The organism is Streptomyces sp. NPDC048383 (assembly GCF_040651775.1).
In the GTDB taxonomy this organism is placed as follows: domain Bacteria; phylum Actinomycetota; class Actinomycetes; order Streptomycetales; family Streptomycetaceae; genus Streptomyces.
Genome location: NZ_JBEZKS010000029.1, coordinates 1 through 97,490 on the forward strand (window position 1 = coordinate 1; position 97,490 = coordinate 97,490).

Here is a 97,490-nt window from a genome sequence, read left to right on the forward strand (position 1 = left end):
ATGTAATGGCGTTTCGTCGGGGAGGTTTCCGCCCTTTTGTTGGGGGCCGGGTACACCCGGCCCCCCCACCCACACCTTTGTTTCGCACACACACCCCGGTCCGGGGGAAACCACCGCCCCCCGCACGCCGGTGTCGCCGGACCCGAAACGGGCCCGGCGACCGGTGCTGCACCCCCGCGCCCCCGCGCGTCGGCGCCTCAGTGCTCGCGCGGGGCGGGAACCACGCGCTCGACCTCCGGATGCACCGTCAGGAGTTGACGCATGGCGTTCTCGGCTCCGATGGCGTCACCGGCGGCGATGGCCTCGACCATCCGCGCGTGGTGCGCCACGCAGGTCTCGCTCGGGCGGTCGCAGGCGGTGACGGGGCTGCCGGACACCTGGAGGGCGGCGGAGACGATGCCGGAGAGGTGTTCCAGCATGCGGTTGCCGGCGACCTGGACCAGCAGCGAGTGGAACTCGTGGTCGGCGCGACCGAAGGTGATCACGTCCCCCTGGCCGAGGGCGTGCCCCATGATCTCGACCATGTCGGCGAGTCGCTGCTGGACGTCGGGGCGACCGTGCCCGGCGGCGAGGCGGGCCGCGAGCGGCTCGATCGTCAGGCGGAGCTCGCCCAGCTCGCGGCGCTGGTCGTCACGCTGCGGTCCGAAGGCGCGCCATTCGATGATGTCCGGGTCGAGGAGGTTCCAGTCGGCGACGGGACGGACCCGGGTGCCCACGTTCGGGCGGGCGCTGACGAGGCCCTTGGCCTCCAGGACGCGCAGGGACTCCCGGACGACGGTGCGGGAGACCTCGAAGCGCTGGCCGATCTCCTCGGGAACCAGCGGGCGGTCGGCGCCGAGGTCTCCGGAAACGATCATCTGGCCCAGCTGCTGGACGAGTTGGCCGTGCAGTCCGCGGCCGCGGCTGCCGGCGGCTCGGCGGCCGACACGGCTCAACTCCATGTCGGCGCCGTCCCAGTGGGGCGGTCCGACCCGGTCGGAGCCGGAGGTCTCCGCATAGGGGTAGCGGTCGAGTTCGCCCGGGCCGGCGAGGCCGGTGTCGGCATGGCGGGCGGCGGTCATCATGGTGTGCGCAAGGGTACTCACGAATCCTTTGTCGGCCGTGCCTCCTTCACCCTTGAGGTCTTTGGTGAAAAGCACACGAAAGGGTGATCGGTGCCACCTACGCAATTGACGACTTATCGTAAAGATCCGGGCCTTTTGCTGGGAGTTGCGCTCCGCGTCACGTGATGGCGAAGGATCCGGTCTTCCGTGGTCTTCCGAACGTCCCGTCCCGCAAGGGAACGGTCACCAACGGACTCGCGCACGCAGTCCTGTGAACCCATAGGCGCACAACAGGACCATCAGCGACAACACCAGCGCGGTCCCCACGGGTTGGGTCATCATCCGCAGTGCGCCGAGGACGAACCGGTCGGCCTCCGGCGGCCACTGGCCCCAGGCCAGGCTCCGGAGCCTGGATCCGATTCCGCTCACCGGGTACGCGGACGGCCCCTCCAGCGTCTTGCGCACCAGCGGTACGACCATCACCGGTACGGCGAGCACAGCGGCCAGGCCCGCGGTGGCGGACCGGAACGCGCCGGAGGCGAGCACCCCGGCCCACGCGCAGCCGAGGAGGAGTCCCGCCCAACTCGCGGCCGGGGAGATCCACTCGGCGGGCGCGTGCAGGGGCGCGGTTCCGAAGACGAGGCGCAGGGCCGCCGCGTCGGCGAGGACGGCGAGGGCGCCTAGCAGCACCGCGAGGGCGCCGCAGACCCCGAGTTTGGCGGTGAGCAGTCCCATGCGACGCGGCACGGTGCCGCGGTCCGCGGCGAGCGCGGGGTAGCGGTACTCCTCGCCGAAGGCGAGGGCGCCGAGCAGTCCCGCGCCGAGCGCGGCCGGAGGCAGCGGGAGCAACTCGGGCCAGGCGACGAGGAGCCGGGCCTGCGGGGTGTGGCCCGCCCGGGCGAGCACGAGGGAGATGAGTACGGAGGCGACGACGACGAGGGCTGCCGTCAGGAGGGGCGTGGTCGTGCCGAACATCCGGCGGAGTTCGTAGCGCAGCGGACGCAGCGGCCCGCCCACCCGGCGCACTACGGGTCCGCCCCGGCCGGGGTCCGCGCAACGCGTACGCGGGCGCGGACGCGGTCCTGCGGGGTTCCTGGCTTCGGGGTGCTCGAAGCCGGCGTGCTCGACGCCGGCGTGCCCGACGCCGACGTGCCCGACGCCGACGTGCCCGAAGTCGAGGTGCTCGAAGTCCGGGTGTGCCGCTCCGGAACGCGGTGTGACGTCAAGGTCGGCAGCAGGGTCCGACGCCCCGAAACCCACTGCCCCGGGTCGGTCGGCTGCGGGACGCGTTGAGCCAGTGACGGGGGCTTCCGACATCACGCCCTGGTCGGACGGGCCTCCGAGGGCTTCCCCGACGCCGCTCCCCCCTCCGGAACCGGGGCTGCCGTCGTGCCGCGGGGCCGGGTGGGGCGACGACCGGGGCGCGGCCTGGCCGGCGGGACGCGCATCGGCCCGGCTCGCGCTCGTCACCGCCTCGAAGCCCGCCGTGGTGCGGATGCGAGCGCCGACTTCGATGCGGAACTCGGAGCCGATGTCCGAGCGGTCCTCCGGCCGGGCTTCCGAGCGGCCGTCGGAGCGGAGTGGGGCCCCGGCCCGGGTGCGGGCCTGCGGGACGGGCGACACCGACGCCGCGACGTCACCGATGGGCTCGACGCCGCCGAGGTCGCCGACATCGCCGGTCTGTCCCGTCTCGTCGGCGAGTTGGTGGACCAGGACGCCGTGACGGAAGGCCGCCTCGCCGATCTCCGCGCAGTTGCTGCCGTACACCGAGAGCCGACTGCCGCTCTCCTCGACGATCTCCACCGCACGCTGGGCCGCCCGCGCCTCACGGGTCAGTACGTCGGCCAGCCTCGCCGCGTACGGGGTGCGCACCGCGACGCGCGGCCGCAGCCGGGTACGGGCGAAGTCACGGGCGTCCTGGTCGGCGACGAGGCGACCTGACGCGATGGAAACGACCCGGTCGGCGTTGGCCGCCGCTTCCTTGGCGTCGTCAGTGGTGAACAGCACCGCGCCGCCGAGGGAGGCGTGGCCGCGCAGCAGTCCGTGCAGCCAGGCGCGTTCCTTGGCGGAGAGTCCGGCGCCGGGCTCGTCGAGAAGGAGGGTGCATGGATCGGCGAGCAGGGCGGCGGCCAGCCCGACCCGGCGTTCCATGCCCAGGGAGAGTGAGCCGAGCCGCTCGTCGCGCAGGCCGCCGATGCCGACGACCTCCATCATCGTGTCGGCGCGGGACGCCGGCACTCCGGCAGCGGCGCACAGCATGCGCAGCTGGTTGCGGACGGTCCGCGCCGGGTGGCCGGGTACGTCGCCGAGGAGCACGCCGACCTCACGGCCGGGGTGCGGGATCCGATGGAGCGGGCGTCCTCGGAAGTACGTGATGCCGCGGCCCGGTTCGAGTTCGAGCATGAGCCGCAGGGCGGTGGTCCTGCCCGAGCCCGGATCGCCGAGCAGGGCTGTCACCGACCCGGGGCGGACCTCGAAGGTGAGGCCGTCCACGAGGGGCGGGAGTTTCCGACGGGGTGCGCTGGTGAGTCCAATGGCCTGGAGCATCGCTTCTCTCGCGGGGGGTGAGACCGCTCTGCGGCAGTGTGAGTACCGCAAGCAAGATAACGCGATATGTCCGATTTTCTACGTAGCCGGTCCGTGGCGGAGCCGGTGTCGTGGCAGGTGGCTCAGACTTCGGGGCGCAGCATCGGAGGGTTGAGCAGGGTTGCCCCGCCGGCCCGGAACAGCTGGGCGGGGCGACCGCCCTGACGGGTCGTGGTTCCCCCGGCGGGCACCAGGAACCCAGGGGTCCCGGTGACCTTGCGGTGGAAGTTGCGCGGGTCGAGAGCCACGCCCCACACCGCCTCGTAGACCCGGCGCAGCTCGCCGACGGTGAACTCGGGCGGGCAGAAGGCTGTGGCCAGGGAGGAGTACTCGATCTTCGAGCGGGCTCGTTCCACGCCGTCGGCGAGGATCGTGGCGTGGTCGAAGGCGAGTCCGGCGGACGCCTGGTCGGGCGCGTGCAGGAGTTCGTCGACCGGTGCCCAGCGGGCGCTGTTGGCGTCGCCGCCGGCGCGGGGGGCGGGCAGGTCCGGGGCCAGCACCAGGTGGGCCACGCTGACCACCCGCATGCGGGGGTCCCGCTGCGGATCACCATAGGTGGCGAGCTGTTCGAGGTGTGCGCCGTTTCCCGCGCCGGGGGCCGCCGGATCGTGGGCGCACAGTCCGGTCTCCTCGGCGAGTTCCCGAGCCGCGGCACCCGCCAGGTCCTCGTCCCCCCGGACGAAGCCGCCGGGCAGGGCCCAGCGTCCCTGGAACGGCTGCTCGCCCCGTCGCACCACGAGCGCGCAGAGCGCGTGGCGCCGCACGGTGAGCACGACCAGGTCGACGGTGACGGCGAAGGGCGGATAGGCCGACGGGTCGTAGGGCGACATGCCGCGATCATAGTCGTCTGCCTGACGATAAACAGGGCTTTGGTGATCCCGGAGACCGTGATCTGGAACCCAGCGGCCATCTTCCTGATCGCACCGGCCCGGTGGCAGCGTCGCGCGACCCTCACCACGCCCCCGGACCACCGGCGATCCGGCCCGGCGGACCTCGGTGCGGGCCACCGCGGGGCGCGGGGGCGGCGAGGCCCGGAGCGTCGGCGACCATCGGCCTGATGAGCGCGCGCACCGGATGCCACCGGCCCGACGGAGCTGCGAGGTCGCGGCCTATCCACCCAGTTGGAGCGCATCCCCGGCCTCCTCCACCATGCCCACGCCGAGCCTGCTGATCCGTACGGTGAACGGTTCCCCGGCGACGCGCAGACCCGAGAGGCGCAGGGCGCCCAGTGGGGCGCCGGCCGGCGGAGCCACCGCGACCGTCGCCGCCGGGGCGTCGGGGCGGATCCCGGCGAGGGACGTCAGCGCGTGGATCCCTGCGGCGGCCGCCACCGCGGCGGGCCTGCAGGCGGCCGGATGGGGAAGCGGAGCGCTCCCGGCGGTGCGCTGCTCAGCGGCGTACATCTCCGGCAGGCGATAGCCGAAGGCTTCCGCGGCGTCCAGCAGGCCGCGGAGCAGACCGGTGGCTTCCTTCTCGTAACCCGCCTGGACGAGACCCGCTACGGCGACGGCACTCTCCTGGGCCCTGACGGCGCCCGACCGGTGGCCGAAGGGATTGTGGCCCGGTTCCCGGGTCGCCATGCTCCGCAGTCCCCAACCGGAATCCATGGCGGGAGCTCCGAGCAGGCGTGCCAGATGTTCGGTGCGTACCGGGTCCAGCAGGCCGGGGGCGAGCCGGCCGCCGCCCAACAGCCCGGTGTCCAGCAGGTGCGCTGCGGCACCGGTGAGCCGGGGCAGGGGCCGCCCGTCGGGGTGCAGGGCCGCGGCGGGGCGGCCCCCGTCCGGTCCGTCGATCCAGAAGCCGGCCCGGAACTTCGCTCTCAGTTCGGCGGCCCGATCCCGCCATTCCGCGGCTCCGGGCCGACCGCACGCGTCGAGCAGGTCGGCGCCGAGCAGCGCGGCCCGATGTGCGTGGGCCTGGGTTTCGAGGCGCCGGGGTCCGGGGTCGGGGTCAGCCAGGAAGCCGTCCTTCCCGAAGGCTCCGCGCAGCCAGTTCAGGCAGCGTTCGGCGGCGGGGAGCAGCCGGGCCACTTCCTCCTCGGGGAGTCCCCATCGTCGTGCCTCGGCCAGGAGGGTCGGGAAGCCGAGCGTGGCTTCCGTACCGGTGCAGCCCGGTGGTAGTTGCGGTCCGGCGGCGCGCAGCGGTCCCGGAATCTTGCCCGTATCGGAGCCGTTGCCGCCGGTCTGGCTCCGGGCGAGCGTCCGCAGGGTGGCGGCGGCCAGTCCGGTGCCGAGCGGCAACGCCATCCGCGCGGCCCACAGCGACTCCGCCGGGGCCAGGCCGAGCCGCCACGGGACTCCTGCCGCCGCGAAGGCGTTGCCGGGTGACTCGGGGTCCCTGAGGAGCAGCGCGCCCAGGTCGTCGAGGCTGGTCCGGAACCAGGCGTCGGCCCTCGGGTCATCGCCTTCGGCTCGGGCTGCGGAGAGCGGATTCGCGACCTGTCCCACCGGCGCTCTTCCGCTGCGGTCGTGCGTGGTCCGCAATCCGATGACACGGGACTGTCCCGGTGTCAGTTTCAGTTGCCAGCGCAGGAGTCCGGCGGAGGCGAGGGCATCGTCGGGGGCCGGGTCCGCGGTGGTGACGGCCATCGCCTCACCGGCGCTCCAGCGCAGTCCAGCGGCATGGACGGCCGCGGGCAGTTCTGGCCCGGGTCCACCCGCCGCCACCGTGGCCAGATCGGCCAGGTCGCTGCCCAGGAAGAGCTCCACGGTGAGTCGCATCGGCCGGGCCGCGAAGCTGCGCAGGGTGATCCGTTCGGTGCCGTCGGCATGTCGGACGCGCTCCACCCCGACGTCGGGGTCGGGTCCGGGCTCGAAGCCGGTGCGGACGGTGGCGGTGAAGGCGGCCCGGTCCGCGCCGAGGCTGCGCCCCTGGACGGCGACCGGGTCCCGACCGGCGACGCGGAGCACGCAGCGGGACAGCAGCCGTCGCCCGGCGCGGTAGATGCCCTCGATGCCCCGCCCGGTGAGCTGGCCGTGCTCCGGGGAGATGGCCAGGCAGGGTGCAGAGACGCAGATGACGGCTTCGTGTACGGGGGGTAGGTCGGCCCGGCGTGCGGCCGAGGTTCCGGTCCCCGGCGTGCCCGGCCGGCCGGGCCCTGCCCCCGGTTCCGCCGCCGCCCCGAGGTGTCCGTCGGTGCCGCCGGGCCCGTCCCCCGGCCCGGCGCCCGGTTCGCTCCCTCCCCCGGGCTGCCGACGGGACTCTGGTGGAGTCGCCGCACGTTCCCGGGGGCGGATGGGTGGCGCGGGGTCGCCGGGCGGCGGTCCCGCGACGGTGTCCGGCCCGGACCGGGGTGCGGTTTCGGGGGGCCGCCGGGTCGGGGGGTGGGCCTGCGGGAAGGTGGGGGGCCCGGTGGGGTCGGTCCGGGGTGCGGGGGGAGCCATGTATTGCCTTGTCTGCGCTCCGGCCGGTTCGGCTGGGCGGCAGCGCGGCCGGGCCCCCACCGCCCTCCAGGGGAACGTCCCGGCCCCCGCCCGGGTCACGGCCCCCGGTGGCGACTGGCCCCGTAGCGCGGGGCGACCTGGGCGGAGGGCCGAACCCACCGCTCGCCGGAACCGCCGGATGCCGCTGTTGTCGCACGGGCCGCGTCGGGCGCTCACTGCCCGCTCCCTTCAGTCCGACGGGACTCGGTACGGCGGGATCCGGGACGCCGGGACTCCGCGCGGCGTCCGGTTCGCCGACCGGGCGGTCGAGTGGTGGCGGCGGACCGCTTCCGACGCGGTTCGCGACGGCTGCGTTCCTCCCTCAGGCACTGCCTCAACCCCTCCGGGTCGATGCCCTCGTTGCAGGCGTGGTGGAGCAGTTGCGCGAAGCGGTACTCGGAGTCGGCCCGTAGTGCCAGCCCGAGCGCGATCCGTGCGGTCGGCTCGTCACCGCTGGACCAGGAAACCCAGCCCGCCAGGGTGAGCGGGGCCGCCGCGTGTTCTCCGTACGCTCCGACGCAGCGTCGTGCCAGGGCCCGCCACAGCCTGAGGGCGGGTGCGGCCTCGTCGTCCTCCATCCACTCGGCTGCGATGTCGCGGATCTCCCGGTCCTGGAGGCCGAGGATCACGGCCGCGGCCTCGTCGTGGCCCAGCAGGGCGTCATCGCGGTCATCGGCACGGGTTCCCGCTTCGGCGGGCGGGGCGAGCGCCAGGCGCCGCATCAGGGTTTTGGCCACGGACAGCGTTTCGGCGCCGACCTCCTCGCGGGTCGCGCCGTCGAGGATCTTCGGCACCAGAGCGACGGCTGCGCGATCCAGTGCGGCCTCCTGGTCCGCGACGGGCGCACCCCGCAGGGGCGCGAATCGGTCCTCGATCTCCTGCAGGGAGCCCCGCACCTGGAGCCCGGCGTAGGTCGCCGCCGCAGCCATCACCGAAGTGCCGGGCGGGTCCAGGGGCTTGCCCTCGGCAGGGCAGCAGGCGGCTTCGTGACAGGTGTACGACCAGTAGCGGCCACCGGAGAGGCACAGGGCTTCCAGTACGGGCACGTCCAGTTCCCCGCAGGCGATGCGCAGTCGCTGCGCGAGCGGCCGGAGCCGGGTCATGACCTCGCGGCCGCTCTCCCCCTCACGCGGGTCCTGGTACAGGAACACCACGATGCCGTCCGGCTTGGAGTCACGCCGTTCGCTGCCGCGGACCAGGCATTCGGCAACCTGACGGGCGGTCTCCTCCCATTCGCCGGGCGACAGGGGGATGCCGACGCGGAGCCGGCCGCCGAAGCGTCCTCCCGCGCCGTGCACGGCGACCATGACGAGGGAGTCCGTCGGGTGGAAGCCGAGCATGTAGGGCAATGCGTCGGCCAGTTCGGCCGGACTGCGCAAGGTGATCGGGGACGGAGTCGGGGATCCGGACGCGCTCGGAGAGGGACGGCCGGACTGGCTGGGTGATTCGTGGTTCTTCGTCATGCGTCGAAGGTCCCGTGTCCGGCGCGATCACGAAACCCCTGTGGATAACTCATCCAAGTTTCAACTTCCACAGGCTGAGGGCGGCTCGGGCACGATGTCGGCGGCATCGGGTTCCATGGACCCATGAACACACATCGCACGCCCTCGGCCGTCTCCGCACTCGTCGACATCCGCCCACGCCGCAACCGCGCCCGCGTTGAGGGTCGCCGCAACCCGATCGGCCACCACCGCGTGTACACCTCCGCGGGCGAGGGGCCGGCACCACCGCCGGCCCGACCCCGAGGCCGGGCACCGGCCCCAGCCTCAGAGCCGTGCGGGTGCCGGCCACTTGCCGAACATCGTCGCCACGAGGACGCCCACCGCGAGGCCGCGACCCCACCACACCACGGCGTTCACCCCGGCACCGTCCGCCACCGACCCTCCCAGCAATGCGCCCGGAGCGGCAGCTCTGTTGAACGTGATGCGGGCAACCGCCCGTCCCGCGCCTCAGCCCGATGTCGCGAGGACCAGCGGCAGGACCTGCTCGGCGCCCGCCTGCCGCAGCAGCCGGGCGGCGACGGCGAGGGTCCAACCGGATTCGGTGGAGTCGTCGATGAGCAGGACGGGCCCGGGAGTCGCCGCGAGGGAGGCCGCCAACTCGTCGGGAACGGCGAAGGCTCCGGACAGGGCCCGCAGGCGCTGGGCGGAGTTGCTGCGGCGCGCGGCGTGCGCGCCGTCCGGCCCTGTGTACGTCAGGCTTCCCAAGAACGGCAGACGGCCGACGGTCGCCACACCCTGGGCGAGGGAGCCGACCAACTGCGGACGCGTCATCGACGGTACGGCGACGACCCCCACGGGCCGTGCCGTGGCGTCCTGGACGTTCGGCGCCCAGCCGCCCGCGGAGCGAGCCCAGTCGGCGAGTACGGCCACCGCGGCGTGCAGGACGTCATCGGGGACCGGAACGTCGGGAGCGGTGTCGGCGAGCAGCGGACGCAGCCGGTTGCCCCAGCCGATGTCGGACAGCCGCCCCAGGGCCCGCCCGGTGGAGCACTGCTCCTTGGCCGGGATCCGGCCCTTGAGGTTGACGCCAAGCGCCGGCATGCCCGTCGGCCACATCCGGCGCGGCTCGACCTCCACACCCGGACGGTCCAGTTCCCTCGCCGCGCCCGTCAGGGTCTCCGCCGACACCGAGGAATCGGCCCAGGTGCCCGCGCAGTTGTCGCAGCGGCCGCACGGGACGGCGCCCTCGTCGTCCAGCTGCCGGCGCAGGAACTCCATCCGACACCCGGTCGCGCTCACGTAGTCCCGCATGGCCTGCTGCTCGGTGGCCCGCTGGCGGGCGACCCAGGCGTACCTCTCGGAGTCGTACGTCCACGGCTGACCGGTCGAGGCCCAGCCGCCCTTGACCCGCTTGACGGCCCCGTCCACGTCCAGGACCTTGAGCATGGTCTCCAGCCGGGTGCGGCGGAGATCGACGGCGGCCTCCAAGGCCGGTACGGACAGCGGCCGTCCCGCGTCGGCGAGAGCCGTCAAAGTCTGCCTGACCTGCGCCTCGGGCGGGAAGGCGGTGTCGGCGAAATAGCGCCAGATGGCCTCGTCCTCCTTGCCCGGCAGGAGCAGCACGTCCGCGTGCTCGACGCCGCGGCCCGCGCGGCCGACCTGCTGGTAATAGGCGATCGGCGAGGACGGCGAGCCGAGGTGGATCACGAAGCCCAGGTCGGGCTTGTCGAAGCCCATGCCCAGCGCCGAGGTCGCGACGAGCGCCTTGACGCGGTTCTCCTGGAGATCGGTTTCCGCTTGGAGCCGGTCGGCGTTCTCCGTGCGCCCCGTGTACGAGGCGACGTCGAAGCCGCGCTGTCGCAGGTAGGCGGTGGCCTCCTCGGCGGCGGCGACGGTAAGGGTGTAGATGATCCCGGAACCCTGCAGTTCGTCGAGGTGCTCGGCGAGCCAACCCAGCCGGTGCGCGGCGTCCGGCAGTTGGACGACGCCCAGCCGCAGGCTCTCCCGCTCCAGCGGGCCGCGCAGCACCAGCGCCTCGCCGGCCCCGGTGCCCAATTGCTCGGCCACGTCCGCGGTGACCCGGGCGTTGGCGGTCGCGGTGGTGGCCAGCACGGGTACGCCGGGGGCGAGCTCGGCGAGCATCGCGCGCAGCCGGCGGTAGTCGGGGCGGAAGTCGTGGCCCCAGTCGGAGATGCAGTGCGCCTCGTCGACGACGAGGAGACCGGTCGTGGCGGCGAGCTTGGGCAGCACCTGCTCGCGGAAGTCGACGGAGTTGAGTCGTTCCGGGCTGACGAGGAGGACGTCGGTCTCGCCGCGCTCGACCTCGTCGTAGATGGTGTTCCACTCCTCCGGGTTGGCGGAGTTGATCGTGCGGGCCTGGATGCCTGCCCGCGCGGCCGCTTCAACCTGGTTGCGCATCAGGGCCAGCAGCGGCGAGATGATCACCGTGGGACCGGCGCCGCGCCGCCGCAGCAGGGCGGTGGCGACGAAGTACACCGCCGACTTTCCCCAGCCGGTGCGCTGCACCACCAGGGCCCGCCGTCGCTCCTCCACCAGGGCCGCGACCGCCTGCCACTGGTCCTCCCGCAGTCGCGCCGACCCGCCCGGGGCGCCCACGAGCTCGGCGAGGATGGTATCGGCTTCAGTGCGGAGCTCCAGGGTGGTCATGCCCCCCATGCAACCCGATGGCGGGGACAATCGGCCAACTCACTAAGCGTGACGCGCCGCCCACGCCGGTCCGTCGGCCGGGCCGCCGGACCGGGCCCGCGCAGGGTGTTCGGGCTGGTGCACGAGCTCAGGGCGCAGCAAATGCGTCATTCCCGATGGGATGGGCAAGGATATGAACGGCATACCGGCGAATTCCGGTCCGCCGCCTCAAATGCTCATTGCCCCACCCTCGCGGGCCGCGCGAGAATCGGAGTGCTCCCGTTCGGCTCCTCGGCACTCTCCAGGGCCGAGCCGCGGCGCGCCCGCACCCCAGCCGTGCCCTTTCACGGGCGTGTACCCGAAGGGAGGACCGTGACCTTCGGATTCTCCTCGCCCACGTCCCTGGCAACGGTCACCGGCGGAGCCAGTCGGCACGGCAGACTGCTCGAACCAGAGGAATGGACGGCGGCGGGCATCCCCCTGCTGCGCAATCCGCGCGAGGTCGTGAGCGGCCTGCACTCCCGGCACGTCCCCGCGCCCTCCACCGCGGTGATCGCCGTCCTTGACCCGGAGGAGCGTCTCGTCGCGAGCGCCTCCTTCGTCCAGGGGTCGGTCTCGGCCGACGGCTGGGAGTACCGCAACGCGCTGCTGTCCCGATTGCGCCGGATCCTCCCGCACGACCTGCGGCGCCGGACCCCGATCCGGACGGCGGTGTTGCTCTACTGCCGTGACGGCGACGAGCGCTGGACCGAGGAGGACGGCGCCTGGATGTGGGGGCTGCGGGACGCCTGCACCCTGCACGGACTGCGCTGCGGGGCGTACATCACGCTGACCCGCGGCGGCTGGCAGGTGCTCGGGGAGGGGCGCGGCGGGCGGCACCCCGGCTCGGATTCCCGGCCGGAGCGCCTCGGCGGCGTGACGGGCGAGGTCACATCGCTGACGCCGTTGACGCTGCGGACCGGCGGCGGCGCGGCCGAGGCCCTGCGACGGACCGCGGCCCGCTGAAGCCCGGGCGGGGCCGACGCCCGGTCCGCCCCGCCCCCGGACCGTGCGCGGTACGAGGCGTCAGACGCCCGCACCCAGCACGGAGTTGATCTGCTGGGCGTCGCCGCACACGATCAGCAGCGTCCCGGCACGCGTGAGCGCGACCGGCAGCGCGGCGGTGATGGCTTCGACCGCTCCGCCGTTGGCCGCGAAGACCACGACGGGACGGCCGGCGGCGCGCTGTGCCTGCGCCGCGTCCGCGTAGAAGACGTCGTCCCCGGCCTCGTGCTGGGCCCAGTACGAGGCCTCGCCGAAGGACAGCTCATGGGCGGCCCACGGGTGCGGGTCGCCGGTGGTGAGCACCAGGATGTCGCCGGGCGCGCGCCCGGTGTCGAGCAGCAGGTCGACGGCCTCGTCGGCCGCGTCCAGCGCACCCTCGGCGGACGCCGGGATCAGCTGGACCTGCGGCACCGCCGCGGAGACGGACGGGGTGGTGGGGGCTGCGGAGACAGGTCCGGGGGCGGCCTGCGCCGCGCGCTGCGCGGGCGGGGCGGGCCGGGCGGGACCGGGGCGTCCGGGCCGGGGTACGGCGGCGGAACGCGGACCAGGTACGGGGCGGGGGGTCTGCGCGGTGCGGCCGGCGGCCGGCGTGACGCGGGGACCCTGGGCACTCTCGTGAATCTGAGGCTCCTCGATGGCGGGGGTGAGAGGCAGGAGTTGATGTTTATCAAACACCGGTACGAAACGTACCGGGGGGTGGCACGTCGGTGCGATCAGAAATCGAAGCCGAGTTGGCCTCCGTCTTCCAGTGCCGCCGCCTCTTCGCTGCGGCGCACCTTCTTGAGGTGGCGCCATTGCGGCAGTGCGTCGAGGTACGACCACGAGAGACGGTGGTGGGCGGTCGGGCCGCGCTCTTCGAGCACGGCCCGGTGCACGGGCGAGGGATAGCCGGCGTTCGCGGCGAAAGCGAAGTCCGCTATTCCGTCGCCCTGTTCACCGAGTTCGGCCATCATCCGGTCGCGCCGGACCTTGGCGATCACCGAAGCCGCGGCGACGGCGACGCAGGACTGGTCGCCCTTGATCACCGTGCGGACCCGCCAGGGTGCGCCGAGGTAGTCGTGCTTGCCGTCGAGGATCACCGCGTCGGGCCGCACCGGGAGGGCCTCCAGGGCGCGCACCGCAGCGAGTCGCAGCGCGGCGGTCATCCCGAGCTCGTCGATCTCCTCGGGGGAGGCGTGCCCGAGGGCGTGGGCGGTGACCCAGTCCTCCAGGACGTCGAGCAGGGCGTCGCGTCTTCGCGAAGTGAGGAGTTTGGAGTCGGTGAGTCCCTCGGGCGGGCGGCGCAGGCCGGTGATCGCCGCGCAGACGGTGACGGGACCGGCCCAGGCCCCTCGTCCGACCTCGTCGACCCCGGCGATGACCTTGGCCCCGGTGGTTGCGCGGAGGGAGCGCTCGACGGTGTGGGTGGGTGCTTCGTACGGCATGGCGCCAGCAAGGTTACGCCGCCCCGGGCCGCCTGCACACCCCGGCCCACGTCCAGCCGCTCCCGGTCCGCCCCGGGCATGCCTACGGGCCCTCCTGGGCGACTCCCCGGGCCGCCCGGGTGAGCGGCCGCTCAGGAGGCGCGTGGCAGGAGCTGCGACGACGTTACCGGCCGGTCCAGGACCCTCGACCTCACCCGCCGATTCGCGACCGCACACCATGCCGCGACACGTCGTCGTCACCGGAGTTAACCGGCGCAACCGGACCATCCGATTCCAGACAAGTACGCCCCCGCAGTTCCTCGCAGTAACAGGGCATGAATCAACCGCTGGGCGGATCCGCCCACGCCGTCCCGGAAGCCCCGACGACCCGACCCACGCCATGCGCTCGCAATCGCGAAGCCCTTGACGCAGCCAGACGTACGGGGGCCCGGGCGCGGGGCGGCGCCCCGGGCCCTCGTACGGCGTCGGCAAGTTTCGCGGGCTCCACCGAACCGACCCGCCGAACCGACCCGCGGCTCGGACCGACCGACCCGACTAACCCGCCCGGACCGGTTGCTCCGGAAGCCAGGCCGGCAGGGCTTCGGTACGGGCCAGCCAGGCAGGCGGCAGCACCTCGTCGCCGCGAGCGCCCAGCACCCCGCCGACGATGGCGCAGGTGGTGTCCACGTCCCCGCCGACCTGCGCGGTGGTCCAGAACGCCCTCTCGTAGTCGTCCAGAGCCCGGGCCGCCGACCACAGGGCGAACGGCACCGTGTCGTGGGCGCTGGTGCGCCGGCCGCAGCCCAGGACCGCCGCGACCGTCGTCGCGTCGCCGTAGTCCAGCATGTCCCGCGCCCGGCGCACCCCCGCACCCACGGCACTGCGCGGAACCAGCGCGATGACCCCGTCCAGCAGGTCGGCGGCCGTCGGCGGGCCCTGCGGGGAGGCCGCCAGCGCGGCTGCGGCGGCCACGGCCATCGCCCCGCACACCGCCTCGCGGTGCTGGTGGGTGGTGTAGGCGGAGATCTCCGCCTGGTGCGTGGCCTGCTCGGGGTCGTCCGCGTACCAGGCGCCGAGCGGGGCGATCCGCATCGCCGCGCCGTTGCCCCAGGAGCCCTGCCCGTTGAAGAGCTCGGCGGCCAGCGTGCGCCAGTCCGCGCCCTCCCTGACCAGCCGGAGCATGCGGTTCACGGCGGGGCCGTAACCGCGGTCGAAGTCGTGGTGGGTGGCGAAGGAACTCGCCAGCGCGTCCTGGTCGACCCGACCGTGCGTGGCGAGCACGGCGACCACTGAGCAGGCCATCTCGGTGTCGTCGGTCCACTGCCAGGCGCCGCTGCCGACGGGCAGCTCACGCCGTTTGAGCAGCGGGTAGTTCACGGGGACGAAGTACTGGGAGCCCAGGGCGTCCCCCAGGGCCAGCCCTCGGAGGCTGGACAGGGCGCGTGCATAGCGCCATTCGGGAGTGGTTTCAGCGGTCATCGCGCGTCACTCTAGCCGTCCAGGTCATAAGGCTCGGGTGTGGTCCAGCGCTCAAACGGGCGGTCCATCCGGTACCGGCCGTCCGGGCCGAGGAGCAGCACCCGGTATTCGCCGTTCCCCGGATTGGACAGGGCCTCGAACTCGGCCACCGACCAGTGGAACCAGCGCATGCAGAACAGCCGCATCGTCAGTCCGTGCGTCACCAGGAGCACGTTCTCGGGGTGGTCGGGGGCCTCGAAGCTGCGGTAGAGGCTCTCCAGGAAGGAACCGACGCGGTCGTACACGTCGGCGCCCGACTCCCCTTGGGCGAAACGGTAGAAGAAGTGCCCGTATGCGTCCCGGTAGGCCTTCTGAAGGCGTACGTCGTCCCGGTCCTGCCAGTTGCCCCAGTCCTGCTCGCGCAGTCGCGGCTCCTCGCGCATCCGGACCCGCGTCGGATCGAGGCGCAGTTCCCGGAAGGTCTGCAGGGTCCGGCGGTAGGGCGAGACGTAGGCGCTGATGTACTCGTCGCCGAAGAGGGCGCGCAGCGGGACGCCGGCCTCGGCGGCCTGTTCGCGGCCCTTGGGGGTCAGGCGCAGGGCGTGGTCGGGCTCACGCTCGTACACCGTGTCGTCGGCGTTCCCCTCCGATTCCCCGTGCCGGACAAGGACGATGCGCCGTGGTCGTACCATCCCACGACCCTATTCGCCGACCGGCGGCCGCGCGGACCGGGGCGCGCCGGGCCGGGCGGCGGGGCTTTCGTACGGTCACACGGTCCAGCCGGGTTCGAGGTCCACGACGTCGCCGGTGAGCGCTTCGACGTCGGCCTCGGTCTGGGCGCGCAGGGAGAGCCGTTCGACCCGTTCCTGCCGGTATTTGCCGTGCTCCGCCGCCGCCCGCCACATGGACAGCACGAGGAACTCGCGGCCGGGCGCCTCACCGAAGAGCCCGCGGACCATGCCGGGCGAGCCCGCCATGGCGGGGTTCCACACCTTCTCCTGCATCAGGGTGAAGTGCTCCTCGCGGCCCTCCCGCACCCGGGTGTGCGCGACGCGGACCACGTCGGCGTCGCTGAACCGGGGCAGGAAGCCGGTCTTCACGTCGAAGCGGTGGTCGAACAGGGTGACGCGCGCGTGGGTGTAGGTGCCGTTCTGGGAGGCCGCGAGCCGGTCGTGGGAGCGGGCCATGAAGGAGTCGTAGAAGGCGCGGCTCTCCCAGAACGTGAAGACGTGCGCGACGCCCTGCCGGCCCCGGCTCCAGCCGCCGCCCTGCCCGCGGAATCCCGGCTCCCCGGGCAGCCCCGCCCATTTGCGTTGCCCGCGCTCGAACCCGCGTCGGTCCGTCACCGTGCAGCGAATCCACTTGACCAGCACCGCGCCATCGTACGGGCCGGGCCCGGCCCGGGTCAGTCCCTTGAGCGGTGGATCCGGACCAGTTCCGCCGCGTCCCGATCGGACAGCCGGAGCCCGAACTCCCGGTCGAGGAGCCCGATCAGGTCCTCGGCCGCGACGGCCTCCCGCTCGGTGCGCCCGTCGGGGTGGAGGCGGGTGAGTTCGCTGCCCACCAGGGTCTGGCGGACGGCGTCACCGGGGAGCTGAACGAGGGTCCGGCCGACGAAGGAGGAGCGGGGGTGGGAGGAGCTGTAGTGGTTCAGCACGACGTAGTCGACGGGGTGGTAGCGCTGCGGGGAGAAGGCGTACAGGTCGCGCCAGGCCCCGGCGCGCAGGGCGCACAGGACGAGGATCCCGTCCTCCTCCGCGCGGACCCGGAACGTCCACTGCCCTTGGCGGACCTCGCGGCCGGGCCGTGCGAGCGGTACGGGCTCGCGCGGGCCCTGGTAGCCGAAGCCCGCGTCGCAGAGCCACGGTTGACCGTCGATGGTGACGACGAGGACGGCGTGCGTCACCGCGAGCAGCTCATCGCCCCGAGTACGGTTGCGGGCTCCGCGCCCGGACACCTCGAAGCCGATCCGCTCCAGGGCAGCGGCCAGCAACGAGTTCTGCTCGTAGCAGTAGCCGCCGCGACGGCCGTGCACGATTTTGTCCTCCAGGGCCTTGACGTCCAGTTCGACGGGGCGGCCGAACAGGACGTCCAGGCTCTCGAAGGCGATGGAGGCGGTGTGGGCCCGGTGCACTGCGTACAACGTCTCCAGGTCCGGACGGAGTTCCCGCGCCCCGGTACCGGTTCCGCGGCCCCGCCCGCCGCCGCTTCCGTCCACCGTCCCGGTTCCGTCCCCGTTGCCCAGGCCGATCCGCACCAGGTACGCGTCCAGGTCCAGCTCGTCACCGCTCCACATGGCTCCCCCACTCCCCCGCGTGACGTTCCGGGGGCGCACCCCGTGGCGCACACCCCGCACCATGATCGCCGCGGCCGGCCCGCACGACCAGCCCGCCCTCCGGAGGACCTGACCGCGTCGCGGAGCCGGCCGGCCCCCGCCGGGCGCTACGCCTCGGGCTCCGGTGGGACGCGGTCGGGGAACGCGCGCAGCCTCAGCCGCGGATCGCGGTGGTTCGCCAGCCACCGCATTCCGTAGTCCTCCGCGGCGATACCCGCACGTGCGACCCCGGCCCAGTCGTCCCGGTCGAGGACCGCGAGGTACCTCGACCGGAACTCCTCCCGCTGCTGCGTGGAGCACCCGACGTCCTCGGGCGACGCGACCGTCAGGTGCTGGGCGAGCAGCGCGCACATGTAGTAGCGCTCGAGGTCCGGTCCCAGCGAGCCCACCCGCCGGGAATGCGCGTCCAGTACCGCTGCCGCGTGCGGGTAGTGGCCGAGGGTCATCCCCATTCCGGAGCACACTGTCATCCGGTACAGCAGCCGACCGGTGTGGTCGACCATCCCGATGTCGTCGTCGAGCTCGTCGAGCACCTCGTGGGGCCGGGCGACCTCGATGAACCTGTCCACGAAGTACGCGTTGAGGAAGTCACCGTCGAAGGCCCTGCGCAGCAGCCACGGATGGATGGCCGGGTCGTCGAGCCCGCACAGGGCGTGCACGACGTGGACGCGCCCCCAGCCGGTGACCCGCTCGGCGAGCCAGAACAGGGCCCCGACCCCACCCGGCAGGCCTTCCAGAGCGCGCGCCGCCCACGGCCCGAAGCCCCGCGAGAGCAGCCCGATGGTCCGGATCAGCGGGATGTCGTCGTCCGTACCGGAGGCGGTCAGCAGGGCGAGCCCGATCATGACCACGGCCCGGTCGGTGCCGTGCCGCACCAGCCACCGGCCGGTCACACGGGCCTGCTCGCGGTCCGCCGCCCGTGCGGCCGCCGCGACGATGTGATCTTCGGGGAGGTGTGAGATTCCGAGGCCGTGAACGACCTCGGCCAGCTCGACGGGAGGGGCGGCGTCGCGTGCGAAGTGCGCGTCGACGAGGGCCGCCGCGTCCCGCTCGGCCTTGTCGCGGTCGGCGGGTTCGGTCAGGGGCCGGCTCCGGTACGTCGTCTCGTCGGGATACGGTTCGCCGTTTCGCGGCAGCGGCTCGTCCGGGAACCGCCGGTGCAGCCACAGCGCGTGCTCGAACAGGGTGGTGGGTGATCCGGGAGCTGTCGTCCCGGTCGTCCCGCTCATCGGCGGATTGACGACTCGATTCTGTTGATCATGTCGGGGAGCATGCCACGGCCCGGCGCCGCCGACAAGGCCCCACCCGCGGGCAGCCGTTGCACCGCTCCGGTCGCGGATACGACGAAGGGGACCGCCCGTAGGTCGGTCCCCTTCGTGATCTGCCGATCAGTTGTCCGCGCGGGCTACGTCACATGTCGCGTCCCGTACGGTCTGGCGCGGATCAGCTGCAACCGCTGGTCGAGCCGCAGCCCTCGCAGATGTAGCAGGAGCCGGCGCGCTGCATCTTCGTACCGCACGAGAAGCACAGCGGGGCGTCGGCGGAGACGCCGAGCTGCATCTCGACCAGTTCGGCGTTGCTGTGCGCCGTCTTCGGAGCCGGGACCGGAACGATCGCGACCGGCTTCGGGGCGGCCGGAACGGCGGCGACCGGAGCCGACTGGGCGAGGGTCTCGGTGTCCAGCTGCTCGCCGTCCATCGGCTCGTAGGAGCCGGTGTCCAGGTGACGCTGACGCTCCTCGGCGGAGTGGATGCCGAGGGCCGAGCGCGTCTCGAAGGGCAGGAAGTCGAGCGCCACGCGACGGAAGATGTAGTCGACGATCGACTGCGCCATCCGCACGTCCGGGTCGTCCGTCATACCGGCCGGCTCGAAGCGCATGTTCGTGAACTTCGCGACGTACGTCTCCAGCGGGACGCCGTACTGCAGGCCCACGGACACGGCGATGGAGAAGGCGTCCATCATGCCCGCGAGGGTCGAGCCCTGCTTGGACATCTTCAGGAAGACCTCGCCCAGACCGTCGTCCGGGTAGGAGTTCGCCGTCATGTAGCCCTCGGCGCCACCGACCGTGAAGGAGGTGGTGATCCCCGGGCGGCCCTTCGGCAGGCGCTTGCGGACCGGGCGGTACTCGATGACCTTCTCGACCGCCGCGCGGATGGTCTCCTCGGCCTTCTCGGTGACCTCGGTCTTCTCCGCTTCCTTCTTCTTCGCGGAGAGGGGCTGACCGACCTTGCAGTTGTCGCGGTAGATCGCGAGCGCCTTGACGCCCAGCTTCCACGCCTCGAAGTAGATCTCCTCGATCTCCTCGACGGTCGCCGTCTCCGGCATGTTGACCGTCTTCGAGATCGCGCCGGAGATCCAGGGCTGGATCGCGGCCATCATGCGCACGTGGCCCATCGCGGAGATGGAACGCTCGCCCATGGCGCAGTCGAACACCGAGTAGTGCTCGGGCTTCAGGCTCGGGGCGTCGACGACCACGCCGTGCTCGGCAATGTGCGTGACGATCGCCTCGATCTGCTCCTCCTGGTAACCCAGGCGGCGCAGGGCCTGCGGGACGGTGCCGTTGACGATCTGCATCGAGCCGCCGCCGACGAGCTTCTTGAACTTGACCAGGGCCAGGTCCGGCTCGACGCCGGTGGTGTCGCAGGACATCGCGAGACCGATGGTGCCGGTCGGCGCGAGGACGGAGGCCTGGGAGTTGCGGAAGCCGTTCTTCTCGCCGAGGCGCAGGACGTCCTGCCAGGCCTCGGTGGCCGCGGCCCAGATGATGTTGTCCAGGTCGTCGGTGCGCGGCGCGACGGCGTTGGCGTCGGCGTGCTGCTTCATGACGCGCTTGTGCGAGTCGGCGTTGCGGGCGTAGCCGTCGTACGGGCCGACGATGGCGGCCAGCTCGGCGGAACGCTTGTACGCGGTGCCGGTCATCAGCGAGGTGATCGACGCGGCGAGGGTACGGCCACCGTCCGAGTCGTACGCGTGGCCGGTCGCCATCAGCAGGGCGCCGAGGTTGGCGTAGCCGATGCCGAGCTGGCGGAAGGCGCGGGTGTTCTCGCCGATCTTCTGGGTCGGGAAGTCCGCGAAGCAGATGGAGATGTCCATCGCGGTGATGACCAGCTCGACGACCTTGGCGAAGCGCTCGGCGTCGAAGGACTGGTTGCCCTTGCCGTCGTCGTCGAGGAACTTCATCAGGTTCAGCGAGGCGAGGTTGCAGGACGTGTTGTCCAGGTGCATGTACTCGCTGCACGGGTTCGACGCGGTGATTCGGCCGGACTCGGGGCAGGTGTGCCAGTTGTTGATCACGCCGTCGTACTGGATGCCCGGGTCGGCGCAGGCCCACGCGGCCTCGGCGAGCTTGCGGAAGAGCGCCTTGGCGTCGACCTTCTCGATGACCTCGCCGGTCATGCGGGCCCGCAGGCCGAACTCGGTGCCGTTCTCGACGGCCGTCATGAACTCGTCGTTCACGCGGACCGAGTTGTTGGCGTTCTGGTACTGGACGGACGTGATGTCGTCGCCGCCCAGGTCCATGTCGAAGCCCGCGTCGCGCAGGGCGCGGATCTTCTCCTCCTCCTTCACCTTGGTGGCGATGAAGTCCTCGACGTCCGGGTGGTCCACGTCCAGGACGACCATCTTGGCCGCGCGGCGGGTGGCGCCGCCCGACTTGATCGTTCCTGCGGACGCGTCGGCGCCGCGCATGAAGGAGACGGGACCGGAGGCGTTGCCGCCGGAGGAGAGGAGCTCCTTGGAGGAGCGGATGCGGGAGAGGTTCAGGCCGGCGCCGGAGCCGCCCTTGAAGATCATTCCCTCTTCCTTGTACCAGTCGAGGATCGACTCCATGGAGTCGTCGACGGCGAGGATGAAGCAGGCGGAGACCTGCTGCGGCTGAGGGGTGCCGACGTTGAACCACACCGGGGAGTTGAAGCTGAAGATCTGGTGCAGGAGCGCGTAGGTCAGCTCGTGCTCGAAGATCTCGACGTCCGCCGGGGAGGCGAAGTAGTCGAAGTCCCCGCCTGCCTTCGTGTAGGTCTTCACGATCCGGTCGATCAGCTGCTTCAGACCGGTCTCGCGCTGCGCGGTGCCTACCGCACCACGGAAGTACTTGCTGGTGACGATGTTGACCGCGTTCACCGACCAGAAGTCGGGGAACTCGACGCCGCGCTGCTCGAAGTTCACCGAGCCGTCGCGCCAGTTGGTCATGACGACGTCACGGCGCTCCCAGCTCACCTCGTCGTACGGGTGCACGCCCGGGGTGGTGTGGATGCGCTCGATACGCAGGCCGCTCTTGGCAGCCTTGGTCCCCTTGGTGCGGGAACCTCGCGCCGAGCCGCTCGCCGTCTCTGTCATGCCGCTTCCTCCCATATGCGGGCAAAAACGCCCTAAAGTGCCATCGCTATTCCGCGGCACGGTGCTGTGTGTCTTGTATCTACGAATCTCGCCCTGCCGAACGACGGGCCGGGCCGCGCCGAGGTGCGGCCCGTCGGGTCAGTCGGCGGCGGAGGCGGGCACGGGGACGACCCGAGGGGTCCCTCCGGGCTCGCACTCGTGGGGAGGCCGGGGCTCGCGGAGCTCCGCGATGGCGGCCTCGAAGTCTTCAAGGGTGTCGAACGCTCGATAAACGGATGCGAACCGCAGGTACGCGACGAGGTCGAGCTCCTGCAAGGGGCCGAGTATGGCCAGACCCACGTCATGGGTGGTCAGCTCGGCGCTGCCGGTGGCGCGCACCGCCTCCTCGACCCGCTGGCCGAGCTTGGCGAGGGCGTCCTCGGTGACCGGCCGTCCCTGGCACGCCTTGCGGACACCAGAGATGACCTTGCTACGACTGAAAGGTTCGGTGACCCCACTGCGCTTGATCACCATCAGTGAGGCCGTCTCCACCGTCGTGAAGCGACGGGAGCAGTCGGGACACTGACGGCGCCTACGGATCGACGTTCCGTCATCGGTGGTGCGGCTGTCGACGACCCGGCTGTCGGGGTGCCTGCAGAAGGGGCAGTGCATGGTTCCTTCACCCTTCTTGTGGCACGACCGAATCACCCCATGGGCCCCTGAACGGCAAGGACGAGTCCCTGCCGGGGGCTCATGAAGCAGCTCCCAGCATATGCGATCCCGGAGACCGTGACCGACCCGGGGACCACAACTTGTGGGCGGCGGCGCTCATCCAACCACTAGATCTTGGGTTGGAATGGATTTCCACCACTCCGCGTGTCGCGGCGCCCGACGGGCGGTGACGGGGCCCGCCGGTGCCAAACTGGGCATCGACCCCCACGGCGGTGGCCGCAATGGAAAAGGTACCGTAAGGACGGAGCGCGGAGCCGAACCCGCGTTCGACACGACGGCCACCCGGCGCCTCGGGGCGGTCGCGCGACGCTCGCCGATGGTCACGGAACGTGACGATCGAACGGATTCAGCGGGTCGATATCGGCGACCCGGTCGGTCTATCGCCCGTTCAGCCCAGCCATACACCCAGCCCTCTACGCCAGGCGAACGATCCTCGATTTTTCACTCGAACGTGTGTTTGGCGCAACCTTTCGAAAGCAACTACCGTTGTCCAGCTAGGGAGAACATTTCGAGAGGGGCCGACGTGACCACCACCGCAGACAGTGCCACCATCACTGCCCAGAACCGCTCCCAGAGCCGACTTGAGCCGGTGCATGCCATGAACGACGCAAGTCCGAACCCCGAGGCGGAGCCCGTACGCCCCGCACGGTCGCTGCCAGGGCGACCTCCAGGCATCCGCGCCGACAGTTCCGGGCTCACGGATCGGCAGCGGAGGGTCATCGAGGTCATCCGCGACTCCGTACAGCGCCGCGGCTACCCGCCGTCGATGCGCGAGATCGGCCAGGCGGTCGGCCTCTCCAGCACCTCATCGGTGGCGCACCAGCTGATGGCCTTGGAGCGCAAGGGCTTCCTACGCCGCGACCCGCACCGTCCCCGCGCCTACGAGGTGCGCGGCTCCGACCAGCCCAGCTCGCAGCCGACGGACACCACCGGCAAGCCCGCCGCGTCCTACGTTCCCCTGGTCGGCCGGATCGCGGCCGGCGGCCCCATCCTCGCCGAGGAGTCCGTGGAGGACGTGTTCCCGCTGCCCCGCCAGCTGGTGGGTGACGGGGAGCTCTTCGTCCTCAAGGTCGTGGGCGACTCCATGATCGAGGCCGCGATCTGTGACGGCGACTGGGTGACCGTCCGCCGCCAGCCCGTCGCGGAAAACGGTGACATCGTCGCCGCGATGCTGGACGGCGAGGCCACCGTCAAGCGCTTCAAGCGGGAGGACGGTCACGTGTGGCTACTCCCCCACAACGCCGCCTACCAGCCCATTCCTGGTGACGAGGCCACCATCCTCGGCAAGGTCGTCGCCGTACTGCGCCGGGTCTGACTCCGCCGCCCCTCAGTCGGCTCCGGGACCCACTGCGCCGGTCCCGGAGCTGTCGCATGCCCGGATTCGACGCGATCCGGCGGAATCGGGGGCGCTCCGGAGCCGGTGCTCCGGAGCCGGCTCGTGCCGGGAAGCGCGTTCGCGTCCCTGTCGGTCGGTTCTACTTGCCGTCCGCCTGCGCCGTGGCGTCGATCGCGGCCAGGGAGCGGCGGGCCTGGTTGCGGTCCGTGGTGTACCAGAAGTCCGGCAGCGTGGCGCGCAGGAAGCTCCCGTAGCGGGCCGTGGCCAGCCGCGGATCCAGCACGGCGACGACACCGCGGTCGCCCGAGGCACGGACGAGTCGGCCCGCGCCCTGCGCCATGAGCAGGGCCGCGTGCGTGGCGGCGACGGCCATGAACCCGTTGCCCCCGTGCTCCTCGACCGACTTCTGCCGCGCGCTCATCAACGGGTCGTCGGGGCGCGGGAACGGGATCCGGTCCATGACCACGAGCTGGCAGCTCGCACCCGGCACGTCCACGCCCTGCCAGAGGGACAGCGTCCCGAACAGGCAGGTCTTCGGATCCGCCGCGAACGTCTTGATCAGCTCGCCGAGCGTCTCCTCGCCCTGGAGCAGGATCGGGTTGTCGAGGCGGCCGCGCAGCTCCTCGGCAGCGGCCTTGGCCCCCCTCATCGAGGAGAAGAGGCCGAGCGTGCGGCCGCCCGCCGCCTCGATCAGTTCGGCGAGCTCGTCCATCATGTCGCCGCGGGTGCCCTCCCGACCCGGCGTGGCCAGGTGCTTGGCGACGTAGAGGATGCCCTGCTTCGGATAGTCGAACGGGGACCCGACGTCCAGGCCCCTCCAGACCGGGACGTCCTCCCCTTCGACCCCTTCCGGAGACAGGCCGAGCGAGGCGGCGATCCCGTTGAAGTCGCCGCCCAGCTTGAGGGTGGCGGAGGTGAGGACCACCGAGCGGTCCTCGAAGAGCTTCTCGCGCAGCAGCCCGGACACGGAGAGCGGGGCGACGCGCAGGGTGGCGCCGAACCGGTCGTGGCGCTCGTACCAGACGACGTCGTACTCGGATCCGGCCACGATGCGCTCCGCCACGGAGTGGACGGACTCCACCGCTGCCAGAGCCTGCTTGCGGACGGCGTCCTCGTCCTGGACGGACTTGTCGCGGGTGGCGCCGATCGCGGAGATCACGTTGCGCGCCGCGTCCCTCAGGGACATCAGGGCGTAGCCGAGGTCCTCGGGGACCTCCTCCAGGCGGCCCGGGAGCGCCAGCTCCATGACCCGTTCGAAGGACTCGGACGCGGTCTGGAGGGAATCGGCCGTCTTCTCGTCGACGAGTTTGGCCGCCCGCTTCACGGCCCGGTTCACCTGGCCCGGCGTGAGCTCGCCGGTGGCGACGCCCGTCACGCGGGAGACGAGCTCGTGAGCCTCGTCGACGATCAGTACCTCGTGCTGCGGGAGCACCGGCGCCCCTTCGATGGCGTCGATGGCGAGCAGCGCGTGGTTGGTGACGACCACGTCCGCGAGCTTGGCCCGCTCACGGGCGGCCTCCGCGAAGCATTCGGCCCCGTACGCGCACTTCGTCGCGCCCAGGCATTCCCGCGAGGAGACCGAGATCTGGCTCCAGGCCTTGTCGGAGACGCCGGGGGTGAGGTCGTCGCGGTCGCCGGTCTCGGTCTCGTCCGCCCAGTCGCGCAGCCGGATCAGGTCCTGGCCGAGCTTGCTGGTGGGGGCGGCCGCCTCGAACTGGTCGAAGAGTCCCTCCTCCTCGTCCTGCGGGGCGCCCTCGTGGAGGCGGTGCAGGCAGAGGTAGTTGGACCGGCCCTTGAGCATGGCGAACTGCGGGCGGCGGCGCAGCTGCGGGTGCAGCGCCTCCACCGTGCGCGGGAGGTCGCGCTCGACGAGCTGGCGCTGGAGGGCCAGCGTCGCCGTCGCCACGACCACGCGTTCGCCGTGCGCGAGGGCCGGCACCAGGTAGCCGAGGGACTTGCCGGTGCCGGTACCGGCCTGGATCAGCCGGTGGGAGTTGTCGTCGATCGCTTCGGCGACGGCTTCCGCCATGGCCACCTGGCCGGGGCGCTCCGTGCCGCCGACGGCGGAGACGGCGGCGTGCAGCAGGTCGGGGAGGGAGGGCTTCGTCATAGCACTGCCAACCCTACGGGGCGCCACCGACAGTGGTGGCATCGATCAGCGGTCACGGTCGGTGCAGGGGGTTGGGCACCGCGCCGTGCCTGACCGCGTGCGGGCGCTGTGGGCGGTCGCGGTAGCCGTCCTCGTGCAGCCGGTTCCGGTTCAGGCAGAGCCGCTCGATCCGCTCGGTGAGCAGGTCGAACTGCTCGCGGCGGTTCCTCAGCTCGGGAAGGTGTGCCTGGAGGCGGGGGATTTCCGCCCGTACGAGGGACCAGAAGTCGCACTCGGGGACGGCGAGCCGGTCCTCGCAGATCGCCGAGGGGTAGCGGAAGACGCCGATGAACAGCCTGGAGTGGATGCACTGGGTGAGGAAGGCCGGCGGCTCGGTGAGCAGTGCCGCCCGGACGTCGTCCGGCATGGAGGCGTGCTCGGGGAGGGGGTGCGGCTGATGTCGATGTCGTCCACGAGGTCCTTGACCGCGATGCGGACCGGTACGTCCTGTTCGTCGAAGATCGCGATCGTCTTCTCGCCGTGCGGGGAGAAGACGGTCCCGTAGCGGTGGAGGAAGTCGAGCAGCGTGAGGGTGAGGGTGTCGGGGGCGACCTGCCATTGCCGTAGGCGCGGCGGTGGGCGCGGAACCCGGGGCTGCTGCCGTCGTCCAGCGTCAGGGTCCAGGCGTCTCCGGCGGCGGCCGGGGCCGGAACGGGGCTGATGATCTCCTCGTACGCGAACTCTCCGAGCATCTTCGCCAGCAGTCGTCGGGCGGCGAAGTCCCAGGTGGGGCGGTTGAGTTCGGGGGGCGTGCCGGAGCGCTCGGGCGACGGAAGCAGGGCGGGCTCCGGGGAGTCGGGGATGGCGGGGAAATTCGGCACGGGACTCCTCGAGGATCGGGAACTTTGCTGCGTCGCGCAGAGTTTTCGAAGGGAGAGGCGTTGCTGGACGGATGCCGCGAAGATGGTCGGACCGGTCGCATCGGTCGGATCGGCTCTCTCGGTCGGATCGGATGACCCGTTCGCGGAGTGTGGTGCGGCGATCAGAGAAGGTTGCGCAGCGCTCGCTCCCGGAACATCAGGGCGGCGCGCTTTTCGGGGAGGTCGGTTTCCGCGGCGTAGCGGAAGCCGGCGGTGAGGAAGGCCGATACGGAGGGGGTGTTGGTGATGTCGGGTTCGGCGATGACGCGCGTGCACCGGGGTCGGTTGTCGAGGACGAGGTCGGCGACGGCGCGCAGCAGGGTGGCGCCGAGACCGCGACCGCGGTTCGCGCCTTCTCCGATGAGCAGGTGGAGACCGGCGTCGTGGGGCTGCGCCGCGTAGTACTGGGCCAAGGGGTCGAGGTCGGCCCGGTAGATCTCCCAGTAGCTCATGGGCGTGCCGTCGAGCAGGCCGATGCACGGGGTGCTGTGGCCATCTCCGTCGAGTTGGGCGCGCAGGTGCGCGGCGGTCACGGTGGCGGGTCCGGCAAGGTCCCAGTAGGCGGCGACCTCGGGGTCGTTCATCCAGCCGGTGAGGAGTTCCAGGTCACGGTCCGGGCGGACGGTTTCGAGGCGGAAGGCACCGATCGGAGTGGCCACCGCGCCCCAACCGGCCGGGGAATCGAGGAGATCGGCCTCGGCGAGCAGGGGGAGCAGACCGGCGGCGAGCCGTCGCCCGGAGTCCGGGTTGGAGACGGGTGCGGCGAGGGAACCGGTGGGGGTTTCGGTGGAGGGCATCGGCTCTTCTCCGGGTCGGTGAGGCGCGCGTCAGGCGTGGAGGGGGTTGGTGATCGTGACGTAGACGGACTGGGTCTCCACGGGGCCCACGAGCTCGTCGAGACCGCCGAGGCGGGTGAGCAGGTTCGCCTTGCATCGGAGGGTCGGTGAGTCGAGCAGTTGCGTGGGCAGCGGGCCCAGGTGCGCGGCCTTGCCGAGGAAGCGCCGGAACGCGGCGAGAAGCACCCGTTCGTCGGCCAGCCTCTGTGCGCCGAAGGCGCCGATGAGGCCGAGCACGTTGTTGATGCCGAGGTAGTAAGCGAAGCGTTCGTCGGTGACGGCGTCGGGAACGAAGGTGTCGCTGGTACTGCCGATTCCGGGAAGTCGACGTTCCAGTTCCGTTCGACGGGAGTCGCGGAAGTAGTACCCCTGGTTGTCGCGGAAGCGGCCGCCCACGGGCCAGCCGGCCGGGTCGAGGATCACCAGGGTGTTCTGCTGGTGGGCTTCGAGGGCGATGCCGGCGAGCGCGTCGAAGGCGAGGATCGGCAGGACGACGTGGTCGAGGTAGCGCAGGAACCACTCCGTGGACACGGCCGAGGTGGAGCGTCCGGTGGCGGAAGCGAGGCGGAGGACGGAGTCGACGAGCCGGGACCGCATGCCGGCCCGGCCCGGCCAGGGGCGCAGGGAGGTGAGTGCGGCGACGCAGACGGCGTCGTCGTGGGGACGGAAGGGGTTGTGGCGCAGGAGGGCGTCGAGTCCTGGGACGGGAGTGCCGTCCGGGGCATTGACGGCGACCCAGGCCGGGTCGCGGACGATGTCGAAGCCGGGGTGGGTGGCCTGCCACTGCTCGGCGAGGCCGGTGCGCAGCAGCCGGTGGACTTCGACACCGCGGTGGAGTTCCTTGCGGAGGTTCTCGCGGCGGGAGTTGGTGATGCGCAGGCCCAGGGAGAGTTTGAGCATCGCGGGGCTGCCGGGGCGGTGGACGGTGCGGACGGAGGAGGTGGGGTACCAGGGGGCGCCGTGCGGACCGAGGTCGGTGAGGAGTCCGGCGTCGCGGAGGGCGGCGACGGCGGGGCGCTGGAGGAGGTCGTGGGCCTGCCAGGGGTGCAGGGGAAGGGCGGTGGTGCCGACGGGCAGCGGGAGCCCCGGGGCGAGGCGGGCGAGCAGTTGGGGGGCGGAGACCGGACGGCCGCGTTCGGTCCAGGCGGAATCGGTGGCGAGGGCGGCGGGTGCGACGGCGAACCAGTGGAGGGGGAACGAGCCGTGCAGTTCGGGTGAGTAGCGGCGTACGTCGGCTTCGGAGAGCCCCTCGCGGCTCTTGGGGTCCGGCTGGAGGGGGTGGCCGAGGAGGAGCGACTGTTCGGCGGTGAGGAAGCGGTCCGCGTCGATGGGGGCGGGGGCGGTGGGGCGGTGGCGCCGGTCGGCGATGAACTCGGCGGTGCGGCGTACCGAGTCGGCGACCCGGCCCACGAGGTCGACGCCGGCGCGGCCGGTGCCCTCGCGGGCCAGCAGGGCGGCGACGGTGACGGCGTCCAGGGCGGAGGCCGTGACGGGGGCGCCCTCGATCCGGACGGGCGCGAACCGGTGCCAGCCCGCCGGGGACCAGTACCGGACGGGGACGAGCAGGGTGACGCCGGATGCGGGGAGGGGGATGCGGAGCAGGGGGCCGGCGGGCCCGTCGGGACGGTGGATGCCGCTCTCCCGGACCCAGCACCGCAGCAGGTTCTCCACCGTGGCGGCGTCGGCGGCGACGGCCGGGTCGGCGTGGTCCAGCAGGTCGGGCAGCGCCGCCGCTTCGGGCCCGTCCGGCCCGACCCCGCCCGCCCGCTCCCGAGGCACCCCGTCCTTCTGCCGCGGCACCCCCACCCCCGCCCGAACCTCCGCCACGCCGAAGCCCGCGCCGGAGGCGGGGGTGGGGGCCGCGCCGGAGGCGGAGGCGGGCGGCGTTCCGGGCGTGGGGGCCGTCGCCGGGCTGGGGCTCGTCGCGTCGGCGGGCGCTGGGTGCGCCGCGGGGGCTGGAGCGGGTGGCGCCTCGGGCGTGGGAGCCGTCGCGGGGGTGAGGCTCGTCGCGCCGACGGGCGCTTCGCCGGAGGCCGGCTCCCGGAAGTGGGCAGGGTGCGTCCCGGGGGCGGGGGCAGCCGCGCCGGCGGGCTCGGCCGAGGCTACCTCCAGGCAAGGGGCAGGGCGCGTCGCGGGGGCAGGGACAGCCGTGCCGGCGGGCTCGGCGGTCGGCGCTGGCTCCGGGTAAGGGGATGGGCGCGTCGCGGCAGCGGGGGCCGTCGCGGGGGCGGGGACAGCCGCGCCGGCGGGCTCGGCGGCGAGGGTTGCCTCCGGGGAAGGAGCTCGGTGCGTCGCGGGGGTGGAACCTGCCGCGACGGCGGGCCCGATGGCCGGTGCCGGCTCCGGGGAAGGGGCCGGGGGCGTCGCCGGAGTGGGGACTGCCGCGACGGCGGGCCCGATGGCCGGTGCCGGCTCCGGGGAAGGGGCTGGGGGCGTCGCGGGGGCGGGGGCTGCCGCGCTGACGGGCCCGGAGCCGGAGGCTGCGTCTGAGGACGGGGCTGGGTGCGTCGCGGTCTGCGGGTGCGGCATGGCGAGCTCCGCTACTGAGGGAGCGGGCTCCGCGTCGAAGGTGGTCGCTGGCAAGGGAGCGGGCTCCTCGGCGAGGACGAGTGGGGTGGACAGGCTCGGCGGCGTCACGGGCGCACACCCGGCCTGTGGGGACGGGCCGGAGGGCACCACGGCGCGCAGTGTTGCGTGTTCCTCCTCGAAGAGGCCCGAGAAGTCGACGGATGTTGATACGACCGTGGTCAGCGGGACGTGAGCCCCGGCGGTCATGGGTGCCTGGGCAGTGGCGAACAACTCCAGTGAGGGGACAGCTTCCGGTGCCGGGGACGACAGCGTTCCGGGAGTCGATGCGTCGAGGGACGACCCGACTCGGAGCCCTGGGGGCCCGGGCTGCTCGTGAGCGACAGCAGGCAACACAGGGGAACCGGAAGACTCCCCCGCCCAGAACGACAAGGCTCCGGACGGCGGCGCGACGACGGAGGGCCGAACCTCACTCTCCGGGGCTGCGGTCGCCTGAACCCGTGTCGATGACTCCGGATATACGGGCGGCTCACCGGCCCACGAGGACAGCGCCCCGGGGGACGGCACCACGGCGGATGCTCCGGCGCGGGATCCAGCAGGCTCCGCCGGCGGGACAGACGCCGCCACCGGCGTGGCTGCCACTCGCCCGGCGACAGATCCGACGAACGCTGAGGGCGTGCCGGAAGCCGCTGCCGGTGCGACAACTGCCGTCTCCGGGCAGGACCCGGCAGGCTCCGAGAGGAACAGGAAAGCCGCCGCCGGCGCCTCGCCCACCCGCCCCACAGCCGGACCGACACGACCCGGCGGGATCACCGCAGACACCGCCCGCGCGGCGCCCACACCCCCGGCACCGGAACCCGCAGGCTCCCCCGGCGCGGCCGGGGCCTCCCCGACCACCGGGCCCGCGCGCTCCGGCGACCGGGCCGAAGCCGCCGCTGGCCCAGCGACCACCCGCCCCACAGCCGGACCGACACGACCCGGCGGGACCACCGTAGGGACCGCCCGCGCGGCGCCCACACCCCCGGCACCGGAACCCGCAGGCTCCCCCGGCGCGGCCGGGGCCTCCCCGACCACCGGGCCGGCAGGTTCCGCGGGCGCCGCCGGTGTGGCGGGCGGGCGGTCCGCCGCCGAGCCGGCGGGGTCCGGCGGGAGGGGGCGGGTGGCCGAGCGGGGCGCGAGGCTCGGGGTGGGGCCGGCGGGGGGTGGGGTGGGGGTCGGGTCGGGCATCGGGGTCCTTCGCGTGCGGGTCAGTGGGGGCGGCGGGCCGCGGCGGGGACGGCGTCGGCGAGGCGGTCCAGGACGGCCGTCGCCTGCTCGTCGGTCAGGGTCAGCGGGGGCAGCAGCCGGACGACGCTGGAGTGGCGGCCGCCGAGTTCGACGATCAGGCCCCGGTCCAGGCACGCCTGGCGGACGGCGGCGGCGAGGTCGGGTGCGGCGGCGCCCGTCCCGGGGTCGACGAGCTCGATGCCGATCATCAGGCCGCGCCCCCGGACGTCCCCGACGCACGGCTCGTCGGCGGCGAGCCCGCGCAGCGCGGTCAGCATGCGTGCGCCCAGGACGGCAGCGCGTTCGGCGAGGCCGTTGCGGCGTACGTGGGCCAGGGTCGCGGTGCCCGCTGCCATGGCGAGCTGGTTGCCCCGGAAGGTGCCGGCGTGCGCGCCCGGTGCCCAGACGTCGAGTTCGGCCCGGTAGACGATGACGGCGAGCGGCAGGCTCCCGCCGATGGCCTTGGACAGGACCATCACGTCGGGCACGACCCCGGCGTGGTCGACGCCCCAGAAGGCACCGGTGCGGCCGACGCCGGTCTGCACCTCGTCCGCGATCAGTGGAATGCCCCGGGCGGCGGTGATCTCCCGCATGCGGCGCAGCCAGTCGTCGGGGGCCGGGTGGACGCCGCCCTCCCCCTGCACCGGCTCGACGATCATGCCGGCGGGGGCGGGTACCCCGCCCTTGGGGTCGTCCAGCAGGTTCTCCGTCCAGTGCGCGGCGACCCGTGCGCCCTCGGCTCCGCCGATGCCGAAGGGGCAGCGGTGGTCCTGCGGGTAGGGCAGTCGGGTCACCCGTACGTCGGTTGCGTGCCCGGAGGCGTCCAGGGCTCCGGCGGTCATGCCGTGGTAGGCGCCGGTGAAGGTGAGCAGTCCGGAGCGACCGGTCGCGGCGCGCACCAGTTTCAGCGCCGCTTCGACGGCGTCCGTACCGGCGGGGCCGCAGAATTGGATGCGGGCGTCGGCGGCCAGTTCGGGTGGCAGGTTCGCGAAGAGCTCGGTGGTGAAGGCGTCCTTGACGGGAGTGGCCAGGTCGAGGACGTGCAGCGGGGCCCCCGAGTCGAGGACTCCCCTGATGGCTTCCAGGACGACGGGGTGGTTGTGCCCGAGGGCGAGGGTTCCCGCGCCGGAGAGGCAGTCGAGGTAGCGCCGCCCGTCGGCTCCCTCGATGGTCAGCCCGCGGGCGCGGACGGGAACGATGGGCAGGGAACGGGCGTACGTCCGGGCGGCGGACTCCCGCAGCGCCTGTCTGCGGAGGATGCCCTCCGCCACGACGGGGCCCCGCGCTCCCTGGGGCGGCACGGAGGCCGCTGCTGCGGCCGGCTCGGTCAAGGCCACGTCTGTCGGTCCTCCCGCACGGAATTCCCTTCCGGATTGCGTCTCGAACATGAACGCTGGTGCACCATCCCCCGTACGTACCAACGACGGGGGAGGCGACGGATCACGGGTGGCCCGAAGATCCTTGGCCGCGATCGGACAAGACCGCGTGCCAGGTGCTCGGGACGAACGGCCGACCCGCCGGCCCCGGATCCGCACGGCCGAGCACGGCCGACGGGACGACGAGGACGCCTCACGACGGGCCGGACCGCAGGAACCGCGGACCCGGGCGCCGCCGTCCTCAGGGGCGGCGGCATAGTGGGGGGCTGCACGCCACCCCGATCCATTCCGCTCGAACACCTCGAAACACCAGGGGGACTGACGACATGCGACCGAACCGACCGGTCACCGCGATCCTGTGCGTGGCCGCGCTCGCGCTGACCGCCACGGCCTGCGGACCCGGCGACGGGGAGGCCGGCGGCGACGCCAAGCCGACCGTGGCTGTGAACCTGCCTTCCGGCGCCCCGTCCGGGATCAAGATCCCGGACGAGCTCAAGGACAAGCTCAAGCAGCACGGCTTCGACCTGGAGAAGTGGAAGGGGGGCGAGTGGAAGAACTGGCAGAAGGACGACTGGCTCCGCGAGGCGGGCGACTACATCAACCCCATCATCGAGGGGCTGTGGGACCCGGACCGGATGCGTGACGCGGAACAGCCGCAGCGGCCGGCCGTGGATCCGGACGCCGGCAAGGACCAGGGCGTCACCGACCCGACCCCGGCCGCGGTGACGGCGAAGCCCGCCGCCGCTCCGTACCACTCCAGCGTCCCCGCGTCGGGCAAGGTCTTCTTCGACGGCCCCGAGGGTTCGATGGTCTGCTCGGCGACCGTGGTGAAGGACCCCGCCCACCCGGGCAAGTCCAACATGGTCTGGACGGCGGGCCACTGCGTGCACGCGGGCAAGGCCGGCGGCTGGTACCGCAACATCGCCTTCGTACCCTCGTACAACAACACGGGCAAGCCGGCGGCCGCGCTGAAGGGCGCGCCGCGCGAGCAGGTGGCTCCGTACGGCGTGTGGTGGAGCGACTGGGCGCAGACGTCCGACCAGTGGATCGCCACGGGCGGTCCGACGGGCGGCGCGGGTGCCCCGTACGACTTCGCGGTGTTGCACGTGACGCCGGAGAAGGGCGGCGGCAAGTCGCTGGAGGAGACCGTCGGTACGGCGCTTCCGGTGGACTTCGCGGCTCCGGCCGTCGGGAAGGTCGCGAGCATCACGGCGACGGGTTACCCGGCGGCGGCTCCGTTCGACGGGCAGAAGGCGTACCAGTGCGCGGACAAGCCGGGGCGGCTGACGCTGAAGGCGGCGGAACCGGTGATGTACCGGATCGGCTGCACGATGACGGGCGGCTCCTCGGGGGGCGGCTGGGTCGCCGCGGGTGCCGACGGCAAGCCGGCGCTGGTGTCGAACACCTCGATCGGTCCGGCGAAGGCCGGCTGGCTGGCCGGACCGCGGTTGGGTCCGGAGGCCAAGGGGATCTTCGACGCGGTGAGCGGCAAGTTCAAGTAGGGCGGCCCTCGGCGCCCTGTGGCACGGTCCGTCGGCTCTCCGTAGGACGGCCCCTCGGCTCTCCGTAGGCCGCTCCGCCGGCCGACGCCCGACACGACGCAGGGCCCCCACCGAAGTGGGGGCCCTGCGTCATGCGTACGGCGCGTATCGCGTCGCCGTTACCGCGTGGCCCGTTACCGCGTCGCCGTTACTGCTTCGCGGGAATGAACGGCGCCAGCTCGGCCGCGAGTTCCGGGTGGACGCGGGCCTTGAGCAGGGTTCCCTCCGGGGTGTGCTCCTCGGAGATGACCTCGCCCTCGGCGTGTGCCTTGGCGATCAGCGAGCCGCGGGTGTACGGCACCAGGGCCTCCACCTCGACCTCGGGCCGGGGCAGTTCGGCGTCGATGAGCGCGAGGAGTTCCTCGATGCCCATCCCGGTGCGCGCCGAGACGGCGATGGAGTGCCGCTCGATGCGCAGCAGGCGCTGCAGGACGAGCGGGTCGGCCGCGTCCGCCTTGTTGATCACGACGATCTCGGGCACGTTGACGGCGCCGACCTCGCGGATCACCTCGCGGACCGCCGCCAGCTGCTCCTCCGGCGCCGGGTGCGAGCCGTCCACGATGTGCAGGATGAGGTCGGAGTCGCCGACCTCCTCCATCGTGGAGCGGAACGCCTCGACGAGGTGGTGCGGCAGGTGCCGGACGAAGCCGACCGTGTCGGCCAGGGTGTAGACCCGGCCGGACGGCGTTTCGGCGCGGCGCACGGTCGGGTCCAGGGTGGCGAACAGGGAGTTCTCCACCAGGACGCCCGCGCCGGTGAGGCGGTTGAGCAACGAGGACTTGCCTGCGTTGGTGTATCCGGCGATGGCGACCGAGGGCACCTTGTTGCGGCGTCGTTCCTGCCGCTGGATGTCGCGGCCGGTCTTCATCTCGGCGAGCTCCCGGCGCATCTTCGCCATCTTCTCGCGGATGCGGCGCCGGTCGGTCTCGATCTTGGTTTCACCGGGTCCTCGGGTGGCCATGCCGCCACCGCCGCCGCCACCCATCTGCCGGGACAGCGACTGACCCCAGCCGCGCAGTCGCGGCAGCATGTACTGCATCTGCGCGAGGGCGACCTGTGCCTTGCCCTCGCGGGACTTGGCGTGCTGGGCGAAGATGTCGAGGATCAGGGCGGTCCGGTCGACGACCTTGACCTTGACGACGTCTTCGAGGGCGATGAGCTGGCCGGGGCTGAGCTCGCCGTCGCAGACGACGGTGTCCGCCCCGCTCTCCATGACGATGTCGCGCAGCTCGCGGGCCTTGCCGGAACCGATGAAGGTGGCCGGGTCGGGCTTGTCGCGGCGCTGCATCACGCCGTCGAGAACGAGGGCGCCCGCGGTCTCGGCGAGGGCGGCGAGCTCCGCGAGGGAGTTCTCCGCGTCCTGCACCGTTCCGGAGGTCCAGACACCGACGAGGACCACGCGCTCCAGGCGGAGCTGGCGGTACTCGACCTCGGTGACGTCCTCGAGCTCGGTGGAGAGACCGGCGACGCGGCGCAGGGCCGCGCGCTCGGAGCGGTCGAGCTGGTCGCCGTCCCGCTCTCCGTCGATCTCGTGGCTCCAGGCGACGTCCTCTTCCATCAGGGCATCGGCCCGAAGGCTCTCGGTGAAGCTCTGCGGGTCGCGCGCGTCCTGCGCGTCGTCCCGCGGGTCCTGGGAAGGGGAAGAAGAGGAGGTCATTGGATCCTTACGTCGATTCGAATGCGTCGCGCCGGCTTCGGTGCGAGCCGCTGCCGTGCCTGTCCGGCGAGGCCCGGCCAGTTATGGCCAAAGGTACCGCCGCGCGTGACATCACACTGTCACGTGCAACGCGTCACCCCGTCCGGTGATTCCCCGGGGAGGCTCTCCCCCGGTTCCCCTGACGGCCTCGTCGATGGTGACATGCCCGTTCCCCGCCCGTCATACCGTTTTCCCGCCGTCCGATGCCGCGCCGCCCCCGGTCGCCGCTCCCGTCGCCGTGCCCTTGCCGCCGGCCGCCCCCGAGCCGCTCCACTCCGGGTGTCCCGGCATCGGCGGGGTCTTCGCCCCGTACAGCCACGGGTGCAGGAAGGGGGCGAGGTCCCGCCCGGCCTCCTGTGAGGCCAGCCGTACGAAGTCGGCCGTGCCGGCCACCCCGTCCCGGTGCTCGGCGACCCAGCGGCGCTGGACGCGGTCGAAGGCGGCCGTCCCGATCTCCTGGCGCAGGGCGTAGAGGATCAGCGCGGAGCCGTCGTAGACCACGGGGCGGAACAGCCCGATCTTCTCGCCGGGGCCCGAGGCCTTCGGGGCCGCCGGCGGGCCGCCCGCCGCCCGCCACTGGTCGGAGCGCTGGTACGCCTCGCGCATGCGCCGCTCCAGGGAGTACTTGCCGAGGCCGTCCGCGTAGAGGGCCTCGTACCAGGTCGCGTGGCCCTCGTTCACCCACAGGTCCGACCAGGTGCGCGGGCTGACGCTGTCGCCGAACCACTGGTGGGCCAGCTCGTGGACCATGACCGCCTCCACGTACCACTCGGGGTAGCCGGCGCCCGTGAAGAGCCCGTGCTCGAACAGGGAGAGGGTCTGCGTCTCCAGCTCGAACCCGGTGGTGGCCTTGGCGATCAGCACCCCGTAGTTCTCGAAGGGGTACCGGCCGACCCGCTCCTCCATCCAGGCCACGTGCCCGGGGGTCTTCTTCAGCCAGGGCTCCAGCTTCTCCCGGTCCGCGGCGGGCACCACGTCGCGCAGCGGCAGTCCGTGCGGGCCGGTGCGGTGGACGACGGCTGAGCGGCCGACGGAGACCTGGGCCAGTTCGGTGGCCATCGGGTGCAGGGTCCGGTACGTCCACTGCGTGGCGCCGCCGGCCCGGGCCGCGGGCAGGGCAACCGGCACGCCGTTGGCGACGGCGGTGAGCCCGGTCGGGGCGGTGATCCGGAAGGTGAACCAGGCCTTGTCGGCGGGGTGGTCGTTGCAGGGGAAGACGCGGTGCGCGGCATCGGCCTGGTTGGCCATGGCCAGCCCGTCCTCGGTGGGGACCCAGCCGCCGTCGCCGCGTCCGCGCGGGTCGCTGGTGTGCCGGACGGTGATCCGCAGCGGAACGCTCGCCGGCACCGCCCGCGCGGGGGTCAGTACGAGGTCCTCCCCGACGCTCTCGAACCGCGCCGGCTCCCCGTTGACCTCGGCCGACGCCACCGTGCCGTGGGTGAAGTCGAGGTTGATCCGCTCCAGCGGCTCCAGGCTGCGGGCTTCGATGACGGTGACCGCGTCCAGGGGGCTGCGATTGTCCTTGTACGTGAAGGACAGGTCGTACGAGAGGACGTCGTACCCGGGGTTGCCGAGCTCCGGGAACAGCCGGTCGCCGATGCCCAACGGCGTCGGCGGGGGCAGCACGGCGGCGACGAGGGTGAGGGAGGCCGCGGCCAACAGGGCGGCGCGCAGGCGCGGGGAGGTGAGCTGCATCCACCACCGCTTACCAGCGGCGGCGCCGCCCCCGCGTGCGACGCGCGACGCGACCACCCGAACGAGGCGTTCCCCCCAGGGACCGGCCTACGCACGCCCCCCTGCGCGCCCTGTCGGCCGCTACGTGCGGCGGACGTCGTAGACGCCCGGGACGTCGCGCATGGCGCGCATCAGGGCGGGCAGCCCCGTCGCGTCGGGCAGTTGGAGCGTGTACGAGTGGCGGACCCGTTGTTCAACGGGCGGTTCCACGGTCGCGGAGACCACCTCGACCCCTTCGCGGGCGATGGCCTCGGTCAGGTCGGCCAGCAGGTGCGGGCGGCCGAACGATTCGGCGAGGAGCGTGACCCGGCAGTCCGCGGTGGCCCGCCAGTGCACGGCGACGGCCGTCCGGCCCACGGACCGCATCTGGGCGACGGCCGGACAGTGGACGCGGTGCACGGTGACGGTCCCGCCCCGTACGAGGAACCCGGCGACGGCGTCCGGCGGTACGGGCGTGCAGCAGCCCGCGAGGCGCACGGTGGCGTCCGGCAGATCGGCGACGGCGTTGCCCCCGCCACCGCGCGCCCCGACGACGGACAGCGGTGCGCGGGGGGCCGCGGCGGCGGGTCCGGCCCCGTCCGGGTGGGACTGGAGCCAGCTGCTGATGGCGATCCGGGCGGCGGGGGTCCTGGCGTGGTCCAGCCAGTCGGCGGCCGGCCCGGAGGAGGCGTCCTGGGCGAGCAGCAGTTGGACGGTGTCCCCGTCGGAGAGCGGGGAGGACAGCGAGGTGAGGCGCCCGTTGACCCGGGCGCCGATACAGCCGTGGGCCGCTTCCCCGTGCTGCGCGTAGGCGGCGTCGATGCAGGAGGCCCCGGCGGGCAGGCTCATCGTCCCGGAGGCGCTGCCGTCCTCGCGGTAGACGGTGATCTCGCGGTCCTGGGCGAGTTCGGCGCGCAGGACCGTCCAGAAGGTGTCGGGGTCGGGCGCGGACTGCTGCCAGTCGAGGAGGCGGGACAGCCAGCCGGGCCGGGTGGGGTCTACGCGTTCCTCGTCGCAGTCGGCGGGCTCGCCGGTGGCGTACGGATTGCCGAGGGCGACGACCCCGGCCTCGGCGACGCGGTGCATCTGCCGGGTGCGCACGATGACCTCGGCGACGTAGCCCTCGGGGACGGCGACGGCGGTGTGCAGCGACTGGTAGAGGTTGAACTTCGGGACCGCGATGAAGTCCTTGAACTCCGAGACGACCGGGGTGAAACAGGTGTGGAGCTCCCCCAACACGGCGTAGCAGTCGGCGTTCTCGGCGACGAGGACGAGGATGCGGCCGAAGTCGGAGCCGCGCAGATCGCCGCGGGTGCGGGAGATCCGGTGGACGGAGACGAAGTGCCGGGGACGGACGACCACTTCGGCGGTGACGCCGGCTTCCCGCAGGACGGCGCGCACGGAGTCGGCGATGGCGGGGAGCGGGTCGGCCTCCCCCGCGTGGGCGGCGATGAGCGCGCGCGTGTGCTCGTACTCCTCGGGGTGCAGGATCGCGAAGACCAGGTCTTCCAGTTCGGTCTTCAGGGCCTGGACGCCGAGCCGTTCGGCGAGCGGGATCAGGACGTCGCGGGTGACCTTGGCGATGCGTTCCTGCTTCTCGGGGCGCATCACGCCGAGGGTGCGCATGTTGTGCAGTCGGTCGGCGAGTTTGATGGACATGACGCGGACGTCGTTGCCGGTGGCGACGAGCATCTTGCGGAAGGTCTCGGGTTCGGCGGCGGCGCCGTAGTCGATCTTCTCGACCTTGGTGACGCCGTCGACGATGAAGCAGACCTCGGCGCCGAACTCCTCGCGGACCTGATCGAGGGTCACGTCGGTGTCCTCGACGGTGTCGTGGAGGAGGGAGGCGGTCAGGGTCGTCGTCTCGGCGCCCAGCTCGGCGAGGATGAGGGTCACGGCGAGCGGATGTGTGATGTACGGCTCACCGCTCTTGCGCATCTGGCCGCGGTGGGAGGTCTCCGCGAGCAGGTAGGCGCGCCGCAGCAGGGAGAGATCGGCGTCCGGATGGTGGGCACGGTGGGCTTCTGCTACGTGTCCGATCGCGTCCGGGAGCCGGTCGCGGGACGTGGGCCCGAGCAGGGCCGCCCGACCGAGCCGCCGCAGATCGAGCCGCGTCCGGCCCCGTCTGCGCAGCTCAGGACGCACTTCGGCATGCGCTTCGGGGTTCGTGGCCTCTGCACTCATGGGCACCTCCGGCGGCTTCGACCGGCGGTGGCGGGCATGGGGTGAGCCCTCAGGGCCGGTGCCTGATGTTACCGACCCCACCACGTGGCGCAGTCCACCTCTCGCTCAGCGTGAAACGGATCACCCAGGAGAGGGAATCTTCAGGCGAAGGCCGTTTCGGTGAGCCAGGTGGGTTCGAACTCCCCGGAGGCGACGATGACGGCCGGTCCGGTCATGTCGATGCGCCCGTCGGGGTGCTCGGTGATGACCAGCGTGCCGCCGGGCAGGTCGACGGTGTAGCTCGCCGGGTCGCCGGTGACGGCGGGGTCGACGCCGTCGCGCCGGATCGCGGCGACGGCGACGGCGCAGGCGCCGGTGCCGCAGGAGCGGGTCTCGCCGGAGCCGCGCTCGTGGACGCGCATCGCGACGTGACGGGGGCCGCGGTCGACGACGAACTCGACGTTGACCCCGGTGGGGTAGGCGCTCGCCGGGCTGAACGGCGGGGCGTCGAGGAGGTTCCCGGCGTCGTCGAGGCTGTCGACGAAGGCCACGGCGTGCGGGTTGCCCATGTTCACGTTCCGGGCGGGCCAGGAGCGCTCGCCCACGGAGACGGTGACGTCGCCCTCGGGGAGCGCGGCGCGGCCCATGGAGACGGTGACGTCGCCGGTCTTGGCGAGGTGGACCCGCTTGACGCCGCCGCGGGTGGCCACGGCGAAGTCGCCGGGTTCGATGTGGCCGGCGTGGTGGAGGTAGCGGGCGAAGACCCGCACGCCGTTGCCGCACATCTCGGCGACGGAGCCGTCGCTGTTGCGGTAGTCCATGAACCACTCGGCCTCTTCGGCCAGGTGGGCGGCCTCGGGGTGAACCGCGGAGCGCACCACGTGCAGCACGCCGTCCGCGCCGATGCCGGCGCGGCGGTCGCACAGGGCGACGACGGCGGACGGCGGCAGGTCGATGGCGTTGTCCGGGTCCGGGACGATCACGAAATCGTTCTCGGTGCCGTGACCCTTGAGGAAGGAGAGGGCGGTGTGCGTCACCCGGCCATCGTACCGAGGCGGGGTCCGCGGCGACGGGCGGGATCAGCGCGTCGTCAGGGACCCGGTCCCCGGCCGGGTCGCCGAAGGAGAGGGCTCAGCGGAGCCGGGCCACCCGGTACACGGCGAGCGCCACGACGGCCAGCGCGAGCAGCGCGTACAGCGCGGCCATCCGCCAATCGGGGCGGCGGCCGCTGCCGCGGGGTGGGAGCCCGGGCCAGGAGTAGCCGACGCGGCGGGCCGCCATCATGCCCCAGCCGCCGGCGCAGCAGCAGATGAGGAAGCCGAGCATGGCGACCACGGCTCCGCCGTCGCCGAACTCGAAGGCGAGGGGGAACGCGAACATCAGGGACCCGGTGGCGGCCAGGATCACGATGGGGGCGATCTGCCAGAGCCGCAGGCGGCGCTGCGGGCGGAGCTCGACCTCGAACTCGGGGCCGGAGACGTCCTCCGCGCCGGCCTCGGGGGTGTCGGGGCCGTCGGGGGTCAGCCGCGCGGGGTCGGCGGGCAGACCGAGCCCGTCGGGGGTGTCCGGCACGCCCGGCGCGTCGGGGCCGGCGCCGCCGACGGTCCCTGCGGGGCCGCCGAGCAGCATCGGGTCGGCTTCCCGCCCGGTGTCGTCCCGCCCGGTGTCACGAGGGCCGGCCTCCATAGCCACGCGCCCTCCCCACTCGGACTTCGTACGTCGCTGTTCAGAAGTTTGATGATGGCACGGTCCCGGGGCCCGGACGGGCGTGCGGGGCGTCCCGATGCCATCACGTGATCAGGCTGTGACCGCTCGTTCGACCAACGACTGCGCGAGTCCGGGGAGTTCTCCACGATCCGCGACGGCCCCGCTGAGCCAGTGCACGCGGGGGTCCCGGCGGAACCAGGAGTCCTGCCGGCGGGCGAAGCGCTTGGTGGCCCGTACGGTCTCGGCGCGGGCCTCGTCCTCGGTGCACTCCCCCGCGAGGGCGGCGAGCACCTGTTGGTAGCCGAGCGCGCGGGAGGCGGTGATTCCGTCGCGCAGGCCGCGGGCCTCCAGGGCGCGGACCTCGTCCACCAGGCCCGCCTCCCACATGCGGTCGACGCGCAGGGCGATCCGCTCGTCGAGTTCCGGGCGGGCGACGTCCACGCCGATCTGCACGGTGTCGTAGATCGAGTCGTGGCCGGGCAGGTTCGCGGTGAAGGGCTTGCCGGTGATCTCGATGACCTCCAGGGCCCGGACGATCCGGCGGCCGTTGCTGGGCAGGATGGCGTGGGCGGCGGCGGGATCGAGCGCGGCGAGGCGGGCGTGCAGGGCTCCGGGGCCGCGCAGGGTGGCCTCCTCCTCCAGCCGGGCCCGGACCTCGGAGTCGGTGCCCGGGAACTCCATGGCGTCGAGGGCACCGCGCACGTACAGCCCGGAGCCGCCGACGAGGACCGGGGTGCGGCCCTCGGCGAGCAGCTTGTCGATCTCGGCGCGGGCGAGGCGCTGGTACTCGGCGACGCTGGCGGTCTCGGTGACGTCCCAGATGTCGAGGAGGTGGTGCGGGACGCCGCCGCGTTCCCCGGTCGTCAGTTTGGCGGTGCCGATGTCCATCCCCCGGTAGAGCTGCATGGAGTCGGCGTTGACGACTTCGCCGTCGAAATGACGGGCCAGGGCTACGCCCAGGTCGGACTTTCCGGCCGCGGTGGGACCGACGACGGCGATGACCCGCGGGGCGGGGGCTGCTTTCCTCACCGACACAGTCTCGCAGCCCCCGGTCAAGACGCGGTCGTGTACCCGATCGAGCGACGTGACGGGCTCGCGGCGGAGTCGTTGCCCCCAAGAGGTTCCGGCCCGGTGCACGCCGTGCGTGCACCGGGTGGAGGCCGCTGCGGCCGGGGCGGAACTTCACTCCCACGAGTAACGTTAGAGGAGCAGACATGGGCGTTTTCAGCCGGTTTTTTGGCCGCAAGGACGAGGTAGCGACCGAGACGGTCGCGGCCGAGGCCGACCCGGCGGGAACGCCGGTGGCTGAGACCGGACCGGCCGCACCGGCCGAGGAGGCCGAGACGGCGGTCGGGACCCCCGCGGCGGAAGCCGTGGAGATCCCGAAGCAGCAGTCGGCGGAGGCCGCCGCGGACAGCGAGGCCGGCGAGGGCGCCCGCACGTAACCGTTCACCACTGGAAGGTGACCCATGGGCCTGCTCGACAACCTCAAGGCCAAGCTCGCTCCGGCGAAGGACAAGGTCGGCGACCTCGCGCAGCAGCACGAGGGCAAGATCGGCCAAGGTCTGGACAAGGTGGCCAAGGCCGTCGACTCCAAGACCAAGGGCAAGTACAGCGGCCAGATCACGAGCGGTACGGGCAAGGCGAAGGACGCACTGGGCAGGATCGCGCACCAGGACGACACCCCCGGCGGGCCGACGCCGCCCACCCCGCCCACCCCGCCGGCGCCTCCGGCGGCCTCCTGACGCGGTGCGCGAAGGGGCGCGGAACCGAACCGGTTCCGCGCCCCTTCGGCGTGTACGCCGCGTCGCGCGCGCCGGGGTGGCCGGCGGCGGCCTCAGGACCAGGTGGCGACGAAGTAGCCGACCCCGTACGGGGCGCCCTCGTACAGCAGTCGGCCGTCCAGGTCGGCGGCTTCGGCGGCGCCCGCGAGGACCTGCCAGGGAGCGCGCCCGGCGGCCTGGAGCTCGTGGGCGAGTTCCGCGTCGAGGGCGGCCAGGGCGGGGGTGTCGGCCGCGCCGAGGGCCAGCGCGGCGGCCGCGTCGAAGGCGGCGGCGCGGTCGTCGAGGTAGCCGGGGGCCTTCAACGTCCGGCAGGCACTCCCGTCACCCATGACGAGCAGCGCCACGCGTTCGTCCCGTTCGGCGAGGGCCCGCCCGGCGGCCAGGCACAGTTCCGGTTCCAGCCGTCCGGCCACCCCCAGGCCCTCGACGGGAGCGGCGCAGCGGGCCCGTTCCAGCAGCCAGGCGCCCACGGCCAGCGAGGGGGGCAGCAGCCGCGGCCCCTCGTCGCCCTCGCCGAGTTGCACGTCGGCCGGGACGCCGAAGCCGCGGAAGGAGCCTCGGGATCCCTGCGGGTAGGGCCCGAGGTGGTCCTGGTCGGCGGCGCCGACGACGACCAGCAGGTCGGGTCGGGAGGCGGCGAGCACGGCCAACGCGTCCGAGCAGGCCGTACGGGCGGCGTCCAGTTCGGCGGCGGCCCCCGCGGCGACCTCCGGCACGAGGAGCGGCGGGGCGGGGCAGACAGCGGCGGCTACGAGCATGATCCGCAGCCTAGCCGCCCCCGGCGTCCGGTGGTCAGTCGATCGCGCAGCCCGACGTGGCGACGGGCAGCGGGGCGGGGACGCCCAGGGTGGGGATCCCGAGCATCACGCCCGCCGGCTGGGCCGGGGCCGCGTTCCGCTTCTCCCAGGCGTCGCCGGCGCGGGTGCGGCGCACGGCGCCGGTCGGGCCCTCGGCCAGCAGGTGGTGCGGGGCCGCGTAGGTGATGTCGACGGTCACCACGTCACCCGGGCGGACGTCGTCGGCCGGCTTGGTGAAGTGGACGAGGCGGTTGTCGGGGGCGCGCCCGGACAGCCGCTGCGTGGCGCCGTCCTTGCGGCCCTCGCCCTCGGCGACCATGACCTCCAGGGTGCGCCCGACCTGCTTCTTGTTCTCCTCCCAGGAGATCTCCTCCTGGAGGGCGACCAGGCGCATGTAGCGGTCCTGGACGACCTCCTTGGGGATCTGCCCGTCCATGTCGGCCGCGGGGGTGCCGGGGCGCTTGGAGTACTGGAAGGTGAAGGCGTTCGCGAAGCGGGCCTCGCGGACGGTGTGCATCGTCTGCTGGAAGTCCTCCTCCGTCTCACCGGGGAAGCCCACGATGATGTCGGTGGAGATCGCGGCGTGCGGGATGGCGGCGCGGACCTTCTCGATGATGCCGAGGAAGCGCTCCTGCCGGTACGAACGGCGCATCGCCTTGAGGATCGGGTCGGAGCCGGACTGCAGGGGCATGTGCAGCTGCGGCATCACGTTCGGGGTCTCGGCCATGGCCGCGATCACGTCGTCGGTGAAGTCGCGCGGGTGCGGGGAGGTGAAACGGACCCGCTCCAGGCCCTCGATCTGCCCGCAGGCGCGCAGCAGCTTGCTGAACGCCTCGCGGTCGCCGAGGTCGGAGCCGTAGGCGTTGACGTTCTGGCCGAGCAGGGTGATCTCGGAGACGCCCTCGGCGACCAGGGCCTCGACCTCGGCGAGGATGTCGCCGGGACGGCGGTCCTCCTCCTTGCCGCGCAGCGCCGGGACGATGCAGAAGGTGCAGGTGTTGTTGCAGCCGACGGAGATCGAGACCCAGGCGGCGTACGCGGACTCGCGGCGGGTCGGCAGCGTGGAGGGGAAGGCCTCCAACGACTCGGCGATCTCGATCTGCGCCTCCTCCTGGACGCGGGCGCGCTCCAGGAGGACGGGCAGCTTGCCGATGTTGTGCGTGCCGAAGACGACGTCGACCCAGGGGGCCCGTTTGACGATCGTGTCGCGGTCCTTCTGCGCGAGGCAGCCGCCGACGGCGATCTGCATGCCGGGGCGCTTGGTCTTCATCGGGGCGAGTCGGCCGAGGTTGCCGTACAGCTTGTTGTCGGCGTTCTCACGGACGGCGCAGGTGTTGAACACGACCACGTCGGCGTCGCCGTCGCAGCCCTCGGGGGCGCGCGTGTAGCCCGCGCCCTCCAGCAGACCGGACAGCCGCTCGGAGTCGTGCACGTTCATCTGGCACCCGTAGGTGCGCACCTCGTACGTTTTCAAAACTGCAGCCTCGCCCTCGACACTCACCCCACAAGGGTACGGGTTGGTCCCGGGCCGCCGACGCGGCAGCGGTCGACGGGCCCGCGCACCGCGCGGGGCCCGGTGGCAGGCGGCCCGCCGTGACAGGACGGCGGACGAGTGGCAGGATCGCCGGCATGCCCCTCCTCCCGACCACCGCCGGCCGGCGCCGCGCCCTTCGGGGCCTGGTGGCGGTGCTGGCCGTGCTCGTGGCGCTGCTGTGGTGGCTGCGTCCCTTCGGCGAACCGGAGCTGAAGGGGGACCTCACCTTCAGCTCGGGCGTCCGTACCGGCGTCTACCACACCTACGGGCAGCTGCTGGAGCAGGCCCTCGCGCAGGACATGCCCGGGATGCGGGTGGAGCTGGAGACGAGCGAGGGCTCGCAGCAGAACCTGGAGCGGGTGGCCGCGGGGCAGGCCGACTTCACGGTGGCGACGGCCGACGCGGTGTCCAAGTACCGCCTCGACGGCAAGCCGGGCGCGGATGGGCTGCGGGGCTGCGCGCGGCTCTACGACGACTACGTGCAGCTGGTGGTGCCCGCCGCGTCGCCGGTGCAGTCGGCCCGTGACCTGCGGGGCAAGCGGGTCGCGATCGGCCAGGACGGCTCCGGGGTGCGGCTGATCTCGGAGCGGCTGCTGACCGCGGCCAAGCTGAATCCGAAGCGGGACATCACTCCGGTGGCCATAGGGATCGACACCATGCCGGCGGAGCTGGAGGCGGGACGGATCGACGCCTTCTTCTGGTCGGGTGGACTCCCGACCAGCGCGGTGCGGAAGCTGTCGGAACGCTTCGAGATCCGGCTGGTGCAGCTCGGCGACCTGGTGGAGCAGCTCCAGGCGGGCGGCAGCCCGGCGCGCTACTACCGGGCGGCGGTGATGCCGCAGGACGCGTACGCGTATGCCCGCAACACCTCCGCGGTGGCGACGGTGGCGGTCCCGAACCTGCTGGTGACCCGGGAGGACACCAGTCCGGAGCTGACGGAGCAGTTCACGCGGACGGTGATCCTCAGCCGGGACCGGATCGGGGGCCAGGTGCACGCGGCCCAGTTGGTCGACCTGCGCACGGCGATCTACACGGACCCGCTGGACCTGCACGAAGGGGCCCGCCGGTACTACCGGTCGGTCAAGCCGTAGCCCCGCGGCGGCGCGGCCGCTCCCGCCGACGAAGCTGTAGCCCTCCTGCCCCTGACAGGCCCGTCCCGTCCCGCCCGCTGGGCGTCAGGCGGCCGGGAGCAGCATCATCGCCGCGGCCGCCGCGCCGATCAGACCCGCGTCGGTCCCCAGCCCGGCGGGAACGACTTCGAGGTCCTGGACGAAGCCGAGGGTCGCGTACGAGGCCAGGTGTCGGCGGACCGGTTCGAAGAGGGTGTCGCCCGCGGCGGCGACCCCGCCCCCGATGACGGCGATGTCGGTCTCGACGAGCGTGGCGGTGGCCGCGATGGCGGCGGCGAGCGCGCGGCCGGCCCGGTCGAAGGCGGCCCGGGCGACGGGATCGCCCGCCGCGGCGGAGGCGGCGACTCCGGCCGCCGTGGGGTCGGGTCCGGTCCAGCCCCGGGCCAGGGCCCAGCGCGCGATGGCGGTCCCCGAGGCCAGGGATTCGACGCAGCCGTGGCCGCCGCAGACGCATCGCTCCCCGTCGAAGGCGACGCTGATGTGGCCGATGTGGCCCGCGTTGCCGGTGGGGCCGGGGTGGAGCTGGTTGTTGAGGATCAGGCCGCCGCCGACGCCGGTCGAGACGACCATGCACAGGGCGTTCGCGTGTCCCCGGGCGGCGCCCAGCCAGTGTTCCGCCGCGGTCATGGCCACGCCGTCGCCCGCCAGGACGGTCGGGATCCGGGCGCCGCGGGCGGCGAGTTCCGCGCCGACCCGGGCCTGGACGGGGAAGTCCCGCCAGGCCCCGATGTTGACCGGGCTCACGGTGCCGCGCGTGGTGTCCACCGGGCCCGCGCTGCCGATGCCGCAGCGGACCACGTGTGGCCACAGGGGCGCTTCGGAGAGGTCGGCGACGACTTCGTCGACCGCCGCCATCACCGCGTCGGCGTCCGCCCCGTGCGGGGTGGGGCGGCGGGTGGCCGCCGTCATCGTGCCGTCGGGGTGGACCAGCGCACCGGCGATCTTCGTTCCGCCGATGTCGATCGCCACGGTCGGACCTACGGCTTCGGCTGCGGCGGCCGCGCGGGGCACGGGGAGGGCTGGGGTGGGAGTGGTCACGGTGGCGCTCCTGGAAGGGGTCGGATTTCAGTATGCGGCTGCCGGTGGGGCCGTACTCTCCCGGGGTTCGAGCCGGGGCAGCTCGCTCTCGCGGGTGCGGGGCGCGGCGCCCGCGAGGACGGCGAGGAGCTCCTCGGCGGCGAGCCGGCCGAATGCCGCGGTGTCGCGGACCAGCGCGGTCAGTCGGGGGTGGGTGACCCGGCACAGGGCGGAGTCGTCCCAGGCCACGATGGAGAGTTCGCCGGGTACGGCGATGCCGAGTGCGGCGGCGACCGCGCTGCCCGCGACCGCCATGACGTCGTTGTCGTACACGAGCGCCGTCGGCGGTTGTGGCCGCGCGAGGAGCCGGCGGGTGGCGGCGGCGCCCTCGGTGTCGGAGTAGTCGGTGGTCACCGACTCCACCTGGTCCGCGGCGAGGCCGAGCCGCAGCGCCCCGGCGCGCAGCGAGGCGATGCGGCGGGCGGTGTGCGCGAGTTCGGGCAGGCCCGCGACGTGGGCGATCCGGCGGTGCCCGAGGGCGTGCAGGTGCCCCAGTACGTCGGCCATGGCCCGGGCGTCGTCGGCCCGGACGGAGGAGAGGCAGCTCGCTCCCGGTTCGCCGGGGCCGCCGTCCTGATCGGCCGTCCCGGTAGCGGTCCCGCCGATCAGGACGGCGGGCAGGCCGAGGGCGGCGAGCAGTTCCGGGCGGGGGTCGCGGGTACGCGGGTCGACGACGAGGACGCCGTCCACGCGGCGCTCGGCCCACCAGCGGCGGTGGACGGAGCATTCGGCGTCGACGTCCTCGACGACCTGGAAGAGCAGGGCGGTGCGGCTCGCGGAGAGCACTTCCTGGATGCCGGAGACGAGTTGGAGGAAGAAGGATTCGACGCCGAGGGTGTGCGCGGGCCGGGCCAGGACCAGCCCGACGGCTCCGGAGCGTTCGCCGGAGAGGGCGCGGGCCGCGCTGTTGGGCTGCCACCCGAGTTCCTCCGCGACCTGCCGGATCCGGGCGCGGGTGCGCTCGGACACCCCGGGCCGGTCGTTGAGCGCGAAGGAGACGGCGCTCTCGGACACCCCGGCGCGGCGGGCGATGTCCTTGATGGTGGGTCTGCGGGCCATGCCTGCCTCATCCCTCGGTGACGTGGTGCGTGGGGCTGCGTAGGGCTACATGGGACTGCGTGGGACTGCGTGGGAGCGCGCGGGACCGCGCCGGACCGCGCCGGGACGGTGTGCGGCGGACCGTACGCGATCCAGCCCTGCGCGGGCCCCGCCCTCCGCGTCCGCGCGGACCGGAATCGGCTCGCCAATCGGCTTGTTGTCCCCTCTCCTTTTCCTCCGAACCTTCCGTATTCGCACCGCCGACTAAACCGCATTAGTCCCACCCTCCCCCACCCCACACGGCCCGGCCGGCAAGGAACCGACGCGCATAAGTGGCCATGCGCCGGCTCCTGGAAATCGCTGCCCCGAGGCCCTGTTGACTTTGTCCGACCCCGCGCGGCAGGTTGAGGCGTCCGGTGAATTCTCCGAACTCCGGGACGTTTCATGCCGCATGCCCCGCGCACCCTGCGCTTCGGCGCGAATTACGCCCCGACCCGGGGGTGGTTCCACCATTGGCTGGACTTCGATCTCGACGAGGTCCACGCCGATCTGGACTCCGTGGCCGCGCTCGGACTGGACCACGTCCGGGTGTTCCCGCTGTGGCCGTTGTTCCAGCCGAACCGCACCCTGATCCGGCCGCGCGCCGTCGAGCAGTTGGTCGCGCTCGCCGACGCGGCGGCCGCCCGCGGGCTCGACGTCGCCGTGGACGGGTTGCAGGGGCACCTGTCGAGCTTCGACTTCCTGCCCTCCTGGACGGCGACCTGGCACCGGCGCGGCATCTTCGACGACCCGGACGTCATCGCCGGCCAGGCGGAATACCTGCGCACCTTGGCCGCCGCCCTCGCCGACCGCCCCCACTTCCTCGGCATGACCGTGGGCAACGAGATCAACCAGTTCGCCGACGATCCGCATCCCGATCCCGACCGCGTCACCCCCGACCGGGCACGGCGCTGGCTGGAGCGCATGCTGGCCGCCTGCGAGGAGGGCGCCCCGGGCCGCCTCCACCTGCACGCCGAGTACGACGCCGTCTGGTACCGGGACCGGCACCCCTTCACCCCCGCGCAGGCGGCCCGGTTGGGCGCGGCCACCGCCGTGCACTCCTGGGTGTTCAACGGCACCGCGCAGCGCCACGGGCCCACCGGGACGGCGACCGAGCACCACGCCGCCTACCTGATCGAGCTGTCCAAGGCGTGGGCGGCGGACCCGCACCGCCCGGTGTGGCTCCAGGAGGTGGGGGCGCCCGCCCCGCTGATCGGGCCGGCCGACGCCGCCCGGTTCGCCGAGGCCACCGTGGCGAACGCGCTGGACTGCCCGGACCTGTGGGGGGTGACCTGGTGGTGCTCGCACGACGTGTCCCGGGATCTCGCGGACTTCCCGGAGGTGGAGTACGGCCTCGGCCTGCTCACCAACGACCGCCGGACCAAGCCGGTCGGCGCCGCCGTCGCCCGGATCGCCCGGCAGTGGCGCGGCCGTACGCACCACCCCGCGCCCCGGTCCACCGCCCTCGCCCTGGCCGCGGGCCCGGTGCCACGGGCCCGGGCGTGCGCCCCGGGCGGCGCGTTCTTCGAAGCCTGGGCCTCGTTGGCGGCCGAAGGGGTGCGCCCGGCGGTGGTCCTGGCGGAGCACGCCGGGGATCCGGCGCACCTGTCCGCGCGCGGCATCACCGAGGTGCTGCGGGTGCACGACGTGACCTGACCCGCACGGCCCCGCACCGGCCACGACCGCCCCGCCCCGCGTGAGGAGACCCGCATGTCCGCGACCGATCCGGGCGCAGTCCCCCGTACGTCCCCGGCCGGCGCCGCCCCGGAGCCGACCCGGCGTACGGTGCTGGTCGCCGGGGTCGCCGGCGCCGGCGCGCTGCCGGTCGGGGCCGTCGCCCCGGCGCGGGCGGCGACTCCCGACCCCGCGCCCGTCCTCGCCCCGTACGCCTCCTACTGGTTCCCCCACTCGCTCCCGCCGGGCGAGCCGGGGCCCGGGATCGTGTGGCGCTCGTTGTCGGCGTGGAGCCCGGAGGCGGACCCCGACCTGGCTCACAACGCGGCGACCGTCCCGCTCGCCCCGCGCTTCACCCCCGTGCCCCCGCACCCGGGCGCCCGCGCGGGGCAGGCCCGGATCGCCTCGCTCGTCTCGTTCGGTCCGACCGCCGGCAACCCGTCCCAGGGCTCGGCGACGGCCGACTCGTACGCGCTCACGCACTGGGCGTACATCGACGAGTTGGTCTTCTGGGGCGGTTCCGCCGGCGAGGGCGTCGTGCTCGCGCCGAACGCCCCCGTGACGGACGCCGCCCACCGCAACGGCGTCCGGGTCCTGGGCAACGTGTTCCTGCCGCCCGTCCCCTACGGGGGTGACCTGCGGTGGACGCACGAGTTGGTGCGGCGCGACGCCCTCGGCCGCTTCCCCGCGGCGGAGCAACTCGTCCGGGTCGCCCTGGCCCACGGCTTCGACGGCTGGTTCGTCAACGCCGAGACCGACGGCGGGGACGGCGCGTTGGCGTCCCGGATGCGTGGGTTCCTGCGCGCCCTGCGGGCCGCGGGCGAACCGCACGGCCTGCGCATCACCTGGTACGACGCCATGAACACCACCGGCCGGGTCGGCTGGCAGGGGGCGCTGAACGCCCTCAACCAGGAGTTCTTCGAGGACCGGGCCGGCAAGGTCGCCGACACCCTCTTCGTGGACTTCCGCTGGACCGCATCGACGCTGGCCGCCTCCGGCGCGCTAGCCGACCGGCTGGGCCGCTCCCGCCACGAACTGTGGGCGGCCGTGGACGTCGAGTCCAACGGGTTCCACTCACGCGTGCATTGGGACGCGATCGTGCCGCGCGATCGCGACCACGTCGTCAGCTACGGCTTCCACCGTCCCGAGTGGACCCGCAACCACCTCACCGACCGCTCCCCCGGCGCGTTCCACCGCTCCGACGACCTGTTCTGGACCGGCGAGTCCCTCGACCCGTCGAAGCCCGCACCCGCATCGGACTGGCGGGCGCCCGCCACGGTGGTCGCCGACCGTTCCACGGTGACCGGGCCGCCCTTCGCCTGTTCGTTCAACACCGGTCACGGACTGCGCTGGTACGAGGACGGCGAGGTCCGCGGCGACGCGCCCTGGAGCCACCTCGCCCTCCAGGACCGGCTGCCGGGCCGCCGCTGGGTGGTGGACACCGCCGGTGAACGGCCGTCCGTCACCCTTGACTTCGCGGACGCCTGGCGCGGCGGTTCGAGCCTCCTCGTGGCGGGCCGGCCCGGCGCCCCCGTCGCCGTCGGCCTGCACGCGACCCGGCTCCCGCTGACCCGCACCACGGTCGCCGAGCTGGTGCACCGTACGGAGGCCGGCCCGGTCGTCGTCGAGTTCGGGGTGGCCACCCGCGAGCCGGCCGCACCCGGCGACCCGATCCCCTACACCTGGCTGCGCGCGGCGGCCCCGAGCGGCGGCCGGGGTTGGCGCACCACCCGCGTCCCCCTCGGGGCGCCGGCCGGGGTGACCGCGTACGCCCTCGCGGTACGGATCACCGGACGCGGGAACGAGCCGGTGTCCTGGCGGCTCGGGGCCCTGTCGGTACGCGACACCGCCCTTCCCCGGCACCCGGCCCCGCCCACCCATCTGGAGCCGGCCGCCACCGCCCGGCGGGGCGACACCGTCGAGCTCCGCCTCACCTGGCACCGTGCAGCCGGGCCCGTCCGGCACTACGAGCTCCACCGCCTGCTCCCCGACGGCACCCGCCGCTTCCTCGGCGGCACCTGCGCCGCCGCCCTGTACGTCCCCTCCGTCCCCCGGGCGGGCCGGGAGCGGGCGGCGCGCTTCGAGCTGCGGTCGGTCGGGGAGACGTACGCGACCTCCGCGCCGGCCCGTACCGAACTGTCCTGGTAGCCGGCCCGGGGCGTCAGGGGTTGTGGGGGTCGGTGCGCGGGACGGCGACCGTCACGCGCAGCCCGTGCGGCGGGTTCGTCTCGTAGGAGAGGGAGCCGCCGCCACCGGCGAGCAGGGCCCGGGAGATCGACAGGCCGAGGCCGGAGCCCTTGACGTTCTGGTGCCGGCCGCTGCGCCAGAACCGGTCGCCGACGCGCAGCAGTTCCTCCTCGGTGAGGCCGGGCCCCCGGTCGGCGATGACGATGAGCGCGCTGCGCCCGGCCGCGGAGACGGACACCTCGACCTGCTCTCCCTCGGGGGTGAACTTCAGGGCGTTGTCGATCACGGCGTCGAGCGCGCTGGACAGGGCGATCGGGTCGGCCCAGCCGGTGACGGCGGAGCGGCCCGTCTCGGTGAGTCGTACGCCCTTCTCCTCCGCGTACGGCCGCCAGGAGGCGACCCGCTCGGAGGTCAGCGCCCCGATGTCGGTGAGGCTGATCTCGGCGGAGGCGTGTTCGGCCAGGGCGAGGTCGAGGAGGTCGTCCAGGACCTGGGTGAGGCGTTTGCCCTCGGTCCGCACGGAGGCGATCTCCTCGTTGCCCTCGGGCAGTTCGAGGGCGAGCAGCTCGATGCGCAGGAGCAGCGCGGCGAGGGGGTTGCGCAGTTGGTGGGAGGCGTCGGCGACGAACGCCCGCTGCTGTTCCAGGACCTCTTCCACGTTGTCGGCCATCTCGTTGAACGAGCGGGCGAGGCGTTGGAGTTCGGGGGGCCCGCCGGAGGCCGCGACGCGGGAGTTCATGCGACCGGTCGCGATGCCGTGGGCGGCGGCGTCCAGCGTCTGCACGGGCTTGAGGACCCAGCTGGTGAGGCGCAGGGCGGCGCCGAAGGCCAGCAGCATGGCGGCGGCGAGTCCGGCCGTGGTGTACAGCCAGCCCCGCAGGATCCGGGCGCGCATCTGGTCGGTGGGCGATTCGGTGACGACGACGGCGACCACGTCCCCGTCGAGGACGACCGGGGAGGCGACGAGCAGTTTGCCGTGGGTCTGCCAGGGCCACACCTGGCCCGGGTCGTGGCTGCGCCGCCCGGCGAGCGCCTCGACGAAGGCCCACCGGCCTTCGCCGTCGTCCGGGAGCTGCCACCAGCCGGGTGCCCTGACCAGGGCGTTCCCGTCGCGGTAGAAGATACCGACGCGGATGCCGTACAGCTCCTGGTAGCGGGCGAGTTCCTGCTGGAGGGTCTCCTGGCGCTCGTCGGCCCCGGTGGAGCCGGAGCCCTCGGCGTCGATGACGAACTGGGCGAGCGCGGCGAAGCGGGCGCTGTCGTCGATCCGGTCGACGACGACGTCCTGTTGTTGTCGGGCCGCCAGGCTCACGGCGAGCGGGAACCCGAGGGCGATCAGGACGCCCGCCATGAGGACGACGAGGAGCGGCAGCAGTCGGGCGCGCACGGCAGGGGCCCGTCAGGGCGCGGCCGGGGTGACGAGCCGGTAGCCCACCCCGCGGACGGTCTCGATGAGGGCGGGCAGGCCCAGCTTGGAGCGCAGCGAGGCCACGTGCACTTCGAGGGTGCGCCCGGTGCCCTCCCAGCTGGTGCGCCAGACTTCGCTGATGATCTGCTCGCGCCGGAAGACGACGCCGGGCCGCTGCGCGAGCAGGGCCAGCAGGTCGAACTCCTTGCGGGTGAGCGGTACGTCGGCGCCGTTGACGCTGACCCGGCGGGTGGGCAGCTCGATGGAGACGGGGCCGAGCCGGACCGCGGCGGAGGATCCCGTGCCGCCGGTGGCGGTCTCCTCGGAGGCGCCGGTGCGCCGGGCGACGGCGTGGATGCGGGCGAGGAGCTCGCCGGTGTCGTACGGCTTGGTGACGTAGTCGTCGGCGCCCATGTTCAGGCCGTGGATGCGGGAGCGGACGTCGGCCCGCGCGGTCACCATGATCACGGGCGTGCTGGTGCGCTTGCGGATCTTGCCGCAGACCTCGTAGCCGTCCTGGTCGGGCAGACCGAGGTCGAGCAGGATCACCCCGTAGGGAGAGGCGCCGGGCGGGGACCCGGCGGGCAGCAGCGCCTGGAGGGCCTCCTCGCCGCTGCGGGCGTGGGTCACCCGGAAACCGTGCCGGGCGAGGATCGCGGACAGGGCGGCGGCGACGTGGTCGTCGTCCTCTACGAGCAGCAGCCTCATGACATCCCCCTTTCCTGTTCACGGCGTCCGGACGAAGAATGGCCCAACACGGGCCACCATGCATCCACGCCCATGGAGACTCCCACGTCAAGGGGGTTCCGGTCCGGCGAGTCTTCCGTTATGCACCCGGTACGCGTCCGGAGCACCCCGGGCGGGGCCACGCACGGAGCGTATCCGGGCGAGGCCGGATCGTTATGCTCAATTCTCCCTCAGATGTGGTGACGGTGTGCGCGCCTCGTCACTACTGTCCTCCCAACCGACGGAGGACGGAGCAAGAAGCCGATGAGCGGAGTATCAGTGACCAAGGACGTGCAGGACGCGGCCGGTGCCGCGGACGGCCTGGTCGTACTGAGCAACGTCAACAAGCACTTCGGCGCGCTGCACGTGCTTCAGGACGTCGATCTGAGCATTGCCCGCGGTGAGGTCGTCGTGGTGATCGGTCCCTCGGGATCGGGCAAGTCGACGCTGTGCCGAACCATCAACCGGCTGGAGACGATCGACTCGGGCACCATCACGCTCGACGGGAAGCCGCTGCCGGCCGAGGGCAAGGAACTCGCCCGGCTGCGTGCCGACGTGGGCATGGTGTTCCAGTCGTTCAACCTGTTCGCGCACAAGACGGTGCTGCAGAACGTCATGCTGGGTCAGATCAAGGTCCGCAAGACCGACCAGGCGGCCGCCCGCGACAAGGCGCAGTCGCTGCTGGACCGGGTGGGCGTCGGCTCGCAGGCCGACAAGTACCCGGCGCAGTTGTCCGGCGGCCAGCAGCAGCGCGTCGCGATCGCCCGGGCGCTGGCGATGGAACCCAAGGTCATGCTCTTCGACGAGCCGACCTCGGCCCTCGACCCGGAAATGATCAACGAGGTGCTGGAGGTCATGCAGCAGCTCGCCCGGGAGGGGATGACCATGGTCGTCGTCACGCACGAGATGGGCTTCGCCCGCTCGGCCGCCAACCGGGTCGTCTTCATGGCCGACGGAAAGATCGTCGAACAGGCCACGCCCGAGCAGTTCTTCAGCAACCCGCGCAGCGACCGCGCCAAGGACTTCCTGTCGAAGATCCTGCACCACTGACGTTTCTCGTCCGGTAGTGATCCGTTCGACGGAGCACACATCTCGCTCGTCGCTCAACCACGTCTCACCCGAGGGAAGTTCATCATGAAGATCTCCAAGGTCGGTGCGGCCGCGGCCGTCGCCGTCGCCCTTGCCCTGACGGCGACCGCCTGTGGCGGCAACAGCGACAAGTCGGCCAGTGACGCCGGCGCGTCCGGTGGCGGCGGCAAGGACAAGGTCGTCATCGGCATCAAGTTCGACCAGCCCGGCGTGGGCCTCAAGACCCCCGACGGCAAGTACACGGGCTTCGACGTCGATGTCGCCACCTACGTGGCCAAGGAACTCGGTTACGAGCCGAACCAGATCGAGTTCAAGCAGGCCATCAGTGCCGAGCGCGAGAACCTCATCTCGAACGGTGACGTCAAGTTCATCGTCGCCAGCTACTCGATCAACGACAAGCGCAAGGAGAAGGTGGACTTCGCGGGTCCGTACCTCCTCGCCCACCAGGACCTGCTGGTTCGCGCCGACGACACCAGCATCACCAAGCCCGAGGACCTGAACAAGAAGAAGCTCTGCTCGGTCACCGGCTCCACCTCCGCGCAGAACGTCAAGACCAAGCTGGCCCCCGAGGCCGACCTGAAGGAATCCGCCGGCTACTCCGAGTGCCTCACCGGCCTGGAGAGCAAGTCGATCGACGCGCTGACGACGGACAACTCGATCCTGGCCGGCTACGCCGCGCAGGAGAAGAACAAGGGCAAGTTCAAGCTCGTCGGGCTCAACATGAGCAACGAGAACTACGGCATCGGTCTGAAGAAGGGCGACAAGGACCTCCAGACCAAGATCAACGCCGCGCTGAAGAAGATGGTTTCGGACGGTTCCTGGGAAGCGGCCGTGAAGAAGAACTTCGGTCCGGCCGACTACAAGAACGAGCCTGCCCCGCAGATCACCGAAGGCAGCTGATTCCCCGGTGAGGGGCGCCGCCGCCCGCCTGCCGCGGGCGGCGGCGCCCCTCACCGGCCACTCTGGGGAGAGCGCAGGGCAACGTGTTCGACTTTCTTGATTCCGGGCAGTACGACGTGCTCGGAGCCTTCTGGGTGACGGTTCAGCTCACCCTCTATTCGGCGGCCGGGTCCCTCATATGGGGAACCGTCCTGGCCGGGATGCGGGTCAGCCCGGTCCCGCTGATGCGCGGCTTCGGCACCACGTACGTCAACGTGGTCCGCAACACCCCGCTGACCCTGCTGATCATCGCCTGCTCGCTGGGCCTCAGCGAGACGCTGGGCATTTCACTGGGCGGCGAGACGTTCAAGGAGACCGGCTTCCGGCTCGCGGTCCTCGGACTCTCGGCCTACACCGGCACCTTCGTCTGCGAGGCACTGCGCTCGGGCATCAACACCGTGCCCGTGGGGCAGGCGGAGGCCGCCCGCGCGCTGGGCCTGAGCTTCTTCCAGGTGCTCACGCTGATCGTGCTCCCCCAGGCCTTCCGTGCGGTCATCGCGCCGCTCACCAACGTACTGATCGCACTCACCAAGAACACCACGGTGGCTGCGGCCATCGGCGTGGCCGAAGCGGCCCTGCTGATGAAGGAAATGGTCGAGAACGAGGCCCAGGCACTCTTCGCCGTCTTCGGCGTCTTCGCCCTCGGTTTCGTCCTGCTGACCCTGCCCACCGGCCTGCTGCTGGGCTGGGTGGCCAAGCGAGTGGCGGTGAAGCGATGAACTCCGTGCTGTACGACGCCCCGGGCCCGAAGGCGAAGTCCCGGAACTGGATCTACACCGTCGTCTTCGTCATCCTGCTCGGCCTGGCCCTGTGGTGGGCGCTGGGCCTCATGTCGGAGAAGGGCCAGCTCGACGGCGAGAAGTGGTCCCCCTTCGTCACCGACAGCCAGGTCTGGACGACGTTCCTGATCCCCGGCCTGCTGGAGACCCTCAAGGCGGGCGCGCTCGCGATGGTGATCGCGCTGCCCCTGGGTGCGCTGCTCGGCATCGGTCGGCTGTCCGACCACGCCTGGGTGCGGGTCCCCGTCGGCACGTTCGTCGAGTTCTTCCGCGCCATCCCGGTGCTGATGTTGATGATCTTCGGCTCGGCCTTCTTCGTGGAGTTCACGCCGATCTCCTCCGACATCCGTCCCCTGTACGCGGTGGTCGCCGGCCTGGTGCTCTACAACGCTTCGGTCATCGCCGAGATCGTCCGGGCGGGCGTGCAGTCCCTGCCCAGCGGCCAGTCGGACGCGGCCAAGGCGATCGGCATGCGCAAGGGCCAGACCATGGTCCACGTGCTGATCCCGCAGGCCGTCACCGCGATGCTGCCGGCCCTGGTCAGCCAGCTCGTGGTGATCCTCAAGGACACCGCGCTCGGCGGCACCCTGCTCGGCCTCACCGAGCTCCTGTCGACGGCTCGGCAGATCTCCGCGAACTACAGCAACACCATCGCGACCTTCGTCGTGATCGCGCTGATCTACATCGCGGTCAACTTCGCCCTCACGAGCTTCGCGTCCTGGCTCGAAGGCCGGCAGCGCAAGTCCACGAAGGGCACCGGAGCGGTGGTCGGCGTCGCCGACGTCGGTGACATGGCCACCGGCCGGGCCATGTGACCCGATAGCCACTCCGGTCGGCCCGACCTCCGGGCCTGACATAGAGTCAGTCATAGTGCGTAGCCCGCGTGGTGCGGCGGAACTCTTCCGCCGCACCACGCGGCGTTGTCGCGACGGGTGTCACTTGACGCGGGCACCTTCAGTGGGTTGCATACGTTCTGTGATCACATACCGGACATCGGGAGCCGCGCCATGGACCCGGTGATCGTCGTCGGCGCGGGACCCGTCGGGCTGTCCCTCGCCCTCGCCCTGGCCGGCCACGGCGTGCCGTCCGTCCTGCTCGACGAGGGACCCGGCAAGGACGAGCCCCGGCCCGCCCGTTCCGTCGTCCTGCACGCCGACACGGCGGCCATGGCGCACCGGCTGGGCTGTACGACGTTGCGCGACGAGGGCGCGCGCTTCGCGGCCTGGCGCACCATGAGGCGCCGTCAGGAATCCTCGCGGATCACCTTCGAGGACCGTCCCGCCCCCCTGCACCTGCCGCAGCACGCCCTGGCCCGCGGCCTGCGCGACTCGGCCACCACCCACCCGCTGATCCAGCTGGTCACCGACTGCAAGCTGGACTCCCTGGAGCAGGACGAGCGCGGCATCACCGCGCACACCCGGGGCTCCGAGACCACCTGGTGGCGCGGCAGCCACCTCGTCGGCTGCGACGGCGCCCGCTCCACCGTGCGCAAGCTCCTCGGCATCCGCTTCCCCGGCCGGACTGCTGTCGAGCGGCACGCCGTGGCCGCGCTGCGTGCCGAACTGCCCTGGCCCGGGGAGGCGTTGCTGCACCGCAACCCGCCCGCCGGCCCCGAGGAGGTCACCGCGCGGCCGCTGCCCGACGGGGTCTGGCGCCTCGACTGGCTACTCCCGTCCCGAGGCGACCTGGTCACCCCGGACGCGCTCGTCACCCTGATCCGGGACACCCTGGCGGGCTGGTGCGGGGGCACGACTCCGCCGTACGAGCTGATCGACACCGGGGTGCACACCCTGCACCACCGCCTCGCCCTGCGCTGGCGCGACGGGCGGGCCTTCCTCGCCGGGGACGCCGCCCACCTGCTGGGCGCGCTCGGCACCCAGGGGGTCGAGGAGGGGCTGCGCGACGCCGAGAACCTGGCCTGGAAGCTGGCCCAGGCCTGGCACCAGGGGGCCTCGGAGACCTTGCTCGACAGCTACGAGGAGGAACGGCGCACCGCCGTCGCCGCCCGACTGCGCGCCGCCGACCAGGCCATGCCCGCCCTGCGCGGCGGGGTCGGCCTGCGCACCCTGCTCCCCGGATCGACGCGTTCCGCGCACTCCCTGCTGACCGACGGCCACCTCGGCCGGGGCCCGCTGGGCGCGGAGCCCGTGTACGCCCCGCCGGTCGCCGTGCACGAGGTGCCGACGGCGACGGAACCCGGCGGTCCGGTGGCGAACGTCCCGGTCACCGCCCCCGACGGGGCGACCGTCCCGCTGCGCGACCTGCTCGGCCGCGGTCGGCTGCTGGTGCTGCTCGTCGCCCCGGGCACCGGCGTCTGGGACCGGCGGCACTGGGTGGGCGCCGGACTGATGCCCCGACTGGCGGCGGCGGTGACCGCGCTGCCGGTACGGGCCGAGCTGCTGGTGGCGGACTCGTACCCCGGGGCCCCGGCACACACCGTGCTCCTCGTGCGGCCCGACGGGCACCTGGCGGCCACGTTCGAGGGGGTCCGGCCGGCGGAACTGTACGAGGCCGCGGACGCCGTGCGCGGTGGTGCGCCGGAGGCCGCGCCGACCGCCTCCACCACGCCTACAGCCGTGATCGATTGACCGTTCTCGGCACCTCGTGGTTCACTCGCGGACATGACCGGCAACGACGTACGCCTGTGGCGGAGGGTTCACATGGACCTGCTCCGCTACGCGGGCTGCGTGTGTCGCCCTTCCTGCTGATTCGCCTTCCCTCCGCGCGCCCCGTGCCCTTCCGGGCCCCCGCGCACCTTCGCGAACTCCCAGGACGGTCATCACCCCATGTCTGCGCCGACGCACGCGCCCGCCCCCCTGCACGTTCCCGCGCCCTCCGCCTTCCCCGTCTCCCCCGGCTCCGGTCCGACGGCGGCCGAGCTGCTCGCCTTCGCCCTGCGCACCGCCGCCGATCCCGCGGTCGTCGATTCGCTGCCCCTGGACCCGGAGGGCCGCACCTGGATCCGTCTGGACGGTCCGGGCGGCAGTGAGGCCTGGCTGATCGGTTGGCCGCCGGGCACCGGCACCGGTTGGCACGACCACGCCGAGTCGCGCGGAGCGTTCGCCACCGCCCGGGGCCGGCTCACCGAGCACTCCCTGTCCGTACGCCTCCCCTCCGAGGGCTGGCAGAGCCTGGAACTGGCCGACGGGGTGGACCGTACCCGCGCGCTGACCGCCGGGACCGGACGCGACTTCGGCGAGCACCACGTCCACGAGGTGCGCAACGAATCGGGCACCGAGCACGCCGTCTCCGTCCACGCGTACTACCCGCCGCTGCCGCTGATCCGCCGCTACAGCCGCAACGGCCCGGTCCTCACCCTGGAGCAGGTCGAGCGTCCGGCGGACTGGCAGTGAGCGCCCCCGTCGGCATCGACGAGTTCCTGGAGCGGGTCCGCGAGGGCTACACCCGCGTCGAGGCGCGGGCCGCCCACGAGGCGTCCCTGGCCGGGGCCCTCTTGGTGGACATCCGCTACCAGGCGCTGCGCGAGCGGGACGGGCTGATCCCGGGAGCGGTGGTCATCGAACGCAACGAGCTGGAGTGGCGCCTCGATCCCCGGGGCTCGCACCGCATCGCGCAGGCCACGGACCACGACCTCGAAGTGATCGTGATCTGCAACGAGGGCTACGCCTCCTCCCTCGCCGCGGCCTCCCTCCACACGCTGGGTCTGCACCGGGCGACGGACCTGACGGGCGGGTTCCAGGCCTGGAAGTCGGCCGGTCTGCCCGTCACCGGCCCCTGACGCGCGCGTGGTGCCGGCCCGTGCCCCGTTCGTTCGGGGCACCGACCGGGCGACAGGGCACCGACCCGGCCGTCATATCGGCCGCAACAGCCTCATCCGTCATGCGCGTCCTACGCGTCACACTCGTCATGCCTTGGACGTCGCCACGTCCACCGGGGCCACCCGCAGGGCGAACCGCCCGGGCACCGCGGTGGCCACCAGCGCCAGCAGCCCGGCCACCCCGACGACCAGCGCGTACACCGGCGCCAGGACGGCCGGGGCGACCGAACCGGTCATGCCCAGGCTGAAGGCGGTGAGCACGGACAGCGCGATGCCGGAGCCGAGCACCACCCCGGTCAGCACCACGGCCAGGGTCTCCGTACGGATCATCCGCAGCACCTGGCGGCGCTTGGCGCCGGCCAGCCGCAGCATCGCGAACTCCCGGAACCGTTCGGCGGTCGACATCGCCAGGGTGTTGACCACCGAGACGGCGGTGAAGGCCAGTACGAGGCCCATGGCGAGGAGGTTGATCTCGGCCCCGGCCTGCTGCTGGTCGGCCCGCGCCGCGTCGGCGGCCGCGGCGGACAGCACCGCCACCTCGGGGCGGTCCTTCAGCGCGGCGGTCAGCCGGTCCCGCCCGGTGCCCGGCTCCGTCGCCACCAGTACGGCGGAGGCCAGCGGGTTGTCCACGTGCGCGGCCAGCAGAGTGTGCGGGAGCGTCAGGTCCCCGAATCCGAGCCCCCGCGCGTAGACGGCGCGGACCGTGAGGGTCGCGGGCGTGCCGTCCCCGAGGGTCAGTTCCAGCGGGCTGCCCGGCTTGAGCCCCAACTCGTCGGCGGCCAGTTCGCTCACTGCCGCGCCGTCCTCGCCGAAGCCGTCCAGGCTCCCGCTCGTGACGGCCGGGTCCCAGGTCCGGGTCAGCCCGGCCGGGGTCACACCCTGCGCCCCGTACTTGGTCAGGCCGACCCGCACCGACGTACGTACGACCTCGGTGGCCGCCGTGACCCCGGGCGTGCGGCGGATCCGTTCGGCGGCGGCCGGGGTCACGCCGGGGCCCCGCGCGGCGAGCACCCACGGGGCCCGCGTGCCTTCCCGCCCCTGGGCGCGGGCCGCGTCACCGAGGGTGGGGGTGACGAAGAGCACGGTGCAGGTCATCCCGACGAGCAGCGCGAGGGGGGTGACGGCGGCGGCCATGCGGGTGGCGTTGCCGCGCAGGTTCGCGGTGGCCAGGTGACCGCCGGCGCCGGTCAGCGACAGCGGTCCGGCGAGCAGCGCCGCGGTCGCCCGCACCAGCCAGGGTCCGAGCAGCGAGACCGCTCCGGCCAGCACCACCACGGTCAGGAAGGTCACCGGCGTCGACGCCGGCTCCGTGCGCAACGATCCGAGTACGACGACCAGGGCGGCCCCGCCGGCGAGCAGCAGCAGCCCGGCGAGGGTGCGGATCCAGGCGGGGCGTCCGCGCTCGACGGCGGCTTCGGCCAGAGCCTCGGCGGGACGGATCCGGGTGATGCGCCGGCCGGTGATCCGGGCGGCGGCCCAGGCGCCGAGCAGGCTCGCCCCGACCGCGACGCACATCGGGAAGATCCCCGCGGTGCGCTCCAGGGTCGCCGGAACGACCCCGGTGGTGACGAAGCGGCCGTACAGCCAGGCGGCGAGGGGCAGCCCGGCCACCGCACCGACGACCCCGGCGGCGAGTCCGACGATCAGCGCCTCGCGGCCGATCATGCTCCGCAGTTGGCGCGGGGTAGCGGCGATGGCACGCAGCAGGGCGAGTTCGCGGTGGCGCTGCTGGACGGAGAGGGCGAAGGTGCCGACGACCACCAGGACGGCGACGAGCAGGGAGGTGCCGCCCATGGCCCCGCCCATGGAGACCAGTTTGATCCGGGCGCCGGCCGCGTCCGGGAACTCGACCGGCCCCCGGGCGTCCCCGACGGCGACCTGTGCGGTGGCGGTCCGCGGGGTGGCCTTCAAGGCCTGCGCGACCCTGCCGGCGAGCTCCGCGGGGGTCACTCCGGGCGCCGGCACCACCGCGATGGCGGCGACCCAGTTGGCCCGGTCGGCGAGCCGCTCGGCCTCGGCGTCGCTGAAGAACAGGGCTTCCTGCCGGGTGAGGTCGCCGCCGGCCGGCCGCGCCACCCCGCTGACCGTGTACGCCTTCGGTTCCCCGGTGGCCTGCACGGTGAGTCGCGCTCCGGCCTCCAGTCCGGCCCGGGCGGCCAGTGCCCCGTCGATGACGACCTCGTCGCCGCTCTGCGGGGCGCGGCCGTCGGTGAGCGCGAAGGGGGTGAGGACTGCGGAGGTCCAGGCGTGTCCGTACGAGGGCGCGCCGCCGGACGCGGCCCGACCGCCCGACGCCGCCAAGCCGACGGGCACGGCCTGGAAGGTCAGCTCGGGTACGACGCGCAGGGCTCCGGGGACGGCACGGACGGTGTCGACGGCGCCGGCCGGCAGCCAGGCCCGCTCGGCGACGGGCTTGGCCTTGTGCTTCGTCTTGGTCTTGCCCTTCTTCTGCGTGACCGTGGTCCGGTGGACGTTCTGGTCGGCGGAGACGACCACCGGCGCGGCCGCGTACCGCTCGGTGGCGATCCGGCCGCGGAGTCCGGTTTCCAGCAGCGTGCCGCACGCGGTGATCAGGGCCGCGGCGCACACGAGGGCGACGAAGGCGCCGAGGAAGCCGGCTGTGCGGTCCCGGACGGTCTGGAGGGCGTAACGCAGCATCATGCGGGCAACTCTGCCGCCGGGCCCGCTCCCTCACATTGGAGCGTTCCGGCGTCCCCGCCCGGGGGCTACCCCCACCCCGGCCCGCCGTCGCGCCTCAGCCGTCGCGTCTCAGCCCGTCGAGAACCCCGGGTCGTCGGCGCCGTCGGTGTGGTCGTCCTCGTAGGCCTCCGCCTCCAGCGCGCGGCGGACCACCCGCAGGGCCATGCCCTCCGGATATCCCTTACGGGCGAGCATGCCCGCGAGGCGCCGGATCCGCTTGTCCCGGTCCAGGCCGCGGGTGGCGCGGAGCTTGCGCTCCACGAGTTCCCGGGCCGTCCGTTCCTCCTGCTCGGAGTCCAGCTGTTCCAGCGCCTCCTGTACGAGGGTGGTGTGGACCCCCTTGGTCCGCAGTTCCTGCGCGAGGGCGCGGCGGGCCAGGCCCCGGCCGCGGTGGCGGGACTCGACCCAGGCCCCGGCGAAGGCCGCGTCGTCGATCAGGCCGACCTCCTCGTACCGGGAGAGGACCTCCTGCGACACCTCCTCGGGGATGCCCCGCTTCTCCAGGGCGTCCGCGAGCTGCCGCCTGGTGCGGGGCATCCCGGTGAGCAGCCGCAGGCAGATCGCCCGCGCCTGCTCCTCGGGACTCTGGGGCGGCAGCTCCTGACCGCGGCCTTCACGGCCGCCTCCGCCGCCCCTTTCCTGCTCCCGCACGGGTCAGCTCTTGGCGACGGCGGCCTTGGCCGTCGTCTTGGCCTTCGACGCCGGGGCGGGTACGGCCGCGGCGGCATCGGCCGGTGCGGCGCCCGCCTCCTCGGCGGCGGGGTCGACCTTGCGGACGCCCACGCCCAGCTTCTCCTTGATCTTCCGCTCGATCTCGTTGGCGAGGTCGGGGTTGTCCTTCAGGAAGTTGCGGGCGTTCTCCTTGCCCTGGCCGAGCTGGTCGCCCTCGTACGTGTACCAGGCACCGGCCTTGCGGACGAAGCCGTGCTCCACACCCATGTCGATCAGGCCGCCCTCGCGGCTGATGCCGTGGCCGTAGAGGATGTCGAACTCGGCCTGCTTGAAGGGCGGCGCGACCTTGTTCTTGACGACCTTGACGCGGGTGCGGTTGCCCACCGCGTCCGTGCCGTCCTTGAGGGTCTCGATGCGGCGGATGTCCAGACGCACGGAGGCGTAGAACTTCAGCGCGCGGCCACCGGTGGTGGTCTCCGGCGAGCCGAACATCACACCGATCTTCTCGCGGAGCTGGTTGATGAAGATGGCGGTGGTCTTGGACTGGTTGAGCGCACCCGTGATCTTTCGCAGGGCCTGGCTCATCAGACGGGCCTGGAGACCCACGTGCGAGTCACCCATCTCGCCCTCGATCTCCGCACGGGGCACGAGCGCCGCCACGGAGTCGATGACGATGAGGTCGAGGGCGCCGGAGCGGACCAGCATGTCCACGATCTCCAGCGCCTGCTCGCCGGTGTCGGGCTGGGAGAGGATGAGGTTGTCGGTGTCGACGCCCAGGGCCTTCGCGTACTCGGGGTCGAGCGCGTGCTCGGCGTCCACGAAGGCGACGGTGCCGCCGGCCTTCTGCGCGTTGGCCACGGCGTGCAGGGTCAGCGTGGTCTTACCGGAGGATTCCGGTCCGTACACCTCGATCACGCGGCCGCGGGGCAGCCCGCCCACGCCGAGGGCGATGTCCAGCGCGGTCGACCCGGTGGGGATGACCTCGATGGGGTCGTTCGGCTTGTCGCCGAGGCGCATGACCGCACCCTTGCCGAATTGCCGTTCAATCTGTGCGAGTGCGGCGTCGAGAGCCTTCTCGCGGTCGGTGCCTGCCATGGGTTCCACCCGATTTGCTTGAGTCGATCGCTTCACGCCATTGACGCTAACGCCTGCCACTGACAATGCGCTCCCACGCCAGGGTCAGCTGTGGATAACTCATCAGAATGGATGTTCGATTTCCCTGTCAAGCGCGCCACGCCCGCCCCACCCGCCACGGGCGCCAAGCCGCGCCGCCCCGCTTCCCCATGACCGCGACCCCAGGAGCCGGCTACGTCCGCCGCCCTCACCGCCGTCGGCGCCACGGCTGCCGACACTCCCGTGTCCGGCAGCCGCCCACACCGATCCGGGACCGCGGCCGGGCCTACAGCGGAGCCGTACCGTCCGCCGGGAAGGCCCCGCCGTGCCCCGGGACGATCACGTCCGCGGCGCCCAGGACGCGGAGCCGGGAGGCCCGCAGGAGTTCGTGGTCGGGAGCGACCGGGTCCTCGACCGGGCCGTTGGGGCGCCACCACAGGTCGCCCACGAAGGCGATGACGCCCTCGCCCGTGCCCGCCGGCAGCGTGATGTCCTCGCGGCTGTGGCCCGGGGTACGGATCAGGCGCAGGGAGGGGGTGAGTTCGTGCCCCTCGGCGTCCCGGTCGGTCCACTGGTCGTGCCGGTAGACGGCCTTGTGGTCGTGGACGCGGGCTTCGGGGGCCGGTCCCCACCGATCCGGGCGTGCCGCTGACGGTGTCGCACGGACTGGACCGGTTGGCCGTCGCCGACCTGGTGATCGCGCTGCCGGGGGCGGATTTCCGTACGCCGCCGGGCCCCGCCGTGCCGCACGCGCTGTCGGCGGCGCACGGGCGGGGCGCGCTGGTCGCGGCCCACTGCGTCGGTACGTTCGCACTCGCCGCCGCCGGTCTGCTCGACGGTCTGCGGGCCACCACGCACTGGAGGTTCGCGGCGCTGCAGGCCGACCCTCACCCCGAGGTGTCCGTCGAACCCGACGCCCTGTACGTCGACGAGGGCCGGATCGTCACGGGCGCGGGCGCCGCGGCCGGCTTCGACCTGTGCCTGCACCTGCTGCGGCGGGAGCACGGCGCCGCGACGGCGAACGCCGTGGCGCGGGACGTGGTGCTGCCCTCGCACCGCGACGGCGGGCAGGCCCAGTACCTGGCGGCGCCCGCCCCGCGGGACGGGCGCGACGAGCGGCCGGCCGAGGTGCTGGCCTGGGTGCGGGAGAACCTGCACGAGGCGCTGCCGGTGGCGGAGCCGGCCCGTCGCGCCATGATGAGCAAACGCTCCTTCGCCCGCCGGTTCACCGCCGCGACGGGCACCACCCCGTACGCCTGGGTACGGAGCCTGCGGCTGAGCGGCGCCGAGGAGCTGCTGGAGACCACGGACCTGCCGGTGGAGGAGATCGCCCGGCGGGTCGGGTACGGGAGCGCGGCCGTCCTGCGCGAGCAGTTCGTGCGCCGCCGGGGCGTGCCGCCGCGTTCGTACCGGCGCTCGTTCTCCCGTACGCCGTGAGCCCGCTCCCGCACGCCGCAGGCCCGGCCGACTGACAACCGAAGGTTGACACTGGTCGGGTGTCAACCTAGGGTTGCACTCATGACGACCCCTCCCGTGGAACCCGTCCGCATGACCAATCCGGTGCGCCTGGACGATCTCATCGAGGCCATCAAGAAGGTCCACACCGACACCCTGGAGCAGCTCAGCGGCGCCGTCGTCGCCGCCGAGTCCCTCGGTGACGTGGCCGACCACCTCATCGGTCACTTCGTCGACCAGGCCCGCCGCTCCGGCGCCTCCTGGACCGACATCGGCCGCAGCATGGGCGTCACGCGCCAGGCCGCCCAGAAGCGCTTCGTCCCCAAGGCCGACAAGGAGGGCGAGCCCGGTATCGACCCCAACGAGGGCTTCGGCCGCTTCACCCCCCGCGCCCGCAACGTCGTCGTGACCGCGCAGAACGAGGCCCGCGCCGCCGGCAACACCGAGATCCGCACCGAGCACCTGCTCCTCGGCCTGCTGTCCGAGCCCGACGGCCTCGCGGCGCACGCCCTCACCGCCCGGGGCGTCACGGCCGACGCCGTCCGCACGGCGGCCGTCGCCGGCCTGCCCGCCGCCGCGGAGTCGGTGCCCGACCTCGTCCCCTTCGACGCCTCCGCGAAGAAGGTCCTGGAGCTCACCTTCCGCGAGGCCCTGCGCCTGGGCCACAACTACGTGGGCACCGAGCACGTCCTGCTGGCGCTGCTGGAGCTGGAGCACGGCACGGGTCCGCTGAGCGGCCTCGGCGTCACCAAGGACGCCGTCGAGGGTTGGGTCAACGACGCCATGGCAGCCGTACTCGCCGCCCCGGACGAGAACGGGCGGTAGAGACGTCCGCGTGTTCCGTCAGCGCGTACCGCTTCACGTACGCGCCGAGGAACGCCTGCGACGTGGCGACGGCCGGGATCGCGATGAGCGCCCCGACCGCGCCCAGCAGGGCGGTGCCCGCGATGACCGAACCGAACGCCACCGCCGGGTGGATGTCGACGGTCTTCGAGGTCAGCTTCGGTTGCAGCACGTAGTTCTCGAACTGCTGGTAGACCACCACGAACCCGAGCACGTACAGCGCGTACCAGGGGTTGACGGTGAAGGCGATCAGCATCGGCAGCGCGCCCGCCAGGTAGGTGCCGATGGTGGGGATGAACTGGGAGACCAGCCCCACCCAGACCGCGAGCGCGGGCGCGTACGGCACGTCCAGGAACGCGAACAGCACGTAGTGCGCGACGCCGGAGATCAGCGCCATCAGCCCGCGCGAGTAAAGGTAGCCGCCTGTCTTGGCGACGGCGATCTCCCAGGCCCGCAACACCTCCGCCTGCTTGGCCGGCGGCAGTACGGAGCACAGCGCGCGCCGCAGCCGCGGCCCGTCGGCAGCGAAGTAGAAGGAGAACAGGCCGACCGTCAGCAGTCGGAAGAGTCCGCCGAGCACGGTCGTTGACACGTCCAGCACGCCGGTCGCGCTGTTCTGCACGTACTTCTGGAGCCAGTCGGAGTGCAGCAGGCTGTCCTGGATCTCCAGCCGGGACAGCTCGGTGTGGAAGGTGTCGTTGATCGACCTGATCACCGAGTCGAGGTAGCGGGGGAAGCCCTCCACCATGTCGACGATCTGCCCGGCGAGCATCGAGCCGAGCAGGGCGAGGAAGCCCACCGCGAAGACGAACACCCCGAGGAAGACCAGGAAGGTGGCGAGCCCGCGGCGCACGCCGCGCGCCGCCATCCTGGCCACGGCCGGCTCGATCGCGAGCGCGAGGAAGAACGCGATCAGGACGTTGATCAGCAGGCCGATCAGCTGGTGGAAGGCCCAGCTGCCGAGTTGGAAGCAGGCGATCAACGCCAGTACGAGGATCACCGCGCGCGGCAGCCACCGCGGCATCCGCGCGTCCGCCCCGGCCGGGGCGGCGTCGGTGGGCGGCCCGCCCGGCCGCCCCGGGTCGGCCGGCCACGGCCCGCCGCCGGGCGGACCGGCGGCCGTCGGGGGCGCCGTGCCGGGGGCGTCCGCGGGCGGGTCGGTCGTCTCATCTGTCACTGCCACGCGGCCCAGTCTCGCCCACCGACCGGCCGTACCGCGAAGCAGTGCCCGGCCCCCGCGGCCCTCAGCGCAGCGTGGCCGGTACGTCCATCGCCGAACACACCGCGCGCCACACGTCCTTGGCCTCCCAGCCCGCGTCCAGCGCCTGGTGGACCGTGCGCCCGCCCAGCTCCGTCATGACGTGGTCCCGTGCGAAGGAGTCGGCGTAGCCGGCGCCGAAGTGCTCGCCCATCCGTTCCCAAAATGTCGTCAACCGCATGCTTCCAGTATCCCGCCCCGGAGAGTGCACCCGTCCCGTTCGGGCCCTGCGGGGCGGGCCCCGCGCCCTACGGTGTCACGCATGCCTGGAGACGAAGCTTCCACGCCGGCCCCCCCGGGCCCACCCGCCCCACAGGCCGCGCAAGCCCCACAGGCGGCGCTGGCGGCGGATCGATCGGATCGATCGGCTCCGCTGGTCCGCGCCGAGCAGTTCATCTGGCTCACGGCCCGCGTCCTGGAGCAGCGCCGGTTCGCGTTCCACTTCCTCGGCGGCGAGGCCGACCCGGTGGACGCCGCCCTCGGCGCCTACCTCGGCGCGGACGGCGGCTACGGGCACGCCCTGGACCCCGATCTGCGCGGCCCGCTGAGCCAGCCGCTGCACACCGCGCACGCCCTGCGCGTCCTGGACGGCCTCGGCCGCTGCGCCGGGCAGCGCATCGAACGGCTCTGCCGCCACCTGACCGCGGTCTCCACCCCGGACGGGGCGCTCCCGCTGGTCTTCCCGCCGCCGCGCCACCACCCGACCGCCCCCTACCACCGCGTGTGCGACGACCCGCCGGGCGAGCTGGTGACCACGGGGCCGGTCGTCGGGCTGCTGCACCGCAACCGGATCTGGCACGCGTGGCTGTTCCGGGCGACGGACTTCTGCTGGGAGCGGGTGGAGAACCTGCGCCGCTCGCACCCGTACGAGGCCCGCGGCGCGGTGGCCTTCCTCGACGGGGTCCCCGACCGGGCCCGCGCGGCGGCGGCCGCGGACCGGCTCGGCCGGCTGGTGCGCGAGCAGCGGCTGGTGGTGCTCGACCCGGGCCGGCGCGGCCGGTACCCGCTGTCGGCCGGGTACGCGCCGGGCGAGGTGCTGTTCCCGTACGACTACGCCCAGCGCCCCGAGTCGCTGGCCCGGGGCTGGTTCACCGACGAGGAGATGCGGCGCTCGCTGGACTTCCTGGCCACGGAGCAGCGGCCGGACGGCGGCTGGCCGGTGCGGCGCCCGGACTGGGCGCCGGGCAGTTCGCTGGAGCGGCGGCCGATCGCCACCCTGGAGGCCCTGCTGACGCTCCGGGCGTACGGGCGGCCCCTGACCGGGGTCAGCCTGCCAGGGCCCGCACGGCCGCGGTGACCACGACCGCGGCGCCGACCACGACGAGGAAGGGGGCCCGCAGCAGCAGCGCGGCCCCGGCGGCGGCGAGCCCGGCGGCCCGGGCGTCGAGGACGAGCTCGTGGCCGGTGCTGAAGGTCTGTTGCGCGGTGAGCGCGGCGAGCAGCGCGACGGGCAGCAGGGCGGCGAGCCGTTGGACCAGGGGCCGCTCCAGTGCTCCGGCGGGCACCAGCAGCCCGACGAGCTTGAGGGCGTAGCACCCGACGACGGTGATCCCGATGGCGATCCAGACGTTCACGAGCGGCGTCCCTTCAGCCACAGGACGGCCGGGGCGGCCAGCGCGGCGATCAGTACGGGCACCCCCGCGGGCAGGAAGGGCAGGAAGCCCAGTCCGAGGACGACGGCGAGCGCGGCGACGGCCCGCTCGGTGGCGGTCCTGAGCATCGGCGCGAGCAGGGCCAGGAACACGGCGGGCCCGGCGGCGTCCAGCCCCCACGCGGCGGTGTCCCCGATGGCCTCGGCGCCCAACGCCCCGAGGAGGGTGGTGAGGTTCCACAGGAGGTACAGGCTGAGGCCGGTGACGGTGAACCCGAGCCGGGCCGCCTTGCGGTCGGGTTGGGCGAGCGCCACGGCGGTGGTCTCGTCGATCACCCAGTGCGCGGCGAGCGGCCGCAGGAACCGGGGCAGCGCGAGGAGCTGCGACAGCCGCAGCCCGTAGAAGGCGTTGCGGGTCCCGAGGAAGAAGGCGCCGGCGGCCGCGGTGAACGGGTTGCCGCCCGAGGCCAGGGCTCCGACCAGCGCGAACTGCGAGGCTCCGGTGAAGACGAGCAGGCTCAGCACGCAGGCCTGGAGCACGCTGATCCCGGCGCCCGCGGCGGTCACGCCGAACGCGAACCCGGACAGCCCGACGGCCACCCCCACCCCGAGCGCGTCCCGCACGACCGCGGCGCGGGGCCGCCCGTCGTCGACCCTCTCGGGGGTCTCCCGCATCACCATCCGATGTTCTCCCACGCCCCGAAGGTACGCAGGCCGGGCCGGCCCCGTCTTGTACGTTCTTGCACGTCCGGCCCGGTCCTTCACCCCGGCGGACTCGCCGCCCAGGCCCGCGCGGTCAGCCGGCCGCCCGCTCCCGCCGGTAGGCGCCCGGCGGAACTCCGACGATGCGGGTGAAGTGCCGGTTCAGGTGCGGCTGGTCGGTGAAGCCGACGGCGACGGCCGCCTCCGCCGGCGCGGTCCCGCCGTCCAGCAGCAGGCGGGCCCGCCGGACCCGGGCGTCGGTCAACCAGGTGTGCGGCGGCATGCCGTAGCGGGCGCGGAAGGCCCGCAGCAGGGCGAAGGGGCCGGTGCCCAGTTCGGCCGCGAGTTGCTCCAGCGAGGGCGGCCGGGCCATCCGCTCCGCCAGCACGGCCCGGGCCCGCTCGGCGTCGGCGGCGCCCGCGCGGTGCGGCGTAAGGGCGGGCAGCGGGCCCGCGTGCCGGGTGAGCATCCGGGCCACGACGCTCCGCAGGAGGGTGTCGGCGGCCAGCGCGTTGCCCTCCTCGGCGGCCCGGTGGACCTCGGTGATCGCCCGGGAGCCCGGCAGGTCGATGACCGGCTCGGCGGTGAAGCCGGGCGTCCCGCGCGGGGTGCCGATCTCGGCGGCGACATCGGTGATCAGCTCGCGGGAGGGGTAGAGGGTGGCGTACGTCCAGCCCTCGGGGACGCCGGCGCGCGCGGTGTGCGCGACCTCGGGGTTGATCAGCACGACGCTGCCGGGGCCGGCCCGTACGGTGCCGCCGGGCAGTCCGATCTCCTCGACGCCCCCGGTGACGGCGGCGATCACGTACCCGTCGTGGGCGTGGCGCGGGAAGGTGTGGCGCACGTAGCGGGCGCGCAGCAGGTCCAGACCGGGCAGTTCCGCGTACTGCCAGTGCCGGGCCCACTCCCCGCGTTCCGCGTCCGTCCCCATCCCCCCATTCTGCGCCCGACCGGGTGGGGGCGTTCTCGCAGGTCGGGCCGTATGTCGGTACCGGGGTGCACGATGGGGGCATGTCCGGCTCCGCGCTCTCCTCGTTCTCGCCCGCGACCCGCTCCTGGTTCACGGGTGCCTTCCGTACGCCCACCCCCGCGCAGGAGGGTGCCTGGCGGGCCATCGGGGAGGGCTCGGACGTGCTGGTGGTGGCGCCGACGGGCTCCGGCAAGACCCTCGCGGCCTTCCTCGCCGCCCTCGACCAACTGGCCTCGACCCCGCCGCCCGCCGAGGCCAAGAAGCGCTGCCGCGTCCTGTACGTGTCCCCGCTGAAGGCCCTCGCCGTCGACGTGGAGCGCAACCTGCGCAGCCCGCTGACCGGCATCCGGCAGGAATCGGCCCGCCTCGGCCTGCCCGAGCCGGACATCCGGGTGGGCATCCGGTCGGGGGACACCCCGCCGGCCGAGCGGCGGGCCCTGGCCACGCGGCCCCCGGACATCCTGATCACCACGCCCGAGTCACTGTTCCTGATGCTGACCTCGGCCGCGCGCGACGCGCTGTCCGGCATCGAGACGGTGATCCTGGACGAGGTGCACGCCGTGGCCGGGACCAAGCGAGGCGCCCACCTGGCGCTGTCGCTGGAGCGGCTGGACGAGCTGCTGCCGCGCCCCGCGCGCCGGATCGGGCTGTCGGCGACGGTCCGTCCGGTGGACGAGGTGGCCCGCTACCTCGCGCCGCGCGGCCGCGTCGAGATCGTGCAGCCGCCCTCGGGCAAGGAGTTCGACCTGTCGGTGGTCGTTCCCGTGCAGGACATGGGCGAGCTGGGCGGCTCCCCCGCCACCGAGGGCAAGGAGGGCGGCGACAGGCCGTCCATCTGGCCGCACGTGGAGGAGCGCATCGCGGACCTGGTGCAGGCCCACCGCTCGACGATCGTGTTCGCCAACTCCCGCCGGCTCGCGGAGCGGCTCTGCAACCGGCTCAACGAGATCGCCCACGAGCGGGCCACCGGCGCCGCCCTGCCGGAGGGCGCTTCGCCGGCCGAGGTCATGGCGCAGTCGGGCGCGGCCCTCGGCGCCCCGCCGCTGCTGGCCCGCGCGCACCACGGCTCGGTGTCCAAGGAGCAGCGGGCCCTGGTCGAGGAGGACCTGAAGGCGGGCCGGCTGCCCGCCGTGGTCGCCACCTCCAGCCTCGAACTGGGCATCGACATGGGCGCGGTGGACCTGGTGATCCAGGTCGAGTCGCCGCCGTCGGTGGCCTCCGGGCTCCAGCGCGTGGGCCGCGCCGGCCACCAGGTGGGCGCGGTCTCCACGGGCGTGGTGTTCCCCAAGTACCGGGGCGACCTGGTCCAGGCCGCCGTGGTGACCGAGCGGATGCGCACCGGCTCGATCGAATCGCTGCGGATCCCCTCCAACCCGTTGGACGTCCTCGCCCAGCAGGTGGTCGCGATGACCGCGATGGACACCTGGCAGCTGGACGAGCTGCTGGCCCTGGTGCGCCGCGCGGCGCCCTTCGCCGCCCTGCCGGAGTCGGCGTTCACGGCGGTGCTGGACATGCTGGCGGGCCGCTACCCCTCGGACGCGTTCGCCGAACTGCGGCCCCGCGTGGTGTGGGACCGCGTCGCGGGGACGATCACGGGCCGACCGGGCGCCCAGCGGCTGGCCGTCACCTCCGGCGGCACCATCCCCGACCGCGGCCTGTTCGGCGTCTTCCTCGCGGGCAGCGCCGCGTCCGACACGAAGAAGGGCGGCAGGGGCGGCGGCCGGGTCGGTGAGCTCGACGAGGAGATGGTCTACGAGTCCCGCGTGGGTGACGTGTTCACCCTGGGCACCACCTCCTGGCGCATCGAGGACATCACCCGCGACCAGGTCCTGGTCACCCCCGCGCCCGGGGTACCCGGCCGGCTGCCGTTCTGGAAGGGCGACCAGCTGGGCCGCCCCCTGGAACTGGGCCGCGCGGTCGGCGCGTTCCTGCGCGAACTGGGCGCCCTGAGCGAGGAGGACGCCCGGCTGCGACTGCTCGCGGCGGGCCTGGACGCCTGGGCCGCCGACAACGTCCTCGCCTACCTCACCGAGCAGCGCGAGGCCTGCGGCCACGTACCGGACGACCGGACCATCGTCGTCGAGCGGTTCCGTGACGAACTGGGCGACTGGCGGGTCGTGGTCCACTCGCCGTTCGGCGCCCAGGTGCACGCCCCCTGGGCGCTGGCCCTCGGCGCCCGGCTGGCCGAGAAGTACGGCATGGACGCGCAGGTCATGCACGCCGACGACGGCATCGTGCTGCGCCTGCCGGACGCCGACCTGCTGTCCATGGACCTCCTCGACCACGATCCCGCGCACGTCCCCACCCACGGGTTCGACGACGACCAGCCCCCGCTGGGCGCGGCCGACGTCACCTTCGACCGGGGCGACGTGAACGGGATCGTCACCGACCAGGTCGGCGGCTCCGCCCTGTTCGCCTCCCGCTTCCGCGAGTGCGCCGCCCGCGCGCTGCTGCTGCCGCGGCGCAGCCCGGGCAAGCGCACCCCGTTGTGGCAGCAGCGCCAGCGGGCCTCGCAACTGCTCCAGGTCGCCTCGGAGTTCGGCTCCTTCCCGATCGTGCTGGAGGCCGTGCGCGAATGCCTCCAGGACGTCTTCGACGTCCCGGGCCTGACCGAGCTGATGGGGGACATCGAAGCGCGCCGGGTCCGGCTGGTCGAGGTCACCACCCCCGAGCCCTCGCCGTTCGCCCGTTCCCTGCTGTTCGGTTACGTCGCCCAGTTCCTGTACGAGGGCGACTCGCCGCTCGCCGAGCGCAGGGCGGCGGCGCTGTCGCTGGACTCCCGGCTGCTCGCGGAGCTACTCGGCCAGGCGGAACTGCGCGAACTGCTGGACGCGCAGGTCTTGGAGGACCTGGAGCGGGAGCTCCAGTGGCTGACCCCGGAGCGGCGGGCCAAGGACTCCGAATCGGTGGCCGACCTGCTGCGGCTGCTGGGCCCGCTCACCGACGCGGAGCTGACCGAGCGCGGCGCGGACCCGGCGTGGGTCCGCGAACTCGGCGCCGCCCGCCGCGTCGTCGACGTCCGGATCGGGGGCGTGGAGCACTGGGCGGCGATCGAGGACGCGGGCCGGTTGCGGGACGCCCTGGGCACGGCCCTGCCGGTCGGGGTGCCCGAGGCGTTCACGGAACCGGTGAAGGACCCCCTCGGCGACCTCCTCGCCCGGTACGCCCGCACCCACGGCCCGTTCACGACGCCCGTCGTCGCGGCCCGGCTGGGTCTGGGCACGGCGGTCACCGAGGGCGCCCTGCACCGCCTCGCGGCGGCGGGCCGGCTGGTCCAGGGCGAGTTCCATCCGGCGGGCAGCGGTCAGGAGTGGTGCGACGCGGCCGTGCTGCGCCGGCTGCGCCGCCGCTCGTTGGCGGCGCTGCGCCAGGAACTGGAGCCGGTCCCGCCGACCTCGCTGGCCACCTTCCTGCCCCAGTGGCAGCACCTGGGCGGCGGCCTGCGCGGCATCGACGGCCTGGCCCGCGCCGTCGAACAGCTCCAGGGGGCGGCGGTCCCCGCCTCGGCCCTGGAGCGGCTGGTCCTGCCGTCGCGGGTGGCCGGGTACTCCCCCGCCATGCTGGACGAGCTGACCACGACGGGCGAGGTGGTGTGGGCGGGCGCCGGAGCCCTGCCCGGCAAGGACGGCTGGGTCTCGCTCTACCTGGCGGACGCCGCGCCGCTGCTGCTCCCCGAGCCGCACCCGCTGGAACTCGGCGAACTCCACAAGGCCGTCCTCGACGCCCTGTCGGGGGGCTTCGGCCTGTTCTTCCGCCAGCTCACCCAGTCGGTCCGCGCCAGGCACCCGGAGGTCTCCGACCTGGAGCTGTCCTCGGTGGTGTGGGACCTGGCCTGGTCCGGCCGGCTGACGAACGACACCCTGGCCCCGCTGCGTTCCCTGCTGGGTTCCGGCCGGACGGCGGGCGCCACCGCGCACCGGGCCCGGCGCACCGTCCCGCGCGGGCGCTACGGCACCCTCGGCGGGACCGTCTCCCGTACGGGTCCGCCGACGGTCTCGGGCCGCTGGTCGCTGCTACCGGCCGCCGCCCCCGACCCGACGCACCGGGCCCACGCCCTGGCCCGCACCCTGCTGGACCGGCACGGGGTGGTCACCCGGGGAGCGGTGGCGGCCGAGGGCGTCGCGGGCGGCTTCAGCGCCGTCTACCGGGTGCTGTCCGCGTTCGAGGACAGCGGCCAGGCCCGCCGGGGGTACGTGGTGGAGGGGCTGGGCGCGGCCCAGTTCGCGATGGACGGCGCCGTGGACCGGCTCCGGGCGGCCGAGCGCACCCCGCCCCCGCTGGCAGCGGTCGTCCTGGCCGCCGCCGACCCGGCGAACGCGTACGGGGCGGCCCTGCCCTGGCCCGATCCCCCGGGCGACGCGACGCACAAGCCGGGCCGCAAGGCGGGCTCCCTGGTGGTCCTGGTGGACGGGGAGCTCACCCTGTACCTGGAGCGCGGCGGCAAGACCCTGCTGGCCTGGCCGGAGGCCGGGGACCCGCGGCTCCTGGCGGCCACGACGGCCCTGGTCACGGCGTCCCGTACGGGCACCCTCCCGGCGCTCACCGTGGAGCGGGTCAACGCCGCCGCGGCCCTGACCTCGCCCTTGGGCGCCGACCTGGAGGCGGCCGGTTTCCATGCGACCCCGAGGGGCCTGCGGCTGCGCGACTGAGCGGAGTGCCCGCGTCCGGGGGCGGGGGCGGCCGAGGACTCGATCCGGTCTCGACTGTGCCGCGCCTGTTCTGGCCATGTCACGAAACGGTTCCCGTCCGCCCCTGAGCTCGCCCGGGCCCTCGTCCATGCCCTATCAAGATGATCACAGCACCGCACGGGCGGTGCACCACCATGGGGGAACCAAGAGTGAGCACCATCAACATGCGCGGAACCACCTTCGGCGCGGTCGGCCTGGCCGTCTGTGCCGGCCTGGCCCTCACCGGCTGCAAGAACGGCAACGAGGAGCTCCCCGCGGACCGGCCCAGCACCCAGGAGAGCCGACCGGCCTCACCCTCGGCCCAGCCCAGCACCCCGGCCGCTCCCAGCTCCTCGTCGAGCGCGAGCGCCGACGCCGGAACGGCGCCCGCCCCCGGCTCCAACGGCACCGCGAAGTCCGGCCAGGTCTTCAGGATCGGCGAGGCCGCGCGGATACCGTTCGACTACGGCAGCACCAAGGGCGGCCAGATCGCCCTCACCGTCACCGCCATCGAGCAGGGCAACCCGGCCGACCTGGACGCCCTCAAGCTCGGCGACAAGGTCAAGGGGATGATCCCCTACTACGTCCGGTACTCCGTTCAGAACACCGGCACCGTCGACCTGTCGCACACCTCCGTGGGCCACATCAAGGGCCTCCTCCCGGACGGCAGCGAGGCCCAGGGCGTGTCGATCATCGGCACGTTCGAGAAGTGCCCGAACGAGTCCCTGCCGAAGGGCTTCACCAACGGAAAGACGCAGACCGGCTGCGCCCTCGCCCTGGCCCCGTCGGCCCAGACGAAGGTGACCGGCGCCCAGTACTGGGGCGACCCGTACAACATCCTGAGCAAGAACAAGGAACTCGTCTGGAAGTAGCCGGCGGCCCCGGGCCCACCGACCACGAACCCCGGCCGGCGCCGTCGGCGGGGGTCGCGTCGTCCGCCGCGGGCCCGGCGGACCCCGTCGGCGACCGCCCGGCGCGACAATGGCCCCATGCCCGAAGGAGACAGCGTCCACCGCGCCGCGAGCCGGCTGCACACCGCCCTCGCCGGCAAGCCGTTGACCCTCAGCGACCTGCGCGTCCCGCGCTTCGCCCTCGCCGACCTCACCGGCCGCACCACCTTGGACGTCACCCCGCGCGGCAAGCACCTCCTCGCCCGCATCGAAGGCGGCCTCACCCTCCACAGCCACCTGCGCATGGACGGCGCCTGGCACGTCTTCGCCCCGGGCGAGAAGTGGCGCGGCGGCCCCGATTACGAGATCCGCGCCGTGCTCGGCACCGCCGACACCACCGCCGTCGGCTACCGGCTGCCCGTCCTGGAGCTGATCCGCACCGCCGAGGAGGAACGGGTCGTCGGCCACCTCGGCCCCGACCTGCTCGGCCCCGACTGGGACCCCGCACGGGCCGCCGCCAACCTGCTCTCCGACCCGGACCGCCCCCTCGGCGAAGCCCTGCTCGACCAGCGCAACCTGGCGGGCATCGGCAACATCTACAAGTCCGAGACCTGCTTCCTCGCGCAGGCCACCCCTTGGACCCCGGTCGGCGCGCTCCCCGATCCGGAGGTCACCCTCCCCCGCCTCGCGGCAGCGGCCCAGCGCCTGCTGGCCGCGAACATCGGCGCGCACGGGCGCCGCTCCACCACCGGCAGCCGCCTGCCCGGTAGGGAGCTGTTCGTCTACGGCCGCGACCACCGCCCCTGCCTGCGCTGCGGCGCCTCCGTCCTGCACGCCGCGCAGGACGACCGCCCCACGTACTGGTGCCCGCGCTGCCAGTCCGGGCCCGCCCCCGCACCCACCGGACGCCACCGCACCGGTTGACGGGTCGTCAGATCCACTCGTACCGTCCCTGCATGCCCACACCCGCCATCGCGTACGACCTCACCGGCCGCACCGCCTTCGTCACCGGGGCCGCCAGCGGCATCGGCCGCGCCACCGCCGCGCTCCTGGCCCGGGCGGGCGCGAGGGTGCACTGCGCGGACCGCGACGAGATCGGCCTCGCCGGGACGACGTCCCTGATCACCGGCGCCGGCGGGGCCGCCACGGCGCACCCCCTCGACGTCACCGACCGGGCCGCCCTGCGGACCGCCGTCACCGCGGCCGGTCCGCTCGACGTCGTCGCCGCGATCGCCGGGGTCATGCACACCAGCAGCGTCCTGGAGACCACCGACGAGGACCTCGACCGGATCCTGGACGTGAACTTCAAAGGGGTGCTGCGCACCTGCCAGGAGGGTGTGCGGGCCATGATCGCCGCGGGCCGCCCCGGTTCGGTGATCACCATGGCCTCCGGCGCCGTGGACGCCGCCCAGGCCGGACTGCTCTGCTACAGCGCCGCCAAGGCCGCCGTGGTCCAGCTGACGAAGACCCTCGCCACCGAGAGCGGCCCGCACGGCATCCGCGTCAACGCCGTCGCCCCCGGCTGGATCCGCACCCCGATGACCGGCCGGCACAGCGCCGAAGTCCTGGAGCGCACCGAGGCGACGATGGTACGGATGTCCCCGCTGGGCCGGGTCGGCGAGCCCGAGGACATCGCCCAGGCCGTGCTCTACCTCGCCTGCGACGCCTCGTCCTTCATGATGGGCCAGATCCTTCGCCCGAACGGTGGAGTGTCGATGCCCTGGTGACCCCGACGACGGGCTCCACATCGCCCGCCCGCCCCCGCCGCCCCGCGTCCGCCCGCCGCGCGCAGTGCACCGGCAGCAGCCCCAGCCCCCAGCCTCCGACCGCCACCGCGCCCTCCACGGGCCCGGCCTCGGCCGGTGCCAGCGTCAGCCGCAGCACGGCCCACCACCACAGCACGCCCATCGCGAGGGCGAGGGGTATGAGCAACCGCCGCACGGCCACCTCCCAGCGGGCCGGATCCCGGACGGGCCCATCCTCCCGCACCACCCCGTCCCCCGCACCCAGAACGCCCACTGCGACGCCCCCACGGCCCCCGCACGGCAAGGAGCCCCGGGCCGGTGCTCGACGCACCGCCCGGGGCTCCCGCCACACTCACATGTTCACGTGCACTCAAGCGGCTACGACGTTCACCGCTTCCACGGGTGCCTTGATGGTCACCCGCTCCGGTCCCGTGACCGAGGCCACGGAGACGGAATTGAGCATCGGGCGCACCGGTGCCGGCACCGGTTCGCTTGCAGCTGCCGACTGCGCAAGCTCGGCCAGCGACAGCTCGTCGCTGACTTCGCGCATCAGCTCGGACATCCGTACGTCCAGCGCGTCGCAGATCGCGGAGAGCAACTCGGAGGATGCCTCCTTCTGCCCCCGCTCCACCTCGGAGAGATAGCCGAGCGAAACTCGGGCGGACGAGGAGACTTCGCGCAGAGTACGGCCCTGGCGCTGGCGCTGCCGACGCAGCACGTCACCCAGCAGGCGACGGAGCAGAATCATCGGTGGCTCCCTCCTCTGACCGTGTAGCCGTAACCTTCACGCCCCACCGTACCGCCTCGCGCCGCGGCCGTGCGGGGAGCGATGTCGTGTTCACTCAGGGCTGCAAACATCAAATCCCCCCGTTCCGTTCCGTATCCTGCCCCCGCAGATTCTCGCGGAGTTCGCTCGACAACAGTTCGAGCACAGTCCGTGCACTCTCCTTACGAATTTCCGTACGGGAGCCGTTCAACCACAGCCGGGTCGCTTTCCTGCCCGTCGGACCTGCCACGGCGATGAAAACGGTGCCCACCGGCTGCCCGTCCTGCGGGTCCGGACCGGCCACTCCGGTGGTCGCGATCCCCCACGAAGCGCCCATCACGCGCCGCACCCCGTCGGCCATCTCCTGCGCGACCTGCGCGTTCACCGCGCCTTCCGCCGCCAGTAGCCCCGCGTCCACCCCGAGCACGCGGTGCTTGAGCTCCGTGGCGTAGGCGGTGACCGAGCCGCGGAAGGAGCGGGAGGCCCCCGGCACCGCCGTCAACTCGGCCGCGACCATTCCTCCGGTCAGGGATTCCGCCACGGCGACCGTCTGGTCACTCTCCGCGAGCAGCCTCAGCACGTCCTCGGCGGGCCCCGTGGCGCCCTCGGCGCCCCGCACGGCCTCCGCCGCGTCCCCTGATCCGTACGTCACTTCGAGGCCCGCTCCGCGGCCAGTCCGACCCGACGCATGACCACGGCCTGTCGGATGTAATCCAAACCGGTGACGACGGTCAGCACGACGGCGACCGCCATCATCCAGAACCGCAGGGTCGCGAGCGGTCCGGTGAGCGCGAGGACGTACATCCCCACGGCCGTGCCCTGGGCGAGGGTCTTCAGCTTGCCGCCCCGGCTGGCCGGGATCACTCCGTAGCGGATGACCCAGAAGCGCATCAGCGTGATCCCGAGCTCCCGCCCGAGGATCACTCCGGTCACCCACCAGGGCAGGTCACCCAGCCAGGAGAGACAGATGAGCGCCGAACCCATGATCGCCTTGTCGGCGATGGGGTCGGCGATCTTCCCGAAGTCGGTGACCAGGTTGTAGGTCCGCGCGAGGTGCCCGTCGAAGATGTCCGTGATCATGGCGACGGCGAAGGCCGCCCACGCCCACGCCCGCCAGACGGGGTCGTAGCCCCCGTCGGCGAGCAGCAGCATGACGAATCCCGGCACGAGGACGAGCCGGATCATCGTCAGGATGTTGGCGATGTTCCACAGGCTGGCCTGGTTGACGGCCGCAGTCCCGAGCTTGGTGCCGGGCGCGGGCCGGCGGCCGGTCCCGCCCGCCGCCGATGCCGGGACTCCGGTCATCCGGCCGCCTCCTCAAACTCCATGCCCAGGGGCTCGGCCACCAGGTCGACGCCGAGGCTGCCGACCACCTTTGCCGTGACGATACGCCCGGGAACCAGTCCGGTGCCGTCGGTGAAGACGACCTGGCCGTCGGTCTCGGGTGCCTGGTGGGCGGCGCGCCCGTAGGCGCCCTCGCCCTCCTCGGCCTCGTCGAGCGGCACGACCGTCTCGACGAGCACCTCCAGGGTCTCCCCGATCCGCTCCTCCGCGCGCTGCGAGGTGAGCTCCTCGGCGAGGCGCTGCATGTGGGCGAGGCGCTCGGCGATGGTCTCCGCGTCCAGCTTGCCGTCGTAGGTGACGGCCTCGGTGCCGTCCTCGTCCGAGTAGCCGAAGACGCCGATGGCGTCGAGGCGGGCGTGGGTGAGGAAACGCTCCAGCTCGGCGAAGTCCGACTCCTTCTCGCCGGGGAAGCCGACGATGAAGTTGGACCGCACACCGGCCTGCGGGGCCTTGGAGCGGATGGTGTCCAGCAGCTCCAGGAAGCGGTCGGTGTCCCCGAAGCGGCGCATGGCGCGCAGCACGTCGGGGGCCGAGTGCTGGAAGGACAGGTCGAAGTACGGGACGACCTTGGGGGTCGAGGTGAGTACGTCGATCAGGCCGGGCCGCATCTCGGCGGGCTGGAGGTAGCTGACGCGGACGCGCTCGAGGCCGTCGACGGCGGCGAGCTCCGGCAGCAGGGTCTCCAGCAGCCGGATGTCGCCGAGGTCCTTGCCGTACGAGGTGTTGTTCTCGGAGACCAGCATGACCTCCTTGACGCCCTGCTCGGCCAGCCAGCGCGTCTCGCCCAGCACGTCGCTGGGGCGGCGGGAGATGAAGGACCCGCGGAAGGACGGGATGGCACAGAAGGAGCAGCGGCGGTCGCAGCCGGAGGCCAGCTTCACCGAGGCCACGGGGCTCTTGTCGAGCCGGCGGCGCAGCGGCGCGCGCGGGCCGGAGGCGGGGGCGAGGCCGTCGGGCAGGTCGGCCGGGGCGGCCTCGGGCTCCTGCGCGTGTCCGGGCAGGGCCACTGCGGCGTCCTGGCGCTCCGCCGGGCTGATCGGCAGCAGCTTGCGCCGGTCGCGCGGGGTGTGGGAGGCGTGGACGCCGCCGTTGAGGATGGTCTGGAGGCGGTCGGAGATGTCGGCGTAGTCGTCGAAGCCGAGGACTCCGTCGGCCTCGGGGAGCGCTTCGGCGAGTTCCTTGCCGTAGCGCTCGGCCATACAGCCGACGGCGACCACGGCCTGGGTCCTGCCGTGGTCCTTCAGATCGTTCGCTTCGAGCAGGGCGTCTACGGAGTCCTTCTTCGCGGCTTCGACGAAGCCGCAGGTGTTGACGACGGCTACGTCCGCGTCGGCGGCGTCCTGGACGAGCTCCCAGCCATCCGCCGCCAAGCGGCCTGCGAGCTCCTCCGAGTCCACCTCGTTACGGGCGCAGCCAAGAGTGACAAGGGCGACGGTACGGCGTTCGGGCATGGACTCAAGACTACTTCGTCCCGACCCCGGCCCCCGCCCCACGTCCCGCCACGACGAGATCCCCGGGGCCGGCGGCGGCTGCCGCGCGACGTCCCGGGGATCCGGAATTTCTTGTTCCGTGCTGGTCAGCCCGCCTGGGCCTGGCCCTGACGCGGATCTTCCTTGGTGTAGGTGAGACGTTCCACCTGACCGGGCTGGAAGCTGTCCTTGATCTCCTTGCCGTTCACGAACAGGTTCACGGCCCCGGCGTCACCGAGGACGAGGTCGATCGACTCCTTGTCCGTGAAGGTCTTCGACTCGCCCTGCGTGAGGGTTCCGTCGAACAGCAGTCGCCCGCTGTGGTCCTTCGCGGAGATCCAGCTCTCGCCCTCGCTGGCCGTCAGGACCACGGTGACGAGGTCCTTGGGGGCGGCGGCGATCGCACTGTCCGACGGCGACGGCTTGGGCGCCGGCGGGGTCTGGGCGGCGGGCTTGCCCGCCGTCTGCTTGGGTGCGGGCTGCGGGGAGGCGGAACCGTCCGCCTGCGGCCGCTTGCTCTGGGCGTCGCCACCGCTGAAGGCGGTGAAGCCGACGAAGCCGATCACGGCGACGATGGCCGCGACCATGGCGGCGGTCCAATTGGGCCGCTGCCGTTCGGGACGGATCCGCTCGGCCTCGAACATGGGCGCGGCCGGGGTGGGAGCCGGCCGGCCGCCGTGGGCCGCGTCGTAGCTGTCGATCAGGGGTGCCGGATCGAGGTGGACGGCGCGGGCGAGCGTACGGATGTGGCCGCGGGCGTAGACGTCGCCGCCGCAGCGCGTGAAGTCGTCCTCCTCGATCGCGTGCACGATCGGGATGCGCACGCGGGTGGTGGAACTGACCTCGTCGACGGTGAGCCCGGCGGCGATCCGGGCCTTCTTGAGGGCCGTCCCGATCGACGGCTCTTCGACGGAACGTTCGACGATGCGGTCCTCGGACCGGTCGTCGGTCGAAGGACGCTCTTCTTCGGGGGAGTTGGAGTTGCCGATGGACACGAGGGCGCCTTTCGAGCGTGTAGCCACCTGCTGGCTTACCAGTCTAGGGGGGTGACGAAAGGGTGGGGCAACCGGAGGGTCCTCTTCCTACGCCATCCGAATGGCTTCGGGAGGACCCCCGTCGTCTCCTCAACTTGACGCACGCCCAAGGGAAACGGTTGCCCGCCGATCCCATGCGGTCGAGTGAGCCGGACGGACCCCCGTGCTACGGCGTGTCCTGCCCCCGGATCACGGCGAGCACGCCGTCCAGCTCGTCCGGTTTGAGCAGGACGTCGCGCGCCTTGGACCCCTCGCTCGGGCCGACGATCCCCCGCGACTCCATCAGGTCCATGAGCCGCCCCGCCTTGGCGAAGCCGACGCGCAGCTTGCGCTGGAGCATCGAGGTGGAGCCGAACTGGGTGGAGACGACGAGTTCCGCGGCCTGGCACAGCAGGTCGAGGTCGTCGCCGATCTCCTCGTCGATCTCCTTCTTCTGCTTCTGCCCGACGGTCACGTCGTCCCGGAAGACGGGCGCCATCTGGTCCTTGCAGTGCTGGACGATCCCGGCGATCTCGTCCTCGGTGACGAACGCGCCCTGGAGGCGGACCGGCTTGTTCGCGCCCATCGGCAGGAACAGCCCGTCACCCTTGCCGATCAGCTTCTCGGCGCCCGGCTGGTCCAGGATGACGCGGCTGTCGGCGAGCGAGGAGGTGGCGAAGGCGAGCCGGGAGGGCACGTTGGCCTTGATCAGACCCGTCACCACGTCCACGGAGGGACGCTGCGTGGCGAGCACCAGGTGGATGCCCGCCGCGCGGGCCAGCTGGGTGATGCGGACGATCGAGTCCTCCACGTCGCGCGGGGCAACCATCATCAGGTCGGCGAGCTCGTCGACGATCACCAGCAGGTACGGGTACGGGCTGAGCTCGCGCTCGCTGCCCGGCGGCAGTTTGATCTTGCCGTCGCGGATCGCCTGGTTGAAGTCGTCGATGTGTCGGTAGCCGAAGGCCGCGAGGTCGTCGTAGCGCAGGTCCATCTCGCGCACCACCCACTGCAGGGCCTCGGCGGCCCGCTTCGGGTTGGTGATGATCGGCGTGATCAGGTGCGGGATGCCCTCGTACGCGGTCAGCTCGACGCGCTTGGGGTCGACGAGCACCATCCGGACGTCCTCCGGGGTGGCCCGCAGCATCACCGAGGTGATCAGGCAGTTGATGCAGGAGGACTTGCCGGAACCCGTGGCGCCGGCGACCAGCACGTGCGGCATCTTCGCGAGGTTGGCCATGACGTAACCGCCCTCGACGTCCTTGCCGAGCGCGACCAACATCGGGTGGTCGTCCTCGGCGGCGTCCGCGAGGCGCAGCACGTCCCCCAGGTTCACCATCTCGCGGTCGGTGTTCGGGATCTCGATGCCGACCGCCGACTTGCCGGGGATCGGGCTGATGATCCGTACGTCCGGCGAGGCCACGGCGTAGGCGATGTTCTTCGCCAGGGCAGTGATCCGCTCCACCTTCACCGCGGCGCCGAGGGTGACCTCGTAGCGGGTGACCGTCGGCCCCCGGGTGAAGCCGGTGACCTTCGCGTCGACCTTGAACTCGGTGAACACGTTGGACAGCGAGGCCACGACCGCGTCGTTCGCGGCGCTGCGCGTCTTGCCCGGCCCGCCACGTTCCAGCAGGTCCAGCGAGGGCAGCGCGTACGTGATGTCCCCACGCAGCTGGAGCTGCTCGGCGCGCGACGGCAGCGGCTGCGCCTCGGGCGCGGACTTCGTCAGGTCCGGCACGGACAGCGTCCCGGAAGCGGCCGCGGTGCGCTCGCTCGGCGGATCGGCGGCGACGGGCCCGCCCGGCGGCACCGGCGCGGTCGGCGCCGTCGGTGCGACCGGGGCGGGCGCCTCGGGGGGCACCGGCGGTGCGACGACGGTCCGCTCGTCGCGGGCGGGCGGGACCGGGGCGGTGATCTCGGCGCCCTCCGGCCCGGTGGAGATGCCGTGGGTGAGGTCGGCGACCAGCGGGGACGGGGGCAGCCCCCCGTAGACGACCCCGTCCAGGGCGGCGGCGGCCGCCGCGGCCACGTCGACGGCGTCCATCCCCCGCTCGCCCGGCCGGCCGGCGCTGCGCCGCGGCCGGCGCCGGCGGGCGAGCGCGGCCTCCTCGGCGGCGTCCGCCGGGTCGCCGTGCCCCGCGGGGTCCCCGGCGCGGGCCCGCCACTGCTCGGCGTCGTGCCGGTCGCGGCCGGCGCGCGGGACCGCGCCCTCCACGTCCCCGTACCCCTCGTCGTACTCGTTCGGCGCGATGATGCCGAGCCGGATGCCGAGCCGGCGCAGCCGCTGCGGGATCGCGTTGACCGGGGTCGCGGTGACCACCAGCAGGCCGAAGATGGTGAGCAGCACCAGCATGGGGACGGCCAGCGGCGCGCCCATGGTGAAGATGAGCGGCTTGGACGCGGCCCAGCCGACGAGCCCGCCCGCGTTCTGCATCGCGGTCGTGCCCTCGTCGCGGCCGGGCGCCCCGCAGGCGATGTGCACCAGCCCCAGCACGCCGACGACGAGCGCCGACAGGCCGACGCCGATGCGCCCGTTGGCATCGGTCTGTTCCGGATGGCGGATGAAACGTACCGCCATGACGCCGAGCAGGATCGGCACGAGCAGGTCCAGACGCCCGAAGGCCCCGGTGACCAGCATGGTGACCAGGTCCCCGACGGGTCCGCGCAGGTTCGACCAGGTCCCCGCGGCCACGATCAGCGCCAGGCCCAGCAGCAGCAGCGCGAGTCCGTCCTTGCGGTGGGCCGGGTCGAGGTTCTTGGCGCCGCGACCCATCCCGCGGAAGACCGCGCCGACCGCGTGCGCGAGACCGAGCCAGCAGGCGCGCACCAGCCGCAGCACGCCCCCGGTCGGGGACGGCGCCGGCTTCGCGGCGACCTTCTTCACCGGGCCGCGCCGGGCCGCAGCGGCCTTCTTCGCGGGGGGCTTGCGCGCGGGCGCGGACTTCTTCGCCGGCGCCGTCGTACGGCCGGTGCGGCCCTTCGCGGTGCCCGCACTGCTCGGGGAACCCTTGCCGGACGTACTTGAGGCCATGCGCCGAGGTTACCGGTGCGCACGCCGGTGGACACGCGTGCCCACCCCTTCACCCGTTCGTGTCGCCGGGTCCGTACGCACTTTGACGCCCCGACAGACCTGACGCCCGCCCAGCGCGGGTTCCGCGGACCGTCGTTCCGCGCGACCGCTCCCGCTCGGGCCGCAGCCCGCGGACGGCCGCCCCGCGCCGGGGCGGCTCCGCCCGCTCAGCCCTGGGCCGGGAGGACCGCGGTCGGGCCGTCGGTGCCCGGCTCCAGCGCGTCGAGCGCGCGCCGCAGTCCGGTCAGCTTGCGTTCCAGATGGGCGGCGGTCGCCACGACCGCGCCGTCCGCCGAATCCTCGCCGAGCTGCTTGGTCAGCGCCTCCGCCTGCTCCTCGACCGCCGCGAGCCGCGCGGAGAGTTCGGCCAGCAGGCCGGCCGTCTCCTTGCTGCCGTCCACGCCGTTGGAGCCGCCGCCCTCCAGTTGGAGCCGCAACAGCGCCGCCTGCTCCCGCAGCTTGCAGTTCTTCGTGTACAGCTCCACGAACACCGAGACCTTGGCGCGCAGCACCCACGGGTCGAACGGCTTGGAGATGTAGTCGACCGCACCCGCCGCGTAACCGCGGAACGTGTGGTGGGGACCGTGGTTGATCGCGGTCAGGAAGATGATCGGGATGTCCCGGGTCCGCTCCCGCCGCTTGATGTGCGCGGCGGTTTCGAATCCGTCCATGCCCGGCATCTGGACATCCAACAGGATGACCGCGAAATCGTCCGTCAGCAGCGCCTTGAGCGCTTCCTCCCCCGACGACGCCCGGACCAGTGTCTGATCGAGCGCGGAGAGGATGGCCTCCAGCGCCAGCAGATTCTCCGGCCGGTCGTCGACCAGGAGGATCTTGGCCTTCTGCACCATGCCCTGTCCTCCTCGCCCCGGCACGGGGCCTCCCCGGCTCCGGGCGCCGGCCTGTGTGCCGGGCCCCGCCCCAGAGAACGGCAACCCTGAGCCGTCCGTCCTTGTGCCGGTCATCGTAGCCCCAGTCCCGAGATCGCCACACCCTGTCACCAAGATGTCACTGTGCACGAAGCGGAAACGTGAACGGAGGGGAAGGTTCCCCTTCGCCCCGCCCATCACGTGCCCGCCCGAAGATCGGTGCTCACTCGTCGCGCATGTGCTGCTCCATCACCGACAACAGGTAGTCGGGCTCGACCGGCTTGGTGACGTAGTCGGACGCCCCGGAGTCGATGGCCTTCTCCCGGTCGCCCTTCATCGCCTTCGCCGTCAACGCGATGATCGGCAGCCCGGCGAACTGCGGCATCCTGCGGATCGCCGAGGTCGTCGCGTACCCGTCCATCTCCGGCATCATGATGTCCATCAGTACGAGCGCCACGTCGTCGTGCTGTTCCAGGACCTCGATCCCCTCCCGCCCGTTCTCGGCGTAGAGCACCGCCAGCCCGTGCTGCTCCAGCACGCTGGTCAGCGCGAAGACGTTGCGCACGTCATCATCGACGATGAGCACCCGCTCGCCGTGGAAGTCGTACGTCCGCGGCGGCGTCGGCAGCGGCTCCTGCACGTCCCACCCGCCCCCGTCCGCCTGCCCGGGCACCTCACCGCGCGCCGGCGCCTCCGGTTGCGCCTTGCGGCGCCGCCGGAACAGCGCCGACGACCCCTGACCGGTCGGCTCCGCCGCGGGCAGCGCGGCCCGTACCGGAGCGGCGGACAGCGGGGCCGGCGCGTACGGCACCGGCTCGGGCCGCGCCTCCTCGGCCGCCCTGCGGTACTCCCCGCGGGCGCCGCCCGGCGTGGGCGGGGCGTACCCCTGCGGGGGCAGCTCGCTCGGGTGGAGCGGCAGGTACAGGGTGAAGGTCGATCCCCGGCCGGGCTCGCTGGCCGCGTGGATCTCCCCGCCCAACAGTCGGGCGATCTCCCGGCTGATGGACAGCCCGAGGCCCGTGCCCCCGTACTTGCGGCTCGTCGTCCCGTCCGCCTGCTTGAACGCCTCGAAGATCACCAGCATCTTGCTCGCCGCGATCCCGATGCCGGTGTCGGTCACCGAGAACGCGATGAGGTCGGCGTCCGCCTCGCGCAGCGATCCGGCTTCCAGCAACTGTTCGCGGATCGCGGTCGGCACGTCCCCGCCGGCGGGTCGGATGACCAGCTCCACCGCCCCGGTGTCGGTGAACTTCACGGCGTTCGACAGCAGGTTGCGCAGCACCTGAAGGAGCCGCTGCTCGTCGGTGTGCAGCGTCGCCGGCAGCTCCGGGGACACCCGCACCGAGAAGTCCAGGCCCTTCTCCGCGGTCAGCGGCCGGAAGGTGGCCTCCACGTAGTCCACGAGCTGGACCAGCGCGATCCGCGTCGGCGAGACGTCCATCTTGCCCGCCTCGACCTTCGACAGGTCGAGGATGTCGTTGATCAGCTGGAGCAGGTCCGAACCCGCCCCGTGGATGGTCTCCGCGAACTCCACCTGCTTCGGCGAGAGGTTCTCGTCCGCGTTGTCGGCGAGCAGCTTGGCCAGGATCAGCAGCGAGTTGAGCGGGGTCCGCAGCTCGTGGGACATGTTCGCCAGGAACTCGCTCTTGTACCGCATCGAGACCGCGAGCTGCTCGGCGCGCTCCTCCAGGACCTGCCGGGCCTCCTCGATCTCGGTGTTCTTCACCTCGATGTCCCGGTTCTGCTGCGCCAACAGCTCGGCCTTCTCCTCCAGTTCCGCGTTGGCGGCCTGAAGGGCCTTCTGCCGGTTCTCCAGCTCGTCGGAGCGCTCGCGCAGTTGCTCGGTCATCTCCTGCGACTGCTTGAGCAGCACCTCCGTCTTGGAGTTGACGGAGATGGTGTTGACGCTCGTACCGATCATCTCGGCGATCTGGCTGAGGAAGTCCTTCTGGATCTGCGTGAACGGCTGGAAGGCCGCCAACTCGATGACGCCGAGCACCTTCCCCTCGAAGAGCACCGGCAGCACGATCACGTGCGCCGGCGGCGCCTCGCCGAGCCCCGAGGAGATCTTGAGGTAGCCGGGCGGAGTGTTCTCGACGAGGATCGTCCGCTTCTCCTCGGCGACCGCCCCGATCAGCCCCTCCCCCGGCCGGAAGGAAATGGGCATCTGACCGCCCGCGTAGGCGTAACTCCCGCGCATCCGCAGCTCGTACGAGCCCTCCGCGCCGCCGTCCGTCCCGATCTCGGTGGTGCCGCCGGTCGGCAGCGCCAGGAAGAAGGCCCCGTGCTGCGCGGACACCACCGGGGTCAGCTCGCTCATGATCAGCGAGGCGACGTCGTCGAGTTCCCGGCGACCCTGCATAAGGGCCGAAATCCTGGCCAGATTGCCCTTGAGCCAGTCCTGTTCCTTATTGGCCAAGGTGGTGTCGCGGAGATTCACGATCATCGTGTTGATGTTGTCCTGGAGGACCTGGATCTCTCCCGCCGCGTCCACGTCGACCTTCAGGCTCAGATCGCCTCGGGTCACCGCGGTGGCGACGGCCGCGATGGCGCGCACCTGCCGGGTCAGGTTCCCGGCCATCTCGTTCACCGACTCGGTCAGGTCGCGCCAAGTGCCATCCACGTCCCGCACCCGGGCCTGGCCGCCCAGGATGCCCTCGGTGCCCACCTCGCGGGCCACCCGGGTCACCTGATCGGCGAAGGAGGACAGTTGGTCGACCATCGTGTTGATGGTGGTCTTGAGCTCCAGGATCTCGCCGCGCGCGTCGATGTCGATCTTCTTGGTCATGTCGCCCTTGGCGATGGCGGTCGTGACCATGGCGATCTGCCGCACCTGCCCGGTGAGGTTGGAGGCCATGAAGTTCACCGAGTCGGTGAGGTCCTTCCACGTCCCCGAGACACCGGGCACGTGCGCCTGCCCGCCGAGCCGGCCCTCCGTACCCACCTCGCGGGCCACCCGCGTGACCTCGTCCGCGAACGAGGACAGGGTGTTCACCATCGTGTTCACGGTGTCGGCGAGTTGCGCGACCTCGCCACGCGCCTCGACGGTGACCTTCTTCGTCAGATCTCCGTTGGCGACCGCCGCCGAGACCTGGGCGATCCCGCGCACCTGCGCCGTCAGGTTCCCGGCCATGGTGTTGACGTTGTCGCTGAGGTCCTTCCAGATGCCGGTCACCCCGCGGACCCGGGCCTGGCCGCCCAGGATGCCCTCGGTACCCACCTCACGGGCCACCCGGGTCACCTGCTCCGCGAAGGAGGACAACTGGTCCACCATCGTGTTCACGGTCGTGACGAGTTCGAGGATCTCGCCCTTGGCGTCGACCGTGATCTTCTTCGAGAGGTCGCCCATGGCCACCGCCGTGGTCACCTCGGCGATGTTGCGCACCTGCGACGTCAGGTTGTTGGCCATGAAGTTGACGGACTGCGTGAGGTCCTTCCAGGTCCCGGAGACCCCCTTGACCTCGGCCTGGCCGCCGAGGATGCCCTCGGTGCCCACCTCACGGGCGACGCGGGTCACCTGCTCGGCGAAGTTCGAGAGCTGGTCGACCATCGTGTTGAGGGTGTTCTTCAGCTCCAGGATCTCGCCCCGGGCGTCCACGTCGATCTTCTGCGACAGATCACCACGGGCCACCGCCGTCGCGACCTGGGCGATGTTGCGGACCTGCGAGGTCAGGTTCCCCGCCATGCCGTTCACCGAATCGGTCAGGTCCCGCCAGACCCCGGCCACCCCGGGCACCTGCGCCTGACCGCCGAGCCGGCCGTCCGTACCCACCTCACGGGCCACCCGCGTCACCTGCTCGGCGAACGCCGAGAGCTGGTCGACCATCGTGTTAATGGTGTTCTTCAGCTCCAGGATCTCGCCCCGGGCGTCCACGTCGATCTTCTGCGACAGATCGCCCCGCGCCACCGCCGTCGTCACCTGCGCAATTTGGCGGACCTGCGAGGTCAGGTTCCCGGCCATGAAGTTGACCGAGTCGGTGAGTTCCTTCCAGGTTCCGGAAACCCCCTCGACCCGCGCCTGACCGCCGAGCCGACCCTCCGTACCCACGTCCCGCGCCATCCGCGTCACCTGGTCGGCGAACGACGACAGCTGGTCGACCATCGTGTTCACGGTGTTCTTCAGCTGGAGCATCTCGCCCGAGACGTCCACGGTGACCTTCTGCGACAGATCGCCGTTCGCCACCGCCGTCGTCACCTGCGCGATGTTGCGGACCTGCCCGGTCAGGTTCCGGAAGGCGGTGTTCACCGAGTCGGTGAGGTCCTTCCACGTCCCCGCCGCACCCGGCACCTGCGCCTGACCACCCAGCTCGCCCTCGACGCCGACCTCACGGGCCACCCGCGTCACTTCGGCACCGAAGGACTGGAGCTGGTCGACCATCGTGTTGACGGTGTTCTTCAGCTCCAGCATCTCGCCGGCCACGTTGACCGTGACCTTCTGCGACAGATCGCCGTTCGCCACCGCGGTCGTCACCTGGGCGATGTCACGCACCTGCGTGGTCAGGTTGCGGAAGACCGTGTTCACCGAGTCGGTGAGGTCCTTCCACGTCCCCGCCGCACCCGGCACCTGCGCCTGACCACCGAGCAACCCCTTGGCGCCGACCTCGCTCGCCACCCGCGTGACCTCGTCCGCGAACGTACGCAGCGTCTCGGTCATCTGGTTGATCGTTTCGGCCAGTTGCGCCACCTCGCCGCGCGCGCTGACCCGCACCTTCTGCGACAGGTCACCGTTCGCGACGGCCGTCGTGACCTGCGCGATCCCGCGCACCTGGGCCGTCAGGTTGCCGGCCATGGTGTTGACCGAGTCGGTCAGGTCCTTCCACACGCCCGCGACGCCGGGCACCTTCGCCTGACCGCCGAGTTCGCCCTCGGTACCCACCTCGCGGGCCACCCGGGTCACCTCGGACGAGAACGACGACAGCTGGTCCACCATCGTGTTCACGGTGTTCTTCAGCTGGAGCATCTCGCCGGCCACGTGCACCGTGACCTTGCGCGACAGATCGCCCTTGGCCACCGCCGTCGTCACGAGAGCAATGTCACGCACCTGAGCGGTGAGCCGGTACGCCATCGTGTTGACGGAGTCGGTCAGGTCCTTCCAAGAACCGGACATTCCGCGCACCTGCGCCTGCCCGCCGAGCTTGCCCTCGGTCCCGACCTCCAGCGCCACCCGCGTCACCTCGTCGGTGAACGCGGACAGCTGGTCGACCAGGTTGTTGACCGTACGACCGACCTTGAGGAACTCCCCGCGCAGCGGGTGCCCGGCCCCATCCGAGGCCTGCGTGCGCAAGTCCATCCGCTGGTCCAGATCACCCTCGGCCACCGCCGACAGCACCCGACCGACTTCGGACACCGGCCGGGCGAGATCGTCCACCAACTGGTTCGAGGCGTCGATCGCGGCCGCCCAGGAACCCTCGCAGGCACCCGTTTCCAGCCGTTCGCTCAGCTTGCCCTCACGGCCCACCATCCGCCGGACCCGGGACAGTTCACCGGTCAGGTGGAGGTTGCGGTCGGCAACCTCGTTGTAGACGGCGGCGACCTCCGCCATCACACCGTCGCCGGAAACCGTCAGCCGCTTGCGGAAGTTCCCGTCCCGCATCGACACCAGGGCCGTGAGCAGCCGGTTCAGAGCGGCGGTATCGACCTCCGTCGTACCTCCGCGCCGGGACCGGCCCCCCTTGGGGCGCGTTCCCGCACGCCGCACCGCTGCTCCAGACTCCACCGTGTCCCTCCCGAAAGGGTCGACCACTGTTCCACCGGACATCCGACTATCCAAAATCCGGCTCTCCAAGCCTGCCCAGTGTTTCACCCCGGCCGAACCCGGCCATAACACTCCGGCACCATCGCACACCGGCCGTACCCTGCGGGTGGAATCCCCCACGACGGCCTCCTTGCCACCGCGAAGGTAAGTAACCTGGCATCCGATGTCCCACCGCGTCGAAGGAGACTTGTGATCACGGCACGGGCGGCTGCCAGTTTCGACCCCCAAGGGCGCTCGGTCGCCGCTGCCCGCGCGTTCGTCCGCGACACCCTGCAGGGCTGGGGTTTCGCGGACATCGTCGACGACGCCGTGGTCCTCACGAGCGAGCTCGTCACGAACGCCGTCGTGCACGCGGGGACCCGGGCCGAGGTCCTGTGCCTGCGCGCCGAGGACGGCGTACGCGTCGAGGTCGCCGACCGGTACCCGGAGCGCGAGCTCCCGCTCGCCCACCCCGGTGAGCGCCCCTACGCCGACCCCGACCGCGAGAGCGGCCGCGGCCTGATGCTGTGCGCCGCCCTCGCCACCCGCTGGGGCGTCGAGTACACGGCCACCCACAAGCACGTCTGGTTCCGCCTGGACCCCCCGGACCGTCCGGTCGGTACCCGCTCCGCGGGCCCCGTCGTACCGGACCAGTTCCTGCCGCTCGCCGAGAGCCGGGTCCGCGTCGCCGTGATCCAGGTCGACGCCTCGGACTCCGTCGCCGCCTGGAACGAGGACGCCGAGCAGATCTTCGGGCACCCCGCCGAGAAGGTCGTGGGCCGCCCGCTCGCGGAACTCGCCGCCTGGCCGCAGACGCCGGGCACCGGCACCGGCATCGCCGAGGCCCTGCGCCTGTCCCGCTGGGAGGGCAGCTACGGCATCCGCGGCGCCGACGGCCGGGTCATCCCCGTGTACGCCTCCCACCTGCGGGTCCGCGACGCCCACGGTGAGCCCTCCATCGTCTGCCTCCTCGTCCACGACGACGAGCGCGCCCTGCTCCAGACCCCCGTGCGCATCCCCACCGACGGGGGCCACCCGGGCGAGAGCCGCCCGGTCGACCCGTTCGAGGTGTTCATCGGCTCCCCCGCCCCGGACGACCTGGAGAGCCTGCTCCAGCGCACCGTGGAGCGCGCCCGCGACATGCTCGACGCCGACGCCGCCTTCCTACTGCTGGCCACGGACGACGAGACGGAGTTGGAGGTCCGCGCGACCACCGGCCTGCCCTCGACCCGCCAGCGCTTCGCCCGGGTTCCCGTCGAGGCGGGCACCAACCGGTACGGCTCGGCCCGCATGCCCGCCGTCCACGACGACCTCGCGGCCGTCCCCGGAGCCGTACCGCTCCTGGAGTCGACGGGCATGCGCTCGGCCGTCACGGTCCCCCTCAAGGTCGAGGGCCGCCTCACCGGCTCCCTCGGCATCGCCGCCGAGGGCCCCGGCCGCTACACCAACGAGGAGGCCCTGCGCCTCCAGTTCGCCGCCGACCGCATCGCCCTGGCCGTCGAGTCCGCCCGCCTCGGCGAGCTGGAACGGCTGCGCCGCGGCTCCCTGTCCTTCCTCGTCGAAGCCTCCGACCTGTTGGCCGGCACCCTCGACCGGGACCAGACGCTCGCCCTCATGGCCCAGATGACCGTTCCGACCCTCGCCACCTGGTGCGCCGTCTACACGATCGCCGACCAGGCATCGGACCCGTACCTCGCCTACGTCCTCCACGAGGACGAGGACAACATCGACGGGCTGAAGGCCCTGCTGTCCCGGGTCAGCCCGCCCGAACCGGTCCGCGAGGCCGGCGCCCGCCCGTGGGCGGCGGCGGCCACCGCGGTCGGAGGTGACTCCGTCGTGCTGCCCCTGTTGGCGCGCAACCGCGTCATCGGCATGCTCACCCTGGGCAAGCCCCGCGAGGAGCACTTCCGCCAGGAGATCCTCGAACTGGCCGACGACCTCTCCCGCCGAGCGGCCTTGGCCCTCGACAACGCACGGCTGTACTCCGAGCGCACCGCCATCAGCCGCTCCCTCCAACGCAGCCTCCTGCCGCCCGGCTCCCCGGCCATCCCGGGGATGGAGGTGGAGGTCATCTACCGCGCCGCGGGCGAGGGCAACGAGGTGGGCGGCGACTTCTACGACGTCTTCCCGATCCGCGACGGCGTGTACGGCTTCGCCATCGGCGACGTCTGCGGTACGGGCCCGGAAGCGGCGGCCGTCACCGGCCTGGCCCGGCACGCCCTGCGGCTGCTGGCCCGCGAGGGCCTCGGCGGCCCGGCGGTCCTGGAGCGCCTCAACGCCGCCATCCTCGACGAGGGCGCCCGCAGCCGGTTCCTCACCCTCCTGTACGGCGAGCTCCACCCCCAGCCGGACGGCAGCGCCCTGATGAAGGTCGTCTGCGCCGGCCACCCGCTCCCGCTGCGCCTGCGCCCGGACGGTGAGGTCACCCCGGCCGCGGAACCGCAGCCCCTGCTGGGCGTCATCGACGACCTGGACCTGTACGAGCAGACGCTCACCCTGGAGCCGGGCGACGTCCTCCTCTGCGTCACGGACGGTGTGACGGAACGCCGCGAGGGCGCCCGCATGCTGGGCGACGACGGCCTCGCCGAGGTCCTGACCACCTGTACCGGCCTCACCGCGGGCGCGGTCGCCTCCCGCGTCCTGCGCGCGGTGGAACGTTTCGCGGCGGAGCCCGCCTCGGACGACATGGCCATCCTCGCCTTCCGCGTCCCCCACCAGCGCGAAGGTGCCTGACTCCGCCACCCTTGATGCCCTGCTTGGAATCCGCTGGTTGCGGCCGCTGCGAGCAGGGCATCGGCACGACCCTCGACCTCAAAAGCCGCTGGAACGCAAAAAAGGCCCCCGCCTGAGGCGGGAGCCTTTTTTGTCTTACCTGAGCCCTTTAACGGAATCGAACCGTTGACCTTCTCCTTACCATGGAGACGCTCTACCGACTGAGCTAAAAGGGCGGGTTGTTCGGCGGCGTCCTACTCTCCCACAGGGTCCCCCCTGCAGTACCATCGGCGCTGAAAGGCTTAGCTTCCGGGTTCGGAATGTAAACCGGGCG

Annotated in this window: 70 protein-coding genes, 1 tRNA gene, 1 rRNA gene and 4 pseudogenes; 24 read left to right on the forward strand and 52 right to left on the reverse strand. The window is 72.7% G+C overall.

What is annotated here, in order from left to right:
* Nucleotides 1–197 precede the first annotated feature (197 nt).
* The 6 genes from AB0D46_RS20460 to AB0D46_RS20485 form a co-directional block, all read right to left on the reverse strand.
* Entirely contained in the window at nt 198–1,139 is a 942-nt protein-coding gene (locus AB0D46_RS20460; RefSeq protein WP_362879250.1) for an FCD domain-containing protein, read from the reverse strand.
* Between the two features lie 147 nt (nt 1,140–1,286).
* Nucleotides 1,287–3,590, reverse strand: a complete 2,304-nt coding sequence (locus tag AB0D46_RS20465; protein WP_362879251.1) for an ABC transporter ATP-binding protein — start codon at nt 3,588–3,590, stop codon at nt 1,287–1,289.
* 122 nt (nt 3,591–3,712) lie between these two features.
* Nucleotides 3,713–4,459 carry an NUDIX domain-containing protein gene (locus AB0D46_RS20470; RefSeq protein WP_362879253.1) on the reverse strand — a complete coding sequence of 249 codons (747 nt, stop codon included), beginning with the start codon at nt 4,457–4,459 and terminating at the stop codon, nt 3,713–3,715.
* A gap of 279 nt (nt 4,460–4,738) precedes the next feature.
* Nucleotides 4,739–6,646, reverse strand: a complete 1,908-nt coding sequence (locus tag AB0D46_RS20475) for a glycogen debranching N-terminal domain-containing protein (protein WP_362879358.1) — start codon at nt 6,644–6,646, stop codon at nt 4,739–4,741.
* Between the two features lie 578 nt (nt 6,647–7,224).
* Nucleotides 7,225–8,514: a DUF4192 domain-containing protein gene (locus AB0D46_RS20480; protein ID WP_362879255.1), complete on the reverse strand. Its 1,290-nt coding sequence runs from the start codon at nt 8,512–8,514 to the stop codon at nt 7,225–7,227.
* Nucleotides 8,515–9,000: 486 nt separating this feature from the next.
* Nucleotides 9,001–11,160, reverse strand: coding sequence for a RecQ family ATP-dependent DNA helicase (locus AB0D46_RS20485; RefSeq protein WP_362879257.1), 2,160 nt, complete (start codon nt 11,158–11,160; stop codon nt 9,001–9,003).
* Between the two features lie 351 nt (nt 11,161–11,511).
* On the opposite strand from AB0D46_RS20485, the gene AB0D46_RS20490 reads away from it, so the two are divergent.
* Nucleotides 11,512–12,144, forward strand: coding sequence for a hypothetical protein (locus tag AB0D46_RS20490; RefSeq protein WP_362879259.1), 633 nt, complete (start codon nt 11,512–11,514; stop codon nt 12,142–12,144).
* A gap of 60 nt (nt 12,145–12,204) precedes the next feature.
* On the opposite strand, the gene AB0D46_RS20495 is transcribed toward AB0D46_RS20490, so the two are convergent.
* The 9 genes from AB0D46_RS20495 to nrdR form a co-directional block, all read right to left on the reverse strand.
* Complete coding sequence (locus AB0D46_RS20495; RefSeq protein ID WP_362879360.1) at nt 12,205–12,837, reverse strand: hypothetical protein; 633 nt, start codon at nt 12,835–12,837, stop codon at nt 12,205–12,207.
* Between the two features lie 59 nt (nt 12,838–12,896).
* Nucleotides 12,897–13,607, reverse strand: a complete 711-nt coding sequence (locus AB0D46_RS20500) for a ribonuclease HII (RefSeq protein ID WP_362879261.1) — start codon at nt 13,605–13,607, stop codon at nt 12,897–12,899.
* Between the two features lie 534 nt (nt 13,608–14,141).
* Complete coding sequence (locus AB0D46_RS20505; protein ID WP_362879263.1) at nt 14,142–15,065, reverse strand: ADP-ribosylglycohydrolase family protein; 924 nt, start codon at nt 15,063–15,065, stop codon at nt 14,142–14,144.
* Between the two features lie 11 nt (nt 15,066–15,076).
* A complete protein-coding gene (locus AB0D46_RS20510; protein ID WP_362879264.1) occupies nt 15,077–15,736 on the reverse strand; it encodes a histidine phosphatase family protein in 660 nt (219 codons plus the stop codon).
* Between the two features lie 75 nt (nt 15,737–15,811).
* Entirely contained in the window at nt 15,812–16,417 is a 606-nt protein-coding gene (locus AB0D46_RS20515) for a YdbC family protein (RefSeq protein ID WP_362879266.1), read from the reverse strand.
* A 32-nt stretch (nt 16,418–16,449) separates the two neighbouring features.
* The gene (locus tag AB0D46_RS20520) at nt 16,450–17,340 is read right to left on the reverse strand and encodes an arylamine N-acetyltransferase (protein ID WP_362879268.1); all 891 of its coding nucleotides are present in this window, start codon (nt 17,338–17,340) and stop codon (nt 16,450–16,452) included.
* A gap of 146 nt (nt 17,341–17,486) precedes the next feature.
* Nucleotides 17,487–18,608: a hypothetical protein gene (locus AB0D46_RS20525; RefSeq protein WP_362879270.1), complete on the reverse strand. Its 1,122-nt coding sequence runs from the start codon at nt 18,606–18,608 to the stop codon at nt 17,487–17,489.
* Between the two features lie 214 nt (nt 18,609–18,822).
* Nucleotides 18,823–21,714, reverse strand: a complete 2,892-nt coding sequence (locus AB0D46_RS20530; RefSeq protein WP_362879272.1) for a vitamin B12-dependent ribonucleotide reductase — start codon at nt 21,712–21,714, stop codon at nt 18,823–18,825.
* A 138-nt stretch (nt 21,715–21,852) separates the two neighbouring features.
* Nucleotides 21,853–22,365, reverse strand: coding sequence for a transcriptional regulator NrdR (nrdR, locus tag AB0D46_RS20535; protein ID WP_362879274.1), 513 nt, complete (start codon nt 22,363–22,365; stop codon nt 21,853–21,855).
* Nucleotides 22,366–22,948: 583 nt separating this feature from the next.
* Here nrdR and lexA point away from each other — a divergent pair.
* On the forward strand, nt 22,949–23,740 hold the full coding sequence (lexA, locus tag AB0D46_RS20540; RefSeq protein WP_362879276.1) for a transcriptional repressor LexA: 792 nt from the start codon (nt 22,949–22,951) through the stop codon (nt 23,738–23,740).
* A gap of 160 nt (nt 23,741–23,900) precedes the next feature.
* On the opposite strand, the gene AB0D46_RS20545 is transcribed toward lexA, so the two are convergent.
* The 5 genes and pseudogenes from AB0D46_RS20545 to AB0D46_RS20565 all read right to left on the reverse strand — a co-directional run bounded on the left by AB0D46_RS20545 (nt 23,901) and on the right by AB0D46_RS20565 (nt 32,735).
* Nucleotides 23,901–25,871: an ATP-dependent DNA helicase gene (locus AB0D46_RS20545; protein ID WP_362879278.1), complete on the reverse strand. Its 1,971-nt coding sequence runs from the start codon at nt 25,869–25,871 to the stop codon at nt 23,901–23,903.
* Between the two features lie 52 nt (nt 25,872–25,923).
* Nucleotides 25,924–26,864 (reverse strand): annotated as a pseudogene (locus AB0D46_RS20550) (IucA/IucC family C-terminal-domain containing protein).
* Between the two features lie 28 nt (nt 26,865–26,892).
* Entirely contained in the window at nt 26,893–27,567 is a 675-nt protein-coding gene (locus AB0D46_RS20555) for a GNAT family N-acetyltransferase (protein WP_362879280.1), read from the reverse strand.
* A 30-nt stretch (nt 27,568–27,597) separates the two neighbouring features.
* Nucleotides 27,598–29,385: an IucA/IucC family protein gene (locus AB0D46_RS20560; protein WP_362879282.1), complete on the reverse strand. Its 1,788-nt coding sequence runs from the start codon at nt 29,383–29,385 to the stop codon at nt 27,598–27,600.
* Nucleotides 29,386–31,379: 1,994 nt separating this feature from the next.
* A complete protein-coding gene (locus tag AB0D46_RS20565) occupies nt 31,380–32,735 on the reverse strand; it encodes a diaminobutyrate--2-oxoglutarate transaminase family protein (protein WP_362879284.1) in 1,356 nt (451 codons plus the stop codon).
* Between the two features lie 365 nt (nt 32,736–33,100).
* Here AB0D46_RS20565 and AB0D46_RS20570 point away from each other — a divergent pair, with 365 nt between their 5' ends.
* Nucleotides 33,101–34,276, forward strand: a complete 1,176-nt coding sequence (locus AB0D46_RS20570; RefSeq protein ID WP_362879286.1) for a hypothetical protein — start codon at nt 33,101–33,103, stop codon at nt 34,274–34,276.
* A gap of 187 nt (nt 34,277–34,463) precedes the next feature.
* On the opposite strand, the gene hflX is transcribed toward AB0D46_RS20570, so the two are convergent.
* The 6 genes from hflX to miaA all read right to left on the reverse strand — a co-directional run bounded on the left by hflX (nt 34,464) and on the right by miaA (nt 42,623).
* Complete coding sequence (gene hflX / locus AB0D46_RS20575; protein ID WP_362879288.1) at nt 34,464–35,972, reverse strand: GTPase HflX; 1,509 nt, start codon at nt 35,970–35,972, stop codon at nt 34,464–34,466.
* 219 nt (nt 35,973–36,191) lie between these two features.
* Complete coding sequence (locus AB0D46_RS20580) at nt 36,192–37,706, reverse strand: M1 family metallopeptidase (protein ID WP_362879290.1); 1,515 nt, start codon at nt 37,704–37,706, stop codon at nt 36,192–36,194.
* Nucleotides 37,707–37,826: 120 nt separating this feature from the next.
* Nucleotides 37,827–39,908, reverse strand: coding sequence for an HD domain-containing protein (locus AB0D46_RS20585; protein WP_362879292.1), 2,082 nt, complete (start codon nt 39,906–39,908; stop codon nt 37,827–37,829).
* 140 nt (nt 39,909–40,048) lie between these two features.
* Entirely contained in the window at nt 40,049–40,924 is an 876-nt protein-coding gene (dapF, locus tag AB0D46_RS20590; protein WP_362879294.1) for a diaminopimelate epimerase, read from the reverse strand.
* 94 nt (nt 40,925–41,018) lie between these two features.
* Complete coding sequence (locus AB0D46_RS20595) at nt 41,019–41,573, reverse strand: hypothetical protein (protein WP_362879361.1); 555 nt, start codon at nt 41,571–41,573, stop codon at nt 41,019–41,021.
* Between the two features lie 111 nt (nt 41,574–41,684).
* Nucleotides 41,685–42,623 (reverse strand): tRNA (adenosine(37)-N6)-dimethylallyltransferase MiaA, encoded by a 939-nt coding sequence (miaA, locus tag AB0D46_RS20600; protein ID WP_362879296.1) that lies wholly within the window; start codon nt 42,621–42,623, stop codon nt 41,685–41,687.
* A 185-nt stretch (nt 42,624–42,808) separates the two neighbouring features.
* On the opposite strand from miaA, the gene AB0D46_RS20605 reads away from it, so the two are divergent.
* Nucleotides 42,809–43,039, forward strand: coding sequence for a gliding motility protein (locus tag AB0D46_RS20605; RefSeq protein WP_362879298.1), 231 nt, complete (start codon nt 42,809–42,811; stop codon nt 43,037–43,039).
* Nucleotides 43,040–43,063: 24 nt separating this feature from the next.
* On the forward strand, nt 43,064–43,339 hold the full coding sequence (locus AB0D46_RS20610; RefSeq protein WP_362879299.1) for an antitoxin: 276 nt from the start codon (nt 43,064–43,066) through the stop codon (nt 43,337–43,339).
* A 92-nt stretch (nt 43,340–43,431) separates the two neighbouring features.
* On the opposite strand, the gene AB0D46_RS20615 is transcribed toward AB0D46_RS20610, so the two are convergent.
* On the reverse strand, nt 43,432–44,136 hold the full coding sequence (locus AB0D46_RS20615; protein ID WP_362879301.1) for a hypothetical protein: 705 nt from the start codon (nt 44,134–44,136) through the stop codon (nt 43,432–43,434).
* Nucleotides 44,137–44,170: 34 nt separating this feature from the next.
* Nucleotides 44,171–45,649, reverse strand: coding sequence for a tRNA (N6-isopentenyl adenosine(37)-C2)-methylthiotransferase MiaB (miaB, locus tag AB0D46_RS20620; RefSeq protein ID WP_362879303.1), 1,479 nt, complete (start codon nt 45,647–45,649; stop codon nt 44,171–44,173).
* A gap of 155 nt (nt 45,650–45,804) precedes the next feature.
* Between miaB and AB0D46_RS20625 the strand changes: the two genes are divergently transcribed.
* On the forward strand, nt 45,805–46,800 hold the full coding sequence (locus AB0D46_RS20625) for a TAXI family TRAP transporter solute-binding subunit (RefSeq protein WP_362879304.1): 996 nt from the start codon (nt 45,805–45,807) through the stop codon (nt 46,798–46,800).
* Nucleotides 46,801–46,884: 84 nt separating this feature from the next.
* On the opposite strand, the gene AB0D46_RS20630 is transcribed toward AB0D46_RS20625, so the two are convergent.
* Together AB0D46_RS20630 and AB0D46_RS20635 are read right to left on the reverse strand one after the other, a co-directional pair.
* Nucleotides 46,885–47,808, reverse strand: coding sequence for an ROK family protein (locus AB0D46_RS20630; RefSeq protein ID WP_362879363.1), 924 nt, complete (start codon nt 47,806–47,808; stop codon nt 46,885–46,887).
* Nucleotides 47,809–47,904: 96 nt separating this feature from the next.
* Nucleotides 47,905–48,975: a LacI family DNA-binding transcriptional regulator gene (locus AB0D46_RS20635; protein WP_362879306.1), complete on the reverse strand. Its 1,071-nt coding sequence runs from the start codon at nt 48,973–48,975 to the stop codon at nt 47,905–47,907.
* Nucleotides 48,976–49,398: 423 nt separating this feature from the next.
* Between AB0D46_RS20635 and AB0D46_RS20640 the strand changes: the two genes are divergently transcribed.
* Nucleotides 49,399–50,649 carry a glycosyl hydrolase gene (locus AB0D46_RS20640; protein ID WP_362879308.1) on the forward strand — a complete coding sequence of 417 codons (1,251 nt, stop codon included), beginning with the start codon at nt 49,399–49,401 and terminating at the stop codon, nt 50,647–50,649.
* 54 nt (nt 50,650–50,703) lie between these two features.
* On the forward strand, nt 50,704–52,815 hold the full coding sequence (locus AB0D46_RS20645; RefSeq protein ID WP_362879310.1) for an endo-beta-N-acetylglucosaminidase: 2,112 nt from the start codon (nt 50,704–50,706) through the stop codon (nt 52,813–52,815).
* 13 nt (nt 52,816–52,828) lie between these two features.
* Here the strand turns inward: AB0D46_RS20645 and AB0D46_RS20650 are convergent, their stop codons facing one another.
* Nucleotides 52,829–54,241 (reverse strand): HAMP domain-containing sensor histidine kinase, encoded by a 1,413-nt coding sequence (locus AB0D46_RS20650; RefSeq protein WP_362879312.1) that lies wholly within the window; start codon nt 54,239–54,241, stop codon nt 52,829–52,831.
* 12 nt (nt 54,242–54,253) lie between these two features.
* Nucleotides 54,254–54,970, reverse strand: coding sequence for a response regulator transcription factor (locus AB0D46_RS20655; protein WP_362879314.1), 717 nt, complete (start codon nt 54,968–54,970; stop codon nt 54,254–54,256).
* A gap of 282 nt (nt 54,971–55,252) precedes the next feature.
* Between AB0D46_RS20655 and AB0D46_RS20660 the strand changes: the two genes are divergently transcribed.
* The 8 genes from AB0D46_RS20660 (at nt 55,253) to AB0D46_RS20695 (ending at nt 61,534) form a co-directional block, all read left to right on the forward strand.
* Entirely contained in the window at nt 55,253–56,038 is a 786-nt protein-coding gene (locus AB0D46_RS20660) for an amino acid ABC transporter ATP-binding protein (RefSeq protein WP_362879315.1), read from the forward strand.
* Nucleotides 56,039–56,122: 84 nt separating this feature from the next.
* Complete coding sequence (locus tag AB0D46_RS20665; RefSeq protein WP_362879317.1) at nt 56,123–56,977, forward strand: glutamate ABC transporter substrate-binding protein; 855 nt, start codon at nt 56,123–56,125, stop codon at nt 56,975–56,977.
* An 83-nt stretch (nt 56,978–57,060) separates the two neighbouring features.
* A complete protein-coding gene (locus tag AB0D46_RS20670; protein WP_362879319.1) occupies nt 57,061–57,735 on the forward strand; it encodes an amino acid ABC transporter permease in 675 nt (224 codons plus the stop codon).
* Nucleotides 57,732–58,610 (forward strand): amino acid ABC transporter permease, encoded by an 879-nt coding sequence (locus tag AB0D46_RS20675; RefSeq protein WP_362879320.1) that lies wholly within the window; start codon nt 57,732–57,734, stop codon nt 58,608–58,610. The genes AB0D46_RS20670 and AB0D46_RS20675 overlap by 4 nt, the downstream gene beginning before the upstream one ends.
* A gap of 192 nt (nt 58,611–58,802) precedes the next feature.
* A complete protein-coding gene (locus AB0D46_RS20680) occupies nt 58,803–60,383 on the forward strand; it encodes an FAD-dependent monooxygenase (RefSeq protein WP_362879322.1) in 1,581 nt (526 codons plus the stop codon).
* 33 nt (nt 60,384–60,416) lie between these two features.
* Nucleotides 60,417–60,503, forward strand: a complete 87-nt coding sequence (locus AB0D46_RS20685; protein ID WP_311318651.1) for a putative leader peptide — start codon at nt 60,417–60,419, stop codon at nt 60,501–60,503.
* A 78-nt stretch (nt 60,504–60,581) separates the two neighbouring features.
* Entirely contained in the window at nt 60,582–61,148 is a 567-nt protein-coding gene (locus tag AB0D46_RS20690; RefSeq protein ID WP_362879324.1) for a cysteine dioxygenase, read from the forward strand.
* Nucleotides 61,139–61,534 (forward strand): rhodanese-like domain-containing protein, encoded by a 396-nt coding sequence (locus AB0D46_RS20695; protein ID WP_362879364.1) that lies wholly within the window; start codon nt 61,139–61,141, stop codon nt 61,532–61,534. The genes AB0D46_RS20690 and AB0D46_RS20695 overlap by 10 nt, the downstream gene beginning before the upstream one ends.
* Nucleotides 61,535–61,660: 126 nt before the next feature.
* Here AB0D46_RS20695 and AB0D46_RS20700 read toward each other — a convergent pair whose 3' ends face one another.
* From AB0D46_RS20700 to AB0D46_RS20715, 4 genes and pseudogenes are all read right to left on the reverse strand, one after another.
* Nucleotides 61,661–64,234 carry an ABC transporter permease gene (locus AB0D46_RS20700; protein ID WP_362879326.1) on the reverse strand — a complete coding sequence of 858 codons (2,574 nt, stop codon included), beginning with the start codon at nt 64,232–64,234 and terminating at the stop codon, nt 61,661–61,663.
* Between the two features lie 108 nt (nt 64,235–64,342).
* Nucleotides 64,343–64,924, reverse strand: coding sequence for a recombination regulator RecX (recX, locus tag AB0D46_RS20705; RefSeq protein WP_362879328.1), 582 nt, complete (start codon nt 64,922–64,924; stop codon nt 64,343–64,345).
* Between the two features lie 3 nt (nt 64,925–64,927).
* Nucleotides 64,928–66,040: a recombinase RecA gene (recA, locus tag AB0D46_RS20710; RefSeq protein ID WP_362879330.1), complete on the reverse strand. Its 1,113-nt coding sequence runs from the start codon at nt 66,038–66,040 to the stop codon at nt 64,928–64,930.
* Between the two features lie 304 nt (nt 66,041–66,344).
* A pseudogene (locus AB0D46_RS20715) lies at nt 66,345–66,671 on the reverse strand (MBL fold metallo-hydrolase); the annotation flags it as partial.
* Nucleotides 66,672–66,676: 5 nt separating this feature from the next.
* On the opposite strand from AB0D46_RS20715, the pseudogene AB0D46_RS20720 reads away from it, so the two are divergent.
* Together AB0D46_RS20720 and AB0D46_RS20725 are read left to right on the forward strand one after the other, a co-directional pair.
* Nucleotides 66,677–67,495 (forward strand): annotated as a pseudogene (locus AB0D46_RS20720) (helix-turn-helix domain-containing protein); the annotation flags it as partial.
* Nucleotides 67,496–67,576: 81 nt separating this feature from the next.
* Nucleotides 67,577–68,338: a Clp protease N-terminal domain-containing protein gene (locus tag AB0D46_RS20725; protein ID WP_362879332.1), complete on the forward strand. Its 762-nt coding sequence runs from the start codon at nt 67,577–67,579 to the stop codon at nt 68,336–68,338.
* Here the strand turns inward: AB0D46_RS20725 and AB0D46_RS20730 are convergent.
* Both AB0D46_RS20730 and AB0D46_RS20735 read right to left on the reverse strand, forming a co-directional pair.
* Nucleotides 68,286–69,380, reverse strand: coding sequence for an AI-2E family transporter (locus AB0D46_RS20730; protein ID WP_362879366.1), 1,095 nt, complete (start codon nt 69,378–69,380; stop codon nt 68,286–68,288). The two genes, AB0D46_RS20725 and AB0D46_RS20730, sit on opposite strands and share 53 nt — an antisense overlap.
* Nucleotides 69,381–69,600: 220 nt before the next feature.
* Nucleotides 69,601–69,795: a DUF3046 domain-containing protein gene (locus AB0D46_RS20735; protein ID WP_362879333.1), complete on the reverse strand. Its 195-nt coding sequence runs from the start codon at nt 69,793–69,795 to the stop codon at nt 69,601–69,603.
* An 81-nt stretch (nt 69,796–69,876) separates the two neighbouring features.
* On the opposite strand from AB0D46_RS20735, the gene AB0D46_RS20740 reads away from it, so the two are divergent.
* On the forward strand, nt 69,877–70,911 hold the full coding sequence (locus tag AB0D46_RS20740) for a hypothetical protein (protein WP_362879335.1): 1,035 nt from the start codon (nt 69,877–69,879) through the stop codon (nt 70,909–70,911).
* Here the strand turns inward: AB0D46_RS20740 and AB0D46_RS20745 are convergent.
* The 3 genes from AB0D46_RS20745 to AB0D46_RS20755 form a co-directional block, all read right to left on the reverse strand.
* Nucleotides 70,880–71,188 carry an AzlD domain-containing protein gene (locus AB0D46_RS20745; protein ID WP_362879337.1) on the reverse strand — a complete coding sequence of 103 codons (309 nt, stop codon included), beginning with the start codon at nt 71,186–71,188 and terminating at the stop codon, nt 70,880–70,882. The genes AB0D46_RS20740 and AB0D46_RS20745 overlap by 32 nt on opposite strands.
* Nucleotides 71,185–71,886, reverse strand: coding sequence for an AzlC family ABC transporter permease (locus AB0D46_RS20750; RefSeq protein ID WP_362879367.1), 702 nt, complete (start codon nt 71,884–71,886; stop codon nt 71,185–71,187). Before AB0D46_RS20750 ends, AB0D46_RS20745 begins: the two co-directional genes overlap by 4 nt.
* A 115-nt stretch (nt 71,887–72,001) precedes the next feature.
* Nucleotides 72,002–72,838 carry an AraC family transcriptional regulator gene (locus tag AB0D46_RS20755; RefSeq protein WP_362879338.1) on the reverse strand — a complete coding sequence of 279 codons (837 nt, stop codon included), beginning with the start codon at nt 72,836–72,838 and terminating at the stop codon, nt 72,002–72,004.
* Nucleotides 72,839–72,918: 80 nt separating this feature from the next.
* Here AB0D46_RS20755 and AB0D46_RS20760 point away from each other — a divergent pair, with 80 nt between their 5' ends.
* The 4 genes from AB0D46_RS20760 to AB0D46_RS20775 all read left to right on the forward strand — a co-directional run bounded on the left by AB0D46_RS20760 (nt 72,919) and on the right by AB0D46_RS20775 (nt 80,161).
* Nucleotides 72,919–77,526 (forward strand): ATP-dependent helicase, encoded by a 4,608-nt coding sequence (locus AB0D46_RS20760; RefSeq protein ID WP_362879340.1) that lies wholly within the window; start codon nt 72,919–72,921, stop codon nt 77,524–77,526.
* Between the two features lie 188 nt (nt 77,527–77,714).
* Entirely contained in the window at nt 77,715–78,416 is a 702-nt protein-coding gene (locus AB0D46_RS20765; protein WP_362879342.1) for a hypothetical protein, read from the forward strand.
* 117 nt (nt 78,417–78,533) lie between these two features.
* Nucleotides 78,534–79,358, forward strand: coding sequence for a DNA-formamidopyrimidine glycosylase family protein (locus AB0D46_RS20770; RefSeq protein ID WP_362879343.1), 825 nt, complete (start codon nt 78,534–78,536; stop codon nt 79,356–79,358).
* A gap of 32 nt (nt 79,359–79,390) precedes the next feature.
* Nucleotides 79,391–80,161, forward strand: a complete 771-nt coding sequence (locus AB0D46_RS20775; RefSeq protein WP_362879345.1) for an SDR family NAD(P)-dependent oxidoreductase — start codon at nt 79,391–79,393, stop codon at nt 80,159–80,161.
* Here AB0D46_RS20775 and AB0D46_RS20780 read toward each other — a convergent pair.
* The 9 genes and pseudogenes from AB0D46_RS20780 to AB0D46_RS20820 form a co-directional block, all read right to left on the reverse strand.
* Nucleotides 80,109–80,342: a hypothetical protein gene (locus AB0D46_RS20780; RefSeq protein ID WP_362879369.1), complete on the reverse strand. Its 234-nt coding sequence runs from the start codon at nt 80,340–80,342 to the stop codon at nt 80,109–80,111. The genes AB0D46_RS20775 and AB0D46_RS20780 overlap by 53 nt on opposite strands.
* Nucleotides 80,343–80,549: 207 nt before the next feature.
* On the reverse strand, nt 80,550–80,927 hold the full coding sequence (locus tag AB0D46_RS20785; RefSeq protein ID WP_281208997.1) for a helix-turn-helix transcriptional regulator: 378 nt from the start codon (nt 80,925–80,927) through the stop codon (nt 80,550–80,552).
* Between the two features lie 109 nt (nt 80,928–81,036).
* Entirely contained in the window at nt 81,037–81,525 is a 489-nt protein-coding gene (locus AB0D46_RS20790) for a nicotinamide-nucleotide amidohydrolase family protein (RefSeq protein ID WP_362879347.1), read from the reverse strand.
* A 68-nt stretch (nt 81,526–81,593) separates the two neighbouring features.
* Nucleotides 81,594–82,250, reverse strand: a complete 657-nt coding sequence (gene pgsA, locus AB0D46_RS20795; RefSeq protein WP_362879349.1) for a CDP-diacylglycerol--glycerol-3-phosphate 3-phosphatidyltransferase — start codon at nt 82,248–82,250, stop codon at nt 81,594–81,596.
* Nucleotides 82,247–83,740 carry a 30S ribosomal protein S12 methylthiotransferase RimO gene (gene rimO, locus AB0D46_RS20800; protein WP_362879351.1) on the reverse strand — a complete coding sequence of 498 codons (1,494 nt, stop codon included), beginning with the start codon at nt 83,738–83,740 and terminating at the stop codon, nt 82,247–82,249. The genes pgsA and rimO overlap by 4 nt, the downstream gene beginning before the upstream one ends.
* 125 nt (nt 83,741–83,865) lie before the next feature.
* On the reverse strand, nt 83,866–84,753 hold the full coding sequence (locus tag AB0D46_RS20805; RefSeq protein WP_362879371.1) for a RodZ domain-containing protein: 888 nt from the start codon (nt 84,751–84,753) through the stop codon (nt 83,866–83,868).
* Nucleotides 84,754–84,958: 205 nt separating this feature from the next.
* A pseudogene (locus AB0D46_RS20810) lies at nt 84,959–87,855 on the reverse strand (DNA translocase FtsK).
* A 153-nt stretch (nt 87,856–88,008) separates the two neighbouring features.
* Nucleotides 88,009–88,692, reverse strand: a complete 684-nt coding sequence (locus AB0D46_RS20815; protein WP_362879353.1) for a response regulator — start codon at nt 88,690–88,692, stop codon at nt 88,009–88,011.
* A 241-nt stretch (nt 88,693–88,933) separates the two neighbouring features.
* Nucleotides 88,934–94,426 carry a HAMP domain-containing protein gene (locus AB0D46_RS20820; RefSeq protein ID WP_362879355.1) on the reverse strand — a complete coding sequence of 1,831 codons (5,493 nt, stop codon included), beginning with the start codon at nt 94,424–94,426 and terminating at the stop codon, nt 88,934–88,936.
* 228 nt (nt 94,427–94,654) lie between these two features.
* Here AB0D46_RS20820 and AB0D46_RS20825 point away from each other — a divergent pair, with 228 nt between their 5' ends.
* Complete coding sequence (locus tag AB0D46_RS20825) at nt 94,655–97,177, forward strand: SpoIIE family protein phosphatase (protein ID WP_362879357.1); 2,523 nt, start codon at nt 94,655–94,657, stop codon at nt 97,175–97,177.
* Between the two features lie 142 nt (nt 97,178–97,319).
* Here AB0D46_RS20825 and AB0D46_RS20830 read toward each other — a convergent pair.
* Both AB0D46_RS20830 and rrf read right to left on the reverse strand, forming a co-directional pair.
* A tRNA-Thr gene (locus AB0D46_RS20830) sits at nt 97,320–97,392 on the reverse strand.
* A 5-nt stretch (nt 97,393–97,397) separates the two neighbouring features.
* Nucleotides 97,398–97,490 (reverse strand): 5S ribosomal RNA (rrf, locus tag AB0D46_RS20835); the annotation flags it as partial.

What these genes read in the sequence shown, in the direction of transcription:
- AB0D46_RS20740 (WP_362879335.1), top strand. Translation starts at nt 69,877, where the DNA reads ATGCCTGGAGACGAAGCTTCCACGCCGGCCCCCCCGGGCCCACCCGCC.
- AB0D46_RS20520 (WP_362879268.1), bottom strand. Translation starts at nt 17,340, where the DNA reads ATGTGGAGCGGTGACGAGCTGGACCTGGACGCGTACCTGGTGCGGATC.
- AB0D46_RS20635 (WP_362879306.1), bottom strand. Translation starts at nt 48,975, where the DNA reads ATGGCCCGCAGACCCACCATCAAGGACATCGCCCGCCGCGCCGGGGTG.
- AB0D46_RS20640 (WP_362879308.1), top strand. Translation starts at nt 49,399, where the DNA reads ATGCCGCATGCCCCGCGCACCCTGCGCTTCGGCGCGAATTACGCCCCG.
- AB0D46_RS20615 (WP_362879301.1), bottom strand. Translation starts at nt 44,136, where the DNA reads ATGCTCGTAGCCGCCGCTGTCTGCCCCGCCCCGCCGCTCCTCGTGCCG.
- AB0D46_RS20580 (WP_362879290.1), bottom strand. Translation starts at nt 37,706, where the DNA reads ATGCAGCTCACCTCCCCGCGCCTGCGCGCCGCCCTGTTGGCCGCGGCC.
- AB0D46_RS20770 (WP_362879343.1), top strand. Translation starts at nt 78,534, where the DNA reads ATGCCCGAAGGAGACAGCGTCCACCGCGCCGCGAGCCGGCTGCACACC.
- AB0D46_RS20815 (WP_362879353.1), bottom strand. Translation starts at nt 88,692, where the DNA reads ATGGTGCAGAAGGCCAAGATCCTCCTGGTCGACGACCGGCCGGAGAAT.
- AB0D46_RS20780 (WP_362879369.1), bottom strand. Translation starts at nt 80,342, where the DNA reads ATGGGCGTGCTGTGGTGGTGGGCCGTGCTGCGGCTGACGCTGGCACCG.
- AB0D46_RS20660 (WP_362879315.1), top strand. Translation starts at nt 55,253, where the DNA reads ATGAGCGGAGTATCAGTGACCAAGGACGTGCAGGACGCGGCCGGTGCC.
- AB0D46_RS20585 (WP_362879292.1), bottom strand. Translation starts at nt 39,908, where the DNA reads ATGAGTGCAGAGGCCACGAACCCCGAAGCGCATGCCGAAGTGCGTCCT.
- rimO (WP_362879351.1), bottom strand. Translation starts at nt 83,740, where the DNA reads ATGCCCGAACGCCGTACCGTCGCCCTTGTCACTCTTGGCTGCGCCCGT.
- AB0D46_RS20730 (WP_362879366.1), bottom strand. Translation starts at nt 69,380, where the DNA reads ATGCCGCGGTGGCTGCCGCGCGCGGTGATCCTCGTACTGGCGTTGATC.
- AB0D46_RS20680 (WP_362879322.1), top strand. Translation starts at nt 58,803, where the DNA reads ATGGACCCGGTGATCGTCGTCGGCGCGGGACCCGTCGGGCTGTCCCTC.
- AB0D46_RS20665 (WP_362879317.1), top strand. Translation starts at nt 56,123, where the DNA reads ATGAAGATCTCCAAGGTCGGTGCGGCCGCGGCCGTCGCCGTCGCCCTT.
- AB0D46_RS20510 (WP_362879264.1), bottom strand. Translation starts at nt 15,736, where the DNA reads ATGGTACGACCACGGCGCATCGTCCTTGTCCGGCACGGGGAATCGGAG.
- AB0D46_RS20570 (WP_362879286.1), top strand. Translation starts at nt 33,101, where the DNA reads ATGCGACCGAACCGACCGGTCACCGCGATCCTGTGCGTGGCCGCGCTC.
- AB0D46_RS20755 (WP_362879338.1), bottom strand. Translation starts at nt 72,838, where the DNA reads ATGGGGACGGACGCGGAACGCGGGGAGTGGGCCCGGCACTGGCAGTAC.
- AB0D46_RS20610 (WP_362879299.1), top strand. Translation starts at nt 43,064, where the DNA reads ATGGGCCTGCTCGACAACCTCAAGGCCAAGCTCGCTCCGGCGAAGGAC.
- nrdR (WP_362879274.1), bottom strand. Translation starts at nt 22,365, where the DNA reads ATGCACTGCCCCTTCTGCAGGCACCCCGACAGCCGGGTCGTCGACAGC.
- AB0D46_RS20685 (WP_311318651.1), top strand. Translation starts at nt 60,417, where the DNA reads ATGACCGGCAACGACGTACGCCTGTGGCGGAGGGTTCACATGGACCTG.
- AB0D46_RS20545 (WP_362879278.1), bottom strand. Translation starts at nt 25,871, where the DNA reads ATGACGAAGCCCTCCCTCCCCGACCTGCTGCACGCCGCCGTCTCCGCC.
- AB0D46_RS20735 (WP_362879333.1), bottom strand. Translation starts at nt 69,795, where the DNA reads ATGCGGTTGACGACATTTTGGGAACGGATGGGCGAGCACTTCGGCGCC.
- pgsA (WP_362879349.1), bottom strand. Translation starts at nt 82,250, where the DNA reads ATGACCGGAGTCCCGGCATCGGCGGCGGGCGGGACCGGCCGCCGGCCC.
- AB0D46_RS20785 (WP_281208997.1), bottom strand. Translation starts at nt 80,927, where the DNA reads ATGATTCTGCTCCGTCGCCTGCTGGGTGACGTGCTGCGTCGGCAGCGC.
- AB0D46_RS20675 (WP_362879320.1), top strand. Translation starts at nt 57,732, where the DNA reads ATGAACTCCGTGCTGTACGACGCCCCGGGCCCGAAGGCGAAGTCCCGG.
- AB0D46_RS20775 (WP_362879345.1), top strand. Translation starts at nt 79,391, where the DNA reads ATGCCCACACCCGCCATCGCGTACGACCTCACCGGCCGCACCGCCTTC.
- AB0D46_RS20605 (WP_362879298.1), top strand. Translation starts at nt 42,809, where the DNA reads ATGGGCGTTTTCAGCCGGTTTTTTGGCCGCAAGGACGAGGTAGCGACC.
- AB0D46_RS20500 (WP_362879261.1), bottom strand. Translation starts at nt 13,607, where the DNA reads ATGCCGTACGAAGCACCCACCCACACCGTCGAGCGCTCCCTCCGCGCA.
- AB0D46_RS20525 (WP_362879270.1), bottom strand. Translation starts at nt 18,608, where the DNA reads ATGAGCGGGACGACCGGGACGACAGCTCCCGGATCACCCACCACCCTG.
- AB0D46_RS20690 (WP_362879324.1), top strand. Translation starts at nt 60,582, where the DNA reads ATGTCTGCGCCGACGCACGCGCCCGCCCCCCTGCACGTTCCCGCGCCC.
- AB0D46_RS20760 (WP_362879340.1), top strand. Translation starts at nt 72,919, where the DNA reads ATGTCCGGCTCCGCGCTCTCCTCGTTCTCGCCCGCGACCCGCTCCTGG.
- AB0D46_RS20530 (WP_362879272.1), bottom strand. Translation starts at nt 21,714, where the DNA reads ATGACAGAGACGGCGAGCGGCTCGGCGCGAGGTTCCCGCACCAAGGGG.
- AB0D46_RS20505 (WP_362879263.1), bottom strand. Translation starts at nt 15,065, where the DNA reads ATGACCGCTGAAACCACTCCCGAATGGCGCTATGCACGCGCCCTGTCC.
- recA (WP_362879330.1), bottom strand. Translation starts at nt 66,040, where the DNA reads ATGGCAGGCACCGACCGCGAGAAGGCTCTCGACGCCGCACTCGCACAG.
- AB0D46_RS20465 (WP_362879251.1), bottom strand. Translation starts at nt 3,590, where the DNA reads ATGCTCCAGGCCATTGGACTCACCAGCGCACCCCGTCGGAAACTCCCG.
- AB0D46_RS20555 (WP_362879280.1), bottom strand. Translation starts at nt 27,567, where the DNA reads ATGCCCTCCACCGAAACCCCCACCGGTTCCCTCGCCGCACCCGTCTCC.
- AB0D46_RS20700 (WP_362879326.1), bottom strand. Translation starts at nt 64,234, where the DNA reads ATGATGCTGCGTTACGCCCTCCAGACCGTCCGGGACCGCACAGCCGGC.
- hflX (WP_362879288.1), bottom strand. Translation starts at nt 35,972, where the DNA reads ATGACCTCCTCTTCTTCCCCTTCCCAGGACCCGCGGGACGACGCGCAG.
- AB0D46_RS20480 (WP_362879255.1), bottom strand. Translation starts at nt 8,514, where the DNA reads ATGACGAAGAACCACGAATCACCCAGCCAGTCCGGCCGTCCCTCTCCG.
- AB0D46_RS20725 (WP_362879332.1), top strand. Translation starts at nt 67,577, where the DNA reads ATGACGACCCCTCCCGTGGAACCCGTCCGCATGACCAATCCGGTGCGC.
- AB0D46_RS20750 (WP_362879367.1), bottom strand. Translation starts at nt 71,886, where the DNA reads ATGGTGATGCGGGAGACCCCCGAGAGGGTCGACGACGGGCGGCCCCGC.
- AB0D46_RS20485 (WP_362879257.1), bottom strand. Translation starts at nt 11,160, where the DNA reads ATGACCACCCTGGAGCTCCGCACTGAAGCCGATACCATCCTCGCCGAG.
- AB0D46_RS20595 (WP_362879361.1), bottom strand. Translation starts at nt 41,573, where the DNA reads ATGGAGGCCGGCCCTCGTGACACCGGGCGGGACGACACCGGGCGGGAA.
- AB0D46_RS20655 (WP_362879314.1), bottom strand. Translation starts at nt 54,970, where the DNA reads ATGAGGCTGCTGCTCGTAGAGGACGACGACCACGTCGCCGCCGCCCTG.
- AB0D46_RS20470 (WP_362879253.1), bottom strand. Translation starts at nt 4,459, where the DNA reads ATGTCGCCCTACGACCCGTCGGCCTATCCGCCCTTCGCCGTCACCGTC.
- AB0D46_RS20625 (WP_362879304.1), top strand. Translation starts at nt 45,805, where the DNA reads ATGCCCCTCCTCCCGACCACCGCCGGCCGGCGCCGCGCCCTTCGGGGC.
- AB0D46_RS20645 (WP_362879310.1), top strand. Translation starts at nt 50,704, where the DNA reads ATGTCCGCGACCGATCCGGGCGCAGTCCCCCGTACGTCCCCGGCCGGC.